This window comes from Sphaerisporangium flaviroseum, from assembly GCF_039537005.1.
GTDB classification, from domain to species: domain Bacteria; phylum Actinomycetota; class Actinomycetes; order Streptosporangiales; family Streptosporangiaceae; genus Sphaerisporangium; species Sphaerisporangium flaviroseum.
The window spans coordinates 1-99,429 of sequence record NZ_BAAAZR010000012.1; the positions used below are offsets into that span (position 1 = coordinate 1).

General features: G+C 69.4%; 103 protein-coding genes and 2 pseudogenes. 46 read left to right on the forward strand and 59 right to left on the reverse strand.

The window, feature by feature from the left end:
• Positions 1 to 418: helix-turn-helix domain-containing protein (locus ABD810_RS22340; RefSeq protein ID WP_344943596.1), on the reverse strand; the 418-nt coding region annotated here is incomplete at its 3' end.
• Positions 419 to 733: 315 nt separating this feature from the next.
• Here ABD810_RS22340 and istA point away from each other — a divergent pair.
• From istA to ABD810_RS22355, 3 genes are all read left to right on the forward strand, one after another.
• Entirely contained in the window at positions 734 to 1,957 is a 1,224-nt protein-coding gene (istA, locus tag ABD810_RS22345) for an IS21 family transposase (protein ID WP_344943601.1), read from the forward strand.
• Positions 1,954 to 2,766: an IS21-like element helper ATPase IstB gene (istB, locus tag ABD810_RS22350; RefSeq protein ID WP_344943605.1), complete on the forward strand. Its 813-nt coding sequence runs from the start codon at positions 1,954 to 1,956 to the stop codon at positions 2,764 to 2,766. The genes istA and istB overlap by 4 nt, the downstream gene beginning before the upstream one ends.
• Positions 2,767 to 3,193: 427 nt before the next feature.
• Entirely contained in the window at positions 3,194 to 4,822 is a 1,629-nt protein-coding gene (locus tag ABD810_RS22355) for a cellulose binding domain-containing protein (RefSeq protein ID WP_344943608.1), read from the forward strand.
• A gap of 437 nt (positions 4,823 to 5,259) precedes the next feature.
• On the opposite strand, the gene ABD810_RS22360 is transcribed toward ABD810_RS22355, so the two are convergent.
• The 3 genes from ABD810_RS22360 to ABD810_RS22370 form a co-directional block, all read right to left on the reverse strand.
• Positions 5,260 to 5,700, reverse strand: coding sequence for a DUF4913 domain-containing protein (locus ABD810_RS22360; protein WP_344943610.1), 441 nt, complete (start codon positions 5,698 to 5,700; stop codon positions 5,260 to 5,262).
• A gap of 1,270 nt (positions 5,701 to 6,970) precedes the next feature.
• Positions 6,971 to 8,068, reverse strand: coding sequence for a MerR family transcriptional regulator (locus ABD810_RS22365; RefSeq protein ID WP_344943613.1), 1,098 nt, complete (start codon positions 8,066 to 8,068; stop codon positions 6,971 to 6,973).
• Between the two features lie 93 nt (positions 8,069 to 8,161).
• Positions 8,162 to 9,139 (reverse strand): PLP-dependent cysteine synthase family protein, encoded by a 978-nt coding sequence (locus ABD810_RS22370; protein ID WP_344943616.1) that lies wholly within the window; start codon positions 9,137 to 9,139, stop codon positions 8,162 to 8,164.
• Positions 9,140 to 9,381: 242 nt separating this feature from the next.
• On the opposite strand from ABD810_RS22370, the gene ABD810_RS22375 reads away from it, so the two are divergent.
• Positions 9,382 to 10,119, forward strand: a complete 738-nt coding sequence (locus ABD810_RS22375; RefSeq protein ID WP_344943619.1) for a helix-turn-helix domain-containing protein — start codon at positions 9,382 to 9,384, stop codon at positions 10,117 to 10,119.
• Here ABD810_RS22375 and ABD810_RS22380 read toward each other — a convergent pair.
• From ABD810_RS22380 to ABD810_RS22405, 6 genes are all read right to left on the reverse strand, one after another.
• Complete coding sequence (locus ABD810_RS22380) at positions 10,101 to 10,679, reverse strand: dihydrofolate reductase family protein (RefSeq protein WP_344943622.1); 579 nt, start codon at positions 10,677 to 10,679, stop codon at positions 10,101 to 10,103. The genes ABD810_RS22375 and ABD810_RS22380 overlap by 19 nt on opposite strands.
• A 171-nt stretch (positions 10,680 to 10,850) precedes the next feature.
• Complete coding sequence (locus tag ABD810_RS22385) at positions 10,851 to 11,366, reverse strand: serine hydrolase domain-containing protein (protein ID WP_344943624.1); 516 nt, start codon at positions 11,364 to 11,366, stop codon at positions 10,851 to 10,853.
• Between the two features lie 225 nt (positions 11,367 to 11,591).
• Positions 11,592 to 12,329: a hypothetical protein gene (locus tag ABD810_RS22390; RefSeq protein WP_344943627.1), complete on the reverse strand. Its 738-nt coding sequence runs from the start codon at positions 12,327 to 12,329 to the stop codon at positions 11,592 to 11,594.
• A 64-nt stretch (positions 12,330 to 12,393) separates the two neighbouring features.
• Entirely contained in the window at positions 12,394 to 13,722 is a 1,329-nt protein-coding gene (locus tag ABD810_RS22395; protein WP_344943631.1) for a sensor histidine kinase, read from the reverse strand.
• Entirely contained in the window at positions 13,719 to 14,390 is a 672-nt protein-coding gene (locus tag ABD810_RS22400; RefSeq protein WP_344943634.1) for a response regulator transcription factor, read from the reverse strand. Before ABD810_RS22400 ends, ABD810_RS22395 begins: the two co-directional genes overlap by 4 nt.
• A gap of 60 nt (positions 14,391 to 14,450) precedes the next feature.
• On the reverse strand, positions 14,451 to 14,975 hold the full coding sequence (locus tag ABD810_RS22405) for a hypothetical protein (protein ID WP_344943637.1): 525 nt from the start codon (positions 14,973 to 14,975) through the stop codon (positions 14,451 to 14,453).
• 609 nt (positions 14,976 to 15,584) lie between these two features.
• Between ABD810_RS22405 and rox the strand changes: the two genes are divergently transcribed.
• Positions 15,585 to 17,012, forward strand: coding sequence for a rifampin monooxygenase (gene rox, locus ABD810_RS22410; RefSeq protein WP_344943640.1), 1,428 nt, complete (start codon positions 15,585 to 15,587; stop codon positions 17,010 to 17,012).
• Between the two features lie 250 nt (positions 17,013 to 17,262).
• On the opposite strand, the gene ABD810_RS22415 is transcribed toward rox, so the two are convergent.
• Both ABD810_RS22415 and ABD810_RS22420 read right to left on the reverse strand, forming a co-directional pair.
• Positions 17,263 to 17,925 carry a response regulator gene (locus ABD810_RS22415; protein ID WP_344943643.1) on the reverse strand — a complete coding sequence of 221 codons (663 nt, stop codon included), beginning with the start codon at positions 17,923 to 17,925 and terminating at the stop codon, positions 17,263 to 17,265.
• Positions 17,922 to 19,037, reverse strand: coding sequence for a sensor histidine kinase (locus tag ABD810_RS22420; protein WP_344943646.1), 1,116 nt, complete (start codon positions 19,035 to 19,037; stop codon positions 17,922 to 17,924). The genes ABD810_RS22415 and ABD810_RS22420 overlap by 4 nt, the downstream gene beginning before the upstream one ends.
• Before the next feature lie 219 nt (positions 19,038 to 19,256).
• Between ABD810_RS22420 and ABD810_RS22425 the strand changes: the two genes are divergently transcribed.
• The 3 genes from ABD810_RS22425 to ABD810_RS22435 all read left to right on the forward strand — a co-directional run bounded on the left by ABD810_RS22425 (position 19,257) and on the right by ABD810_RS22435 (position 22,273).
• Complete coding sequence (locus ABD810_RS22425; RefSeq protein WP_344943649.1) at positions 19,257 to 19,691, forward strand: DUF6223 family protein; 435 nt, start codon at positions 19,257 to 19,259, stop codon at positions 19,689 to 19,691.
• A gap of 137 nt (positions 19,692 to 19,828) precedes the next feature.
• Positions 19,829 to 21,034, forward strand: a complete 1,206-nt coding sequence (locus ABD810_RS22430) for an erythromycin esterase family protein (RefSeq protein WP_344943652.1) — start codon at positions 19,829 to 19,831, stop codon at positions 21,032 to 21,034.
• 282 nt (positions 21,035 to 21,316) lie between these two features.
• Entirely contained in the window at positions 21,317 to 22,273 is a 957-nt protein-coding gene (locus tag ABD810_RS22435) for a TIGR03885 family FMN-dependent LLM class oxidoreductase (protein ID WP_344943655.1), read from the forward strand.
• 235 nt (positions 22,274 to 22,508) lie between these two features.
• On the opposite strand, the gene ABD810_RS22440 is transcribed toward ABD810_RS22435, so the two are convergent.
• Entirely contained in the window at positions 22,509 to 22,697 is a 189-nt protein-coding gene (locus ABD810_RS22440) for a hypothetical protein (RefSeq protein WP_344943657.1), read from the reverse strand.
• 214 nt (positions 22,698 to 22,911) lie between these two features.
• Positions 22,912 to 23,505, reverse strand: a complete 594-nt coding sequence (locus ABD810_RS22445) for a hypothetical protein (protein ID WP_344943660.1) — start codon at positions 23,503 to 23,505, stop codon at positions 22,912 to 22,914.
• A 581-nt stretch (positions 23,506 to 24,086) separates the two neighbouring features.
• Between ABD810_RS22445 and ABD810_RS22450 the strand changes: the two genes are divergently transcribed.
• The 4 genes from ABD810_RS22450 (at position 24,087) to ABD810_RS22465 (ending at position 26,801) form a co-directional block, all read left to right on the forward strand.
• On the forward strand, positions 24,087 to 25,244 hold the full coding sequence (locus ABD810_RS22450) for a WD40 repeat domain-containing protein (protein WP_344943663.1): 1,158 nt from the start codon (positions 24,087 to 24,089) through the stop codon (positions 25,242 to 25,244).
• A 7-nt stretch (positions 25,245 to 25,251) separates the two neighbouring features.
• Positions 25,252 to 25,542 (forward strand): hypothetical protein, encoded by a 291-nt coding sequence (locus ABD810_RS22455; protein WP_344943666.1) that lies wholly within the window; start codon positions 25,252 to 25,254, stop codon positions 25,540 to 25,542.
• 72 nt (positions 25,543 to 25,614) lie between these two features.
• On the forward strand, positions 25,615 to 26,403 hold the full coding sequence (locus ABD810_RS22460; RefSeq protein ID WP_344943669.1) for an arsenate reductase/protein-tyrosine-phosphatase family protein: 789 nt from the start codon (positions 25,615 to 25,617) through the stop codon (positions 26,401 to 26,403).
• Complete coding sequence (locus ABD810_RS22465) at positions 26,400 to 26,801, forward strand: VOC family protein (protein ID WP_344943672.1); 402 nt, start codon at positions 26,400 to 26,402, stop codon at positions 26,799 to 26,801. Before ABD810_RS22460 ends, ABD810_RS22465 begins: the two co-directional genes overlap by 4 nt.
• A gap of 96 nt (positions 26,802 to 26,897) precedes the next feature.
• Here the strand turns inward: ABD810_RS22465 and ABD810_RS22470 are convergent, their stop codons facing one another.
• The 4 genes from ABD810_RS22470 to ABD810_RS22485 form a co-directional block, all read right to left on the reverse strand.
• The gene (locus ABD810_RS22470; RefSeq protein ID WP_344943675.1) at positions 26,898 to 27,650 is read right to left on the reverse strand and encodes a maleylpyruvate isomerase family mycothiol-dependent enzyme; all 753 of its coding nucleotides are present in this window, start codon (positions 27,648 to 27,650) and stop codon (positions 26,898 to 26,900) included.
• A gap of 129 nt (positions 27,651 to 27,779) precedes the next feature.
• Positions 27,780 to 28,679: a helix-turn-helix domain-containing protein gene (locus ABD810_RS22475; protein ID WP_344943678.1), complete on the reverse strand. Its 900-nt coding sequence runs from the start codon at positions 28,677 to 28,679 to the stop codon at positions 27,780 to 27,782.
• A 99-nt stretch (positions 28,680 to 28,778) separates the two neighbouring features.
• Positions 28,779 to 29,429 carry a response regulator gene (locus ABD810_RS22480; protein ID WP_344943681.1) on the reverse strand — a complete coding sequence of 217 codons (651 nt, stop codon included), beginning with the start codon at positions 29,427 to 29,429 and terminating at the stop codon, positions 28,779 to 28,781.
• Positions 29,426 to 30,757, reverse strand: a complete 1,332-nt coding sequence (locus ABD810_RS22485) for a sensor histidine kinase (RefSeq protein WP_344943684.1) — start codon at positions 30,755 to 30,757, stop codon at positions 29,426 to 29,428. Before ABD810_RS22485 ends, ABD810_RS22480 begins: the two co-directional genes overlap by 4 nt.
• Positions 30,758 to 30,867: 110 nt before the next feature.
• Between ABD810_RS22485 and ABD810_RS22490 the strand changes: the two genes are divergently transcribed.
• From ABD810_RS22490 to ABD810_RS22510, 5 genes are all read left to right on the forward strand, one after another.
• Positions 30,868 to 31,434, forward strand: a complete 567-nt coding sequence (locus ABD810_RS22490; protein WP_344943687.1) for a hypothetical protein — start codon at positions 30,868 to 30,870, stop codon at positions 31,432 to 31,434.
• A gap of 276 nt (positions 31,435 to 31,710) precedes the next feature.
• Positions 31,711 to 32,265: a sigma-70 family RNA polymerase sigma factor gene (locus ABD810_RS22495; RefSeq protein WP_344943690.1), complete on the forward strand. Its 555-nt coding sequence runs from the start codon at positions 31,711 to 31,713 to the stop codon at positions 32,263 to 32,265.
• On the forward strand, positions 32,249 to 33,337 hold the full coding sequence (locus ABD810_RS22500; RefSeq protein ID WP_344943693.1) for a hypothetical protein: 1,089 nt from the start codon (positions 32,249 to 32,251) through the stop codon (positions 33,335 to 33,337). Before ABD810_RS22495 ends, ABD810_RS22500 begins: the two co-directional genes overlap by 17 nt.
• Positions 33,334 to 34,335: an ABC transporter ATP-binding protein gene (locus ABD810_RS22505; RefSeq protein ID WP_344943697.1), complete on the forward strand. Its 1,002-nt coding sequence runs from the start codon at positions 33,334 to 33,336 to the stop codon at positions 34,333 to 34,335. Before ABD810_RS22500 ends, ABD810_RS22505 begins: the two co-directional genes overlap by 4 nt.
• Positions 34,332 to 35,177: an ABC transporter permease gene (locus ABD810_RS22510; protein WP_344943699.1), complete on the forward strand. Its 846-nt coding sequence runs from the start codon at positions 34,332 to 34,334 to the stop codon at positions 35,175 to 35,177. Before ABD810_RS22505 ends, ABD810_RS22510 begins: the two co-directional genes overlap by 4 nt.
• Positions 35,178 to 35,372: 195 nt before the next feature.
• Here ABD810_RS22510 and ABD810_RS22515 read toward each other — a convergent pair whose 3' ends face one another.
• Positions 35,373 to 35,918, reverse strand: coding sequence for a YciI family protein (locus tag ABD810_RS22515; protein ID WP_344943702.1), 546 nt, complete (start codon positions 35,916 to 35,918; stop codon positions 35,373 to 35,375).
• A 1,083-nt stretch (positions 35,919 to 37,001) separates the two neighbouring features.
• Here ABD810_RS22515 and ABD810_RS22520 point away from each other — a divergent pair.
• Both ABD810_RS22520 and ABD810_RS22525 read left to right on the forward strand, forming a co-directional pair.
• Positions 37,002 to 37,565, forward strand: coding sequence for a dihydrofolate reductase family protein (locus ABD810_RS22520; protein WP_344943705.1), 564 nt, complete (start codon positions 37,002 to 37,004; stop codon positions 37,563 to 37,565).
• Positions 37,566 to 38,125: 560 nt separating this feature from the next.
• On the forward strand, positions 38,126 to 38,494 hold the full coding sequence (locus ABD810_RS22525; protein ID WP_344943708.1) for a YciI family protein: 369 nt from the start codon (positions 38,126 to 38,128) through the stop codon (positions 38,492 to 38,494).
• A gap of 258 nt (positions 38,495 to 38,752) precedes the next feature.
• Here the strand turns inward: ABD810_RS22525 and ABD810_RS22530 are convergent, their stop codons facing one another.
• Positions 38,753 to 39,280 (reverse strand): CGNR zinc finger domain-containing protein, encoded by a 528-nt coding sequence (locus ABD810_RS22530; RefSeq protein ID WP_344943711.1) that lies wholly within the window; start codon positions 39,278 to 39,280, stop codon positions 38,753 to 38,755.
• Positions 39,281 to 39,333: 53 nt separating this feature from the next.
• Here ABD810_RS22530 and ABD810_RS22535 point away from each other — a divergent pair, with 53 nt between their 5' ends.
• The 4 genes from ABD810_RS22535 (at position 39,334) to ABD810_RS22550 (ending at position 42,778) form a co-directional block, all read left to right on the forward strand.
• The gene (locus ABD810_RS22535) at positions 39,334 to 39,477 is read left to right on the forward strand and encodes a hypothetical protein (RefSeq protein WP_344943714.1); all 144 of its coding nucleotides are present in this window, start codon (positions 39,334 to 39,336) and stop codon (positions 39,475 to 39,477) included.
• A complete protein-coding gene (locus tag ABD810_RS22540; RefSeq protein WP_344943717.1) occupies positions 39,474 to 40,637 on the forward strand; it encodes an MFS transporter in 1,164 nt (387 codons plus the stop codon). Before ABD810_RS22535 ends, ABD810_RS22540 begins: the two co-directional genes overlap by 4 nt.
• A 186-nt stretch (positions 40,638 to 40,823) precedes the next feature.
• A complete protein-coding gene (locus ABD810_RS22545; protein ID WP_344943720.1) occupies positions 40,824 to 42,026 on the forward strand; it encodes a sensor histidine kinase in 1,203 nt (400 codons plus the stop codon).
• Positions 42,023 to 42,778 carry a response regulator gene (locus ABD810_RS22550; protein WP_344943723.1) on the forward strand — a complete coding sequence of 252 codons (756 nt, stop codon included), beginning with the start codon at positions 42,023 to 42,025 and terminating at the stop codon, positions 42,776 to 42,778. The genes ABD810_RS22545 and ABD810_RS22550 overlap by 4 nt, the downstream gene beginning before the upstream one ends.
• On the opposite strand, the gene ABD810_RS22555 is transcribed toward ABD810_RS22550, so the two are convergent.
• Positions 42,760 to 43,563 carry a hypothetical protein gene (locus ABD810_RS22555; RefSeq protein ID WP_344943726.1) on the reverse strand — a complete coding sequence of 268 codons (804 nt, stop codon included), beginning with the start codon at positions 43,561 to 43,563 and terminating at the stop codon, positions 42,760 to 42,762. The genes ABD810_RS22550 and ABD810_RS22555 overlap by 19 nt on opposite strands.
• A gap of 358 nt (positions 43,564 to 43,921) precedes the next feature.
• The gene (locus ABD810_RS22560) at positions 43,922 to 44,860 is read right to left on the reverse strand and encodes a cyclase family protein (protein WP_344943729.1); all 939 of its coding nucleotides are present in this window, start codon (positions 44,858 to 44,860) and stop codon (positions 43,922 to 43,924) included.
• A gap of 536 nt (positions 44,861 to 45,396) precedes the next feature.
• Here ABD810_RS22560 and ABD810_RS22565 point away from each other — a divergent pair.
• From ABD810_RS22565 to ABD810_RS22595, 7 genes are all read left to right on the forward strand, one after another.
• Positions 45,397 to 45,699, forward strand: coding sequence for an SRPBCC family protein (locus tag ABD810_RS22565; RefSeq protein ID WP_344943732.1), 303 nt, complete (start codon positions 45,397 to 45,399; stop codon positions 45,697 to 45,699).
• A gap of 138 nt (positions 45,700 to 45,837) precedes the next feature.
• Positions 45,838 to 47,499, forward strand: a complete 1,662-nt coding sequence (locus ABD810_RS22570; protein WP_344943736.1) for an ATP-binding cassette domain-containing protein — start codon at positions 45,838 to 45,840, stop codon at positions 47,497 to 47,499.
• Between the two features lie 218 nt (positions 47,500 to 47,717).
• On the forward strand, positions 47,718 to 47,984 hold the full coding sequence (locus ABD810_RS22575; RefSeq protein ID WP_344943739.1) for a hypothetical protein: 267 nt from the start codon (positions 47,718 to 47,720) through the stop codon (positions 47,982 to 47,984).
• Between the two features lie 564 nt (positions 47,985 to 48,548).
• Positions 48,549 to 48,707, forward strand: coding sequence for a hypothetical protein (locus ABD810_RS22580; RefSeq protein WP_344943742.1), 159 nt, complete (start codon positions 48,549 to 48,551; stop codon positions 48,705 to 48,707).
• 113 nt (positions 48,708 to 48,820) lie between these two features.
• The gene (locus ABD810_RS22585; protein ID WP_344943745.1) at positions 48,821 to 49,348 is read left to right on the forward strand and encodes a PadR family transcriptional regulator; all 528 of its coding nucleotides are present in this window, start codon (positions 48,821 to 48,823) and stop codon (positions 49,346 to 49,348) included.
• Positions 49,345 to 50,091 carry an ABC transporter ATP-binding protein gene (locus ABD810_RS22590; protein WP_344943748.1) on the forward strand — a complete coding sequence of 249 codons (747 nt, stop codon included), beginning with the start codon at positions 49,345 to 49,347 and terminating at the stop codon, positions 50,089 to 50,091. Before ABD810_RS22585 ends, ABD810_RS22590 begins: the two co-directional genes overlap by 4 nt.
• 3 nt (positions 50,092 to 50,094) lie before the next feature.
• Complete coding sequence (locus ABD810_RS22595) at positions 50,095 to 51,921, forward strand: FtsX-like permease family protein (protein ID WP_344943751.1); 1,827 nt, start codon at positions 50,095 to 50,097, stop codon at positions 51,919 to 51,921.
• Positions 51,922 to 52,282: 361 nt separating this feature from the next.
• Here the strand turns inward: ABD810_RS22595 and ABD810_RS22600 are convergent, their stop codons facing one another.
• The 15 genes from ABD810_RS22600 to ABD810_RS22670 form a co-directional block, all read right to left on the reverse strand.
• Positions 52,283 to 52,846 carry a TetR/AcrR family transcriptional regulator gene (locus ABD810_RS22600; RefSeq protein ID WP_344943755.1) on the reverse strand — a complete coding sequence of 188 codons (564 nt, stop codon included), beginning with the start codon at positions 52,844 to 52,846 and terminating at the stop codon, positions 52,283 to 52,285.
• A 138-nt stretch (positions 52,847 to 52,984) separates the two neighbouring features.
• On the reverse strand, positions 52,985 to 53,464 hold the full coding sequence (locus ABD810_RS22605; RefSeq protein ID WP_344943758.1) for a CBS domain-containing protein: 480 nt from the start codon (positions 53,462 to 53,464) through the stop codon (positions 52,985 to 52,987).
• Positions 53,461 to 54,330: a universal stress protein gene (locus ABD810_RS22610; RefSeq protein WP_344943761.1), complete on the reverse strand. Its 870-nt coding sequence runs from the start codon at positions 54,328 to 54,330 to the stop codon at positions 53,461 to 53,463. Before ABD810_RS22610 ends, ABD810_RS22605 begins: the two co-directional genes overlap by 4 nt.
• Before the next feature lie 64 nt (positions 54,331 to 54,394).
• A complete protein-coding gene (locus ABD810_RS22615; protein WP_344943764.1) occupies positions 54,395 to 56,785 on the reverse strand; it encodes a phosphoketolase family protein in 2,391 nt (796 codons plus the stop codon).
• A 72-nt stretch (positions 56,786 to 56,857) separates the two neighbouring features.
• Complete coding sequence (locus tag ABD810_RS22620; protein ID WP_344943767.1) at positions 56,858 to 58,549, reverse strand: sensor histidine kinase; 1,692 nt, start codon at positions 58,547 to 58,549, stop codon at positions 56,858 to 56,860.
• A 60-nt stretch (positions 58,550 to 58,609) separates the two neighbouring features.
• Positions 58,610 to 59,284, reverse strand: coding sequence for a response regulator (locus ABD810_RS22625; protein ID WP_344943770.1), 675 nt, complete (start codon positions 59,282 to 59,284; stop codon positions 58,610 to 58,612).
• Positions 59,285 to 59,416: 132 nt separating this feature from the next.
• On the reverse strand, positions 59,417 to 60,727 hold the full coding sequence (locus tag ABD810_RS22630) for an endo-1,4-beta-xylanase (RefSeq protein WP_344943772.1): 1,311 nt from the start codon (positions 60,725 to 60,727) through the stop codon (positions 59,417 to 59,419).
• Between the two features lie 245 nt (positions 60,728 to 60,972).
• Complete coding sequence (locus ABD810_RS22635; RefSeq protein ID WP_344943775.1) at positions 60,973 to 63,054, reverse strand: beta-galactosidase; 2,082 nt, start codon at positions 63,052 to 63,054, stop codon at positions 60,973 to 60,975.
• Between the two features lie 11 nt (positions 63,055 to 63,065).
• Complete coding sequence (locus ABD810_RS22640; protein WP_344943779.1) at positions 63,066 to 63,974, reverse strand: carbohydrate ABC transporter permease; 909 nt, start codon at positions 63,972 to 63,974, stop codon at positions 63,066 to 63,068.
• Complete coding sequence (locus tag ABD810_RS22645; RefSeq protein ID WP_344943782.1) at positions 63,971 to 64,843, reverse strand: carbohydrate ABC transporter permease; 873 nt, start codon at positions 64,841 to 64,843, stop codon at positions 63,971 to 63,973. The genes ABD810_RS22640 and ABD810_RS22645 overlap by 4 nt, the downstream gene beginning before the upstream one ends.
• On the reverse strand, positions 64,840 to 66,204 hold the full coding sequence (locus tag ABD810_RS22650; RefSeq protein WP_344943786.1) for an ABC transporter substrate-binding protein: 1,365 nt from the start codon (positions 66,202 to 66,204) through the stop codon (positions 64,840 to 64,842). The genes ABD810_RS22645 and ABD810_RS22650 overlap by 4 nt, the downstream gene beginning before the upstream one ends.
• A gap of 2 nt (positions 66,205 to 66,206) precedes the next feature.
• Positions 66,207 to 67,226, reverse strand: a complete 1,020-nt coding sequence (locus ABD810_RS22655; protein WP_344943789.1) for a LacI family DNA-binding transcriptional regulator — start codon at positions 67,224 to 67,226, stop codon at positions 66,207 to 66,209.
• 218 nt (positions 67,227 to 67,444) lie between these two features.
• Entirely contained in the window at positions 67,445 to 68,413 is a 969-nt protein-coding gene (locus ABD810_RS22660; protein ID WP_344943792.1) for an SPFH domain-containing protein, read from the reverse strand.
• A 190-nt stretch (positions 68,414 to 68,603) separates the two neighbouring features.
• Complete coding sequence (locus ABD810_RS22665) at positions 68,604 to 69,263, reverse strand: TetR/AcrR family transcriptional regulator C-terminal domain-containing protein (protein ID WP_344943794.1); 660 nt, start codon at positions 69,261 to 69,263, stop codon at positions 68,604 to 68,606.
• 73 nt (positions 69,264 to 69,336) lie between these two features.
• Positions 69,337 to 70,173 carry a TetR/AcrR family transcriptional regulator C-terminal domain-containing protein gene (locus ABD810_RS22670; protein ID WP_344943796.1) on the reverse strand — a complete coding sequence of 279 codons (837 nt, stop codon included), beginning with the start codon at positions 70,171 to 70,173 and terminating at the stop codon, positions 69,337 to 69,339.
• Positions 70,174 to 70,299: 126 nt separating this feature from the next.
• Between ABD810_RS22670 and ABD810_RS22675 the strand changes: the two genes are divergently transcribed.
• Positions 70,300 to 72,582: an ATP-binding cassette domain-containing protein gene (locus tag ABD810_RS22675; protein WP_344943882.1), complete on the forward strand. Its 2,283-nt coding sequence runs from the start codon at positions 70,300 to 70,302 to the stop codon at positions 72,580 to 72,582.
• A gap of 14 nt (positions 72,583 to 72,596) precedes the next feature.
• On the opposite strand, the gene ABD810_RS22680 is transcribed toward ABD810_RS22675, so the two are convergent.
• The 5 genes from ABD810_RS22680 to ABD810_RS22700 are packed head-to-tail and all read right to left on the reverse strand — an operon-like array spanning position 72,597 to position 78,516.
• Complete coding sequence (locus ABD810_RS22680) at positions 72,597 to 73,040, reverse strand: cold-shock protein (protein ID WP_344943799.1); 444 nt, start codon at positions 73,038 to 73,040, stop codon at positions 72,597 to 72,599.
• Between the two features lie 33 nt (positions 73,041 to 73,073).
• Positions 73,074 to 74,099, reverse strand: coding sequence for an ABC transporter ATP-binding protein (locus ABD810_RS22685; protein WP_344943802.1), 1,026 nt, complete (start codon positions 74,097 to 74,099; stop codon positions 73,074 to 73,076).
• Positions 74,089 to 75,969, reverse strand: coding sequence for a dipeptide/oligopeptide/nickel ABC transporter permease/ATP-binding protein (locus ABD810_RS22690; protein ID WP_344943805.1), 1,881 nt, complete (start codon positions 75,967 to 75,969; stop codon positions 74,089 to 74,091). Before ABD810_RS22690 ends, ABD810_RS22685 begins: the two co-directional genes overlap by 11 nt.
• Complete coding sequence (locus tag ABD810_RS22695; RefSeq protein WP_344943808.1) at positions 75,962 to 76,897, reverse strand: ABC transporter permease; 936 nt, start codon at positions 76,895 to 76,897, stop codon at positions 75,962 to 75,964. The genes ABD810_RS22690 and ABD810_RS22695 overlap by 8 nt, the downstream gene beginning before the upstream one ends.
• Positions 76,894 to 78,516 (reverse strand): ABC transporter substrate-binding protein, encoded by a 1,623-nt coding sequence (locus ABD810_RS22700; protein WP_344943810.1) that lies wholly within the window; start codon positions 78,514 to 78,516, stop codon positions 76,894 to 76,896. Before ABD810_RS22700 ends, ABD810_RS22695 begins: the two co-directional genes overlap by 4 nt.
• A 138-nt stretch (positions 78,517 to 78,654) precedes the next feature.
• Between ABD810_RS22700 and ABD810_RS22705 the strand changes: the two genes are divergently transcribed.
• The 4 genes from ABD810_RS22705 (at position 78,655) to ABD810_RS22720 (ending at position 80,978) form a co-directional block, all read left to right on the forward strand.
• Positions 78,655 to 79,350, forward strand: coding sequence for a TetR/AcrR family transcriptional regulator (locus ABD810_RS22705; protein WP_344943813.1), 696 nt, complete (start codon positions 78,655 to 78,657; stop codon positions 79,348 to 79,350).
• A complete protein-coding gene (locus ABD810_RS22710; protein WP_344943816.1) occupies positions 79,347 to 79,589 on the forward strand; it encodes a hypothetical protein in 243 nt (80 codons plus the stop codon). The genes ABD810_RS22705 and ABD810_RS22710 overlap by 4 nt, the downstream gene beginning before the upstream one ends.
• 267 nt (positions 79,590 to 79,856) lie before the next feature.
• Complete coding sequence (locus tag ABD810_RS22715; RefSeq protein WP_344943818.1) at positions 79,857 to 80,351, forward strand: zinc metalloprotease; 495 nt, start codon at positions 79,857 to 79,859, stop codon at positions 80,349 to 80,351.
• Between the two features lie 21 nt (positions 80,352 to 80,372).
• The gene (locus ABD810_RS22720; RefSeq protein WP_344943820.1) at positions 80,373 to 80,978 is read left to right on the forward strand and encodes a hypothetical protein; all 606 of its coding nucleotides are present in this window, start codon (positions 80,373 to 80,375) and stop codon (positions 80,976 to 80,978) included.
• Between the two features lie 224 nt (positions 80,979 to 81,202).
• On the opposite strand, the gene ABD810_RS22725 is transcribed toward ABD810_RS22720, so the two are convergent.
• The gene (locus tag ABD810_RS22725; protein ID WP_344943822.1) at positions 81,203 to 81,985 is read right to left on the reverse strand and encodes a hypothetical protein; all 783 of its coding nucleotides are present in this window, start codon (positions 81,983 to 81,985) and stop codon (positions 81,203 to 81,205) included.
• A gap of 64 nt (positions 81,986 to 82,049) precedes the next feature.
• Between ABD810_RS22725 and ABD810_RS41065 the strand changes: the two genes are divergently transcribed.
• Both ABD810_RS41065 and ABD810_RS41070 read left to right on the forward strand, forming a co-directional pair.
• The gene (locus tag ABD810_RS41065; RefSeq protein WP_425566937.1) at positions 82,050 to 82,172 is read left to right on the forward strand and encodes a DUF6879 family protein; all 123 of its coding nucleotides are present in this window, start codon (positions 82,050 to 82,052) and stop codon (positions 82,170 to 82,172) included.
• Positions 82,162 to 82,425, forward strand: a complete 264-nt coding sequence (locus tag ABD810_RS41070; RefSeq protein ID WP_425566938.1) for a DUF6879 family protein — start codon at positions 82,162 to 82,164, stop codon at positions 82,423 to 82,425. Before ABD810_RS41065 ends, ABD810_RS41070 begins: the two co-directional genes overlap by 11 nt.
• Positions 82,426 to 82,542: 117 nt before the next feature.
• Here ABD810_RS41070 and ABD810_RS22730 read toward each other — a convergent pair whose 3' ends face one another.
• Positions 82,543 to 82,971 carry a MerR family transcriptional regulator gene (locus ABD810_RS22730; RefSeq protein ID WP_344943824.1) on the reverse strand — a complete coding sequence of 143 codons (429 nt, stop codon included), beginning with the start codon at positions 82,969 to 82,971 and terminating at the stop codon, positions 82,543 to 82,545.
• Positions 82,972 to 83,033: 62 nt separating this feature from the next.
• On the opposite strand from ABD810_RS22730, the gene ABD810_RS22735 reads away from it, so the two are divergent.
• Genes ABD810_RS22735 through ABD810_RS22745 form a run of 3 tightly spaced genes read left to right on the forward strand, consistent with a single transcriptional unit; the run spans position 83,034 to position 85,566 of the window.
• Positions 83,034 to 83,978, forward strand: coding sequence for an NAD(P)/FAD-dependent oxidoreductase (locus ABD810_RS22735; RefSeq protein WP_344943827.1), 945 nt, complete (start codon positions 83,034 to 83,036; stop codon positions 83,976 to 83,978).
• A 2-nt stretch (positions 83,979 to 83,980) separates the two neighbouring features.
• Entirely contained in the window at positions 83,981 to 85,420 is a 1,440-nt protein-coding gene (locus ABD810_RS22740) for an MFS transporter (protein WP_344943829.1), read from the forward strand.
• Complete coding sequence (locus ABD810_RS22745) at positions 85,417 to 85,566, forward strand: hypothetical protein (protein WP_344943832.1); 150 nt, start codon at positions 85,417 to 85,419, stop codon at positions 85,564 to 85,566. The genes ABD810_RS22740 and ABD810_RS22745 overlap by 4 nt, the downstream gene beginning before the upstream one ends.
• Positions 85,567 to 85,584: 18 nt before the next feature.
• Here ABD810_RS22745 and ABD810_RS22750 read toward each other — a convergent pair whose 3' ends face one another.
• Positions 85,585 to 86,823: an MFS transporter gene (locus tag ABD810_RS22750; protein ID WP_344943835.1), complete on the reverse strand. Its 1,239-nt coding sequence runs from the start codon at positions 86,821 to 86,823 to the stop codon at positions 85,585 to 85,587.
• 54 nt (positions 86,824 to 86,877) lie between these two features.
• On the opposite strand from ABD810_RS22750, the gene ABD810_RS22755 reads away from it, so the two are divergent.
• Positions 86,878 to 87,624, forward strand: a complete 747-nt coding sequence (locus tag ABD810_RS22755; protein ID WP_344943838.1) for an AraC family transcriptional regulator — start codon at positions 86,878 to 86,880, stop codon at positions 87,622 to 87,624.
• Between the two features lie 56 nt (positions 87,625 to 87,680).
• Positions 87,681 to 87,827: pseudogene (locus ABD810_RS41075) on the forward strand (transposase); the annotation flags it as partial.
• A 330-nt stretch (positions 87,828 to 88,157) separates the two neighbouring features.
• Here the strand turns inward: ABD810_RS41075 and ABD810_RS22760 are convergent.
• Together ABD810_RS22760 and ABD810_RS22765 are read right to left on the reverse strand one after the other, a co-directional pair.
• Positions 88,158 to 88,364 (reverse strand): helix-turn-helix transcriptional regulator, encoded by a 207-nt coding sequence (locus ABD810_RS22760; RefSeq protein ID WP_344943841.1) that lies wholly within the window; start codon positions 88,362 to 88,364, stop codon positions 88,158 to 88,160.
• Complete coding sequence (locus tag ABD810_RS22765; protein ID WP_344943844.1) at positions 88,361 to 88,822, reverse strand: hypothetical protein; 462 nt, start codon at positions 88,820 to 88,822, stop codon at positions 88,361 to 88,363. Before ABD810_RS22765 ends, ABD810_RS22760 begins: the two co-directional genes overlap by 4 nt.
• A 266-nt stretch (positions 88,823 to 89,088) precedes the next feature.
• Between ABD810_RS22765 and ABD810_RS22770 the strand changes: the two genes are divergently transcribed.
• Positions 89,089 to 89,319, forward strand: coding sequence for a DUF4158 domain-containing protein (locus tag ABD810_RS22770; RefSeq protein WP_425566939.1), 231 nt, complete (start codon positions 89,089 to 89,091; stop codon positions 89,317 to 89,319).
• Positions 89,320 to 89,670: 351 nt separating this feature from the next.
• Here ABD810_RS22770 and ABD810_RS22775 read toward each other — a convergent pair whose 3' ends face one another.
• The 3 genes from ABD810_RS22775 to ABD810_RS22785 all read right to left on the reverse strand — a co-directional run bounded on the left by ABD810_RS22775 (position 89,671) and on the right by ABD810_RS22785 (position 91,153).
• A complete protein-coding gene (locus ABD810_RS22775) occupies positions 89,671 to 90,225 on the reverse strand; it encodes a DinB family protein (protein ID WP_344943846.1) in 555 nt (184 codons plus the stop codon).
• Between the two features lie 68 nt (positions 90,226 to 90,293).
• Positions 90,294 to 90,716, reverse strand: a complete 423-nt coding sequence (locus tag ABD810_RS22780) for a hypothetical protein (RefSeq protein ID WP_344943849.1) — start codon at positions 90,714 to 90,716, stop codon at positions 90,294 to 90,296.
• A complete protein-coding gene (locus tag ABD810_RS22785; protein ID WP_344943852.1) occupies positions 90,659 to 91,153 on the reverse strand; it encodes a hypothetical protein in 495 nt (164 codons plus the stop codon). The genes ABD810_RS22780 and ABD810_RS22785 overlap by 58 nt, the downstream gene beginning before the upstream one ends.
• Before the next feature lie 367 nt (positions 91,154 to 91,520).
• Here ABD810_RS22785 and ABD810_RS22790 point away from each other — a divergent pair, with 367 nt between their 5' ends.
• Both ABD810_RS22790 and ABD810_RS22795 read left to right on the forward strand, forming a co-directional pair.
• A complete protein-coding gene (locus ABD810_RS22790) occupies positions 91,521 to 92,816 on the forward strand; it encodes a LamG-like jellyroll fold domain-containing protein (protein WP_344943855.1) in 1,296 nt (431 codons plus the stop codon).
• Positions 92,817 to 92,896: 80 nt separating this feature from the next.
• Positions 92,897 to 93,565: a DUF6461 domain-containing protein gene (locus tag ABD810_RS22795; protein WP_344943857.1), complete on the forward strand. Its 669-nt coding sequence runs from the start codon at positions 92,897 to 92,899 to the stop codon at positions 93,563 to 93,565.
• 276 nt (positions 93,566 to 93,841) lie between these two features.
• On the opposite strand, the gene ABD810_RS22800 is transcribed toward ABD810_RS22795, so the two are convergent.
• The 8 genes and pseudogenes from ABD810_RS22800 to ABD810_RS41085 all read right to left on the reverse strand — a co-directional run bounded on the left by ABD810_RS22800 (position 93,842) and on the right by ABD810_RS41085 (position 98,758).
• Positions 93,842 to 93,991, reverse strand: a complete 150-nt coding sequence (locus ABD810_RS22800) for a tyrosine-type recombinase/integrase (RefSeq protein WP_344943859.1) — start codon at positions 93,989 to 93,991, stop codon at positions 93,842 to 93,844.
• Positions 93,992 to 94,101: 110 nt separating this feature from the next.
• Positions 94,102 to 94,833, reverse strand: a pseudogene (locus ABD810_RS41080) (site-specific integrase); the annotation flags it as partial.
• Between the two features lie 39 nt (positions 94,834 to 94,872).
• Positions 94,873 to 95,454, reverse strand: coding sequence for a dihydrofolate reductase family protein (locus tag ABD810_RS22805; RefSeq protein WP_344943862.1), 582 nt, complete (start codon positions 95,452 to 95,454; stop codon positions 94,873 to 94,875).
• 65 nt (positions 95,455 to 95,519) lie between these two features.
• A complete protein-coding gene (locus tag ABD810_RS22810) occupies positions 95,520 to 96,341 on the reverse strand; it encodes a helix-turn-helix domain-containing protein (protein ID WP_344943865.1) in 822 nt (273 codons plus the stop codon).
• 341 nt (positions 96,342 to 96,682) lie between these two features.
• On the reverse strand, positions 96,683 to 97,756 hold the full coding sequence (locus ABD810_RS22815) for a hypothetical protein (RefSeq protein WP_344943868.1): 1,074 nt from the start codon (positions 97,754 to 97,756) through the stop codon (positions 96,683 to 96,685).
• Positions 97,753 to 98,331, reverse strand: coding sequence for a SigE family RNA polymerase sigma factor (locus ABD810_RS22820; protein WP_344943871.1), 579 nt, complete (start codon positions 98,329 to 98,331; stop codon positions 97,753 to 97,755). Before ABD810_RS22820 ends, ABD810_RS22815 begins: the two co-directional genes overlap by 4 nt.
• Positions 98,332 to 98,435: 104 nt before the next feature.
• Entirely contained in the window at positions 98,436 to 98,573 is a 138-nt protein-coding gene (locus ABD810_RS22825) for a helix-turn-helix domain-containing protein (RefSeq protein WP_344943874.1), read from the reverse strand.
• A gap of 17 nt (positions 98,574 to 98,590) precedes the next feature.
• Entirely contained in the window at positions 98,591 to 98,758 is a 168-nt protein-coding gene (locus ABD810_RS41085) for a recombinase family protein (RefSeq protein WP_425566940.1), read from the reverse strand.
• Between ABD810_RS41085 and ABD810_RS22830 the strand changes: the two genes are divergently transcribed.
• Complete coding sequence (locus ABD810_RS22830) at positions 98,702 to 98,866, forward strand: hypothetical protein (protein WP_344943876.1); 165 nt, start codon at positions 98,702 to 98,704, stop codon at positions 98,864 to 98,866. The genes ABD810_RS41085 and ABD810_RS22830 overlap by 57 nt on opposite strands.
• Before the next feature lie 266 nt (positions 98,867 to 99,132).
• On the opposite strand, the gene ABD810_RS22835 is transcribed toward ABD810_RS22830, so the two are convergent.
• Positions 99,133 to 99,429 (reverse strand): hypothetical protein (locus ABD810_RS22835; protein ID WP_344943879.1); only part of this gene is annotated, 297 nt, incomplete at its 5' end.

The window sequence follows — 99,429 nt, forward strand, 5'->3', positions numbered from 1 at the left end:
ACATCGCGACCAGCACCGCGATGGTCTCATCCAGATCACTCACCGATCGTGCGCAGTCGACCAGACCCACTGCGACCTGATACTGGATCGCCGGCATATCGGTGAGTTCGTATTCAGACAGCAACTGCAGGAACCCGGTCCGGCCCTTGGCCACCTGCCCCTGGGTCAAAGCCGTTTGCGCGTTGCGGAGCAGTTCGTCGATCTGCTCCGGGGTCGCCCCATGCAGCAGGTACGACGCCGAGCAGTCCAGTTTCTGCGCGAGCAGCTCCACCACCGCGGCAGGAGGTGTCCGCCGCCCTGACTCGATCAACGACACGTAGCTCTCGGACAACTCAGGTTGGGCGAGCTTCAGCTGTGACAGGCCCAGTTTCCGGCGGGCGGTCTTGATACGTGAACCGACCAGGCCTTCAGCAGCCACTCATGGCCCCCTCGACAGATGTTGGCGAGGCTGATCGAGCCCACCTGTGTGCCTAGGTCTGCCAGTACCGGATCCGCGCTGATGACCTGGCGCGCGCCCCGTTCGCCGTCACCGACCATGTTAAGGCGATTGTCAGGCCAGCCTCCCATTCGTAGATCACTTTATCTCGCCAAGCCCGAGGAGGCCTTTGGTTCCGGGTCGAGGTCAGTGCTGCGTGGTGCACCCTCGCTGTGTGCACTCCATTGTGTTGACGTCGCTCCAACGTTGACCCCGTGGCGTCGGGCCAATCTGGACCCCCTTCAGTAACTCTGGAGGGTGATCAAGGTGGAGGACTGGGCGGAGATCCGCCGGTTGCATCGGACCGAGCAGATGCCGATCAAGGCGATCGCTCGGCATATGGGCATCTCGAAGAACACGGTCAAACGGGCGCTGGCAGCCGATACGCCGCCGAGGTACCAGCGGCCGAGCAAGGGATCGATCGTGGATGCGGTGGAGCCGCAGATCCGGGCGTTGCTGAAGGAGTTCCCGGGCATGCCGGCGACGGTGATCGCCGAGCGGATCGGGTGGACGCGTTCGATCACGGTGCTCAAGGACCGGGTTCGTGTCCTGCGGCGGCAGTACAAGCCGGTCGATCCGGTGTCGCGGACGACGTATCAGGCCGGTGAGCTGGCTCAGTGTGATCTGTGGTTCCCGCCGGCGCGGGTGCCGCTGGGAGCAGGTCATGTCGCCAGCCCGCCGGTGCTGGTCATGGTCAGCGGCTACTCGCGGTGGATGATGGCCCGGATGCTGCCCTCAAGGACGGCAGGGGATCTGTTCGCCGGGCACTGGGCGCTGTTGTCGCAGCTTGGCGCCGTTCCCAAGATGCTGGTGTGGGACAACGAATCAGCGATCGGCCAGTGGAAGGCCGGACGGCCGCAACTCACCGGTGAGGCGAACGCTTTCCGCGGGACACTCGGAGTGGGCATTCTGCAATGTCGGCCGGGTGATCCCGAGGCCAAAGGGTTGGTCGAGCGGGCCAACGGCTATCTGGAGATCTCGTTTCTGCCCGGCCGCAGTTTCACCTCGCCGCAGGACTTCAACGCCCAGCTGTCCGGTTGGCTGATCCTGGCCAACGCGCGCCATCACCGGCGGATCGCCTGCCGTCCCGTCGACCGGTTGCAGGCCGATCTGGCCGCGATGGTGGCCTTGCCGCCGGTCGCCCCGATCTTGGGGTGGCGGATGGCGACCCGGCTGGCCCGTGACCACTATGTCCGCATCGCCTCCTGCGATTACTCGGTTCATCCATCGGTGATCGGCCGGTTGGTGGAGGTGGTCGCCGATCTGGAGCAGGTGAGGGTGACCTGCGCCGGGCAGCAGGTGGCCTGCCATCAGCGGTGCTGGGCACCGCATCAGACCATCACCGATCCACTCCACCGCCACGCCGCCGCCGGGATGCGCCGCACCTTCAGCCAGGTGGCCACAGGGTCGTCCGACACCGAGGTCGAGCAACGTCGGCTGAGCGATTACGACACCCTGCTCGGTATCGAAGGCGTCGCATGATGGCCACCACCAGCAAGACAACCGCCACCGGCGGCCGCAACCTCGGCTCCGAGCTGGCCTACCTGACCCGAGTACTCAAAGCACCCTCCCTGGCAGCCGCCATCGACCGGCTGGCCGAACGCGCCCGGACCGAATCCTGGAGCCATGAGGAGTTTCTGGCCGCCTGCCTGCAACGCGAGGTCGCCGCCCGCGAATCCCACGGCGGCGAGGCACGCATCCGCTTCGCACGCTTCCCCGCCCGCAAAGCCTTGGAGGACTTCGACTTCGACCACCAACGCTCCCTCAAACGTGAGGTCATCGCCCATCTGGGCACCCTGGATTTCGTCGCCGCCCGCGAGAACGTGGTGTTCCTGGGCCCGCCCGGCACCGGCAAGACCCATCTGTCCATCGGCCTGGGCATCCGCGCCTGCCAGGCCGGACACCGCGTCGCCTTCGCCACCGCCGCCGGGTGGGTCGCCCGTCTGGCCGACGCCCACCACGCCGGCACGCTGCAAACCGAGCTCACCAAGCTCTCCCGAGTCCCGGTCCTGGTGGTGGACGAAGTGGGCTACATCCCCTTCGAACCCGAAGCTGCCAACCTGTTCTTCCAGCTGGTCTCCAGCCGCTACGAGCGGGCAAGCCTGATCGTCACCAGCAACAAACCCTTCGGCCGCTGGGGAGAGGTCTTCGGCGACGATGTCGTCGCCGCAGCCATGATCGACCGACTGGTCCACCACGCCGAAGTCATCAGCATGAAAGGAGACAGCTACCGACTCAAAAACCGTGATCTGGGCCGCGTCCCAGCGGCCGATCCCGGCAACGACCAGTAACAATCAACAAGAAGAAAGGGGTCCACTTTCACCCGCCGGTAGGGGGTCACGGTTGGGGCGACGCCGACACATTGCGAGGAGGCCTCATGCGAGAACTCGGGACGCATTGGCGTCTCGGTGGCCGGGCAGAGAACACCTGACTCCATCGCGCGCCGATGTCTAGCCGGTACGCAAATCCGTTCGTGGCCTTCCAGGGTGCGGTCGCGGATGTATTCGCGTTCCATTCCGGGCGCCGGGGCCTTTCAGTCGGCCGCCTGCGTTGCCGTGAGCCGTTGAAAGTTGCAGGGGCGACCAGGCGCTTTGAGGCCCGGCCTGGGTGGAGTCTCGACATGCGGGGGCGTACGCGTCTACCGTCCGCGCACCGCATTGATCGGTGTGGTGGAGCTGACAGGCCACCGCCCTCATGCCTGTCTGTCAGGGAGTCACCATGCAACGGCGACTTGTCTATGCCCTCCTTGTGGCGCTCACTACGTTGGCCGGGCTCGTGGTGACCACGCCCGCACTATCCGCGGCGGCCCCCGTGAGGATCATGCCGCTCGGCGACTCCATCACAGGTGGACCCGGGTGCTGGCGGGCCCTGCTCTGGGACCGTTTGCAGCGTACGGGCTTCACCGACATCGACTTCGTCGGAACCATTCCGGGTGGCGGGTGCTCGGTGGCGCACGACGGTGACAACGAGGGGCACGGAGGGTTTCAGGCCACCGGCATCGCGAACCAGGACCAACTTCCGTCGTGGCTCTCCAGCACCCGGCCGGACATCGTGCTCATGCACCTGGGCACCAACGATATCTGGAACAGCACTCCGACCGCGACCATCCTCGCCGCGTACAGCAAACTGGTCGACCAGATGCGTGCCGGCAAGCCCAACATGAAGATCGTCGTCGCGAAGATCATTCCGATGACCCCGAGTGGGTGCGCATGGTGCCCGCCGGGCGTGGCAGCGCTCAACGACGCCATCCCCGGCTGGGCCGCGGGTAAGACGACCGCTCAGTCGCCGATCACGGTGGTCGACCAGTTCACCGGCTTCGACCCGGTGGCCGACACGAACGGAGACGGGGTCCACCCGGACGATTCGGGCTTCCAGAAGATGTCCGACCGCTGGTACCCGGCCTTGACCCGCCTCCTCGAGGGCACCACCCCACCCACCGACACCACCCCGCCGACGGTCCCGACCGGACTGAGGGTCGGGGTCAGCTGCACCCTGACGGTGACGCTGACCTGGACCGCCTCCACCGACAACGTCGGGGTCACCGGCTACGACGTCTACCGCGCGCCTTACGGCGGCGCGTTCACCTTGGTCGGTACGACCACGACCACCACGTTCACCGAACCCATGAGCCGGGTGTCCCAGTACGAGGTCCGGGCACGTGACGCCGCCGGCAACACCTCGGCCTTCACCGCGCCGGTCACTGCCATGCCGCCGCCGTGCCCGACCAGCCCGCCGCCGCCGGACGCGCAGCCACCCACCACGCCGGGTACGCCGACCGCGAGCATCGCCTGTGGCTCTGTCACGCTGAGCTGGACCGCGTCGACGGACAACGCCGGTGTCACCGGGTACGAGGTCTGGCGTGCGCCTGGCGCCACCGGTGGCACGTTCGTCTCCGTCGGCAGCTCGACGACCACGTCGTTCACGCAGTCCGGGGTGGGGATCTTCCGTTACCAGATCCGGGCGCGTGACGCGGCCGGAAACACATCCCCCTTCACCTCTCCCGTCACCGTCACCACCCCGGCCTGCCCGAGCGCTGGCCCGTGTACGGCTGTGTACAGCCAGACCGGCAGCTGGTCGGGCGCATTCCAGGGTCAGGTGACCGTGACCAACACCGGCACCACCGCGACCACCGGATGGACGGTGACGCTCACCTTCCCCGCCGGTCAGCGGATCACGCAGATCTGGGGTGGCCGCACCGGCAGCACCGCCAGCCCGTACACGATCACGAACGAGAGCTACAACGGAGCGCTGGCCTCCAACGTGTCCACCACGTTCGGTTTCCTGGCGACATCGAGCGGCGCCGACAACTCGCCCACGGCCACCTGCATCCGAACGCCGTCAAGCTAGCCAGTTCTCCGCGCCTCCCTTGATGCGGATCTCCGGCTGATGCGGATCTCGGGCGAATCGAGGCCGACGTCTGCCCCGTGGGCCGCCATGGCGGGTGGTGGGGCAAGGGCCAGCGTCGGCTGCGCCGCCATCTAGGCTGGTCTAGCTAGGCCCAGCACCACAAGGACATGCCGGGAAACCCTTGCCAACGTCTCATTTCTTAACGGTGATCGATCCCCGCGCGCGGCACATGCGGCTCGACCATAGCGAGGATCGATCGTGACCCCATGGTGACCGCCTCTGTTGCCATTACCCACCGCACACCCACTCCCGTGTACTCAAGGATGCGCTGCCGAATGGTCCGCGGCATCTTGTCTGGCGCGGACGCCCCCCTTGCGGTTCGCCCCCCGGGTCTGGTGGCTGTGACTCTCACCAATACAGGCCCCCGCAGGTCAGCTTCAGTGCTCTGGGTAGGGATCGGTGGGGGCGGCTACTTCGGTGCGATGGCCGCCGTGCCGGGAGTCGGTGCTGCAGCCGGAGAAAGGGCCGTCGGGGGCTCGCAGCACCGCCAGGGTGGGATCCAAGTGATCGCGATGCCAGTCCGCCGGAGAAAGGAGCACCCAGTTCAGCCCGTATACGACGGGGCGAGACCGGGTGTTCAGCAGAACGAGCCTCAGGTCCTTAGTGACAGTTGCCCAGATCGTTCCACTGCCCGTCCAGCACTGCCCAGCAGGCTCCCTGAGCCTGCTCGTTCCGTACTCCGCGTCCACACAGGAGCACCCTGCTCGTTGAGGGTCTCGATGAGTTCCTGGGGAGTGGTGAACGCATTCCCGTTCCAGGGCGTAGTCGTCATGTGCCAGCTTCACGCCTTGTGACACCTTGACCGCTGAACCAGACATCCGCTGTCTCCTTGATGATCAGTCGGGATCTGCACATGACGGTAAGGGCGCGACCCATCGTTTGGAATAGGCGAAATGCACGGTAGCCAGCGCGCTATTGGGCCGTTAGCCCATCCGGTTGAAATTTCAACCCAGCGGAAGCCTTGTGGGGCCCATGGACCCCATCGTTAACCGCTAAACCGCAGTGACCTGCGGCGATGCTCCGAGGGCATACCTCGGCCACCGTGCGATGTCGAGGCGCTTCAGCGCCAACGCAGGCACAACTGTGCACCCAGCGCCAGACCGCGCATCCGACCGCCGCTGGCTGGGTGCGATCAGCATTCTAAATGGCTCCTGTGCGTGCATTATGTCCGTTCCATTACCGACGCAGATCGGTCAGCATTCTCCCTACACAAAATCTGTCTCTGCAATCCCATATATCGGCTCAGATACCACGGGTGACGGTGAATGAAGCGCCCCCGCTTACAAAGGACGACGACATGACGATCCTCATCTGTTTGCTGCACCCCGGTCGCACGTGGAAATCTTCGGCCTGGCGCCTTTCCCCGCACTCATGGTCGGGGACCATCACCGCGTCCTCCCACAACGTGGGTGCCGGGCAGGACGGTCAGTTACCACCCCGCAAAGGATGGCCGAGATGACCGGCTGGGTGGAGGTTCCCGACATACGAACCCCACGACAGCCGCCACAACAACCAGGGCCATTGGTCATCAACGGGCAACCGATGCACGGGATATACCGCCGGCCGACCTCCCAGGGAGGCGCCCAGGGCCTGGCGGCCTACAACGGGCACCAGATCTGGACCTGGCCGGAGCTTCATATTCCCCACGCCGCGTGCCCGCCGCGGTCACGTCCAGCGGCATCCCGTACACACTGCGGGTTGCATACGACTCCTATGACCACTCCCCCGCCGCGCGGCCACGGCGTGGAGCGATCTCACCTCACAGCCCGCATTCACTCGCGCGCTCGGACGCGCCGATGCGCGCCTCGTGGACCACCGCCGCGGCGGTAAGGGCGAGCGGGGCCTGCGCGCCGGCTGGGCGGAGGGTGGCGGCGATGCCGGGGGCGGAGCCACGGGTGAGTTCAGTTGGACGTCCTGCGGCGCATCCCGCTCGGACTGCGGCGCATCCCGCTCGGACAGAACAACGCCGGCACCCAAGGGCAGGTCCACGGGAACGCCACGTCTGAGCGCTCATTACGAATAAGGGCTGCTGAACGTGACGCACGCTCATGGCGGAGAGCCACCATGACGCTGACGCTGCGACGCGGTTCAAGCTACGAGGAGGCGGAGGCCGAGATCTGCCGTGTCGAGGTTGGCGAGGTCGCTGTTGCGCTCGGCCCACCGGCCGGAGTCGAGGTCGTCGCTGAGGCTTCGCACCGCCCGCTGCTCGGCCTCCGGCCCGACCCTCGTCCACACCGACATCGCACGGCGCACGTGATCCTCCAGATACGCCGCCGGTCGGCGCCAGTACGCCTCGAACAGGCCATCAGCGCAGTTCCATGGGATGGGCACCGGCTCAGCGCGGGCGCCGATCGCGCCGACCATCCCGGCAAGCGAGGGAAATCCTGCAAGAACAGCGGCGAACTCGGGCAGGTAGTCGCGGGTAAGCCAGAACCGGTCCTGCCATCCGGGCTCGTCGGTGTCGAACGTGAGCACCACCACGCGGTGGGCCACGCGCCGCATCTCGCGCAGCCCCGCTATCGGGTCCCCCCAGTGGTGAACGGTGGAGACGGCCATCGCGACGTCGAAGGACTGGTCCCCGAACGGCAGGCTCTCCGCGGCGGCGGCCACGCACGGCGCCGCGTCGGCAGGCCGCTGCCCCCGCATGACCGCCGATGGCTCCACCGCGGTCACGTCGCGATCAGCAGGCTCGTAGGAGCCGGTGCCGGCCCCGACGTTCAGCACCGTCTGCGCGTCCCCGAGCGCGTCCCAGATCTGCGCGGCGATCCGCGGCTCGGTACGCCGTGTCGCGGTGTAAGCGCTGCCGATCGCGTCGTACAGCCGTGCACCGAGCATCTCCAGTTGCTCCTCCGGCGTCACCTTCAGTCCCTTCGCCCGTGCCTTGAGTTCCCTGTCGATGGCCGCCACCATGGCGTCAGCGCGATCACGCCGCTCCAGCAGCAGGCCGCGCAGTCGGCGCAGGTGCGCGACCGTGTCGGTGGACGGGTCGCCGACCAGTTCCGCAACCTCCCGCAGCCCGAAGCCCAACCGCCGATAGGCCAGCACCTCCCGCAGCCGCTCCACGTCGCCCGCCGAATAGGCCCGGTACCCGGCCGCGGTCCGCGCCGACGGCCGAACGAGCCTGATCTCGTCATAGTGATGCAGCGTGCGGACGCTCACGCCGGCCAGTTCGGCCACGTGTCCCACGGTCCAGTGATCCTCCACGGCCCCGACTATGCAGCCTGACGCCACGTGAGGGTCAAGAGCCTCACTCCCCGGCCACCACAAGCCGCACGCCGGCTACAAGCTGGTGCGCTGCCTCAGAGTGCCCGTGTACTGTCCGACGACCAGCCCTTTCCCTGCGGCCCACCCGTCATCGTGACAGGTCGCCAGATGCCGATCGGCCGCGTCGCCGATCAGCGACACCACCGTGCCGATCTCGCCCCTGGCCCGCATGCGCTCGACCAACTCCAGCGCCGCCCACAAAGCGGTGCCCGACGAGGCCCCAACCGGCAGCCCGGTGACGTCGCGGATGTGCCGGGCCGCCGCCACACTGGCCGCGTCGGGCACGGGGACGACCAGGTCCACGAGGTCGGGCCGGAAGCCGGGCTCGACGCGCGGCCGTCCGATGCCCTCGATCCGCGAGGGCATCCCAGTGCCGTAGTCGGGCACGTCGAGGGTCCATCCCGGGAAATAGGCCGAGTTCTCGGGATCCGCTACCGCGATCCGGCAGCTCTCACCGCGGGAGCGGATCCACTGGCCGAGAGTGGCCGAGGTCGTTCCAGTGCTCGCGCCCGTCACCACCCAGTCCGGCCGTACCTGCCCGAACAGCTCCTCCGCCAGGTCGTGCGGCGCGGCCCGCCCGAACTGGTCCAGGAAGTGCCCGTCGATCTCCCGTGCGGCGTCGTAGATCGCCAGCGGCGGCGTCACGAACCGGCACTCCCCGCCCAGTTCCTCCACCGGCCGCGCCCGCGCCTGGCTGCGCTCGCCCGGCATGACCACGATGTACGGCAGCCCGAGCCGCCGCGCGAACCAGGCCTGTGCCACGGCTGCGTTGCCGCCGGTCGCCTCCACCACGGCCACCCCCTCGGTGACCGACCCGTCGAGCACGGCCCGGCGGAACAGTGCCCTGGCGTGCCGGTGCCGCAGGCTCCCCGTCGGCTGCGCGGACTCGTCCTTCAGCAGCAGCCTGATCCCAGGCGCCGACACCGGGAAGCCGATCAGCGGCGTGGGCTCACCCACCGCCAGCACTTCGAGCGCTCGTGTGTCCCAATCCACCGTCCCACCATGTCAGGCGCGGCCCGAAAGCCCACGCCCGTTCGCCACGATCGACCAGCGGTATTGCGTGGCCGGCGTGTCTCACACCCGGATCAGCCCAGGTAGAAGTCTCTGCGAGCAGCACACCGGACGCTCCAGTGCCCGTGAAACTCCTCTGTCATCTCGACCATGCGCGGCCGGGCCACCAACGTGGTGAACAGCGGATTCTCCAGGAAGACCGTCGGCCGGAATCGATTGGGTGGGTGACGAACCGTGCCTATCCTTCTCCCGTGGCACTGCGGTTCGAGACTCGCGCGTCCGACTCGCCCTGGGTCGACACCGTGTGGACCTGTACGAGCGAGCGGGTCGCGGAGATGACCTCGGTGGCGGCGGTGTGCTGGGGTCTGGTGTTCTGGGAGCTCGAGGGCACGGCGTACGCGAACATCTCTGGCCCTGAGACCAGGACCGGCACCGCGCCGGTGCCGGAGGGCGCGACCTTCGTCGGCATCGAGTTCGCGGTGGGCACCTGCCTCCGGGCCGTGCCCACGCCGGCCCTGGTCGACCGTGGCCTCGAACTCCCCGACGCCACGCACAGGACCTTCCGGCTGGACGGTCTCCGTTGGGAGACGCCCGGCCCCGACGACGCTGAGGCCCTGGTCGACCGCCTTGTGCGCGCCGGAGCCGTGGTCCGTGACCCGCTCGTCGCCGAGGTACGCCGAGGGCACCGTCCAGTGGTCTCGGGACGTACCGTCGAACGCCGGTTCCGCGCGGCGACCGGGCTCACCCAGGGCGCCGTACGGCAGATCGAACGCGCCCGCACGGCCTCGGCGCTGCTGGCCGCCGGTACCCCGGTCGCCGATACCGTCTCCAAGCTCGAGTACTTCGACGAGCCGCACCTGGCCCGTGCGCTGCGCCGGTACGTCGGGCGTACGGCGCGACAACTCCGCGAGGGCACCGGCGGTGCGATCGCCCTGGACCTGGATCAGCGGACGACGTCGTAGATCAACTTGACGATACCGTTCGGGTAGGCCGCGGACTCCCGAAGACTCAGTGCCTGCTTGTCCTTGTCGGCGCTGCTGAACAGGCTCTTCCCGGCTCCGAGCAGCACCGGGAAGACGAGCAGGTTGTACCGGTCGATCAGGCCCGCGTCCGACAGGCGTCGAGCGAGCTCCGCACTCCCATGGATGAAGATCGCGCCACCCTCGCTCTTCTTGAGCTCGACGATGTCCTCGGTCGAGCGCAGGATCGTCGTCGGACCCCAACCCTCGACGAGGGCGTCGTCGGGCAGCGTGGTCGAGACCACGTACTTGGGCAGTTCCTTGTAGGCGGCGTGGTCCTCCGAGTCGGGCCAGACCGGTGCGAACACCTCGTAACTGCGGCGGCCGAACATCAGCGCCGTCGTATCCTCGAGCTCCTCGCCCTTGAGTGAGAACGCCTCGGGCAGGAACTCGATGTCCTTGACCACCCAGCCACCGCTGCGGTGGTCTTCGCCCGGCCCACCACCAGGGGACTCCACAACGCCGTCGAGCGAAACGAACGCGGTATAGACCAGATCACGCATGTGCTGTTCTCCTCATTGCCGGGCGACGAGGCCGCCAGGTAGATCGACAAGCGGATGGTGGCGCCCCTCCGACGCACTGCGGCGGAGTGCCCACGCCCATGCTAGGAAGCGCAACTACGGCCGTCTTGTACGGAAACGACGGCCCGAGAAGCCAGGTCCCGTGGCCGATGGCTACGTAATGGGAGGATGCATGAACGCGCCCGAGGGAGCCTGGACCGGCCTGACCTGTTCCTTTTGCGGGCCGGGGTCACACAGGTCAACCACCTGATCACCGGGCCGGGCGATCCGCTTCAGCACCCGACGGCCGGCGAGTTCCGGCAGCCACGGCTCTACCAGGTCGTCCAGCCGCAGCCTGCACTCGTCGAGCAGGACCATCGCCGCCGCGATCGCAACCGGCTTGGACGTCGAGGCCATCCGGAAGATCGTGTCCCGGCGCATCGGCGCGCCACCGTCATGGCGCATCGTCCCGATCGCTTCGACGTGCGTCTCACCGCCACGGCCGACCAGGGCGACAAGCCCGGGAATCTTCCCGGAATCGACATGCCGTGCCAGCGCCTCACGCAATATGCGCAGCCCGCTTCGGAGAAGCCGCTGTTGCCGGTTCCCATCATGAATCTCCTTCATACAGTGTTGGATCTTGGTGAGACCCGTTCCGGTGTGACGCTCATGGGCTTCTACGAGCGACACGCAAGGGTTCAGGTGGCCCGGTTCGCGGTCCCGAGACCGCGATCGCCGAACCGTTCATGGCATCCACCCTCGCCGACCGCGCTGATACCGGGCGGTCACCGTCCTGACGCCGCCGCTGACACGACACCGGCACCGTAGGCGGCGGTCCGGAGGGTGAGCTTGTCCTGATCGGTGACACGGATTCATGTGGGTTACCGCCGGCCCGCACCAGGCGCGGGCCGCGGATCAGCAGAAGCGCTCGATCGTGACGGGGATCAGCCCTTCGTAGCGCATGATCGTCATCAGCTCTCGCAGCAGAGCGCCGACGGTGTCGCCCGGCGGATCACCCAGATAGGCGGTCAGGTCGACGCACGAGGCCATCCCGCCGCCGATCTGGCAAAGCTCCCAGGTGAACGCGTCGCCGGCCACCCGCAGATGGCCTGTGCCCAGCACGCGGGCCTGTGGACCGGCGAGCGTCATCCCCAAGACCTGGTGGAGGTACGCCAGTCGGTCCTTGCGCAGGTGGCCGGCGAACAGGATCCGGTACACGCGCTTCTCGTGGAACCCCTCGGGAACCTCCGGCGGAGTAAGCAGCAGCGGAGGCGAGCCGGGCAAGGACGCGTGCTCCAGGAAGTAGGTGCGCAATGTCGTCTCGTCAGGCAGCGCACCCTCCCCCAGCCGACGGTAGGCCGTCTCCGCGTCGCCCCTGCGGACCGGGACGATCCGGGCACGGAGCCTCGGATCCGAACGGATCGCGCGGCTGAAGGCCGCCGAACTCCGCCAGCCGCCGTCCGCCGCGGTCCATACGGTGGTGGCCAGGCCGGTCGCCGTGTGATCATCCGCGAGCATGAACTGCTCGACGACGATTCCGTCCGGCTGCGCCGATGGCGCGCCGTCCCGCGTCTCAGGAAAGATCAAGTAGTAGTCCAGCGCTGACCGTGCCGTGCCTGCCGCGACGTCGGGCCGGCGCATTTCAGAGGGCAAGCGTGGTGTCCTTTTCGGTGCCATGCGGACAAGTTCGTACAAGCCTTGATAGTGGCATGCTCGCTCAGATGGCCGCGGGCAAGGACAGGTGCAGGCGGACACCCCGCTGGAGCGGTTCGGCACGTACGTTGCCCGCGTGCGCCTCGGCGATCTGCCGCACGATGGCCAGGCCGAGACCCGATCCGGGCAGCGCGCGGGCCTCGCGCGCGCGGTAGAAGCGGTCGAAGACGAAGGGGAGGTCGTCCGGTGCGATGCCGGGCCCTTGGTCGCTCACCGAAAGAACGCCCGGCGGTGCCACCCGTACCAGCACCTCGCCGCCCGCCGGGCTCCATTTGACCGCGTTGTCGATGAGGTTGGTGGCGGCGCGTTCGACGGCGTCGGCGTCGGCGCGTACGAGGCACTGCGCGAGCTCGGCGCGCAGGCACACCTGCGGCGCACGGGCTCGCGTCCTGGCGACGGCACGTTCGGCGACCAGATCGAGGCGGACGTCTTCGATGTGCATCTGGGTGTCGCCGTACCTGGCCAGCTCGACCAGGTCGTTGACCAGAACGCGCAGCTCCGCGGCTTGGACGCGGGCCTCGTGGACGAGCGCGGGGGCCTGCGGGTCGGCGGTGCCGCGGCCCTCCTGCAGCAACTCGAGATTGGTGATGAGGCTGGTGAGCGGAGTACGCAGCTCGTGGGAGCCATCGGCGACCAGGCGCCGCTGGGCGAGCATCGACTCGTGAAGTGCCCTTGTCATCGTGGTGAAGGAGCGCGCCAGACGGCCCACCTCGTCGCGTCCGCCGCTGTCCAGGCCCTCGGCGGTGAGCATACCGGTGGCGGTGATCTTCTCGGCCGCGTCGGTCAGCCGGCCGATGGGACGCAGCACCCGCCGGGCCGCCAGACGCGCGCCCGCCCCGGCGATCAGCGCGCCGCCGACGGTCAGCGCCGCCAGCAGGAGCCGCAGCCGTGTGAGCGTCGCCGCGTCCTGGTCCAGCGCAACGGCGGTGCGCACCAACCCAAGATCGCCCAGGAACAGCGGCGCGGTGTAGACGCGGTATCGGACCCCGTTGTAGCTCGTCTCCTGGAAATAGGCGGCGCCTTCGCCCCGCGCCAACTCGACGTCCCGGCTGGTGACCGGCACGAATCCCTGAGCCTCGCCGGCACTGACCTGAGCGGGGAAGATTTGCAGCAGCGTGTTGCCCATGTTGATCGGCGCCGTGGGAATGTGCACGTCGGTGGACTTGAACGTTGTGAGCAGGCGGGGCGTCTGTCCGGCGGCCGCCACCAGCTCCCCGTCGCGCCGGCCGGCCAGCCCCGCCGCCATGGCCGGGTACAGCACCAGGGAGGCGGCCAGCAGCGCTGCCGCCACGACGGCGGCCACGGTCACGGCGACCCGGGTACGCAACGTCACGACTCCTCCCGCAACACGTACCCGAGCCCCCGGACGGTCTGGATCAGCCGCGGCTCGCCCGCGGCCTCCAGCTTGGCCCGCAGGTAGCTGATGTAGACCCAGAGCGCGTTGGAGGATGGGCCGAAATCGTAACCCCAGACGGCGTCGAAGATCACGTTACGGCTCAGCACCCGGTTCGGGTTGCGCAGGAACACCTTCAGCAGCGTGTATTCGGTCCTCGTCAGATCGAGCAGCCGTCCCCCGCGGTGGGCCACGCAGGCGGCGGCGTCCAGTTCGAGATCGGCGAAACGCAGGATCTCCTGCGCCGCGCCGCTGCGCCTGAGCAGCGCGCGCAGGCGAGCCCGCAGCTCTTCCAGCGCGAACGGCTTGACCAGGTAGTCGTCAGCCCCGGCGTCCAAGCCCGCGACCCGGTCGGTGACCAGGTCGCGGGCCGTGAGCATCAGGATCGGGGTACGGTCTCCGCCCGCCCGCAGACGGCGGCACACCGCCAGCCCGTCGAGCCCGGGCATCATGATGTCCAGCACCACCGCGTCCTGCCTGCCTCCGCCTGCCGCCTCCAGCGCGTGCAGGCCATCGGCGGCGGTGCTCACGTGATAGCCCTCACGGGTGAGCGCACGCGTCAAAGAGCGGCGTACCGCCTCGTCGTCGTCGGCCACAAGGACGTGCATGATCCCACTCTCCCCGGTCGAGCTCACCGCCGCCTAGCCCCTCCTGACGGGTCAGGAGGCCTAGGACGTCCCGGCGCCCGGTGAGGTTGTATCCTCAGGCGGCTGGACGTCCTGCTTGTCCTGGTCCTTGGGCTGCTTGTCCTGGTCCTTGCGCTGCTTCTCCTGATCCTTGCGCTGCTCGTCCGGGTCCAGGGACTGCTTGACCCGGCTCAGGGCCTCCCTCAGCTGTTCGGGGGTGATGCCCAGACGTTCGGCCACCGCGCGGAAGCTCGGCGACTCCGGCCGCAGCCCGCCTCGCCCGTCGGCGTGTGCGAACAGCTCCTGCAGGGCCGAGGTCGCCTGGTCGACGCTGATGCCCAACTCGGCGGCCAGAGCCCTGGCAAGCTTCTCGATGCCGATCGACTCGTCCTTGGCGTTGCCCTCAGCCTTCTTGTCGGCAGGGTCAGCGGCCCGGCTCCCCTCTGTACCCGGGTCGCACTGGGCAGCAGGGGGATGCTGACCGGCCGAGGCCGCCACGGCCCCCGATCCGCTCAGCCCTAACACCGCGATCACCGCGGCGACCACGACAGCCTTTCGTCGATCCATGACCTCCTCCTTCCGCGCCGGCGCCTTGTCCGGCGATCCCTGTCAGCCAACCGGGGCCACCTTCACCACGCCGTCGGCGAACCTTAGAAACGCCCTAGAACGGATGACGGCCCGTGAGGTCACCGGGGACGAGAAGGCCGAGTGGCTCGCCCAGACCCGACATCACCACGACCCCGCCGACAACACTGAGCCCCCGCTAAACCCGAGCACGCCGGGGCTCGGCGAGGTGGCCCCACGCTGATACGACAGCGATGGAGACGACCGGCAACACCCGGCTCGCGGGCGCTGGCGACGGTCACAGGGGGCGGCAAAAAAGAAAGACAAGGAGGTCACACACTCCTTGCCACTTTCAACATATAGCGCACCCGGGGGCTTGCGGCAAGACCCGGGTCGTGCTGCAGAATCGTCGGCCGAGGCCAGAACCTGCGGAAATAAGGGATCCGCGCAGTACGTGTTCTGTGATCGACGTATGGGTCACCGCGGGATGTCGAACCGCCGATGGGACTCGCGGTGCGGTTATGGGCACTCGGCGCGGAGGTACGGGTGTGCGCGCCGCCGGACTGCGCGGAGCAACTGGCCGAAATGCATCTCTGTTCAATGGGGGATTTCATGATCGACGTGATCGTCGCCGGTGGCGGGCCGACCGGCTTGATGCTGGCCGGCGAGTTGCGGCTGCACGGTGTGCACGTGCTCGTACTGGAGAAGGAGGTGGAGCCGCCCAAGTATGTCCGCGCGCTCGGCCTGCACGTGCGCAGCATCGAGGTGATGGACCAGCGCGGTCTGCTGGAGCGGTTCCTCGCGCACGGCGGGCGACACCCGCTCGGCAGTCACTTCGCCGGCATCGACAAGCCCTTGCCCGACCGGCTGGACACCGCGCATGCCTACATCCTCGGTCTCCCGCAGACGATCACCGAGCGCCTGCTGGCCGAGCACGCCACCGAGGTCGGCGCCGAGATCCGGCGCGGCTGCGAGCTGGCCGGGCTGAGCCAGGACGAGGACGGGGTGACCGCCGAGCTGGCCGACGGCACGCGGTTGCGCTCGCGCTACCTCGTCGGTTGCGACGGCGGCCGCAGCACGGTGCGCAAGCTGCTCGGCGTCGGCTTCCCCGGTGAGCCCAGCACGGTCGAGACACTGCTGGGCGAGATGGAGGTCACCGAGGATCCGGCGACGGTTGCCGCCATCGTCGCGGAGATACGCAAGACCCAGCTACGGTTCGGTCTCGGGCCGCTGGGGAACGGGGCGTACCGCGTCGTCGTGCCCGCCGAGGGGGTGGCCGAGGACCGTGGCGTCCCGCCGACCCTGGAGGAGTTCAAACAGCAGCTGCGGGTGACCGCCGGCACCGACTTCGGCGTGCACTCGCCACGCTGGCTCTCCCGCTTCGGCGACGCCACCCGGCAGGCCGAGCGCTACCGCGTCGGCCGGGTGCTGCTGGCCGGCGACGCGGCGCACACCCACCCGCCGACCGGCGGTCAAGGGCTCAACCTCGGTATCCAGGACGCGTTCAACCTGGGTTGGAAACTGGCCGCAGAAATCGGCGGCTGGGCACCGGAGGGGCTGCTGGACAGCTACCACACCGAACGGCACCCGGTGGCCGCCGACGTGCTGGACAACACCCGCGCGCAGATGGAGCTGATGTCCCTGGAGCCGGGTCCCCGGGCCGTGCGCCGGCTGGTGTCGCAACTGATGGACTTCGAGGAGGTGACCCGGTACCTGATCGAAAAGATCACTGCGATCGGGGTGCGCTACGACTTCGGCGGGGGGCACGAACTGCTCGGCCGGCGGCTGCGGGACGTGGAGCTGAAGCGGGGGCGCCTCTACGAGCTGATGCGGGGCGGCCACGGGCTGCTGCTCGACCAGACAGGCGAGCTCTCGGTGGCGGGGTGGGCGGATCGGGTCGACCACGTCGTCGACGTCAGCGAGGAACTGGACGTGCCCGCCGTACTGTTGCGGCCGGACGGCTACGTGGCGTGGGTCGGCGACGATCACCAGGATCTGCTCGGCCGGCTGCCCAAGTGGTTCGGCGCTGCCGCCGGCTGACCGCGCACTTGTGGTTCGTCCCTGCCGCCGGCCACTGGACAGGTCGTCGCGTTCGACTCCGACCTGGTGCGTCCGGCCCTGGAGAACGCGAAGCGCTTTGCGCGGCAGGGCCGGGAGGCGGGCATGGTGGGGCCGGAATGCGCCGTCGCCGACGATGCCGATGACCGGACACGTCAGCTGGCGGTCTTCGGCCGCAGTGCCGTAAGCGGCTGACAGCGGCGCCGGCGAGCTTTCGCCCGGACCGTGGATGTCAGGAGGTGCGTGGGGCCACCAGGCCGGATTCGTAGGCGATGACCACGAGCTGGGCACGGTCACGGGCATGGAGCTTGGCCATGGCCCGGTTGACATGGGTCTTCGCGGTCAGTGAGCTGATCACCATGCAGTCGGCGATCTGGTCGTTGGACAGGCCCTGCGCGACCAGGGCGACGGCCTCGCGTTCGCGGTTGGTCAGCTCTTTCAGCCCCGCGCCGGCGCCGATGTGGAGCGGCTGGGTGATGAACCGGTCGATCAGCTTGCGGGTGATCGACGGTGCGAGCAGGGCGTCACCGCGCGCGGCGACGCGCACGGCGTGGAGGAAGTCCTCCGGCACGACGTCTTTGACGAGGAACCCCGCTGCGCCGGCGCGCAGCGCGTTGAAGACGTATTCGTCCAGGCCGTAGTTGGTCAGGATGACGACGTGCACCCCGGCCAGGGCCGGGTCCGCGGCGATGCGCCGGGTCGCCTCGATGCCGTCGACGACCGGCATCTGGATGTCGATGAGCGCGACGTCGGGCAGGTGCTCCTTGGCCAGAGCCAGACCCTCCTTCCCGTCGGCGGCCTCGGCCACCACCTCGATGTCGTCTTCGAGGTCGAGGAGCGCGCGGAATCCGCTGCGCAGGAGCGGCTGGTCGTCGACCAGCAGGACACGGATCATGACGTTCGGTTGACGGGAAGTTCGGCTTGGACGGTGAAGCCGCCCTCGCCACGCGGTGCCGCCCGCAGCCGACCGCCGAGGGCGGTGACCCGTTCCCGCATGCCGAGCAGCCCGACACCGGGCACCGGGGCGGTGTCCGGTGTGGCCTTGCCGTCGTCATCGATGCGTATCGCGAGGCCGTCGGGACGGTAGTCGATCCGGACCGACGCCGTCGCGGCGGCGGAGTGGCGGGCGATGTTGGTCAGCGACTCCTGCACGATCCGGTACACGGTCCGGTCCACCGCGTCCGGCACGTCAGGTCGTTGTCCCTCGATCGTCAGCGTCGCGTCCAGGCCGGTCGTCCGAGCCCGTTCCACCAGTTCCGCGACGTTGTCGAGGCCACGCGGCGGGGTCGTGTCGTCGTCGCGCAGCGCCTCCAGGGTCGCGCGCAGTTCCCGGGCCGCCTCACGACCGGCCTCCCGGATCGCCAGCAGGGCCTCCGGCACCTGTTCACCCCGCTTGCGGGCCACGTGGACGGCGACTTCGGCCTGCACCTTGATGATCGAGATCTGGTGGGTGAGCGAATCGTGCAGCTCCCGCGCGATGTGCAGTCGCTCCTCGTCCGCGCGGCGCCGCGCGGTCTCCTCCCGAGTGCGCTCGGCTTCGTCCGCTCGCCGCTCGGCCTGCCGCAGCGCTTCACCGGCGGCGCCGGCCGCGATCAGCCAGGCCAGCTCGAGGGCGCCCCGGGCCTGCGCGAACGCCTCGCCCGTGTCGTGCAGGCCCGAGGCCAGGGCCGCGAGGGGGAGAACGGCCAGCATGGCCACGCTCGCCACCACCGTGATGGTGCGGTGTCCCGCCCGCACGGCCGCGTACACCGCGAACAGGTACGCGACGGCAGGCACGTCGAAACCGGCCGCCTGGTAGCCCACCGCGCACAGTCCGGTGAGGGCCAGGACGGGAACCGGAGCCCGGCGGCGCGCGGCCAGCCCCAGGCCGCCGGCAACCAGCGACACGTAGCCGAGCAGGTCGAGGTACGTGCCGGAGTGCTGCCCGGACAGCCCGGTGACCAGCAGCGTCGCCGCCACGCCGACGGCGATCGCCCAGTCTGTGATACCGGACCGTCCTGTGCTCATGCGCGCACCCTAGCCGGGTAGTCGAACGGGCAACTCCTGCACACGGATGGTAAGCCGCCTACCGCCCACGCAGTACCTTCACGGCTCCTGCGGTATCCGCGGGTACCGGGGTGCGCCATCGGCGGCAGCACGAAGTGCCTGCCTCCGCAGGACGACCGGCGGTGGGTCCAGCGGACATCATCAGGCGACGTCCAGTCGTCAGACGAAAAGGAGCACGCCATGTCCGTCCGTCACCTGCTTGCCGCCGCGGCCGCCCTGGTCGGAGGTCTCGTACTTGCCACACAGGCGGCCGCGCAGGTCTTGGGCCAGCCGGACCCCGTCAGTTCGTACACCTTGACCGCCGGGCGCTTCTGGTCCTTGGTCGCCGCACTGCTGGGGTTGATCGGCGTGGTCCTCGGCGGACTGGCCCTGGCCCGCTCCGCCGGTCGTATCGGCAGGGGCACCGGGAGAAGGGGGGCCATCGTGGGCCTGGTCGCGGGGCTGGCCGGGGCGGTCATCGGCGGGCTGGTCGTGGCCGCCGCCGAGGGTGGTCCCGGCACCGGCTACGGAATAGTCGGGGGCTACATAGCCCTGGTGATCGGGCTGACCGCCATGGCCCTCGGCGGCCTGGCCCTGACCCGCTCCCGCCGCACCGTTGACCGCCGCACCGTCTGACCGCCGCACCGTCTGACGTCGACCGTCTGGTCGCAGCGCTTACTCTCCTGAACCACCCATTTGAGGGTTTCGCCGCATATGGCAGCTGATATCGCTGGCAAGTCTCAATTCGGTACTTCAACGATACTGTTGAAGGCATGGATTCTGGCATCAAGGACACCGTCCATGCCGTCGAGGCCGCCGCCGTCATGAGGCTGCTTCCCGCCGCCCGGCCGCGGGTGCTCGCCCTGGGCGAGCCCACCCACGGCGAGGACACTCTGCTCGACCTACGGAATGAGCTCTTTCAGCAGCTTGTCGAGCAGGAGGGCTACCGGTCGATCGCGATCGAGAGCGACTGCCTGATGGGCCTGGCCGTGGACGACCACGTCACCTCGGGCACGGCCACCCTGGATGAGGTCATGGAGCGCGGCTTCAGCCATGGGTTCGGCGCGTCCGCGGCCAACCGCGAGCTCGTGCGCTGGATGCGCGCGTACAACGACGGCCGGCCCGCGTCCGAACGGCTGCGCTTCGCCGGTTTCGACGGACCGCTGGAGATCACCGGCGCCGCGAGCCCCCGGCAGGCCCTCACCGCACTCCACGGCTACCTCGCGGCCTGGGTGGACGCGGACCTGCTCCCCTGCACCGTGGCAACGCTCGACCGCCTGCTCGGCGCCGACGACCGGTGGACAAATCCCGACACGATGATGGACCCGTCCCAGTCCGTGGGGCGGTCGGCCGAGGCCAGGGAGCTGCGGTTGCTCGCCGACGAACTGGTGGCGCTGCTCGACGCGCAGACGCCGCACCTGATCGCGGCGACCTCGCACGACGACTGGGACCGGGCCCGCCTGTACGGGCGCACCGCCACCGGCCTGCTGCGCTACCACTTCTGCATGGCCGACACCTCACCCAGCCGCATGACGGGGCTGCTGGGCGTGCGGGATTCGATGATGGCCGCCAACCTGCTCGCCATCGCCGAGCGGGGCCCGGCGCTGGTGTACGCCCACAACGCGCACCTTCAGCGGGACAAGAGCAGGATGCGGATGGGCGGCCTGCCGGTGGAGTGGTGGAGCGCCGGGGCGATCGTCAGCGCCCACCTGGGCGAGGGGTACGCCTTCCTGGCCATGGCCCTCGGCACGATCCGCCACCACGGTGTGCACACCCCACCCCCGGACACCATCGAAGGGCTCCTGTACGCACTACCGGAGGACAGCTACGTCGTCGACACCCGCCGGCTGGCCGCCGCCCTCGGCGACACACGGCCCGCCCCCCGCGTGTCCCCCTGGTTCGGTTACTCCGCGCTGGACCCGGCCCACCTGGCCGGGATCGACGGGCTGGTGTTCGTCAAGGACTCCCCGCGGAGCTAGGTCCCCTCACCACACGCGGTGCGGTGGGAGCGGAGGTGGACCTCAGCGTTCTGTTCACCGTCGAGACTGCGGTGAGAAGGGGGGGTGAGACCGGTGAACACCGGCCTCACCCCTTCTGCGATTCCGCACTTCACACCGCGGCGATGCAGGACTTGGTCGTTCTAGTTGCGCGGCCGGGAAGCCGACCCGCCCACCGCACGCGACCGTGGACCCGCGATCGCGGCCCCCGCCTGAGCGGCCGATCAGGGTTGGCCGCGGCTCTGCTGGGTAGCTGCGTCGCGCATGACCGAGTATGGAATCCACGCCTCCCACGAGCAGATCCCGCCCGCCGACCTTCTCACCGCGATGGTCGCCGCCGAACGCGCCGGCTTCGACACCGCCATGTGTTCCGACCACTTCTCCCCATGGAGCGAGCGACAGGGCGAGTCCGCCTTCGCCTGGTCCTGGCTCGGCGCCGCCCTGCAGGCCACCGACCTCACCTTCGGCGTCGTGAACGCGCCCGGGCAGCGCTACCACCCGGCGATCATCGCCCAGGCGATCGGGACCCTCGGCGCGATGTTCCCTGGCCGGTTCTGGGCCGCACTGGGCAGCGGCGAATACAGCAACGAGCACATCACCGGCGGGCCGTGGCCGCGCAAGGAGGTCCGAGACGCCCGCCTGCGTGAATGCGTGGACGTCATCCGCGACCTGCTCAACGGCGAGGAGGTCACCCGTGACGGCCTGGTGACCGTGGACCGCGCCCGGCTGTGGACCCGCCCGGAGACGCCGCCGCCGCTGATCGGCGCGGCGGTGAGCACCAGCACAGCGGCCCGGTGCGCGGAATGGGCGGACGGTCTGGTCACGGTCAACGCCCCCGAGGACCAGCTGCGCGAGATGATCGCGGCGTACCGCGACGCGGGGGGACGCGGACCGGTCTGCCTGCAGGTTCACCTGAGCTGGGCGCCGACGGAGGAGGAGGCGGAGGCGATCGCCCACGACCAGTGGCGCAGCAACGTCTTCCGCCCGCCGATCTGCTGGGACCTGGAGCTGGTGGAGCACTTCGACGTGGTCTCCGAGCATGTGACCGTGGAGCAGGTGCGCGGTGTGGTCAACGTCTCCGCAGACCTCGACCGGCACATCGACTGGCTGCGCGGTTACGCGGCTCTGGGCTTCGACCGCATCTACCTGCACCATGTGGGCCAGGACCTGTTGCCGTTCATCGACACCTTCGGCGCCAAGGTCCTGCCCGTGCTGCGCTAGGGGCCGGGGTGGCAGGAGGTCGGCGACCGACGGCTACGTGAGCGATCCTGACGGCGACGTCGGCCGGGGCCCCGACGAGGAGTCGCACGAACCGTTCAGTCCCGCCGGGGCCGCGTGGGGGTCGACGCGATCGCCGACCCCGAGCGCCTCCTCCGGCTCCATCTGGGCGTCCCCGATGCCTGACGGAGGTTTCACCGCTTTCGGCCTGGGCTGCGGGCTCCGAGGCCTACGGACCTCACACCGGGCGCTTGCCGCCCGAGTCGCCGTCGGCCAGCACCATGACCACCTGCGGCGTACGGACCACGGTCGCGTCCGTCGACGACGGCGGCCCGTCCGCATGTGCCGGAACGGTCCCCAGGGACAGCACGGCGGCCAGACCGGCGACCAGGGCGGCGCCACAGCGGGTCAAGGTGCGGGTGTTCATACGGCTCTCCCAGTCGGCCGATGATTCATGACGGTACGACTCAACAGCATGAGCGCCGCAGCCTTGACTGTCCACCCAGAACGGTCGGATGACCGCCGCCGCGCCGCACCGCGGGTGGATGTCGCAGGCCACGGCCTGGGAGCCGGGCGTGGTTCGGCCACACCCGGCGCCCAAGATCGCCTGTCGGAGCCGCGCGGCGTGACAGGTACGTGTGTCAGGAGATCTTGTTGTAGCGGAACGACGTGCGGCCGTTGCCGTCCGAATAGATCTCGGCGCGAGTCGAGCCGGACGCGCCGGGGGCATTGATCCGTCGTGCCTGCAACTGGATCGTCGTCGGCCCGGCCACGGTGACGAGCTCGCTGATCGGGGTGGTCACGTTCTGGCCGATGGGCCCGGCACCGGTCGGGGTGAGGTCGTAGACCTGGTTGAGGATCCGCTCGCTGCGGGGCACGGCGGTGCCCGAGGTGACGTTCCAGAGGCGGGCGACCATGTACGGGTTGCTCGGGGGTGTCGCCGCGAGCACTGACCGGACGTTCACATCGAGTGCGTAGGTGCCGGCCACAGGCAGGGTGACCTGCAATCCGGTCTTGACCCAGGTACCGGACAAGGTGGGCTGCAGGTTCACGATCGCCGGCAGATAGGCGATGCCGGAGGGCAGGGGGAGGTGATGGCCGCTGGAGACCGGCGCCGGAGTCGAGGCCGACGCCGGGAGCATCCCGGTGCCGCTGATCGCCAGGAAGGCAACACCTGCGGCGATGAGGCACGCTCGTTTGCTGGAGGTGGAGACCTTGCGGCAAAGGTTGGACATGCTGAACTCCCATGGCTGTGTCGACGTGGCCGCACCGACGGCACGGCCTGATTCGTGGTCGCGAACGCGACCTCCGCGCCGTGAACCGGTCAATCAGCCGATTTGCCGAGCAGCCGCCATAAGCGCTGCCTCCAGGGCAAATTGAACAGCGATTCAGCACTCCCTTATTCGACGGAAGATCGCGGTGCGACCGTGATCATTCTGCCCATGTGCCGGACCGGGAACGGGGTCACTCTAAGTACGTGTTGAACCGAGGAAACGTAAACGATCATGACGGAGACGATCCGGCCTATTCCTCGCACCGGTTCACGAATGGCGGATAAAACTCGGTTGTGGGCGGAGGTCGCCGTGGCCCCGATAGACCGGCGCCATTGACCATGACCCGGCCCCGGCCGCTGTGATCTATCGGTGTTCGGCGTGCCGACCGTGGTCGCAGACCCTGGGCGTCGAACCAGGCGTGCCGTGCCTTTACCAGGGAGGGGCTGGACGTGGTGTAGGTGATCTGGGCTCCGGCGGGCGTCGGGTAGTGGCCGATGAGCACGTAGACGGCCGACGCGACGGCGACCACCGCCAGGCCGGCGATGAACAGCCAGGCGCGTCGATGCTCAAGCGTCATCTACAACGAACCAGATCCGCTGATCCGCCATCTAAGGAATCATGACAGGAGACACGCTGCGCCCCGGGGACCCGTCGAGGCTGGGCCGCTACCGCACGAGTGGGGGACCGGCGACCGCGACGCACTCGGCCACCGCCGCGAGCTGGGCGAGGCCGCCCGGCGGTGGGCGCGGAACGGCCGCCGCCCGGAGGACCTCCTGCGCGGCACCGCCCTGCGCCAGACACTGGAATGGACCGCCTCCACCCACCTGACCCTCAACACCACCGAGCGGGAGTTCGTCGAGGCGAGCCGGACCGGATCGGCACGTCAGAGCAGGCGGCGGCGCCTGGTCACCACCAGCGTGGTGGTCCTGCTCATCGCCTCGCTCACCGCCGGCGTGCTCGCCTGGCAGCAGTCGGCCAGAAGCGATGAGACCGGTAGGCACCTGGCCGATGAGCGGGCGAAGGCCACGGCCCGGCGGCTGGCGCTGCAGGCGGACGCGCTGCGCGGCACCGACCCGGTGATGGCCACGCTGCTCGGCGTGGCGGCCTACCGCATCGCGCGGGTCCCGGAGGCGGGATCCGCGGTGCTGAGCTCGCTCGCCCAGCAGGAGCGGTCGGTCTTCATGGCCCCCACCCCGGCCAACGAGGGCCGGGCGCTAAGCCCCGATGGGCGCACGCTGGTCAGCGCCGGCGCCGACCGGGTGACCGCCTACGACGTGGCGACGGGACGACCGGTCAGGACCTTCACCGGGATCGGCGAGGCGCCCGTCACCGCCGCGGTGGGTCCTGACGGTGACACGCTGGCGCTCGCGCGGGGCAGCAGGATGGAGCTGTGGAGCCTGCGGACCGGCAAGCGGCTGGGCGGGGGCAAGTGGTTGCCGGAGTCGTCGAGCGACGACGGCCGACCGGAAAGCATTGAGTTCAGCCCCGGCGGGGGCTACATCGTCGTCCGGGACAATATGCGGAGCGGTGGATGGCGCTCGCGCCGAAGGGCGCGCTGGGCGCCTCGCCGTACGGGAGCAGGGCGGTGGCCCTGTGGGACACCCGCACCTGGCGCACCACGGGACAGGTGCTCAGGGTGCCGGGTGACGTGGTGGGAGCCAGGTTCTCCCCCGACGGGCGGGTCCTGGCGGTCGCCATGACACCAGGGTGACGCTGTTCGACACGGTCGCGGGCCGCCGGCTCGGCGCCGCCTGGACCGTGACCACCGGCACGTTCGATCCCTATGCGATGGACGACCCCATGCCGGCGCTCGCTTTCACGGCCGACGGTTCGCTCCTGCGCGTGATCGGGCATGACGGCACGTTCCAGGACCTGCCGGCCGACCCTGCGCGGGCCGTCCCCGCTGCGTGCGAGCGGGCGGGCCGCCGCCTCACTCAGGAAGAGTGGCGCGAACACGTGGGAGCGGACCTGGACTACCAGGAGGTCTGCCCCGCTTAGGGCGGGCTCGGCCGTGGAGCCGTATCCGGATCGGAAAGATACATCAACGCATTTTGATGTATTGTGCTGGCCATGGTGCCGTCCGGGGAAGCCGTCCTGCCGCCGTTCGTCCGGCTGGTCGCTCACGCGGTGCGGTGGCGGTTGCTGAGCGAACTGGCGCGCAGCGATCTGCGCGTGCGGGAACTGGTGGCCCTGGTCGACCAGCCGCAGAACCTGGTCTCCTACCATCTGCGCCTGCTGCGCTCCGGCGGGCTGGTCGTGGCCCGGCGGAGCAGTTTCGACGGCCGCGACAGCTACTACCACCTCGACCTGGAGCGCTGTGCGCACGCGCTGGCCGCCGCCGGTGCCGCCCTGCATCCCGCGCTACGCCTGGTCCCCGCCCAGCCGGCGAACGCGGCCGGGGAGTCGGCGGCACCCTCCGTGCTGTTCGTGTGCACCGGCAACAGCGCCCGCTCACCCATCGCGGAGGCCCTGCTGCGCCACCGCACCGGCGGCCGTGCCGAGGTGACCAGCGCCGGCAGCCACCCCAAACCGCTCCTGCACCCCGACGCCGTGCGCGTGCTGCGACAGCGGTACGGAATCGACATCGCCGACCGGCGTCCGCGGCAGCTGGACACGATGACCGGCCGCCGCTTCGACTACGTGATCAGCCTGTGCGACAAGGTCCGCGAGGTCTGCCCGGAGTTCGACGACCGCCCGCAACGCCTGCACTGGAGCATCCCCGACCCGGCCGCCACCGGCGACGGCACCGCCCAGGCCGGCTACCCCGCGTTCGACCGTACCGCCGCAGAGATCGACACCCGCATCCGGTACCTGCTGCCCGTCCTTGCCCAGACCCCACACCGCGAGGTCCAGCCATGACATCACCCGACCAGTTCGCCGGCGTCCGCTACATCGTCGACGATGTCCAAGCGGCCATCGACTTCTACACCGGCCACCTTGGATTCACCCTGCACATGAGCGCCGCACCCGCCTTCGCCGACGTCATCCGCGGCCCGCTGCGGCTGTTGCTGTCCGGACCGGCCAGTTCCGGCGCCCGCGCCACGCCCGATGATGCCGGCGCCGCCGGCCGCAACCGCATCCATCTCATCGTCGACGATCTCGACGCCGAGATCGGCCGGCTACGTACGGCGGGACTCGCTTTCCGGGGCGACGTGGTCGCCGGTCCCGGCGGGCGTCAAGTCCTGCTCAGCGACCCCGCCGGCAACCTCATCGAACTCTTCCAGCCCGCCCACCGCCCGGCCGAGGCCGGCGCCTGACGCCCTCTCGCCTGCGGCTCAGGACGCGGCCAGTTCTTCGTCGGCTCCCTTCGGCACCGGTACGGCCGACGCTGCGGCGTGCCGCCTCTGCCGGTGTCAGGCCGCGTAGTTCCGCAGGACGCGTAGTGCCGCCGCCGCGTACGGCCCTTGGGCTGTGAGCGATGCCCGCTCTGCGGGGAGCCGCCGCGCGCCGACCCGGCAGAATTCCGCGGCCGGCCCGCTGATCACCGACGGCGTGTCCGCGTCCCCGAACCGCCAGAGTTCCCCGCCGGGCCCGGTGAGCTCACAGCGCACCGGCCCGCCCTGCTCACCGGCCACCGAGAACGCGTACGGCAGGGTCCGGTGGGCCAGCCAGGCGATGTGCCGCAGCCGGGCGGTGTCGGGGTAGTCGAGGCCGAGCGGCTCGGTGATGTCGAGCGCGTGGGCCCAATGCTCGGCGATCCGCGTCGTGGCGAGTGTGCGTGGGGAGAAGGCGGTGACGACCCACTGCAGGCGGTCGCCGGGCGAGCAGGCGCGCAACGCCTCGAGCGCCGATCGGCCGGCACTTCTCCACCGCTCGAACACCTCGGCACCCGGTGCGCCACGCTCCCCGGCGACCAGCCCCTCCACCAGCTCGTCCACCGGAACCGCCGCACGGGCGGCGCGGCCCGGCAGGTCCCCGGCGACGGACGCGATGACGGCCTCCTCGGTCTGGGCCAGATGCAGAACGACGTCGGCGATCGTCCACCCGTCCGCCGCGGACGGCCGCGCCCACATGTCCGGTTCCAGCCCGGCGAGCACGGCATCGAGCTGTTCGTACTCGGCGGCGAGGTCGTCGAAGACGGCCGTCGCCCGATCGTCCTTGGTCATACCACCACCGTACAGAACATTATTCCGTATTCGCCACCAGGAGATCCGGCTCACCATCGGCGGTGGGCGCGCCCTCGGGGTCGGGCGGCAGGCCGGTGATGTGGCTGGTCAACGCCTGGGTTCCGGCTGTCAGGAGTGGGCGCGAAGCGCCTCGGCCGTCCAGCGATGCGCTCGGAGCCCGGCGGCCAGGTGCTCCAGGCGAGGAACGCCTTCGGGGTAGGGCGGCCACCCGTTGATGGTGGCGAGCAGCTCCCAGTAGCGCTCGGCCCGGGGATCGGTGACGGTCTCCAGTTCCCGCAGCAGCGCGGCCCGGTCCACCGTGTCGTCGAGGACACGGTCCAGGACCTCGGCGGCCTGGGCGGACCGGGGCTCGACCCCCGTGTCCACCTGCTTGATGATCCGCCGGGTGAAGGGGGTCCTCCGTTGCTGTGTGGTGTAGTCGGCCAGCGCCCGTACGCCCCGGCGGAAGCCGGGCTCCAGGATCAGCTCCGCCAGCTCCACCCACGCGTCGACCTGTTCGGGAGTGGGGTCGTCCGGCAGGGTCGGCGCCGCGTCGCGAAGGTGGGCCAGCATGCCGGTGGCGGCCTGCGCGTCGCCCAGGACCTCGGTCAGGAAATCGTCGATGATCTTCTTGCGCTCCTGCGCGGACAGCCGTGCCAGCCTGTTCATCAGGGTCATCTCCTCGGTGCTCGTTCCACGTTTCGCGAAGGTGCTCAGGACGGCGCGGCGTAGTCTCAGCGTGCGGATCCGCGCGTCGAGTGCCTCCATGTGCGCCGCGGCGAGATCGGAGATGGTGACCTCCTTGGCCAGCACCCGCCGAATCTCCTCCAGCCCCAGCCCGAGGTCGCGCAACGTCGCCACCAGCTCCAGGCGGGCCACCGCCTCGGCGTCGTAGAGCCGGTAACCGCCGCCGCTGCGCTCCACGGGAGGCACCGCTCCGATGTCGGACCAGAACCGGATGGTCCGCACCGGCAACCCCGTGCGCGCGGCCACCCGCCCGATGGTCAACCGCACGTGCTCGTCGTCCATGCCCGCCAGTGTGGACCTTGCAGCCGGTGGAGACTCAACCCCTGTCGGCGGCGGCAAGGTGCTCCACACCCTGGCGTTCGATGTCCTCGACGGGCGGACTCACGCCATGCCGCTCTGGTACGCGTAGATGACGGCGTGGATGCGGTCGCGTAGCCCCAGCTTGGCCAGGATCCGGCTGACGTGGGTCTTGACGGTCCCCTCGGTGATCACCAGCCGACCGGCGATCTCCTGGTTGGACAGCCCTTCGGCGATGAGCTTGAGCACGGCGCGCTCGCGGGCGGTGAGCGCGTTGAGCGGTGTGGCGTCGGCGGTCCGCGAACCGGTGGCGACGAAGTGCTGGACCAGCCGGCGGGTGACGGTCGGCGCGGCGACGTTGTGCCCGCCCGCGACGGCGCGCACGGCCCGCAGCAGCTCGCCGTCGAGCGAGTCCTTGAGCAGGAACCCGGCCGCGCCCGCGCGCAGCCCCGCGTAGACGTACTCGTCGAGGTCGAACGTGGTCAGGATGATCACGTGTGGCGGCTCGTCCGGCGGGTGTGCGGCGCGGAGCCGGCGGGTGGCCTCGATGCCGTCGATGCCCGGCATGCGTACGTCCATGAGCACCACGTCCGGTCGGCTCTCGGCGGCCACCGTCAGGGCCTGCAGCCCGTCGGCGGCCTCGCCCACCACGGTTATGTCGTCGGTCCCGTCGAGGATCATGCGGAAGCCTGCCCGGACGAGGGCCTGGTCGTCGGCGATCACGGCGCGGATCACGCGACCAGCTCCGGGGAGGCGCCGACGGCCACCGGGAGCCGCGCCGAAACCTCGAAGCCACCGCCCGCGGCCGGGCCGGCCCAAAGGTCACCGCCGAGGGCATGCACCCGTTCGGTGATCCCGCGCAGCCCGTTGCCGTGCGACGGCGGCGGGACCGGTTCGCCGCTGTCCGCGACCCGGATGCCCAGGCCGGCCGGGCCGAAGTCGAGCGCGACCGTGCAGCCGGCGCCCGGGGTCGCGTACTTGAGCATGTTGGTGAGCGCCTCCTGCACGATGCGGTACGCCGCCAGCTCGATGACGGCCGGCAGCGTCGCCGGCTCACCGGTGACCCGGAAGTCGACCGGCGTGCCGCTGTCGCGTACCCGGTCGACCAGCTCGGGCAGCGTGGCGAGGCTGGGTTGGGGCGCCAGTTCGGCGCCGGGCTCGGTGCGCGCCAGGCCGAGCAGCCGGCGCATCTCGGCGAGCGAGGCACGACCGGTGGTGACGATGTTGGTCAGCGCGGCCTCGGTACGCTCCGGTTGCCGGGCCAGCATGGCTCTGCCGCCCTGTGCCTGGACGACCATCACGGACAGGCCGTGCGCCACGACGTCGTGCAGCTCACGGGTGATCCGGCTGCGCTCGGTGGCGACCGCGAGCGCGGTGCGCTGCTGTTGTTCGCGTTCGAGGTCGTCGGCGCGGGCCTGCAGGGTGGCCAGGTGGGCGCGCCGGGTGCGTGCGCTGTCCGCGACGGCCCAGGTGGCGGCGAGCAGCAGGGCGGGCACGGCCGCCCCCTTCGTGGCGTTCAGCAGAACGGGCAGTGCCTGCCCGTGCACGATGGCGTCCACCGCGTTGCTCAGCCGGTCGTAGTCGGTGCCCGGAGGCCTCGCGTTGCTCGGGCCGCCGACCACCATGCCGATCTCCTTCGCCAGGCACCAGGCGAACAGGAGCGCCTCGGCGGAGACCAGGACGGCGATGACCTTCCGGCGGGCATGGGCCGAGCCGGCCAGGGCGTACATGGTGATCAGCACCGCGACGTCCATCGGCGGGGACTTCATGACCGGGTCGAGCAGGTGGGCGCCCACCGAGCCGGCGGCCATGAGCGTGGCGGTGAGCGGCCAGCGGTGCCGCAGGACGAGCGCGACGGCCGCCGGCACACCGGCCAGACACCACCAGATCACGTGGGTACGCCAGGCGTCGACCGATCCGAACACGAGGAGGATCTTGTTGTCCGGCCTGCCGAACATGAGCAGGGAGTCGCTCCACAGCAGGGTGGCGGCGGCGAGCACGAGGATCAGCATCGCGTCGAGCCAGAGCCGGCGCACCGTCACGCGAAGCGTCGTAGGCGGCATCGCCCCAGCGTATGTGTGCTTCAGCGGCGCGACATCTGTCTCACGACAGACCCCGGAGATCTGCCTGTGGGGAGACGCAGTGGCCGGCCCCGGACGCCAGCGTGTGAGCCATGACCTACCGACCTTTCGTCGTATTCGCCGCCATGGCCTACCGGCCTCTCGTCATATTCGCCGCGATGACCGTGCTGGCCGGTGGCCTGGCCGCCTGCTCGTCCGGCGGCGAGGGTTCCCCCGGCCAGTCCCCCGGGCCGAGCGCCGACGCCTCGCAGGCGCTGGAGATCGGCCGCCGTTTCGCCAGGTGCGCGCGTGAGCACGGGTACCCGAACTTCCCCGATCCCGTGATCGACGGCCAGAAGCTGAAGTACGGGGACGGGGGGCCGCAGGTCCAGGAGCAGAGCCGCGCGGTCGGCGAGGTACCCGAGTGCAAGGCGATCCAGGACCGGCTCCGGGCGCTCGGTGACGCCGGATCGGCCCTCACCGCGGCCGACGTGGACAGGCTGAAGCGGTTCGCCAAGTGCATGCGTGAGCACGGGATCACCGGCTGGCCCGACCCGAAGGCGGACGGCAGCTTTCCGATCATCGGTACGCCGCTCCAGTCGGACGTCAAGTCCGATCGTTCCCGCGCCGCCCAGAATGCGTGTAAGCAGTATTGGGACCGCGGGTTCCGCCTCTCATGAGCATCCCGTGGTGGGCGCCCTCCGGCGCACTGGTCACCGCGGCGTGCGTGGCCGGCTGGACGGTCACCCGGGCACCTCGGCCGCACCCCGCCGACGCCATCCGGACATCGTGATCGCCGGTGCTCATGCCGCCGAGGTGGATCGCCGTCGGGTCGCGTCGAGCCGGTGTCACATGTGGGGCGCCGGCGGTGCTCTACAGATGTGAACGTTGTGGGGCATGGTGGGAGCGCACCGGCCGCCGCGCCGCCGGCCGCCCTGTCCGGGGAAGGACACGGCGTGGTGACCGGGCGAGCCGAGCGGAAGGACGGCGTGGTGTCGGATCCTCCGGGACGAAAGGCTGTCCGGTCCGACCTCGAACAGGTCTTCCGCACGACCTATCCGCGGGTGATCGCGGTCGCCGCCCGGGTGCTCGGTTCCCGGGACGAGGCCGAGGACGTGGCTCAGGAAGTGTTCCTGACGTTCGGGCGCTCCTCGGTGCCGGTCGGCGAGGCATCGGGATGGTTGTCCGTCGCCGCGGCGCACACCGCGCTGAACCACCTGCGCTCCAACCGTCGCCGCGCCTCGCGTGAAGAGGCCGCCAATGGTGGCGATGCCGTCTGCCCGGATGTCGCCGACGCGGTCGTGACCCGCGACGAGCGCCGCCGCGTGCGGGCGGCACTGGGCCTGCTCCCCCGCAAGCAGGCCGTCGCCCTGGTCCTGCGGCACAGCGGCCTCAGCTACGCCGAGATCGCCGCCGCCCTCGATCTGTCCCCCGGCAGCGTGGGCACCACCGTGCGACGCGCCGAGTCCGCCCTGCGTAAGGAGTTGAACCGTCATGCGTCATCCGACTGACGGCACGCTGCGCCGGCTCCTGGACGAGCCGGACGGCGTCGCCGACGCCGACCGCCAGCACATCGCCGGCTGCCCGGTGTGCCTGTCCGGGATGGCAGCCGCCCAGCGGGACGCGGCGGTCACCGGCGCGGCGCTGAGCGTCGATTTCGCCGTGGACGTTGACGCGGGGTGGCACCGCCTGGCGAACGCGGTCGCCGTCGAGGGACGGCGGCCGGCGGCCACGGCCGCCCCCGCCGGCCGATGGCTTACCAAGCTGCGCAACCCGGTGGTCGCCATCTTGGGGGTCGTCGTGATCCTGAGCGGGGCCGGTGTCGCGGCCGCGGCGGACTGGCTGCAGATCTTCCGCACCGAGCAGGTCGCCCCGGTCACCGTCCCCCTGGCCGACCTGGTGAAAATACCCGAGCTGTCCGCCTTCGGCGAGCTCAAGGTGACCGCGAAGCTCGACGTACGCCAGGTCGCCGACGCCGCCGCCGTGCACAAGGCCACGGGTCTTTCCGTCCCCCAGGTGAGCAGGCTGCCCCGCGGCGTGACGGGCGAACCCACCTACCGGGTCGGCGGCCGAGTGGGCGCGGCGTTCACCTTCTCGGTCGCGGAGACGGCGCGGACCGTCACGGCGGCCGGCGGGACTCCGCCGCCACCGCCCCCCGGCCTGGACGGCAGCGAGTTCCGGTTGGCCGCCGGCCCGGGGCTCGCCGCGGTCTGGTCGCAGGGCCGCCCCGCGCCGGCCCTGATCGTGGCCCGCGCGGTCGCACCTGTCGTGTACTCCTCGGGCGTCCCGTTCGAGACGGCCCGCGATTACCTGCTGTCCCTGCCCAATCTGCCGAAGAACGTCGCGGCGCAGCTGCGCGCCTTCTCCGGCACCGGGACGACGCTGCCCCTGTTCGTGTCGACCGAGAGGCTGACGACCACCGCCGCCGAGGTCGGCGGGGTGCCGGCCACGGTGCTCACCTCGCGGGACGGCGCGTTGGCGGGCGTGGTGTGGGTGGACGACGGTGTCGTCACCGCGGTGGCCGGTTCGCTGAGCGCCGAAGAGGTGCTGTCGGTGGCCCGCGGGCTGCGGTGGGGCCGGTGACCCCCCGCCCCCTCGCCCGGCAGGCCGGCCCCACCTCGGGCGCCGGGTCCGCGGAGCAGTTGCTGGCCGAGCTGCCCCCCGCACCGGCGGTGTGGTGCTCGGGCCTGCGCAAGCGGTACCGGCGGCAGACCGCGGTCGACGACGTGTCGTTCACCGTCGGCCGCGGCGAGGTGCTCGGCCTGCTCGGACCGAACGGAGCGGGCAAGACCACCGTCATCAAGATCCTGCTCGGTCTGGTCCGGCCTGACGCGGGAGATGTGCTGCTGCTCGGGCGACCGGCGCGGGACCCGCAGGCCAGGGCCCGCGTCGGTTACCTGCCGGAGCTCTTCCGGTACCAGCCGTGGCTCACCGCGATCGAGGTGCTGGCCCTGCACGTCCGGCTCGCCGGGGTCGAGGTACCGGTCCGGGAACGGCGCGAGTGCCTGGCCGCGGTCGGCCTCGCCGACCGCGCCGGCGACCGGGTGGGCGGGTTCTCCAAGGGCATGCAGCAGCGCCTCGGGCTGGCCGTCGCGCTGGTGGCCCGCCCAGAACTCGTCGTCCTGGACGAGCCGACGAGCGCCCTTGACCCGATCGGCCGGGCCGACGTGCGGGACCTGCTGCTGTCCCTCAAGGCCCGCCAGGTCGCCGTCCTGCTCAACTCCCACCTCATCGGCGAGGTGGAGCGGGTGTGCGACCGCGTCGTGATCCTCGACAAGGGCCAGGTCGCCGCGTCCGGCACCCTTGCCGAGCTGCTCGGACGGCGTGAGCTGCGGCTGCGGCTCGACGGGGTGAGCGCGGAGGCGGAGGCACGGCTGGCCGCCGCCGGCCGGCTCACCCGCGGCGAGAACTCGTTCACCATCGCGCTGCCCGCCGACCAGGACACCACCGCCGTGCCGGACCTGGTGGCCGATCTGGTCGGCCTCGGGGTGCGCGTGCACGCCGTCGAGCCCGTGCGGATCAGCCTGGAGGAACGGCTGCTCGACATCCTGCGCGCCGATCCCGGAGAGGACCGCCGATGACCGCCCGTATCGTGCTCACCGTCGCCGGCCTCACCCTTCAGGAGTCCGCCCGCCGGCGCGTGCTGCACTCGCTCGCCGTGATGACGGTCGTGCTGCTCGCGCTCAGCGCCTGGGGATTCTCCCGCCTCGACGCGAATCTCAGCACGCTCACCAGCGGAGAGGCCCGGCTGGCGGCCTCCCAGGTGCAGAACCTGGTGATGTTCGGTCTGAGCCTGATCGCCGCCCTCGGCACGGCGTTCCTCGCCGGCCCTACCGTGGCGGGCGAGATCGAGTCGGGGACGGCGCTGGCGATGCTGGCGCGGCCGATCCGCCGCTCGGCGGTGCTGCTGGGCAAGTGGCTGGGGCTGGTCACCTTCGGCAGCGGCTTCCTGGCCGTGACCGGATTCGCCCAGCTTCTCATCGTCTGGGCCACCGTGGGCTACTGGCCACCGCAACCGGTGTCGGGTCTGGCGCTGCTCGCGGGGCAGACGGTCGTGCTGCTGACCCTGGGCCTGCTGCTGTCCACCGTCATCTCACCGATGGCGTCGGGCATCGTGGCGGTCGGCCTCTTCGGCGCCACCTGGATCGCGGGCGTGGTCGGCGGGGTCGGCCACGCTCTCGACAACGAAGGCATGACCATGGTCGGCACCGTCTCCCGGATGCTGCTACCGACCGACGGCCTGTGGCGCGGGGCCATGCACGGATTCCAGGACCCGACCGTGCTGGCCCAGTTCCCCGCATTCGACGACTTCCCGTTCCTGAGCCAGGCCCCGCTCACCACCGCATACCTTGCCTGGACCGCCCTGTGGGTGCTCCTCCTCCTCGGGCTAGCGGCGGTGATCTTCCGGCGCCGCGACCTGTGAGCCGCCGGCCGATCGTCCGGTCGGGCCCGACGGATTGACCGCCACGCTTGGGCACCGACGAGGGCACGTCCCCCCTCACGCGCTACGACCGGGTCATCATCGAGGTCGTCTGACACCACGCAAGACCACCCGGCGAACCCTCACGCCCGCCGGGTGGTGTTGCGCGTCACCGCTTGCGCACGACGACACCCCAGGTCACGACGGCCGCCCGCCGAACTGCCAGTTGTGCACCTCAATGTCGGCGTACCGGTCCTGGGTCAGGACGGCGCGTGCCGTATCCGGGTCCGGCGCCCGGACCAGTGCGGCCGTACCCAGCCAGGTGGTCCCGTCGTCGGACAGCAGCGGCCCGTACGCGATCAGCTCCTCCTGGCCGGGCGGCGCGGCGAGGTCGGCGGCCTGGCCCGTGCCGAGGCCGAGCACCAGGTACCGGTTGCCGCCGGTCCGGCCGCCGGCGAAGTCCCACATGGTGCGCCCCAGCGTGTTGCGCCACCGGCGCAGCAGCACGTCCCGGTACACGCCGGCCTGGTAGTTCGGCTCGTCGAAGGCGAACGCGCGGGCGGCGGAAGGATCGGGCAGGTCGACGATGTGCACGCTGCCGGTGGGTGTGCCGCCGTCGAGGGTCGGACCCCGGGCGATCACCGTCTTCGCGAACCGGTCCATATAGGACCAGTGCTGTTCCAGCAGATCGTCGCGCAGCGTCACGGAGCCGGGCCGGTCGCGGTGGTAGCAGAAGAACTCCATGCCCATAGTCCTAGCCCACCGGCAGATCACCTCGCACCGGCCGTCCCCGGCACCCCGCCGGCGAATACCAACGGATGATGCATTGACCTTGGGTTACACGGAGTCCTGAGACAGCCGTCGCGGTGTGGTGATGTCCGCCAGCAGGGCCGTCGTCACCTGGTGAAGTCGTTCCGCGTGTACCACCTGGGTGTGACACGAGCTACTCGCCGTAAGGGACGGTCGTTCGACACCATAAAGACGAAGTCATCAGCGAAGACGGCGAGCCTCCGGTCGCCCTGTCCTTGATGGACCGTCATGGCCACGAACTGCGGTGTGGGCCTGGCCAAGGGCCGACAATGCGCGGGGGGGGTGCTCGACTTATACATGCGGGGGTTGATCGGTCTGGTGTCAGGCCCTCCCGGCACCCATTTGATCGGGGTACCCGGGTGCTTCCCACCCGGCGTTGGCACCACCCGAAACCTGGACGAGGTTGACGGGTTCCGCGAACCTGGATGAGGTTGATGGGCTTCGCACGGGCCAAAGTGCCAGAGGCCGGGACAAGGCTGACGCGGTGGCAACGGTTCGTCCGTACGAGGTGGGTGAGGGTTCGTCCGTTGTGGGGGGTGGTGGGTTCGTCCGCACAGGGTGGGTGAGGGTCCGGCTGTGCGAGGGACGGTGGCGGTCTTTGTTCGTGCGGGGGGTGATCGACTTATACGTGCGGCGGTTGATCGGTCTGGTGTCAGGCCCTCCCGGCACCCATTTGATCGGGGTACCCGGGTGCTTCCCACCCGGCGTTGGGACCACGCAACCGAGGACGAGGTTGACGGGTTGTTGTCCCGTATGGCCACCCCCTCGTCCACCAGCAGAGCGAGTTCCACGCAGTCACCGCCGTTACCCCCGTTACCTCCGGAGTACGAGGACTCATCCATCTCGCGTTGCTCAGGCCATCCATTTCGACTCCCATTCGCTGATCCGATCTACTGAGGTTTCTCAAAGAATCGATCTCGCGAGGTGACTCGGCCCCAGGGGATCCCGTGAGCCGCGATGAAATCCTGCGGCGTCCGGCGGTCGTACTGTGGAACCCGTTACGGAGGAGGACTTCTGATGCGCACCGTGACCTTTTCGATGAGCGTCTCACTTGACGGCTACATCGTCGGGCCGGACGGCAACTTCGACTGGACGGCGCCCGACGAGGAGGTCTTTCGCTTCGTCACCGACCAGATACAAGAGGTCGGCGTCCACCTGCTGGGACGACGGCTGTACGAGACGATGCTGTACTGGGAGACCGCCGACCAGGATCCATCGCTCGACGACTCAATGCTCGAGTGGGCCGCACTCTGGAAGCCGCTCCCAAAGGTGGTGTTCTCCACCACGCTGTCGGCGGTGCAGGGCAATGCCCGCCTGGTCTCCGGCGGCCTGGCGCAGGAGATCGAGCGGTTGCGAGCCGAGCCAGAGGAGGGCGACATCGCGATCGGCGGCGCGACTCTCGCCGCCGAGGCGGCCGCGTTGGGTCTGATCGACGAGTACCGGGCCAGGGTCTACCCTGTGCTGGTCGGCGGTGGCATTCCGTTCTTTCCCCAACGCGAGCGCCGAGTGGATCTCGAACTCGTCGAGACCCGCACCTTCAGCTCGAGAGTCGTCTACCTCCGCCACCGTGTGGCGCGCTAGTCGGCTCGCCCGCCGAGCCCTAGGAAGAACGGGCCGGCCGGTGACGCTTTCTCAGCGAAATGATCTGCGCGAAGCCAGGTACGCGTACGCGGCCTCGTCTGGATGCGGAGGGCAATCTCACCTCCGACGCCTCCCAGCACGGGAAACGCTACTACCGCTGCTTCACGGCGATGAAGATGTTGAACCGAGCCTTCGCGGCCGGTGCGATCGGTCTCACTGCCAGCGTGAACTTCAACGTCTTGCGCTCTTACCGGCCTGGAACGATCTTCCGGCTGTTCCCCTAAGCGCAGCAGGGACTGGTGGCGTACCGCCGGCAGAAGGTCGCCGAGGCGGCTCAGGTACTGGCAGAGCAGGCCGAGCAGTGCGCGCACCGGGGAGAGCTACTCGTAGCCGGTGGCGGCGGTGATGATCTCCGCGAAAAGGGCGATATGACGCCCGCAGACGCCGAGCTGCGGAGGTCCGAGAAAATTCTGTTGGCATAGCGTCGGATCCGGGGCGAGTCGTTCGTAGAACAGGCGAGAGGCGGCCGGACGTGGCCGCCAGGACAAGGGAGTTATGGGATGACGCAGTACTTGATCTCGTTCAATGACGGTGCGATGGACCACATCCCCGACGAGGACTGGGCCGACGTGGGCAAGGCCTCGCACGCGGTGGTCCGGGAAGCCATGAACGCCGGCGTGTGGGTGTTCGGCGCCGGACTGGAAAGGCAGAGGGCGAGCGTCGTGGCCACGGACGGGATGGTCACCGACGGCCCTTACCCGGAGACCAAGGAGGTCATTGGCGGGTTCTCGGTCGTCGACGTGGCCTCACGAGAAGAGGCACTGGAGTGGGCTGCCAAGATTGCCGTCGCTTGCCGCTGTGCGCAAGAGGTACGGGAGCTCATGCCCGATCCCGAACAAGAGGCATGGCTTCGCCAGGCCGGCAGGTGATGGTGACATCCCGACGACGTCTGGCCGAGGTGGACCTGCCACATTAGAGCAAGACTTGCGTGGCCGCGGTTGACGACGCGGGTCTGCGCATCGACCTGAACCAGGACGCAAGGGCGGTGACCCCGGGGATCGGGCGTGGGGCGAAGCCCGGTCCCCGGGCCTGGCCGGATCCCCGTAACCACTGTTCTCCCAGTGGAGCGACACCTACGCCCATCGCGGCGAGTGTGCCCGCTAGCAGCCGCCGCGGAGAGTGGCCAGTCAGGTGGAGGGCGTGGACTGACGGGCGCGATGGCGGCGTACCGCATCGCGGTTGGCGCACGGCTGGGAGCAGTAGCGCTGCCGTGCGGTGCGTGAGGTGTCCGCGAAGATGGTCCCGCAACCGGCGGCGGCACACCGTCCGAGCCGGTCCATGCCCCGGCTGACGAGGTGCATCGCCGTGCCCACGGAGATCAGCGCGAACAGCACCGCGCCGAGCGACTGCAGGTCGTCGCGATAGTGCAGGTGCCAACCATGAGCGTGGTCGGTCAGCCGGGGGTAGGCGGCCGACCGGGCCAGCATCTCGTTGACCAACTCGGCCTTCGCGCGCTCGCCCGTGGCGTCGACGACGTTCGTCCAGGCGTCGATGACGGCGAGGGTCTGGTCGAGATCCGACGGTTCGACGGGGCGTTCCAGTACCAGACCGGCAGTGCGGCAGCGGTCGGCGAGTTCATCGGCGCTCGCCGGTGGGCGGTTCGCCAATTCCGCGGCGAAGTTCACCACATCCGCGCCGTAAGGGTTGAGTTGCACAAGCTCATTACATCAGCCTGTCCGTCATGACGCGAACAGCAACAGAGCATGACATGCCGGAACTCGTCCGCCTCCGGGCACTGCTCTTCAACGATCTCGGCGGAGACTTCGTCACCCCCGTGAACGCCGGTGACGACTGGCGCGACGCGCTCGCAGGGGTTTTCAAGCAGAAACTGACCGAACCCAGGAAGCCGTGAAGACATCGCAATACCGCTGGGTCATTCTGGGTGTCGCGACTTTCACCCAGGCCGCGGCCGCGTTCTTCGTGCAGGGCATCGGCGCGATGAGTGTCCACCTGCGACGAGACCTGGAGCTGAACACGACCCAACTGGGCCTGCTGCTGTCGGCGGCTCAGCTACTTCCTCTGGCCGGGCTACTCGTGGCGGGACGACTGCTGGACCGCCACGACGAACGCTGGATCGTCGGGATCGGGGCTCTTGTGGTCGCCGTCGCGCTGGCCGCCGGCAGCGCGGCCCCGGGGTACGTCTCCTTGCTCGTCGTCCTGCTGATCGTCGGTGCGGGCTACAGCACCATCCAGCCGGGCGGCAGTAAATCGGTGGCGTCCTGGTTCGACGCCTCGCAGCGTGGCTTGGCCATGGGCATCCGCCAGGCGGGGCTCCCGCTCGGGGGCGTCCTCGCCGCCTCCGCACTTCCCTCACTGGCAACGGCCTTCGGCTGGCGGTCGACGCTCGTGGCGGGCGCGCTCGTCGCACTGTCAGGCGCCGTCGCCTTCATGGCCTTCTACCGCCGCCCACCGGACCAACGCCCAATGCCCACCACGTCCCGCGTACGGCTGGAACTGCTCCGCGAACCGTACATGAAGAAGATCATCTTGTCCGGTACGAGCATGGTGTCGGTGCACAGCGGCGTGGGCGTCCTCACCGTGCTGTACCTGCACGAGGTGACGTCCATGGACTCCGCCTCGGCGGCCTTGGTCTACGTCGCGGTCCAGTGCGCGGGCGCGCTGGGCCGCATCTGCCTAGCGGCCTGGAGCGACCGCCACAGGTCCGGCCGCTACGCCGGCGTCCTGACATGCCTGGCCGCCGTGATCATCGGGATGACGCTGTTGACGACCCCCATCGGCCGATCCCCCGTCGCGGCCTGCCTGCTCTTCATCTGGCTCGGCTTCTTCGGAATCGGCTGGTACGGCCCCTGGGTCGCCTACGTCGCCGAATCGGCGCCGCCGGACCACACCGGATTCGCCCTCGGCCTGGCCATGGCCGTCAACCAGGTGGCGGTCATCCTGGCGCCACCCGTGCTCGGCCTGCTCACCGACCTGACCGGCGGTTTCGCGCCCGCCTGGGCCCTGCTCGCCGCGCTGACCGCTGTCACCCTGACGACGACAGCCCGGCTGTGACCCGTTCGGACGGCGACCGCTAGGCGCGGCGTGCTCGTGATCACGGCCCCTCACCGCAGGCCTTGACATAGTGGGTCGTACCTTGGTGCGAGCCGGTGGTGTGACCCCGCACGGATGCGCGGACGGACGCGGATGTCCGACCGTGGCCAGATGCCGCATGATCCGGTGAGGCGATACCGTCCCATCATGGAACGGGCTGGATGGCGGCGCGGTGGAAGGGACGTCACCGACGCGGCGGTGGCGGTCGCCGTGGCCCTGCTCATCAGATACGCCATCGTCGATCCGCCGGGGCCGTCGTCACCGTGGTCCGCGTGGTCGGCCTGGCCGGTGGCGGCTGTCCTGAGCTTTCCGATCGCCGTCCGGCGGCGCCGGCCGCGGGCCATGCTCGCTGTCGCGTGCGCCACGGGCACGGGGGTGACCGTGGCCGGCGCCGTCGCGGCGGGCGCGATCTGGCTGACTTTCGTGCCGACCGCGCTTGTGCTGTACCTGGTGGCCGCCACCACCTCGATCGCCTGGTCGGCGGCGGGCCTGGCAGGCTGCCTGTCCATCGCGGTGACCGCGATCCTGATCTTCTACGCGCAGGTGTTCCCCGGTCTCGCGCTCGCGACGGCGCCCAGCGAGATGCCGGCGGCCTGGCCGATCGAGATCGGTACGATCTGTGTGCTCCTGACCGTCGCGTGGGCCGTCGGAACGGTCGTGCGCTGGAAGCGGGACACGACCGCCCGCCTCGTCCGCCACCTCGCCGACGCCGCGGTGACCGACGAGCGCAGGCGCATCGCCCGGGAACTGCACGACGTCATCGGCCACAGCATGAGCCTGATCGCCGTCAAGGCCACCGTCGCCAACCACGTCGCCGACGCCCGCCCGCAGGAGGTCCGCGCCGCGCTGGCCGTCATCGAGCAGACCAGCCGCAGCACGCTCACCGAGATCCACCGGGTGCTCGACCTGCTGCGCTCCGACGGAGATCCCCAGCAGGACCCTGTGCCCGCGCCCGGCATGGCGGACCTGCCCGAGCTGGCCGCCCACGCCCGCTCCGCCGGAGTCGAGGTGGAGCTGACCGTCCGTGCGGAGGCCGCCTTGCCTGCCGCGGTCGCGGTGTCGGTGTACCGGATCGTGCAGCAGGCTCTGACCAACGTCGTCACCCACGCGGGGCCGACCCGCTGCGCGGTCACCGTGGACGTCGACGGGCGGGAGGCCGTGATCGAGGTCGTCGACGACGGCCCCCGCCACAGCCGGCCGCCGCGCGCGGGCCCTGGGGGACACGGCCTGATCGGCATGCGGGAACGGACCAAGATGTACGGAGGTACGTTCAATGCCGGGCCCCGGGCAGAAGGAGGTTTTCGCGTGTCGGCTCGACTGCCCTACGACCAGGACGGCACCGCGGCATGAGCGTCGACGACATGAGCATCGGCGCCGCACCGCACGACTGGTCCCCGCCCGTCCAGGTCCTGCTCGCCGAGGACCAGGTCCTGATCCGCGACAGCTTCAAGGTCCTCATCGACGCCACACCGGGGCTGGCCGCGGTGGGCGAGGCGGGCACCGGCGCCGAGGCCGTGCGCCTGGCCCGCCGGCACCGGCCCGACGTCGTCCTGATGGACGTGCGCATGCCGGACATGGACGGCATCGAGGCAACCCGACTGATCTGCTCCGACCCCGCCTGTGCCGGCGTGCGCGTACTGATCCTCACCACGTTCGACCTGGACGACTACGTGTACGCGTCGCTGCGGGCGGGTGCGAGCGGCTTCCTGCTCAAGAGCGCCACGGCGGCCGAGCTGCTCGCCGCCATCCGGGTCGTCGCCTCCGGTGAGGCGCTGCTCGCGCCCACCGTCACCCGCCGGCTCATCACCGAGTTCCTGCAGAGCCCACATCCCGCCCAGGTCGTGCGGGGCCTCGATCACGTCACCCGGCGCGAGCGCGAGGTGCTCGCCCTCATCGGCAGGGGAATGTCCAACGCCGAGATCGCCGAGCACCTGCACCTCACCGTCGGCACGGTCAAGACCCACATCGGCCGCCTCCTGGCCAAACTGCAGGCCCGGGACCGGGCCCAGCTCGTCATCGCCGCCTACGAAGGCGGGCTCATCACCAACCCGGACGGCCGCCGACGTATCACCGGTCCGGATCGTCATCCTCTCGGGCCGTAGGCCGACATGAGGACATGCACGGCGACGAGGACGGCGATCCAGACCATGGCGCGCCTGGTCGGTGGGGGGCCGCCGCGCAGCAGCGAAATGCCCAAGGGGATGAAGGCGAGGCAGAGGCCGCCCACGGCGATGAAGGACTGTGGTTCGGTGCCTTTGAGCGTCCCGAGCGCGAGCGCTGACATCAGGCCGAGGGCGATCGAACGACCCAGTCCCAGGGCGCCGGAGCGGTAGGCGCCGATGGCCAGCACGACCCAGCCGAAGAAGGCCGGCCCGGACATGGACCTGAACGGATGCCAGACCGTATCCCGCCATGCCAGGTAGTAGCCGTCGATGCCGTGGAGCATGGTCTGCAGGCCGAGGCTGTCGGTCAAGTGAAAGGCCAGGTGATCGGTGCCGAACTGGAAGCTCCGGGTGAACAGGCCGACGATCACCAGGCAACCGCCCCACAGTCCCCACAGCGGGCTGGTGGTGGCGATCCTCTGGGCCAGCGTCACGACCGCCGGCCACAGCAGCACGAACCCGAAGGCGAAGCAGACATAGGCGGCGGTGATGAGGGCGGGATGCTGGGTGTAGGCGGTGAGCTGATAAGGGACGAAGTAGTAGAACGGGGAGCGCAAGATGGTCCCGGCCATGATCAAGGTGGGACCGGCGATCAGCGAGATGGCGCTCACCCATCGGCCGGGAAACGGGGGTTGGCGGTCCAGGTTGGCGGCGGCGTTGGCGGCCCGCCGGTCCGCGCCCGTCTGCCGCCATCGCGTGATGCGCCCGCGAAGATCAATGCTCATGGGTTGCCGCCCGTCTTGTCGGTGTCGGTGCGCCCCGGACCGGTACGTCGGGGCACACCAGCATGGTGAGGGGCGACGCAGGGGGCGCGCGTCTGGCTCGGGTCGCATCTTGGCGGGCAGGCACGAGCAGGTGGTGCGACCCCAGACGGATGCGCATGTCTCACCGTGGGCAGATGCCGAGTGATCTGTTGAGGCGATGACTTCGCGTCATGGAGCGGCGGCACTCCGCCCGCCGGTCCGGGAGTGCGGGTTCCGGCTGCCTCGTAGGACCAGACCCGCGACGAGCGGGTGATGCGCGAGTGGCTCGGTCACCTGATCACGTACTCCATGCCACAGTGTGACGCCTCGTGAACCGCGGTCAGAATGTGGCGATCGGGTTGACCGGGCTGCCGGACGTACCGGCGAAGCGGACCGGCGCGACTGCGAGGTGGAAGTCCCACTGGCCGAGCTCGGCAGCCGTCGTCGCGCACGCCTCCAGGTCGCAGTTGTCGAGCATCCACAGACCCATGGCGACGAGGCTCACGGCGTGAACCGGCATCAACACGCCTTCGTACCCCGACGGCTGAACGTCCTGGGGGGTGTCAGCGCCGATCAGCGCGACCTCCCGTTCATGCAGCCACGGCAGGCAGGACGCGTGCCACCCGGCCTGCGTGAAACCGCTCACCGCACCGGTCTCGTGCCGGACACGGCCATAGCCGGTCCGCAGGAGTACCGCATCGCCGGATCGCACCCGCACACCCTGGCGACGCTCGGCCTCCTCCAGATCGTCGGGAAGCACACCCTGCCCCGGCTCCAACCACGGAACATCCCGCACGCTCGCGATGTCCAGCAGGACACCACGCGTGATGATCCCGTTCGCCGCCGCCGTGACCGACGCCCACGCCGATCCCGTTGCGGCCTCGACCAGCGAGTGCGACCGCCCGTTGTACATCATGCCGTCCCAGAAGATGTGGCACGGCGAGTCGACGTGGGTGAGGGTGTTGCCGTGGAACGTGACGCCGAGCCGCTCGGACGAAAAGCCCCAGCGCCGGTCGTTGCGGAATCCGGGCACCGGCATGTTCTCGGCACCCGGCATGTCGGCGGCACACGGGCACGTCGTCGTCGACCGCTCCATGTCTTCCGGTACGGCAACCTCCCACGCGCACGACACGCTCTTGCCGTGGCGCACGGCCCGCGCCGCCGCCAGCCGGACACCGTCGGTGATGTGGTTCAAAGTGCCGAGCTCGTCGTCGTCGCCCCACCGTCCCCAGTTCGACAGCGTGTTGAAGTACCCGAGCACGTCGTCCTGTGTGGGCATCGGTCGCCCTGCCGTCATCCCGGCATCGACTCCTCCGGTCACGTGGTTCGAGACCACCGCAGGCAGGGTATCCCGCCCTCTGCTTTGATATGACCGCCTTGGCCGGAGAGACGGTGTGAGCAACCTCGATCCAACCCCCGGCGAGGCCCATGTCAATCCCCCATCCCCCTGGGCGATCTCACCACCCGTTACGCGCAGAACTCCTGGATAGGCGCTGAGAACTGGCCTTTGCAAAGAGGGAGATGGTCAACCAGCTCCGGCGAGGCATAGACGAACCCTCACCCACCCGTACGGACGAACGTCGCCACCGCGTCAGCCTGGTCTCAGCCTCTGGCACTTTGGCCCGTGCGAAGCCCGTCAACCTCGTTCGGGTTCGCGGAGCCCGTTAACCTCGTCCTCGGTTGCGTGGTCCCAACGCCGGCTGGGAAGCACCCGGGTACCCCGATCAAATGGGTGCCGGGAGGGCCTGACACCAGACCGATCAACCGCCGCACATAACCGTCGAGGAACACCTTGCCGACAAGGAGCGGAAAAGCGTGCCCGACACCACCACACAAACGACCGCCGTACGTATCGAGCGGACCTACCAGGCGTCCGCGGACGTCCTGTTCGACGCCTGGACCAACCCGGAAGTGATCAGGAAGTGGTGGCACGCCGGCCCCGACTGGGATACCGCCGACGCCGAGATCCACCTGGGCCTCCTGCACATCAGGTACAGTTGCCGGGTCCTGTTGTCTCCGATTGAGGTGGACGTTGCGCATCTGAGGTTCGCGAACATCGCGCGGTACGGCTGCGGCCGTACGCCCGTCACGTTGCAGCCGACTTGTCGCCGCCCGTGACCCCGCGTAGATGCGACCTCGGTGCATCAGCCGTCCCTCACCCTCCGGAGGGCCGCACTCCCGTTCCCGGCTCGGTCGCCGCGTGGTGCTCGCATACGAAGCCCCATATCCACCGCGCGTGCGACTGCGAGAGTCATCATGGCCGATTCCACCACCCCCAGCACCCCTGTGACCTGCTCCGCCCTGTCCTTCCAGTGGCCCGACGGCACGACCGTCTTCGACGGGCTCTCCGTCAGCATCGGCCGGGGCCGCACCGGCCTCGTCGGCGCCAACGGCACAGGCAAGTCCACCCTGCTGCGACTGCTGGCCGGCCGGCTGCGCCCCTCCCAGGGGTCGGTCACCGTCGGCGGCACCCTCGCCTACCTTCCGCAGACCATCACCCTGGACACGACACTGCGCGTCGACCAGGCTCTGGGCATCGCCGAGCGGCGCGCGGCACTGCGCGCCATCGAGGCGGGGCAGGTGAACGACGAGCACTTCGAGACGGTCGGCGACGACTGGGACGTCGAAGAGCGGGCCCTTGCGACATTGGGCTCACTCGGGCTCGGCGACCTCCAACTTGATCGCACCGTAGGTCAGATGTCCGGCGGGGAGACCGTGCTGCTGCGCTTGGCCGCGCTGCTGCTGGAGCGTCCCGACGTCCTGCTGCTGGACGAGCCGACCAACAACCTCGACCTGTTCGCACGGCGCCGGCTGTATGAGGCCGTCGACTCCTGGCGCTCCGGGGTGCTGGTCGTGGTCAGCCATGACCGTGACCTGATGGAGCGTGTGGACCGCATCGCCGAGCTGCGCTCGGGATCGGTGAGCTGGTACGGGGGCGGCTGGTCGGCCTACGAGGAGGCTCTGGCCACCCAGCAGGAAGCGGCCGGGCGGATGCTGCGGGCCGCGGAGGCGGACGTGCGCCGGCAGAAGCGCGAACTGGAGGAGACCCACATCAAGCTGGCGCGCCGCCAGCGGCACAGCAAGAAGATGGACGCCCAGCGGCGCGCCCCGAGGATCGTCGCCGGCGAACGCAAGCGATCAGCGCAGGAGTCGGCCGACAAGCTCCGCGGCCTGCAGGAGGACCGTCTCAACGAGGCGCGCGAGCGGCGCGAGGAGGCCGCGGAGACGATCCGCGACGACGCCGAGATCCGCGTGAGCCTGCCCCACACCGCCGTGCCCGCGGGCCGCACCGTCCTGAGCCTGCACGAGCTGCGCCTCCCGTACGGCAGGCTGGATCAAGGCGAGCTCCATGTGCACGGGCCCGAGCGCATCGCACTGGTGGGGCGCAACGGAGCCGGTAAGACCACGCTGCTGCGCACCCTCACCGGGGAGCTCGCACCGCTGTCCGGCGAGGCCAGGGTGTTCGTGCCGCTGCGGTTCCTTCCCCAGCGGCTGGATGTGCTGGAGGAGGAGCTGAGCGTCGCGGCGAACGTCGCCCGCATGGCTCCTGGGGTCACCGACAACCACATCCGCGCCCAGCTCGCGCGGTTCCTGTTCAAGGGGGCACGCGCCGAGCAGCTCGCGGCCACCCTGTCGGGCGGGGAACGCTTCCGGGCCGCCCTCGCGGCGACGATGCTCGCCGCACCGGCCCCGCAGCTGCTCATGCTGGACGAGCCGACCAACAACCTCGACCTGGCCAGCGTGCGGCAGCTGACGAGCGCGCTCGAGTCCTACCAGGGCGCGCTGCTGATCGCCAGCCACGACCTGCCCTTCCTCGATTCCGTCGGCATCACCCGCTGGTTGCTGCTCGGGGAAGAACTGCAGGAGACCACCGCCGAGGAGGTGCGCGGCCTGCTCGAAGCGCCCGACGCCGGCTGAGCGCCAGCGCGCGGTCCCTGCGGCACTGACAGGCAGTGCCTTTTCGGTCATGTTCAGTACTCATTGCCATCAACTGACTCGTCAGCACATTTACCGATGTTCCATTCGTGGGTATTTCGGAGATGATCACCATTGGTTGTCACTTATACACTCATAGTGCTCACTCGGAGAGTTCAAGCACCTGGGCTCTGTGACGGGTTTCCATCGGGGGAAATGACATGATTCGCCGTCTGCTACTGACCTTGGCCTGTGCCGCCGTCGCCGTCGTCGTTCCGGCGTGCGCCGCTTCCGCCGCCGCGCACGGCTTCACGCCGCGGAGCGGCTTCGATTGGACGAACGGCCTCACCACCGACGACGAAGACGACGACGACGAAACAGACAGCGACACCGACGACGCCGACGACGTCGGCACCGGTTTCGGCACAGGGCTGGGCACCGACGTCACCGTCAACGCCAACACCCCCAACGTGAACGCCAACGCCTGATGGCGACGAGGGGAACGACGTGAGGGGCCCGGCTCGAGCCGGGCCCCTCACGTGTTCAGGCGGTCGCGCGCAAACGGGGTCAGTGCACGAGCGCCGGGATCGCCTGCGCGTCCTGCCGCCCGTCCTCGCCCGGTGCGCCGGCCGGGTCGCCGCCCTGGTGGCCGGTGACGAGCTGACCCCCCCCGGCGGATCGCCGAGACCATCGTCTTCACGGGACATCGGGGCCGGCGTCTTGACGTGGGAAAACGCCACTCCCCTGATCAGACCGTGGCTGGCTCTCGCTAGTCGAGGGTGTGAAATCTTGATTTTGATTTTCTCATTGGCGACGGCCTTTACATTGTAGATCTATAAGGTCGCTGCGCGCCCTGGCTCAGGAGCCGATACAAAGCCTTGGGCGGGACGATGCCGGGGCTTATAGTCTCCGGGAGTCCGTGACACACAGCAGGAGGTGAGACCCATGAACGCTGTATCCAGTGGGTGCTCCCCCTCTTCTTCACGGTCGGGCGATTGACGTAGGTGTCGCCGGGAGCGCCTCGACAAGGCACTCCCGAAAGGCAACAACCTATGCATTTCACTGCTGAGGCATCGTCGAACGGTGTCGTCGAGCGCAATTTCACTCTGGGCGAGGTCACCGGCCTGCTCTGGTCCCCCGCGTCCGGCTCCGATCGCGCGGCCCGATTCTTCACCCGACACCTCGGCCGGATCATCCCGCCAGCGGCCTGACGTGACGCGGTATCGGCGCCCGGCCCACCAGCCGGCCGCCGATATGCCGCGTGGGCTTGCCAGCGGTGGGGATAACCGTTAGACATGGGGGCTAACGGTTAGAGGAGGGCCCGATGCAGCAGGAAGTACTGCTGGCGATGCTGGCCAAGGAGCCCTCGCACGGGTACCAGCTGCGCGCGCGGCTGCGTGACGCGCTCGGTCCTCTCGGTGACGCGATGAACGCTGGGCAGGTCTACGTCACGCTGACCCGGTTGGAAAAGGCCGGCCTGTTGGCGGTCGAGAAGTCCGCCGATGACACCGACCGGTCGGATCGCAAGGTGTACGCGCTCACCCCCGACGGCCAACAGCGAGTCGCCGAGTGGATCGCCGAAGTGAGCCGGCCCCGACCCGACCTCGCGGAGTTCCATCTCAAGCTGATCGCGGCCGCGTCGGCCGGGCTGGCCGACCCGCTCACCATCGTCGACACCCAGCGCCGCGAGCTGCTGCGCCGGCTGCGTGACGCCCAGCGCGCCGCCATGGCCGAGCCGGACCGCTCGAACGCGGCGCTGTTGCTGGAGGGCATCGTGCTACGGCTGCAGGCGGACCTGCGCTGGCTCGAGGCGTGTGAGAAGAAGTGGACCCACCGAAGGAGTGGATCGTGAGCAACGCCGCCGGCACGTCCGTGCTTCGCGCCCGTGGGGTGAGAAAGGAGTACGGCAAGGGGGAAGGGCTGGTGCGCGCCGTCGACGGGGTCGATCTCGACGTCGGCGCGGGAGAGACGGTGGCGATCATGGGCCCCAGCGGCTGTGGGAAGTCCACGCTGCTGCACATGCTCGGGGGGCTGGACCGGCCCTCAGGTGGAGAGGTGTCACTGAACGGCCGTCGCATCGACGACATCGGCGAGAAGGCCCTGGCCCGGATGCGTCGGACCGCCGTCGGTTTCGTCTTCCAGTCTTTCCACCTGATGGAGGAGCTCACCGCCGTGGAGAACGTCGAGCTGTCGGCGCTGCTGGCCGGACGCTCGCCGCGGGCCGCCAGACGGCGTGCGGAGGAACTGCTGGAGCAGGTCGGGCTCGCCGACCGGGCGCGTTTCCTGCCCTCGGCGCTGTCCGGTGGCCAGCGGCAGCGCGTCGCGGTCGCCCGGGCGTTGAGCAACGAACCGTTGGTCGTCCTCGCCGACGAGCCGACCGGGAACCTGGACAGCGCCGCCACCCTGGACGTCCTCCAGCTCTTCGAGACCCTGCACGAGTCCGGGCAGACGCTGGTCATCGTCACCCACGACCCGCGGATCACGGCCACCACGGACCGGGTGATCTCGATGCGCGACGGCGCGTTCGTGGACGAGACCAGGTTGACCGGCGGCACCACCGGGCGACTCGGCGCCCTCGCCGGGCTGGAGGACTAGGCGATGGGCCGCATCCTGCTCGTGGGCCGCCTCGCCGTGCGTGACCTCCGCCGACGCCGCACCGAGGCCGCGCTCCTGCTGCTTGCCATCATGGCGGCCACCACGACGCTGACGCTCGGGCTCGTCCTGCGCGACGCGGCCGGCGACCCGTACCAGAGCACCCGGGAGGCGACCAGCGGACCCGACGTGGTCGCCAGCGTCGGCCAGTCCTCGAAGCTCTCCGGCCTTGAGAAACTGGCCGGCGCTCCCGGCGTCATCGACCACAGCGGACCGTACCCAGTCGTGTCGGCGAAACTTCAGGCATCCGATCGAACCTCAGATGTGCAGGCCGTGGGGCGCGACGCCGCGCCCACGTCGGTCGACCAGCCCGAGCCGACACAGGGCGGCTGGGTCGGCGATGGCGGCGTGGTGGTCGAGGCCGCCTTCGCCAACGCGCTCGATGTGCGCGTCGGGGATCAGGTCACCCTGGACGGCCGGTCCTTCAAGGTCGTCGGCGTTGCGGTCACCGCCGCCATGCCGCCCTATCCGGGGACCTCCTGCATTGTCCCCCCTGGTTGCATGAGCGGCCCTGTTCCCGGCGATCTGGCCGACGCCGGAATGCCTCGGGGGTTGTTGCAGAATCCCGGCCTGGTCTGGCTCACCCAGGCGGACGCGCGAAGCCTCGACCCGGATCCGTCCTACGTGATGAACCTGAAGCTGGCCGACCCCAACGAGGCCCAGGCGTTCGCCGACGCGAACGAAGGCGACCCTAGCGGTGCTACGCCTATGCGGTCCTGGGAGAACATCCTCGAAGACGCCACCGAGCTGGCCAGAGACTCCCAGATCCTTCTGCTGATCGGAGCCTGGCTGCTCGGCCTGCTCGCCGTGGCCGGCCTTTCGGTGCTGGTCGGCGGCCGGATCGCCGATCAGACCAGACGCGTCGGACTCCTCAAGGCGGTCGGCGGCACACCGGGCCTGGTCGCCGCCGTGCTGCTCGCGGAGTACGTCCTCGTGGCCATCGTCGCGGCCGCGGCCGGGTTGGCGGTCGGATCGCTGACCGCTCCGTTGCTCACCGAGTCCAGTGCCGGGCTCGTCGGCAGCGCGGGCCTGCCCTCGATGACGATGTCCACGGTCGGCCTGGTGACCGCCGTGGCGCTCGGCGTCGGCATGGTGGCGACCGTTGTCCCGGCCGTGCGCGCCGCCCGCTCCAGCACCGTCAACGCGCTGGCCGACTCGCCACGCCCACCCCGCCGCATCGGCCGGCTGATCGCGATCTCGGCGCGACTGCCCGTCCCGCTGCTGCTCGCCTTGCGGGTCGCCGCGCGCCGGCCGCGCCGGGTCGTGCTGAGTGTGGTCAGTATCGCGATCACGGTCAGCGGGATCTTCGTCCTCCTGGTACTCAACGCCTTCCTCAGCACCCAGCCACTCACCGGCGGATACGGCGATGCTCAGGTGGAGGTGCTGCGCCGCGTGCTCCTTGTCTGGACGGTCATACTGCTCTGCCTGGCGGCGGTCAACGCCATCGCCATCACCTGGGCGACGGTGCTCGACAACCGGCATTCGTCGGCGCTGGCGCGCGCCCTCGGCGCGACCCCTCGTGACGTGAGTGCGGCACTGGCGGCCGCCCAGGTGGCGCCCGCGCTCGTCGGCGCTGTCTTGGGCGTCTTCCCGGGAGGTTTCGCGCTGTACGGCGCGATAAACGCGATCACCGGCGGGGACGGCGACCGGGCCACGCTTCCCTCGCTCTGGCAACTGCTCGCCCTGGTACTGGCGACCGTGCTCGTGGTGGCGGCGCTCACCTCTGTTCCCGCCCGTCTCGGCGGCCGCCGTCCCGTGGCCGAGACCCTCTGAGCCGAGCTCACGTGTCTTCCTGCTGGCTGACCCTGACCGTGCTCACGATCGCGATAGCCGGGGCCATCGGGTGGCCCCAGGCGACGGCGCACGCGGAAAGAGCTCCCCAGAGCCCCCGGGTGACCGTGACCGCCGGTGATCACGGTCCCATCACCATAGGGAACGGCAAGCGCAACAAGAACTATTCGCAGGTGATGAGCCCCACCAATATGCGCGGCGTACAGCATGTGTCCAACGCGAGCGTTACCGGGGACTCCCCTTCGCAGGCCGCTTTCTGCAGGAAGAGGCACCGTGTCTGCCACATCCACGAGAAGATGCGGTTTCACCGCCGCTGACCCGTCCCACCGGGCACCGGACGGGCTCAGTCGTCTTTCAGCAGGCGCTGGACCGCGTCGACGACGGTGTGCCTGCGGCGCTCGCGGTCGGCCGGGGCGTTCAGGCCCAGTTCGGGGGTCATGGACGCCCACGCCTGGGAGATCGACAGCACCAGCGTCAGCAGCTCGACCGGGCTGTAGCGGCCGGGCAGGATGCCGTCCCGCTGGGCGCGTTCCAGCTTCTCCAGTTTCACCTGGTTGGAGGCGACGACGGCCTGCAGCGGGGCTCCCTGCGGCCGCTCCAGCCGGTACCAGGTGGCCAGGCGCAGGGTCGCGGGATCGTCCTCGTAGCGATCGAGCAGCCGTCCGGCGTAGCTCGGAAGATCGGTGGCGTCGAACGGCACGTGCTTCAGGACATCGGCCACCTGGGCACTGAAGACCGCGTCGAAAAGCTTGTCCTTGTTGCCGAAGTAGGCGTAGATCATCGCCTTGTTGCATCCGGCCGCCTCGGCGATCCGGTCGACCCGGGCCCCCGCGATGCCGTACGCGGCGAACTCGGCGGCCGCCGCTTCCAGCAGACGCTTCCTGGTGCGATCCGCGTCCCGTGCCATGGCGTCACCGTAGCATGCAACCAACCGGTTATTTGACACTATGGCGATGAGGAGGTATCCAACTAGTCAGTTAGTTAGCGGCGCACAGTGAGGGCAGGTCACGGACGCACGAGGTGAGGCCTTGCCGGCCTGGTGGGGTCAGCCGAGGGTGGCGGATGGCGGGATCGGTTCCAGGCGGAACAGGCCGGTGCGGACCTCGGCCGGGCCCTCCGGGCGGATGACGCGGCCGGCGACGGCCTTGAGCACGTCCTGAGCGGTCACCAGGCCGATCAGCCGCCCATCCTCCGAGGTCACCGGCACCGCGTCGCGGCCGGCGTCGAGCATGGCGGCCGCCACGCGGGGCAGGAACTGGTCCGATGACACCCGGGGCAGCCTGTGCTGACCGGCCAGCGTGCGGACCTGGCGATGGGACTGCTCCTCCGGGCCTCCCGACCACGACGCGGCCAGATCCTCGCGGGTGATGATGCCGAGCACGCGGCAGGCGTCGTCGACCACCGGCAGGTGGTGGACACCGGCCCGGCGCATGAGCTCCCAGGCCAGCAGCGGTGACTCATCGGGTTTGACCGTGACGACGATGCGGCTCATGATCTGCTCGGCCACCAGCGTTTCGACGCTCACTTCTCCTCCTCTCGCGGCCGTACGACGGCGACGGGGCAGTGGGCGCGGTGCAGGACGCCATGGCTCACCGAGCCCAGCACCGCGGAACCCAGCCCCCTCAGCCCTCGCGAGCCCACCACGATCAGGTCAGCGTCGCGCGAGGCGTCCGACAGGGCGGGGATCGGGTGCCCGCACACGGCGGAGCCGACCACCTGCACCTCCGGATACTTGCGCTGCCAGGGCTCCACACGCTGATGGAAGCCACCGGCCTGATCCTTGAACAGGTCCCCCATGACGTCCGAGTAGCCCACGGCGAAGGGGGAGAACGCCGGCATCTGCCAGGCGTACACCGCCCGCAACCGGGCTCCGCGTGCCCTGGCCTGGATGAAGCCGTACTCCAGCGCGGCCTCGGAACACGGCGACCCGTCGAATCCGACGACGACCTCCCCGTACACGGCCTGCGCCGGGGCGCGCACGACGACGACGGGGCCCGGGGCGTGCCCCGCCATCCCGATCCCCACAGAGCCGAGCACCAGCCCGGCGAAGCCGCCCATTCCCCTGCTGCCGAGCACGACCTCCTCGGCGTCCACCGACTCGCCCATCAGCGTCTCGATCACGGCCCCGGTGGCCAGGGCCGTCCGCACCTCGATGCCCGGCGCGCGTTCACGCGCCCGCTCGGCCGCCGCGGCCACCACACCTTCGCAGTACTCGGTGAAGGAGTCCTCAAAGCCCGGCATGGCGTGGAACGGCGCGCCTTCCCCCCACTGCTCCCGGACATGCACGATCTTCAAGGCGGCGTTCCTGCGGGCGGCGTCGTCGGCCGCCCACTCCACTGCCGCCGTCGCGGACGTGGAGCCGTCGACTCCGACGACGATCGTTGCGACCATTAGCGCGTCTCCTCCTATTGCCGGCCGTTCGCCTACCGCCATGGCACCATCCATCGGCACCCGGTCACAGTGGGCGAATGTCCCCTGTCACCGGGACCTCGGTCCCCTCTCCGCGCGGCCAGGTCCAGTCGCGGATCTCCGGTGCGTCTTCCCCGTGCTCTCGGGTGTAGGCGCGGGCGTGCACACGGGCGTCGGACATCCGCTGCCGAAGGTGGGTGCATTTGGCGCCGAGCCCGGGGACGCGGTCGATGACGTCCATCACCAGATGGAACCGGTCGATGTCGTTGAGCATCGCCATGTCGAACGGGGTGGTGGTGGTCCCCTCCTCCTTGTACCCGCGCACATGCAGGTTGTCGTGACCGGTGCGGCGGTAGGTGAGCCGGTGGATCAGCCACGGGTAGCCGTGGAAGTTGAAGATCACCGGCTTGTCCGTGGTGAACAGCGCGTCGTACTCGGCGTCCGGCAGCCCATGGGGATGCTCCGACTCCGGCAGCAGCCGCATCAGGTCCACCACGTTGACCACCCGCACCCGCAGCTCCGGCAGGTGGCGGCGCAGCAGGTCGGCGGCGGCCAGGATCTCCAGGGTGGGGACGTCTCCGGCGCAGGCCAGGACGACGTCCGGCTCCTGGCCTTCGTCGTTGCCGGCCCACTCGATGATGCCGAGACCCCTGGTGCAGTGGATGACGGCCTCCTGCATCGTGAACAGGTCGTGCACCGGCTGCTTGCCCGCCACCACCACGTTCACATAGTCACGCGAGCGCAGGCAGTGGTCGGCCACCGACAGCAGCGTGTTGGCGTCCGGCGGCAGGTAGACCCGCACCACCTCCGCCTTCTTGTTGACCACCACGTCAAGGAAGCCGGGATCCTGGTGGCTGAACCCGTTGTGATCCTGCCGCCACACATGCGAGCTCAGCAGGTAGTTCAGCGAGGCGACCGGCCGCCGCCACGGGATCCGCCGCGAGGCCTCCAGCCACTTGGCGTGCTGGTTGAACATGGCGTCGATGATGTGGATGAACGCCTCGTAGCAGTTGAACAGCCCATGCCGCCCCGTCAGCAGGTAGCCCTCCAGCCACCCCTGGCACAGGTGCTCGCTGAGCACCTCCATCACCCGTCCCCCGGGGGCCAGGTGCTCGTCTGTGGGAAGGATCTCGGCGTTCCAGGCGCGATCGGTCACCTCGAACACGGCTCCCAGCCGGTTGGAGGCGGTCTCGTCCGGGCCCATGAGCCGGAAGCCGCGGGGGTTGGCGGCCACGACGTCGCGCAGGAAGCGGCCCAGAACGCGCGTCGGCTCGGTCAGGGCGGAGGCCGGCGAGGTGAGCTGCACCGCGTGGTCGCGGAAGTCGGGCAGCGTGAGAGGCCGCAGCAGCTCGCCTCCGTTGGCGTGCGGGCTGGCGCTCATCCGGCGAGCGCCTTCCGGCACGGTCTGCCGGATCTCGTGAACGGGCTCTCCGGTCTCGTCGAACAGCTCCTGCGGCCGGTAGGACCGCATCCACTCCTCCAGCATCGCCCGATGCCCGGCGTCGTCGCGGACCCCCGTGAGCGGCACCTGGTGTGCCCGCCAGGTGCCCTCCACCTGGACGCCGTCGACCTCGTGCGGGCCCGTCCACCCCTTGGGCGTCCGAAGCACGATCATCGGAAGCCGGCTCTGCCTGCCGTCCTTGTAGGCGGCGATCTCGTCGAAGACCTCGTCCAGCGTCTCGGCCATCAGGCGGTGCATCACCTCCGGCTTGTCGCCGGCGACGATGCGCGGGCGGTAGCCGTACCCCTCCATGAGCTTGATCAGCTCCTCCTCGGGGATCCGGGCCAGCACCGTCGGATTGGCGATCTTGTATCCGTTCAGGTGCAGGATCGGCAGCACGACCCCGTCGCCGGAGGGGTCGAGGAACTTGTTGGAATGCCAGCTCGCCGCCAGCGGTCCCGTCTCGGCCTCACCGTCGCCCACGATGCAGGCCACCACCAGCCTGGGGTTGTCCAGGGCGGCACCGTAGGCGTGCGTGAGCGCGTACCCGAGCTCTCCACCCTCATGGATCGACCCCGGCGTCTCCGGAGCGACATGGCTGGGAATCCCACCGGGGAAGGAGAACTGGCGGAACAACCGCGCCATGCCGGCCCTGTCCTGCGTCACCTCCGGATAGACCTCGGAGTAGGTGCCCTCCAGCCAGGCATGGGCCACCGCCGCCGGCCCACCGTGTCCCGGACCGGCAATGTAGATCATCTCCTGGTCCCGTTCCCGGATCACCCGGTTGAGATGGGCGAAACAGAAGTTCAGACCGGGGGTGGTGCCCCAATGCCCCAGCAGCCGCGGCTTGATGTGCTCCGGACGCAGCGGCTCGGTCAGCAGCGGGTTGCCCATCAGGTAGATCTGCCCGACCGACAGGTAATTCGCCGCTCGCCAATACGCGTCGACGCTTTCGAGTATGTCCATGGCAACGACCTTCCTCCTGGCACGCTTCACCGGCTAGAGACCTTGGTCCCACATCGGCCGGGCCACAAGAAGGCACGCCGGTACCCGCGCCGGCCGCCGGTGTCAGCCGATCGGCACGCGCCACTCCAGGCGGGTGCCCCCGGACGCGGGAGAGCCGAGGCCGAACGAGCCGCCCAGCCCATCCGCGCGCTCTTGGAGGTTGCGCAGGCCGCTGCGCCGCCCGCCGTCGGGGACCCCCGCCCCGTTGTCCTCCACCACCAGCGTGAGCCACCCCTCCTGGGTACGGGCCGTCACCTCGGCCCGGGAGGCCCTGGCGTGACGGACCACGTTGGACAGCGCCTCCCGCAGCACCGCCAGCAGGTGCTCGGCGATCTCCCCCGGCACGGCGTTGTCCAGCTGACCCTCCATGCTCAGCCCCGGCATGAACCCCAGGTGGCCGCGGGCGGCCTCCACCACCTCCACGATCTGGGCGCGCAGGCTCGGCCCGGCCTCGTGTGGGGTCTGGAGGGCGAAGATCGTCGAGCGGATCTGCCGGATGGTGCCATCCAGCTCGTCGATCGCGCTCTGCAGCCGGGAGGAGGCCTCGGGCCGCTCCACCAGACGCACCGCGCTCATCAGCGTCATCGCCACCGCGAACAGGCGCTGGATCACCACATCGTGCAGATCCTTGGCGATGCGATCACGATCCTCCAGAAGCCCCAGCCGCTCGGCGTCCTTGCGGGTCTCGGCAAGCTCAAGGGCGACGGCCGCCTGCCCGGCGAAGGCATGCAGGGTGCGCAGGTCGGATTGGCTGTAGGGCATGCGTCCCGGCCGCTTTCCCAGCGACAGCACACCGCGGACGGCGCCGGGAGCGCCGAACGGCACCGCGGCCACCGGGCCCACCGGAACCGACTGCGCGAACGCGATCAGGACATCACTCTCCGCGGGGCTGTCGACCATGAGCGGCTCGCCGCTCACCAGGGCGCGCCCGGCCAGCGAACCGGTGACCTCCTCGGAGGTGTACCGCTTCTCTTCCTGGCCGTCCTCCAGCACCAGGCGCAAGGTTCCCGGCTGCTCGTCCGGCAGCAGGAGCGCGACCACATCGGCGCCCCCCATCTCCCCGGCCCGGCGTGCCATCAAGGCCAGCACCTCCTGGGGCTCGGCCCCCGACAGCAGGCGGGTGGTGATCTCCGAGGAGGCCTGCAGCCAGCTCTCACGACGCCGGGTCTCCTCGTACAACCGGGCGTTCTCGATCGCGACGCCGGCCGCCGTGGCCAGGGCGACCACGATCGCCTCGTCCTCGTCGTCGAACTCCCCTCCCCCGCGCTTCTCGGTGAGGTAGAGGTTGCCGAACACCTCCTCGCGCACCCGGACCGGCACGCCCAGGAAGCTGCCCATCGGCGGATGCCCCGGCGGGAAACCGTAGGACTCCGAGTGCTGGGAGATGTGGGCCAGCCGCAGCGTCTGCGGCTCCTTGATCAGCAGCCCGAGCAGGCCCAGGCCATGCGGCCAGTGCTCGATGCGGGCGATCTCCTCCTCGCTCAGCCCCACCGGCACGAACTGCACCAGGGTGTTCTCCTCGCCGATCACCCCCAGCGCGCCGTAGCTGGCGTCCACCAGAGTCGCCGCGGTCTCCACGATCCGGTGCAGCACCGTTTCCAGGGCCAGGTCACTGCCGACCAGGATCACCGCGTCCAGCAGCCCGTGCACCCGGTCTCGAGTGGCCAGCACCGCCTCCAGCCGCACCTGCAACTCCGACAGCAGCTCATCCAGCCGCATCTGCGGGGCCAGCGAACGCGGCTCGTTTACCGTCATACCGGGAGTTTCGCATCGGGGGGCATCGGGCGCACGCCAGGCCGCGTCCGGGCGCGGTGGTCAACTCCCCGTTCCGCCCTCCGCCTGGTTCCCCCCGTCAGGCCGGTCGGCCTTCAGCCGGGCAGCCAGAGCCGCCACCTGCGTCCGCCGCTGCATGTTGAGCTTGCCCAGCAGGTTCGACACGTAGTTCTTGACGGTCTTCTCGGCCAGGTACAACCGGTCGCCGATCTGGCGGTTGGTCATCCCCTCGCCGATCAACTCCAGGATGTGCCGCTCCTGATCGGTGAGGGCGGCCAGCGGATCCTTGTGCCCGGCCCGCTCGCGTAGCCGCTGCAGCATGGTGGCTGTGGTCACCGGATCCAGCAGCGACTGCCCGGCCGCGACCGTCCGCACCGCGCCTACCAGGTCCGACCCGTGGATCTGCTTGAGCACGTACCCCGCCGCACCGGCCATCACCGCGTTGAACAACGCCTCCTCGTCGGCGTAGGAGGTCAGCATCAGGCACGCCAGCCCGGGCATGCGCGAGCGGACCTCCCGGCAGACGTCCACGCCACTGCCGTCGGGGAGCCGCACGTCCAGCACCGCCACATCCGGCTTCAGCGCCGGGATGCGCGCCACCGCCGAATCGGCGGTCCCCGCCTCGCCCACCACCTCGATGTCGTCCTCGGCCTCCAGCAGCGCCGCGACGCCACGCCGTACGACCTCATGGTCATCCACCAGGAACACCCGAATCATGCCTTGGACGGTAAACCTTCCGAGCACTCGGGCGGTAGGGGATCAAAGCTCCCAAAAGCCCGCCTGATCTCGTACTCGAGGAACAGCACAAAGACTGGTGACCACCGTCACGGAAAGACCGGCGGCCCGCCGTCATCGGTCCCGTCGAAGGTCCACCGTGGCGGTCACCTCGCCCGTCTCGCCCAGTCCGAACGTCGCCGTCCGTCCCGCGGCCGTCACCTCGTACTGGCCGAGGAAGCCGTCGAACCGCACCCGGCCCTCGGCGTCGGTGACCATCGTCGTGGGGGCCAGCCACCATTCTCCCTTGATGAGCGAGTGCAGCGCGTCGTAGGAGGGCTTCGGGGTGCCGTCGACGCGGACGAACCCTCCGGGCGCGCCCAGCCAGCCGCCGTCGGTGAGCCCCCAGTAGGTCATCGCCTGCACGGACGGGTGCGAGAGCAGCGTCTTGTAGTGGCGGACGACCTCGTCGGCCTGGCGGGCCTCGCCTTCGGGCGTCGTCGGCCACTCCGGCACCTGAAAGTCGTTCAGGTCCACGATCTCCTTCGGCATGAGGTCGCCGGAGACGATGGTGGTCTCGGTGAAGTGGATGGGCAGCCCGTAGCGCGAGAAGCGGTCGATGACGCCGAGGGTCTCCTCCTCGCCCCAGTAGCCCTGGTGCATGTGGCTCTGCAACCCCAGCGCGTCGATCTCTATGCCCGCCTCCAGCACCCCTTCGATCAGGCACTCGTAGGCGGCCGACATGTCGAAGTCGTTGAGCAGCAGCGTGGCGTGCGGGTTGGCCTCACGCGCCGCCTGGAAGACCATCCTGACCATCGGGATGCGGCCCATCTCACGGCAGAGGCGGGTGATGCCGTTGTCGTACTTGTCGAAGATCGGCATGATCACGACTTCGTTGATGACGTCCCACATGTCGATCAGCCCGGCGAAGCCGGTCGTCTCGCGCTGGATGCGAGCCACCTGCGCGCGGGCGATGTCGGCGTTCGGCAGCTCCATCAGCCAGTCCGCGGTCACGGTGTGCCAAGCCAGTGGATGGCCCTTGACCACGCATCCCTGGTCGACGAACCACCGCGCCGTCCTGCGCAGCCGCTCGGTGTCCGGCCGGCCGCGGACCGGCTCGAAACCACCCCAGTAGAAGGGCAGCGTCGCGAAGTTGAACAGGCCGGACCACAGGCCGGCCAGATGTTCGGCCGCGGCCGCCGGGGACCCGCCCGGCGCTTCCGTCTGCCCGGCCGTCGCCTCGGCCGACAGCTCGCCGTTGGCCAGGGGGATGAACTCGAACCCGGTGCAGCCGAAGAGGAACGCGTGGTTCCGCTGCGCGACGACCACCTCCTGCCCCGCCAGCGGCACCCCGTCCGCGAGAAGGGTGACCGTGGCGTCCGCGGTGCGGTTCCGCCGGATCGAGGGATCGGGCGCGGCTGCCACGGGGGCGGCGGGTGACGTCATCAAAGCGTCCTTCCGGCGGTGCTGGGGGCGGCGCCGGCGTGCGACCGGGCCCGCCGCAGCCCGGGGACGCGACGCTGACCGGCGACGGGCAGACCGACCCGCTCGCCGCGAGGTGAGGAATGGTGCACTTCGGACCGGTTGTCCATGACACGACCCTACGACGAGCCCCGGGCAAGTGGGATGTACTAGCAGTACACCCACCATGAGTGACTTCCTCCATCGTCATCAGTGGCTTGCGGGCCTTCCTACGGTGCCTCCAGAAGGACACGCACGTCCCATGGGCCGAGGGTCAGTGCCTCGCCGGCGGCGTGGTCGCCGGCGTCGAGCACGTCGCGCACCGCGACCGGCACCTGTACCGTCGCGGCCTCCCACGTCCAGTTGTGCAGGAAACGCAGCCGTTGCCCGTCCACGGCCGTCGCGCCCGTCGAGGTGACACCCACCGGCAAGGCCGTCCATGCGCCGGCATCGGGGACGAGCCACCGGAACAGGGCTTGCGCCAGGGCCGCGTTCGGGACGGTGCCGACGTAGGTGATCCGGCCCTTTCCGTGGGAGCGGGTGGTGACCGCCGCGAACCGGCCGAAGTGCGGGTGCCGGTAGACGGCCAGCGCCTCCGCGCCGTCCGCCTGTACACCGTCCACCCAGCGGGTGCCGGCCGCCTCCGATGGCAACTCCAGCGGTGAGCCGCCGGATGGCGTGTGGACGGGTATGTCGGTGGCCACGTTGCTGAACTCGTCGTACCAGGCCCCCGCGGCGCCGGCGAGCCCGGCGGGCTGGACCTGGCGGCGGGCGCGCGCCTCGTGGTCGGCGTAGCAGCTGCGCGGCCCGAGGACCAGATGACCGCCGGCGGCCGCGTACCCTCGCAGCCACTCCAAGGTGGCGTCCTCGGCGACGTACAGCGCGGCGGCGACGAGCACGGGGTGGCGCGCCGCCAGCGTGGCCGGGTCCTCGGCCACGGCCTGGCCGACGTGCAGGACCCGGGTCTGAAGTCCGGTATCGAACGCACCGCGGTAGAACGGGTCGACGATGCCCTGGTAGGACCGCTGATCGGGCCCGCCGTCCGGCTGTGCCAGCGGGGGCTGGGCCGCCAGCGCCCACTTGCTGGGCGTGGAGTACAGCATCGCCACGTCGGCGTCGGGGGTGAGGCCGGTGACCAGCTCGCCTGCCCTCTCCAGCTCGCCGCCGATGCGGGCGATCTCGCGGTACGTACGGCCGGACCGCCCGCTGTGCGGCAGCACGCCGCCCCAGTACGTCTCGGTGCCGGAGACCAGCGTGCGCCACTGCCAGTACTCGATCATCGAAGCGCCCCGCGACACCATCGCCCACGCGGCCTGCCGCCACTGCCCGGCGAAGGCGGGCTGGTTGACCCAGGACGGGCCGATGGCCTGGGCGTTGGTCTCGGTGACCAGGAACGGTGCCTGCCGGGAGGAGTACATCCGGTCGGCGCTGAGGTAGAGCGCCCAGGTGTCGTGTGTGGTCCAGTGCTGGGGCGAGTTCGGCGGCGCGGGCAGCGCCAGGCCTTCCTGCATGGCGTAGTACGGGTTGCCCGCGGTGACGTCGAGCCGCCGGGTCAGCTCCTCGTCATCCACCCCCGGCCGCTCGTAGGAGATGCACGTGGTGACGAACTGCTCGGGGCGCGCGTACTCCCGGACGATGCCGGCCTGCCAGGCGATGAACTCGGTGACCTGCTCGGCCTGGAAACGGCGCCAGGCCTGCTCGTACTGGGGTTGCTTGTTGCCGTCGGGGGTCCACAGGTCGGCCCAGGTCGACAGCCGGTGGGACCAGTAGACCAGGCCCCATTCCCGGTTCAGCGTCTCCACCTCACCGTAGCGGCCGCGCAGGTAGTCGACGAACCGCTGGAAGACGCCGTGGTTGTGCAGCAGCTCGGGGCCGGGTTCGTTGTCGGCCTGGAAGCCGATGACCGCCGGGTGGCCGGCGTACCGCTCGACGACGCGCCGGATGATCCGCTCGGCGTGGAAGCGGTAAGCAGGGTGCGTGAAGTCCATCTCCTGACGGCCACCCCACCCGATGCGCTGCCCGGGGGCGCGCTCTCCGGCGATCTCCGGATACTGCCGGGCCAGCCACGGCGGCACCGCGTACGTCGGCGTGCCCAGGATGACCGAGATGCCACGCTCGTGCGCGCCGTCCAGGGCCGGCTGGAGCCAGTCGAGGTCGAAGCGGCCGTTCTCCGGCTCCCAGGTGGACCAGACGGACTCGCCGACCCTGATCACCGAGAAGCGGGCCTCGGCCATCAGGTCCAGATCGGTCTTCAGCAGGTCGTCTGGATGGTATTCGGGGTAGTAGGCGGCGCCGAAGAGCACACGCGGCACAGGCGTTCCTCTCATTGTTTGACCCCTCCGGTGGCGAGCCCGCCCTGCCAGTAGCGCTGCAGCATCAGGAAGGCCGCGACCAGCGGAATGATCGACAGTAGTGAGCCGGTGACGACGAGGGGAACGACGTCGCCGCTGCCGCCCGCCACCGTGGCCTGCGCGGCCCAGTTGGCCAGTCCGACCGTGACCGGATACAGCGACGGGTCGTTGAGCATGATCAGGGGCAGGAAGTAGTTGTTCCAGGTGGCGACGAGGGTGAACAGCAGCACGGTGACGAAGCCGGGCGCGAGCAGCCGCAGCACCACCTGGCGGAAGATGCGGAACTCACCGGCGCCGTCGATGCGCGCCGCCTCCAGGAGGCTGTCGGGTACCGCGTCCTCAGCGTAGATCCGCATGAGGTAGAGGCCGAACGGGTTCACCAGCGAAGGCAGGATGATCGCCCAGGGCGTGTTGACCAGCCCGATCTTCGCGAAGATCAGGTACGTCGGGATGGCCAGCGCCGTGCTCGGCACCATGATCGCGCCCAGCACCAGGCCGAACAGCGCCTTGTTGCCGCGGAAGCCGAACTTGGCGAACCCGTAGCCGCCCAGCGCCGCCAGCACCGCCGCACCACCGGCGCTCACCACCGCGTAGATCGCCGTGTTGAGCAGCCACCGCCCGTACATGCCGTCCTGGACGGTGAAGACGCGCCGCAGGTTGTCCGGGAGTGAGAAGTCGTCGGCGAACCAGAGCCCGAAGCTCGCGAACAGATCGCCCATGGTCTTCGTCGAGGCTACGACCAGCCAGAACAACGGCAGCAGGAAATAGATGAGGAACGCCAGCATCCCGAGGGTGAGCGCCGGACTGCGCCGATGGCCGGCGATGCCACGGCCCTCGGCGCGGGCCACCGCCGTGACCGGCGCCGTCGCTGTGGTGGTCATGGCGTCCTCCTGCGGTTGGCGGCGAGTTGGACGGTGTACGACACCGCGACGATGACCACGCCGAGCAGGAACGACACGGCCGCCGCGTAGTTCACGTCCTGGCTGGTGAAGGCCAGCGAGTAGGCGTACAGGTTGGGCGTGTAGGCGCTGTCGATGACGTTCGGCGCCAGGCGCTGCATCAGCTGCGGCTCGTTGAAGAGCTGAAAGCTGCCGATGACCGAGAAGATGAGCGCCATGAGCAGGGCGGGCCGCAGTGCGGGGATCTTCACGTTCCACGCGGTCCGCCAGGCTCCGGCGCCGTCCACGGCCGCGGCCTCGTACAGCTCCGACGGGATGGCGCGCAGCGCGGCGTACAGGATGATCATGTTGTAGCCGGCGAACTCCCAGGTGACGATGTTCGCCAGGGAGCCGAGCATCAGGCTCCCCCCGAGCAGGTTCGGGGCGGGCAGGCCGAGCGTCTCGGCGAGCTGGGCGATCGGGCCGAACTCGGGGCCGTACAGGTAGCCCCACATCAGCGCGGCCACCACGCTGGGCACCGCGTACGGGACGAAGATGCCCAGCCGGATGAACCGCGACAGCCACAGCATGCCGCTGTCCAGCGCGAGCGCGAAGAACAGCCCGAGCAGCAGCATGAGCGGGACCTGGATGAGGAAGAACTCCCCCACCCGCAGCACACCGCCGAGCAGCCGCTCGTCGCTCAGCGCCCGCGCATAGTTCTCCAGGCCGACGAACGTGGTGCCGCCGATCAGCTGCTCCCTGAACAGGCTGAGGTAGCCGGCGTAGGCCAGCGGCACGACCAGCATGGCGACGAAGACGAGCAGGAACGGCGCCACGAAGAGGTAGCCGACGCGGGCTCTGTGGCGGTTCACCGCGCGACCTTGAAGCCCTGGCTTTCGGCGTAGGAGGTGATCCGCTGCTGCCACTGATCGAGCGCGGCCGGGACGTCGCCCTTGTCCGCGAGTGCCTTGCCCACGGTCTCGTCCCAGTCGTTGACCGTCTGGTCCAGGAACGGCGGCCAGGTGAAGTCCTTGGCGACGGTGTCGCTGATCTCGGCGAAGACCTGGTTGACGGCCTGCCCTCCGTAGAATTCGGGCTTCCGATCGACGAACGACTTGTCCGACAGCAGCGCCTTGGCCGGCGGGAACAGGAACTGCTCGGTCGCCATCATCTTCGTCGAGTCGGGATCGGTGTTGAGGAACTCGGCGAACTTGGCCGCGGCGATCGGGTTCTTGGTGGTCTTGATGACCGCGCTGGTGGAACCGCCCCAGTTCCCGGCCTTGTTCTCCCCTGCCGTCCACTGGGGCAGGGGCGCGGCCCGCCACTTGCCGCTGGTGGCCTTGGCGCTGGCCGACAGGAACACCGGTCCCCACGCGGCCGTCAGCCAGGTGGCGTACTTGCCCTTGTTGAGCGCCTGGTACCACTGGTCGGTGAAATCGGGATCGGTCGAGACGACACCCTCCTTGACCAGCCCGCCCCAGTAGGTTCCGAGCTTCTTGGCGACCTGATCGTTAGCGCTCACACGGATCTGGTCGGCCGCCGCCATCTGGAAGGGTTTGCCGCCGGCCTGCCACAGCAGCCCCATCCACGCGCCGTTCTGGTTGGAGGCGAGGTTCGTCAGGTAGACGCCGGGGTCGGCGGCGTGCAGCTTGCGGGCCGCTGCCGCGAACTCCTCCCAGGTCTTGGGCGGCTCGATGCCGTGCTTGTCGAAGATGTCCTTGCGATACAGCATGCCCATCGGCCCGGTGTCCTGCGGGACCGCCCACACCTCGCCGTTCTTGCCCCGTACCTGTCCCCAGGTCCACTCGGCGAACCTGTCCTGCAGCGCCTCGGCGCCGTACGGGCGCAGGTCGAGCAGGCTGCCGGTGATGGTGAAGGTGGGGATGTACTGGAACTCGATCTGGACGACGTCCGGCGCGCCGCTGCCGGCCTTCAGCGCGGTACGCAGCTTGGTGTACTGCGGCTCACCCTGTCCGGCGTTGACCACGTTGACATTGATGGCGGGGTACTTCTTCTCGAACAGCGCCACCTCCTTCTCGATGTCCGGAACCCAGGTCCAGAACGTGAGCTCGGTGGGCGTCCGCATGGCCTTGTCGATGTCGGCCTGGCCGACCGAGGACGGCCTGCTCGTGGGCTGCTGGGTCGCCGTACCGCTACCGCCTCCCGCGCAGCCGGCGAGGAAGAGCGTGGCGGCGGCCGCTCCGGCGACCCACCGTGTTCGCGGCGTTGTCATGTCTACTCCTTGGGGGGTGCGGTTGACCGGCGTACTACGAGATGCGCGGGCAGGTCGGCGTGGAACGCCGACCCGGGCTCGTTCTCTATCTGCCCGACCAGCAGGTCCAGTCCGTACGCGGCGACCTCACGGAAGTCCTGGCGGACCGTGGTCAAGGGTGGTGACAGGTAGGCCGCGGATGGAATGTCGTCCACCCCGACCACACTGAACCGTTCTGGCACCGCTCGCCCGGCCTCGGCCAGGGCGCGCAGCACACCGATCGCCATGTCGTCGTTGGCCACGAACACGGCCGTGGCCTCCGGGTTCGCGGCAAGGACGCGGCCCGCCACGTACCCGGACGCCGGAGACCAGTCGCCGACCAGCGGGGGCGGCGCACCGATCCCCGCGGTGGCCAGCGCCTCTCGCCAACCGTGCGCGCGGTCGCGCGAGGTGAACCACCGCTCCGGCCCGGCGACGTGCCAGACGGTGGCATGACCCAGGTCGAGCAGGTGCTCGGTGGCCTGCCTGCCCATGCCCACCCCGGACGCGCCGGTGATCACCACCCGGGGGCCGTCGAGGCCGGGCAGCGCACCGAAGCTCAGCACAGGCACGTCCGGGTCGATCCGCAGCACCTGGCCCTCGTCGATCGGCTCGGACAGCACAATGCCGTCCACCCCCTGCTCCAGCAGGGATTCGATGGCCTTCTGCACACCGCCTTCCTCGCCTTCGAGGGTGTTGACGACGCTGAAGGCGTATCCGATCTCCCTGGCTCTCCGCTCCAAGGCGATCAGCAGGGAGGACGGACCGTACAGCGAGCTGCCGAGCGAGACGACGCCGATGCGGTGGAACCGGCCCAGATGGAGCGCCCTGGCGGCGGTGTTGCGCCGGTATCCGAGCTCGCGCGCCGCCGCCAGCACCCGCTCGCGGACCTCGTCGCTCACGTACGGCTCGTCGTTCAGCACGCGAGAGACCGTCTTCTGGGACACACTCGCCAGCCGGGCGACATCGGTGCTCCGGGGCGCGCGGCGCCTGGCTTCGGGCATCCCACCTCCTTCTGCCTGACTACGTAGTCAGACGGGAAGTCCCTTTACCGTCCATCCAGCCGCGCCACCTGTCAAGCCTATTGGCCGGACTCCCATCAGGACCGCGCCCTCTAGAAGACGCCCCTTAGACTGCGACCTCCACAAGAGGATCGCCACCGACCGCGTGGCATCAGCACGAGTGCCACTTCGCGGGGACACCGTGTGGCATGAGCACGGTGCTACTTCGCGGGGACGGCGACGCCGCCGGTGTTGCCCGGCGCGTACACCGTGATGCCCTGCGGCAGCGCCTTGAGCTTCTCGATCTCGGCGCAGGTGGTGCAGCGGTTGTAGCCGTCCTGTCTCGCCTTGTTCGCCTCGGCCTGCGCGCGCGCCTGCGCGACGGACGCCTGTGCCTCGGCCACCCCGGCGAAGGCCGCCTGCGCCTTGTCGACCGACGACTGGACCTGCGCCGGAAGCGTGACCTTGACCAGGTTGAAGCGCAGATCGGTCAGGAAGTTCGCCCCCAGCATCTCGCGGAGGTCGCGGTCGAGCGTGCTGTTGACGGCGTTCTGGACCTTGGTGAGAGTGGCGTTGTTGTCCTGGGGTGAGAGCCGCACCGCCTTCTGCGCCGCGCCGTTCTCCACGAACGCGCAGGAGGAGACCAACTCGGCGCAGCGGAACACGCCGATCTGGCTGCGCAGCGCGTTGTCCACCACCGGTCGTATCGCCTGCCCGAAGAACCCGGCCCAGCCTTCCTCTCCCTCGTAGGGATAGCGCATCTCGTTGTCCTGGCCGCGGAACCGCCGGGTGCCGAACTTGTCGTCGAACAGCTTCAGGGTCTGGTGGTCGAGGTTGAGCGTGAAGTACAGCGTGCCCTCGATGCCCATGGTGACGCCGTCGCTGCTGGGCACGCTCACCACGTCCACCCCGAGCAGGGTGCTGCGCTTGGGGTCGGCGGTGATGGTGTAGAAGCGCTGCTGGGCGGGGTACCTGTGGACCTCGGACCATAAGCCGGTCCAGGTCAGGCTGGAGGCTGGATCGATCACCTGGCGGACCAGATTGTCGTCGAAGGGCCCGCCGTCACGGACGACCGCCACCTCTCCGCCGTTGGTGCTCTCATAGCCTCCGAACACGCCGATCGCCATGATGAGCACGGTGATCACGGTGACCACCGCGGCGATGGCGCCAAGCGTGGCACGCAGGGACATGGGCCCTCCAAGGGGATTCGTGGCGCTCGCGAAGTTGTCTCCCTTACAGTAAATTTCGTTGAACAATCCGACAAGACTACTGTGGGACACATTGGTCAAGCCATCCGGCGGTACGACGCCGGGCCCTGCGGCCCCCGGCGCTGACCGGCACCGCGGGACGACGACGCCCGGTGGCGGACCGCGCCGCGGGCTAGGGCGGTGGCGGGGCAAGGGCCGCGGCCGTGCCGTCGATCAGCACGCGCAGCCCGTGTTCGAAAGCGTCCTCCCCCAGCGGGTCGCCACCGTCGCGGATCGCCTCGAGAAGGGTGGCCGAAATGCCGCCTTCCAGCAGCTCGGTCAGCTCCGCCAGCCGGGCGGATGGCGCGACGGTCTGCTGGGCCCGCCCGGTCTGCTGCTGGAGGGCGAAGCCGTTGACGTAGCGGGTGAGCGCCATGATCGTACGCAGGGCCAGGACCGGGGTGAACCCTCGGCCGACCATGGCGGTCAGCTCCTCGTCGAACCTCTTGACGGTCGCCACGCTCAGCGTCTGGGCGTTGGCGACGATGCGGGCGCCGTCGCGGTGGGCGAGCAGCGACGCGTGATAGGCGCGGGCGCGGCGGGCGAGCCAGTCCTGCCAGGACTCGCCGTCACGAGGCGGGCCCATCCCGGCGGCCAGGACGATCTCGTCGGCCATCCCGTCGAGCAGCTCCTGCTTGGTGCGGATATGCCAGTAGAGCGCCGGCGACCGGACTCCCAGCTCGGTGGCGAGCCGGCGCACCGTGAGCCCTTCGAGCCCCACCTCGTCGAGCAGCCGCAGCGCCGTCTCGACCATCGTCTGCCGGCTCAGGCCGGGCCGCTTCTCCTCAGCCATCGGTTGACACCTTAGCATCGCTAAATCGAACGGGCGCCGGGCCGAACCCTCGAAGGTGGTGGCCCCCGGCGCGCTATCCCCCTGGCGGCCCGAGAGGGCGGGTGGGCCCGGCGAGGTGCCCGGATCTGCCTATGATGGCCTCGATGCCGTCGAGCAGGACGGTGAGGCCGACCTTGAACGTCGCCTTCGCCTCCCGCTCCAGATAGGGCACGGATGCGTCCCCGGGCTGGTCCTGCGCCTCGGCGCCGAGCCAGGCCACCATCGGGAACCGTTCGGTGAAGTCGGGCACCACCTCCAGCAGCAGGGCCGACCGGGCGTACCACCACTCCTCGTCGGACACCCCGGTCGCCGCCGGGGCCTGCCGTGTCTCCGCGATCGTCCGCGCCGCGCCGCGTACGAAGTGCACCAGCGCGCCCACCAGGCGCCGCAGGACCCCCGCCTCCAGCCCGGTGGCGCGCAGGATCCGCAGCGTCGTCTCCAGCGAGACGTACTCGTTGGGTCCCAGCACCGGCCGTGCCTGCGACACCTGCAGCACCCAAGGATGCCGCAGGTAGAACGACCAGCCGTCCTCGGCCCAGGCCGTCACGGCCGCACGCCAGCCCGCCCCGAGGTCGTATGCGGTGGGCATCTCGGCCAGGGCCCGGTCGTACATCAGGTCGACCAGTTCGCTCTTGCTGGGGACGTAGGTGTAGAGGGCCATGGCCGTACGCCCGAGCCGCTCGCCGACCGCACGCATGGACAGCGCCGCCATGCCCTCCGCGTCGGCGACGGCGATGGCCGCGTCGACTATCTCGTCGACGGTCAGCCCGGGTTTGGGTCCAGGACCGGACCGCGCCCCGCCGGACCCGGGGGTACGCCACAGCAGGGCCATGGAACGGCGTGCGTCGCCCTGCCCGGCGAAGACGACCATTTGCAACTCCTTATGGCATAAAGTAACTTGTCTCAGGCCATCTCTTTACACGCTAAAGTATCAGGAGAGAGCCCGGTGCCCAGTACGCCGCCCCCGCTCCCCGCCGTCCGCGTCGCCGAGGGTCCCCTGGGGGCCGGCGAGCCGGCCGCCGCGGACAGCCACGATGTGATCGAGGTCCGCGGTGCCAGGGAGAACAACCTGGCCGACATCTCGCTGGACATCCCCAAGCGCCGGCTCACCGTCTTCACCGGGGTCTCGGGGTCCGGGAAGTCCTCCCTGGTCTTCGGCACCATCGCCGCCGAGTCGCAGCGCCTGATCAACGAGACCTACACGGCCTTCATCCAGTCGTTCATGCCGAGCCTCGGCCGCCCCGACGTCGACGCCCTGCGCAACCTGAGCGCGGCGATCGTCGTCGACCAGGAGCGGATGGGCACCAACTCCCGCTCGACCGTCGGCACCGCGACCGACGCCCACACGATGCTGCGGATCATCTTCAGCCGGCTCGGCACCCCCCACATCGGCACCTCATCGGCCTTCAGCTTCAACCTGGCCGAGGGCATGTGCCAGGAGTGCCAGGGCCTTGGCCGGGTGTCGGCGATCGACGTCGACGAGCTGGTGGACGTGGAGCTCTCCCTCAACGAAGGGGCCATCACCGTCCCCAACTTCACCGTGGGCTCGTGGTACTGGCAGACCATGGCCGGTTCGGGCTTCTTCGACCCCGACGTCAAGCTGAAGGACTTCACCCCCGCCCAGTGGGAGGACTTCCTGCGCAAACCCGCCACCAAGATCAAGCTGGGCACGCACAACATCACCTACGAAGGCCTGCTGGTCAAGGTGCAGCGGAGCTACCTCGGCAAGGACCTGGAGTCGATGCAGCCCCACATCCGGGCGTTCGTCGAAAGGGCCGTGACGTTCACCGCCTGCGGCGGCTGCGGCGGCACCCGGCTCAACCCGGCCGCCCTGTCCTGCACGATCGAGGGCCTCAACATCGCCCAGTGCTCGGCCATGCAGATCAGCGACCTGGCCGAGTTCATCGGGGGCATCAAGGACGAGTCGGTGGGGCCGATGCTCGGCGCCCTGCACGACACGCTCGACTCGCTGGTCGAGATCGGCCTCGGCTACCTGAGCCTGGACCGTGAGTCCAGCACCCTGTCCGGGGGCGAGGCCCAGCGGGTGAAGATGGTCCGGCACCTGGGCTCCAGCCTGACCGACGTCACCTACGTCTTCGACGAGCCCACGGTCGGGCTGCACCCGCACGACATCCAGCGGATGAACGGCCTGCTGCTGCGGCTGCGCGACAAGGGCAACACGGTCCTGGTCGTCGAGCACAAGCCCGAGACCATCGAGATCGCCGACCACGTCGTCGACCTGGGCCCGGGAGCGGGCGCGGCGGGCGGGCAGGTCTGCTACGCCGGCGACCTGGCCGGGCTCCGCCGCTCCGGGTCCCTGACCGGGCGCCACCTGGACCACCGGGCCCGCCTGCGCGACCAGGTACGGCGGCCCGCCGGGCAGCTGGCGATCAGGGGCGCGAACCTGCACAACCTTAAGGACGTGAGCGTCGACATCCCGCTCGGGGTGCTGACCGTGGTCACCGGTGTGGCCGGATCGGGCAAGAGCTCGCTGATCCACGGCTCGCTCCCCCGCCGGGACGGTGTGATCGTGGTCGACCAGTCCGCGATCCGCGGGTCCCGCCGCAGCAATCCGGCGACCTACACCGGGCTGCTCGACCCGATCCGCACCGCCTTCGCCAAGGCGAACGGGGTCAAGGCCGCCCTGTTCAGCGCCAACTCCGAGGGGGCCTGCCCGAACTGCAAGGGCATCGGCCTGGTCTACACCGACCTCGCCATGATGGCCGGAGTGGCGTCCGTCTGCGAGCAGTGCGAGGGCAAGCGGTTCACCCCCGAGGTGCTCACCCACAAGCTGCGGGACAAGGACATCAGCGAGGTCCTCGCCATGTCGGTGACCGAGGCCCGCGACTTCTTCGCCTCCGGCCCGGCGCGAGCCATCCTGAACCGGCTCGCCGACGTGGGCCTCGGCTACATCGGCCTGGGCCAGCCGCTCACCACCCTGTCCGGCGGCGAACGGCAGCGGCTCAAGCTGGCCATCCACATGGCGGAGAAGGTCACGACCTACGTGCTGGACGAGCCCACCACCGGCCTGCACCTCGCCGACGTCGACCAGCTCCTCGCGCTGCTCGACCGGCTGGTGGACGACGGCAACACGGTCATCGTCATCGAGCACCACCAGGCGGTGATGGCCCATGCCGACTGGATCATCGACCTCGGCCCCGGCGCCGGGCAGGACGGCGGCCGGGTGGTCTTCACCGGCACCCCCGCGGACCTGGTGGCCCACGGCGACTCCCTCACCGCCCAGCACCTGCGCGACTACGTCAAGGACACGGAAGCGTAAGCCGGCGCGGGCGATCAGCCCTCGGTCCACCCGTGGTGCTGGGCGATCGTCAGCAGGCGCCGGCGCACGCGGACGATCTGCGCCGCCGTCAGCGTGGGCTCGGCCTCGAGGAGCGCCTCGGTGAGCTCCTGCAGGTAGTCGGCCGGAGCCAGCACGTCGCACATGCCGTCGTCGTACGGGCCGCCGGACGACGAGGCCGCGGGCCGGGACTCGGCCACCGGCGAGGCGTGGGCGGGCGGGCCGTCCACGGCGTGGACGGCGAGGGCCTTGAGCCCTCGCTCCCCCTCGGTGACCTCGAACTCGACGAGCATTCCCGCCGCGAGCAGGCCCTTGTCTCCGACGAAGGCGTTCGCATGCAGGAACACGTCCTCGCCGCCGTCATCGGGCTTGATGAATCCATAACCGCGAACCTCGTCGAACCGAAGGATCCGCCCCCGCCGCGCCGCCAAAGCCACCATCGAACACACCGCCTGTACCTTTTTCGGAGTATCTTACGTGCCTGTCGGGGTGACCTGGCCTCCGTCCCCCCAGGCCCGGCCGTCCGACTCCTCGGCGAAGTGGCAGGCCACCCAGCGGTCCCCGCCCAGCGGGCGCATCACCGGCTCCTCGGCGGCGCAGCGAGCGGCCGCCTTCGGACAGCGGGTGCGGAAGCGGCAGCCGCTGGGCGGGGTGACGGGCGAGGGCGGCTCGCCGCTGATGAGCCGGTCGGCGGGAGGCAGGTTCAGCCCGCTGCGCGGGATGGCGGCGAGCAGCGCCCGGGTGTACGGGTGGGCGGGGCGCTCGACCAGGGCCGAGCCGGGCGCCAGCTCGCACACCTTGCCCAGGTACATCACCAGGATGCGGTCGCTGATGTTCTTGACCACGGCCAGGTCGTGGGCGATGAAGACGAGCGTCAGCCGGTAGCGCTCCTTGAGGTCCTCCAGCAGCCCGAGGATCTGCGCCTGCACCGACACGTCCAGCGCCGACACCGGCTCGTCGCAGATCACCACCTCGGGCTCGGGGACCAGCGCGCGGGCGATGGAGATGCGCTGGCACTGGCCGCCCGAGAACTCGTGCGGGCGCCGGACGGCCGCGGTCGCCGGGTCGAGGCCGACGGCCTCCAGCATCTCGTCCACCCGCCCGGCGCCCAGGCCCCAGACGCGCGTCCCCTCGGCGACGATGTCGCGGACCCGCCGCCGGGGGTTCAGCGACGAGATCGGGTCCTGGAAGATCATCTGCAGCCGGCGGCGGGTGCGGCGCAGTTCCTCCCCGCGCAGAGCCGTCAGCTCGACCCCGTCCAGCCGTACCGATCCGGCGCGCGGCGGGGGGAGCTGCATGAGGGCCCGGGCGGTGCTGGACTTGCCGCAGCCGGACTCCCCCACGATGCCCAGGGTCTCTCCCCTGGCCACGTCGAAACCGACGCCGGACACCGCGCGCACGTGGCGCCCGCCTCCGGCCGGGAACTCGACCACCAGGTCCTGCACACGGAGCACGACCTGGTCGGCGGGCCGGAGATGCGCGCTGCCGCTACCTGCCACGTGTCTCGGCTCCCTCGATGATCGTCGCCTCGGCGCCGCGCGGGTGCCAGCAGGCGTACAGGTGGTCCGCGGAGCCGGCGACCAGCGGCGGCTCCTCGACGGCGCACCGGTCGCCCGCGTAGGGGCACCGGGGATGGAAGGCGCAGCCACCGGGCAGCGCCGCCAGGTCGGGCGGCCGGCCGGTGATGACGCGGAGCCGGTGGTGGGCCGGGTCGGTCAGCTTGGGCACCGCCTGCAGCAGCGCCTCGGTGTACGGCATGCGGGCCCGTTCGAGCACCTCGGCCGTCGGCCCGCGCTCCACGACCTTGCCCGCGTACATCACGATGACCTCGTCGGCCCACTCCGCCACCACCGACAGGTCATGGCTGACCAGCAGGACCGCCATGTCCCGCTCGCCGCGCAGCCGGTGCACCAGGCGCAGCACCTGGTCCTGGATGGTGACGTCCAGGGCGGTGGTGGGCTCGTCGGCGAACAGCACGTCCGGCCCGCACGACAGGGCCATCGCGATGGTGACGCGCTGGCGCATGCCGCCGGACAGCTGGTGGGGGTAGCGGCGCAGCATCCGCTCGGGGTCGGGGATGCCCACCGAGGCGAGGAGTCGTACGGCCTCCGCCAGGGCCTGCCTCCGGCTCATCCCCCGGTGCACCTGGAGCGGCTCGGCCACCTGTGTGCCGATGGACCGGACCGGGTTGAGCGCGGTCATCGGATCCTGGAAGACGGTGGCGAGGCGGGGGCCGAGAACCTGCCGCATCTGCTCGGGGGTGAAGGCCGTCAGGTCCTCGCCCTCCAGGTAGACCTTGCCGCCGCGGACGACGTCTCCTCCGGGGAGCAGGCCGAGGATGGAGCGGATGAGCATGGACTTGCCCGAGCCCGACTCGCCCACGACCGCCAGGGTGCGGCCGCGTTCCAGGGTGAGCGACACCCCGTCGACGGCCTTGACGGTGCCGCGTCCGACGACGAAGTGGGTGCGCAGGTCCTCCACCTGGAGCAGGCCGGCCTTGATGGCGTGCGTGGCCGCGGGCAGCGGCGCGGCGGTGACCTGGCGTACCGGCTCCAGGCCGCTCTCCCGGACGTCGGTGAGCGCCCGCAGCCGGTCGCCGACCACGTTGAAGGACAGCACCGTCAGGAACATCACGATCGAGGGCGCCAGGACGACGTGCGGCGCGTTGTCCATGACGGTGCGGCCCTCGTTGATGAGCCCGCCCCACGTCGGGGTGGGGGCCTGGACGGACAGGCCGAGGAAGGCCAGGCTGCCCTCGGCCACGACGGCGATCGCCATCCCGATGAACGCGTAGGACGCGGCGGGCACGGTCACGTTGGGCACGATCTCGCGCCACAGGATCCGCCGCTCCCGCGCGCCGAGCGCGCGGGCCGCGAGGACGAACTCGCGCTGGGCGACCGACAGCGTCGCCCCGCGGATCAGCCGCGTCCACGCGGGCACGCCGAGCACTCCGAGGACGAGCAGCACGTTGCGCAGGCTCGCCCCGGCGAAGGCGACCACCGCGAGGGCGAAGACCAGCGCGGGGAAGGCGAGCGCGATGTCGGTGACCGCCATGATCAACGCGTCGGCGGCACGCCTGCGGTATCCGGCGACGATGCCGAGAGGCGCCCCGATGAGCAGGCCGAGCAGGACGGCTCCGATGCCGACGCCGAGCGAGACGCGGGCTCCGTACACGACCCTGCTGAACACGTCGCGGCCGAGGCCGTCGGTGCCGAAGGGATGCGCGCCGCTCGGCCCGGCCTGTGGCGGGCCGGCCAGGGTTTCGTCGAAGCGCGGCAGCGGCAGCAGGTCGGCCAGGACGGCGGCGGCCAGGACCAGGGTGATCCACGCCGCCGCGATCCAGAAGACCGGGCCCAGGCGCCTACGCACGCCGGATCCGGGGGTCGACGGCGGCGTACACCAGATCCACCGCGAAGTTGACCAGGACGTAACCGACGGAGATCAGCACGACGCTCCCCTGCACGGTCAGGTAGTCACGGGAGAAGATGGAGTCCACGATCAGCCGCCCGACGCCGGGCAGCCCGAACAGCGTCTCGATGATCACGGTGCCGCCGATGAGCGCGCCCAGGTTGAGCCCGACGGCGGTGACCAGCGAGATGGCGGACGGCCGCAGGGCGTGCCGCCACAGGATGCGCCGCGGCGACAGGCCGCGGGCACGGGCCAGGGTGATGTAGTCCTCCTGGAGGGTGGCGATCAGGTCGGTGCGCAGCAGCCGCGCGTAGACGGCCAGCTGCCCGCAGCCGAGCGTCACGGCGGGCAGCAGCACCGAGGTGAGGTTCCAGCCGACGTCGACCGACAGCGGTGTCCACCCGGTGGCGGGCAGCAGCCGCCAGGTGACGGCGAAGACCAGGATCAGCAGCACGCCCAGCACGAACACCGGGGTGGACAGCAGCGCGAAGCTCACCGCGGTGAGCACCTGGTCCAGCGCCCGCCCGGCACGGCGGGCCGCGGCGACGCCGACCGGGATCGCCAGGCCGAGCGCGACGGCCTGGGCCACGACCAGCAGCTCCAGCGTGACCGGCAGCCGTTCGGCCAGCTCCTCGGCGACCGGCAGCCGGGTGATGTACGAGGTGCCGAAGTCGCCGGTGAGCAGGTCGCCGAGCCAGGCCGCGTACCGGATCAGCAGCGGCTGGTCCAGGCCGAGCTCCTGGCGGAGCTGAGCGCGGGCCTCCTCGGTGGCCGACAGGCCGAGGATCTGCGTGGTCGGATCGCCGGGGAGCAGGTTGAGCAGGACGTAGGACAGGAACGTCACCACGAGCAGCACCACCGCGAGCCGGACCAGCCGGTGCAGGATCACCGCTGGCTGACCCAGATCTGGGAGAACGGGTGGTAGGGCACGGGCGACCCGGTCAGCGGCAGAGCCTTGTCGCCGTCGGGCAGGACCGTCTCGCCGATGCCGCGGACCTTGCCGGTGGCGATGACGGCGCCGACGTTGAGGTGGTCGATGAACACGAACGGCACGAGCTCGCGCAGCCTCTGCTGCACGGTCGCGTAGTCCTTCTTGCGCACGTCGGGCTGGGGGTTGCTGCGCCCGCTGTCCAGGGCGCTGCTGAGCTGCGCGTCCTTGATGCGGCTGAAGTTGAGCGCGACGGAGCCGACGGGCTGGGCGTAGCTCTGGTGCAGCCAGATGTACTCGCCGTCGGGGTCGGCCGCGGAGAACTGCGTCCAGACGGTGGCCTTGTAGTTGCCGAGGACGGCCCGGTTGATCAGATCGGCCTGGTCGGCCTGTTTGATCGTCACGTCGATCCCGGCCTTGCGCCACATGTCCTGGGCGAGCTCGACGCCCTGCATGGTGTTGGGGTCGGGGGTGGACAGCAGCTCGAACGAGATCGGCCCCTTCTCCGCCTCGACCTCCTTCACCAGGCTGGTGGCCTTGGCCAGGTCGTAGCCCGGGTAGTCGCCGCCGGGGGCGTACCACGGGGAGTCCTTCGACCAGGGTCCGTCGGCCTCCTCGGTCAGGCCGGAGCGCAGGGTGGCGATGACGGCCTTGCGGTCGGTGGCGTAGGCGAGGGCACGACGCACGCGCACGTCGTCCAGGGGGGCGACCGCGGTGTTGAGCATGAACATGTACTCGGGCACCGCCATGCCCCGGGCGCGGTGCACCGTGTAGGTGTCCTTCAGGGCGCCGAACTTCACGACGTCCTCGTCGCGGGTGGTGGCGATCGCGTCGACGCCGCCGGACTCCAGGGTCTGCGCCCTGGTCTGGCTGTCGGGCAGGATCCGGAACTCGATCTCGTCGAGGTACGGCAGGCCCTTGCGCCAGTAGTTCGCGTTGCGGGTCACGACCATGCGGCTGTCGGGCACGTACTGCTTGAGCGTGAACGCGCCGGTGCCGATCGGGGTCCGGCTGGCGGCCTTGGGATCGGCCAGCGAGGCGGACGCGACGATCATGCCGATCTGCGTGGCCAGGTAGTAGGGGAAGGCCACCCAGGGCTGGCGGAGCTTCACCTTCACCGCCGACGGGCCCGCGAGCTCGAAGGACTCGACCGGGCCGAACACCGAACTGGTGAGCGGTGAGGCCTTCTGCGCCTCCAGGTTGGCCTTGACCACCTCGCCGGTCAGCGGCGTGCCGTCGGAGAAGGTGATCCCGGACCGGACGGTGATGGTCCACTCGTCGGCGTTCTGGTTCGGTTTCAGGGACTGTGCCAAATAGGGCTTCCATACGCCGTCGGCGCCCACGCTGACCAGCGGTTCCACCATGGTGCTGACCATGCTGTAACTCTGCGAGGCGAACTGGTCGGTCACGGGGTTGAAGCCGGCGGCGTCGGCGCTGAGCCCGTAGACGAGGCGTCCGCCGGACGTGGGCGAGACCGATCCGGAGGACGTGGCCTCGGGCTCGGCGACAGGTCGCGGCCCGCTGCAGGCGACCAGCGCCGTCAGGGCCATCGAGACCAGCAAGATCGTGCAGCGTTTCATCCGCACCTTCTCTCAGTCCCCCCGAGAGTGATTTCACCGATAGTACTATCGGTGAAAAATCGCACAAGAGGCTGAGGGCGATTGTGTGCCGGAGTCCCGGCCGTACTGTTAGCCGGGGAGCGAGGAATGGGGGGAACCGTGACGAGCACACCGCTGACCAGGAGCGAGGCCAAGGACCTGACCCGGCGCAAGCTGATCCGGGCCGCCATGGCGATCCTCGACGAGGAGGGCGAGGCGGGCCTGACCACGGTGAAGATCGCCCGGCGGGCCGGCATCGCGCAGTCCAGCTTCTACGTCCATTTCAAGGACAAGCAGGATCTGCTCCGCGCGCTCGCGGAGCACTGCGCGCGGCAGCTGCTCGGGTCCATGCGCGAGGCCCGCCGCAGGGCGCGAGAGGCGCCCAGCGACCTCGAACGGCACCGCGAGACCTTCCGCATCCCGCTGGAGGCCATCAGCCGCCATCCCGAGTTGCTCCGCATCCAGCTGCGCGCCCGGCACGACCCCTCCTCCCCGCTCCAGGAGCTGGCCACCGAGACCGCCACCGCCTACCGCGACCACCTGGCCGCCGACCTCGCCGCTCTGGGCTACACCGCCGGGGACGAGCGCTCCCGGCGCCGGCTGGAGATGGTCGCGGAAGGGATCAACGCGCTGACCAACACCCTGGCCCTCGGCCACATCGAGGGGCGCTACACCGATGTCGAGGAGACCCTGGACGTGCTGGTGGCCTTCTCCAAGGGCGCGTTCCGGCTGCTGAGGTCCCAGGACGAGGGGCCCTCGCGCCAGGCCCCGGGCCGTGACCGGAGGTTCCCTTCGAGTCCCCAGGGAGCGGAATGACCATTCGAGCCGGTGAGGTGACGGCGCCGGACGGCTACGACATCTACCAGGTGAAGCGTTACAGCCGTGCGCTGATGGCCAAGCAGGCGACCAGCGTGGAGAACTCCTGGGACACCTTCACCGCCGAAACGCTGCCGGTGCTGCCCGTGTGCTCCTGGACCCTGGTCATCCCGTGGGAGCCCACCAACGAGCGGCCGCGCCGTTGGACTTCATCCCCCGCGCCCGAACCACGTCGGTAGGCACCTGCGCGAAGTGGAACGTTGAGTGGATGCTGGCCATGTGCGTGACCTGCAGAGGGGACAGCGAGGAAACTATTAGGAAAAATCAGGACCTGCGATGGTCTTGATTTCTTTTCCCGGTTTGCGATCATCGGTGTTAGGCGCGAGTGATCATCGGCACGGGGCCGACAGCGGTAGCTGACGTGCCAAGCGCTCAATTCATCGAGGCGAACGGGAGCTGATTCCGTGGGACGACCCAAGGCGTTCTGGAAGACCGCAAGACGGCGAGTGCCGCGTTCTCTGGCCATCGCAATCGCGGCGATTCTCGTCGCGGTCGTGGGTGCCACGCCTGCCGCCGCCCACTGGTACGGGGCGGGCATGACGCAGCCGAACTTCACCATCCGTCCCTACAGTTACAACAGCAGCTGGCAAGGTCCCATGGATCGGTCGCTGTCCAACTGGAATGCGACCCCGACCCCCGCCTACATCTCGAAGTCGTCGGGCTCATCGTCCTCGGTCGTCGCGACGTCCTACAGCGACACCTGGTACGGGCTCTACAGCTCGTACGGCAGTTACTTCCAGATCAAGCTGAACTCCCGCACCATCAGCGGGGACGCGTCCAACTTCTCCAACTTCGTGACCAGCGTGTTCGTCCACGAACTGGGTCATGGCCTGAGCTTGGCCCACAACGACCTGACTTCGATCATGAACCACGGCCGGAACCGTAACACCCTGACGACGCCTCAGGCACACGACAACAGCGACGTGAACAGCTACTACTAGAAACGTGGGGAGTGAGGGCAAGTGAAGACGCTGTCAAGGAAGCTCGTCGCCGCCACGGCCGCGGCAGCGGCCGTGTTCCTCTCCGCGTGCTCGGCCGAGCCGCACACAATCGTGTACCACGCCGACTATCCCTCCTACCAGACCGCCGACCAGCTCTACCAGAAGGCCACGCTCGTCATCGAGGCGCGGCTGGGAAGCACGGCGCAGGTGGTACAGGAAAAGGCGAACCCCGCTGCTCAGGGCACGGATGAGAAGTCCAATCCCCAGGCGGGTGTACCGCAAGGACAGGCCGCCCCGCCGGAACAGCAACCCGTCGTCACCACCGTTTATCCGGTCGAGGTGGTGAAGGTTTTCAAGGGATCGGCCAAACCCGGGGAAAACATCCAGGTCAAGGAACTCGGCGGCACGGTCAACGGAGTCACCTACAAAGAGCCGGGCAGCCGCCCGCTCGAAAAGGGGAAGACCTACGTGCTCTTCCTGGAGACGTATCCGGATTCACCCGCCTCCCTGCTCAACCCCGAACAGGGAAAGTATCCGATCGACGCGGCCGGCAACCTCGCGCCTCTGGCTGAGAACCCCGTCAAGCTGACCCGCCCGGACCTGGACAACCTCTCCGCGAACGATTGACGGATCCGAGCGCCCCTTTCTCGCTGTGATACCGGGACATCCCAGGGGCACTCCGACAACCACTGAGCATCGTCCGCCGGCGCCGGGGGCCTTTCACGGCCGCACGACGCCGGCGGCGTGGAGTGTGCGCCTGGGCGTACCAGCCCGTTTCCCCGGCAGCCCGGACTCACGGAACACCATCTCAAAGGCGTCCGGGCGCAGGACGATGCCCGCGAGGACAGATATCAGCCAGCCGTAGCAGCCGTGCATATAGATGGCGAGCAAGGGATTCTCAGTCGCATCAGGTCGAGGTCCTTGCCCCACGCATCCAGCACCGCGCTGTGCCCGGCGCGCCGGGCCGCCGCCTCGACATGGGCGAAGAGGTGTCGTTGTAGAGGCACGTCGCCCGTTGCCGAGATGCGGTCCGCGGCGTCCAGCAGCATGCCGGTGTCCCAGCCGGGCAACGGGTATCGGGTGAGTTCCCATTCCAGGTACTTGTTGTAGGGACGGGGGCGACGGTCGAGGGCGAAGAGCAGCTCCAGCAGGAACCGGATGCTGTCGGCGGCGTCGAGGCGGGCGGCGAGCGAATGTCCATCACGGTCGTTCTTGACGGAGCGGTAGAGGGAGTTGGCGTAGGCGTCGAGCCATTCACCGGAGTCCCTGAATGCTTCATCGGCGTCGAGCCGTGCCTTGGCGGCCAGGATCTGGGCGATGCCTCCGTCGAGCCGGTCGAGTACGAGCCTGGCACGGGCAAGGGCGTAGCGCTCGAAGCCGGGCATTCCTGCCGCGCGGAACTCGGCGAGGGGAGCGATGACGAGGTCGAGTTCGGGAGTGCGGTGGCCGGTGAACCGGGTGAGATCCGTTGTCGCGCTGTCGGCGAGGACGACGTACAGGTCATGGTCGGAGTGCTCGGTGATCATGTCGTCATGGGCGCGGGAGCCCTTGAGGACGAGGCCGACGACGGCGGGGTCGGCGGTGGCGAGTTCGACGAACGCGTGGTAGGTGAGGGGCTGCTGCATGGGCATCATGTGGTCTCCGGTGGGATGGTGACGGGAATGCCTGCTGGGGCGGCCCCAGCTCCCGTGGGTGGAGATGGTCCGCGGGCACGTCCGGCGAGGAGTGTCCTTCCGCCGTGCCAGGGTGGTGTCAGAGCCGGTCAGCGGCCACATCCGGACGAGCACGCGATCACTCCTGCGGCCACCTCATGGCCGGTGAGCAGGTGCGGTGGCTGCCTCGGTCGTCGACGTACTACATGGCGCTTCCAGGGTGTGACTTCTGGCAGATCGGCGATGACTTGGTGGTCTTCGTCTTTCAAAGTGGCGACGGAGAGCCGGCCGGTTTCGTCATCGTTGGTGACGACCCAAAGCTGAGCAAGTTCTGCGCCTCGGCCTTCGAGACCGTCGGGGTACGGGCGCGCGACCACGAGAGGTACTCCCCCCCTACCTCGGCGACGACTAGGCGCCCTTGACTCGGTGGCCTCAACCGGGACGCTCGACCAGCGAGGAGGACGAGTTTCCGGCTTCTGAGTGCGGCCATCACCCAGGGTCCGTCACCTCCTACCGGCCGCCGGCGGCCGGACGGTGTTTCAGATCATGCACCCGTCCTTGTGGAGGTTTTGAGGTCCAGCCGCGGTCTCCGCTATCCGCCGGTAGTCGGGGCAGTGGGTGAAGTCGTCCGCTGTGCACTGCATAAGGTGCTCGATGAGCGCCTTGGAGGCCGATATTTCGTGAAGCCGGCGTTCCAGTTCCGCGTGGTGCCGCTGGAGGAGTGCCTGGCGCTCGGCCTGGCCGGAGACGGTGAGGATCTCGCGGATCTGCTCCAGGCTCATACCCGCCGCTTTGGCGCGGATGATCGTCATGACCCGAATGAGATGGTCGCGGGTGTAGCGGCGACGGCCGTTGACTCTGGCTGTGGGGGCCAGCAGGCCCATGGCCTCCCAGTGGCGCAGGACATGCGGGGCGAGGTCGAACCGCTCCGCGAGTTCCCCGATCCGCATGGAATCGCTTGACTTCATGTTGACATTAACTTGCAGACTTGCCCTCACGTCAAGCGATGACCGCTCATTGGAGGCAAGACATGTTCGACGTCGTCATCATCGGCGGAGGTCCGGCCGGCATGGCCGCTGCTCTGACCCTCGGGCGGGTCCACCGGCCGGTGCTGTTGATCGACGCCGGGCAGGGCCGCAACGCCACCGCCGACAACATGCACAACTTCCTCACCCGGGACGGCACACCTCCCGCTGAGTTGCGCAAGCTCGGCCGCGAAGAACTGGCCGCGTATCGAACGGTGCAGACAACGACGGAGACGGTCACCGATGCCCGCGCGCTGGACGAGGGCGGCTTCCAACTGCACCTGCCCGGCAGTGGGACTGCAGCCACGCGGCGCCTGCTGCTGGCTACCGGGCTGGCCGACGAGCTTCCCGGCCCGCGCGGGGTGGAAACGCTGTGGGGCCGTTCCGCCTTCCACTGCCCCTACTGCCACGGCTATGAATGCACCGGCAAACAAGTCGCCGTGCTCGGCACGGATCCGGCCCGGGTACGGCTGGCGCTGCAGCTGAGCCGCTTCGCCGCCGACGTCGCACTCTGCACCGGCGGCCAGCCGCTCGACCCGGCGGCGCAGGTCACGCTGGAATCGCATGGTGTCGCCGTGCGCTGCGAGGCCATCACCCGGCTGGAGGGTACCGACGGCCGGCTGGAACAGATCGTGTTCGAAAATGGCCCATCCCTGGCCAGCCACGCGGTGTTCGTCCTCAACGTGCCGCGCCAGCGCTCCGATCTGGCTGATCGTCTCGGCTGCGCGACCTTCGCCGACGGGTGCGTGGAGGTGAACGAGTTCGGCCAGACGAGCGTACCCGGCGTGTCCGCGGCCGGGGACATGGCGCGGCGGGCCACCGTGCCGATGCCCATGGCCGCGGTCATCGCTGCGGCGGCCAGCGGCACCGTCGCCGCGGCGGTCATCGACCAAGACCTGCTGTGCGCCGACTTCGGCCTGCCCAACCCGCTCGCGCAGGCAAGGGGCTGATCATGGAGTCCGCAAGCCTCGCGCGGACCGCCGCCCCCCCGAAGGGCGGCAGCAATGTGCCGCTCGCCACGACCGGCCTGCTGATCGGCAGGTTGCTGTCGGTCCTGGACCAGACGGTGGTGGCCATCGCCCTGCCCGACATCGCCGCCGACCTGGGCGGCATGGACGCGATCGGCTGGATCGTCACCTCCTACGTACTGGCCTCGACCACGACCGGCGCGCTCTACGGCCGGATCAGCGACCGGTTCGGCCGGCGCCCGGTGTTCCTCACGGCGGTCGCCGTCTTCGTCGCCGGCCTCCGCACTGTGCGGCCTGGCCCAGACGACGCCCCAGCTGATCGCCGTCAGGACCTTCCAAGGCATTGGGGCCGGAGCGCTGTTCGTGCTGCCCACGATCGCGCTGTCGGGGCTGTACCCCAGCATCTACGCAGCAGGGTGCAGGGCTTGACCGGCGGCGTCTTCGCGCTGGCCAGCGTGGGCGGCCCGCTCGCCGGCGGCGCGATCACCGACGCCTGGGGCTGGCGCTGGATCTTCTACATCAACCTGCCCCTCGGCCTGCTCGCCATGGCGCTCACCGCGTTCGCGCTGCGGCTGCCCAAGCCAGGCAGGGACGGCAAGGTCGACCTGGCCGGGGCCGTGCTGATCGCGGGCGCGACGGTGAGCCTGCTGCTGGTAGCCGAATGGGGCGGCCGCACGTACGCCTGGACGTCCGGAGTGATCTTGGCACTGATCGGTGCGGTGGCCCTTCTGGCGGCTCTGTTCTTGTGGTGGGAACGCCGCGCGGCCAACCCGCTGCTGCCGCTGCGGCTGTTCGCCGACCCCACCCTGCGCGTCGCGCTCCCCGCCACCGCGCTGCTCGGGGCGCTGCTCGGTGGATCGATCGTCTACCTGCCCACCTATCTACAGGCCGCGTACGGCATGGGCGCCACGCAGGCGGGCCTGGCGCTCAACCCGTACGTGCTGACGTTCATGGTGGTCTCCTCGCTCGCCGGCGCCCGCGTCGGCGCGAGCGGCCGGATCAAGCCCTACCTGCTCGCCGGCTCGGCGATCGCGGTGCTGGGATTCGCGCTGTTGAGCCGGCTCACCCCCGATACCTCCTACGTCCTGCTGGCCGTGGAGATCGCGATGCTGGGGGCCGGGTTCGGCCTGCTGATGCAGAACCTGGTGGTCGTCGCGCAGAACGCGGCCTCGCCCGCGGACCTGGCCGCCGCCACCTCCGCCGCGGTGTCCGTCCGCGGCCTGGGCCTGTCGCTCGGCGTGGCGGTCTTCGGCACCCTCCTGGCCCGGGAACTCCAGGGCCAGAACCCGAGCCCGGTGGCGACCGCCGCCGCCATTCCGGACGTCCTGTTCTGGGGCGCCCCGGCTGCCGCCGTCCTGGTGGCGCTGATGGCCCTACTGCCCCGCAAGGCTCAGCACCCAACGTCAGGAGAGGCGACGGCATGATCGCGCAGCTGGAGGCGGCGCTGGCGAACATGGTGGCGGCCCGCCGCGTGCGTGAGACGGGGCTTGCGGAACATCGCAACGAAACCGGCGCTGAGCCTTCGCCGGGCGCCTGGTGGGCGAATGACGGAGCGCTGGCGGGAGCGTGACGCTCGCCGCTGACGGGCTCAGGGGCGGGTCGTGGCGTCAGCGGCGGGATCTGGCTGTGGGCTGGGCGGCGGCTGGCCGGTGGCCGAGTGGAGCATGTCGGGCTCGTTCAGGGTGCGCAGGAGAAGCCAGCCGAGGGCAGGCAGTGCGATCAGCGGTGCGAGAGCGGTCTGCAGGGAGGTGGCGTCGGCGACGGCGCCGATGAGCGGGCTCACGATGCCGCCGGCGCTGACGGCCAGGCCCAGGGTGACGCCACTGGCGGTGGCCACACGCTGGGGCAGGTAGTCCTGGCCGAGGGTGATGTGCAGGGAGAAGGGCACGTACAGGCCGGCAGAGGTGAGGGCGACGAATACATACAGCAGCGGCCCAGGAACGAAGACCACGCCGGCCACGGCGAGGATGGTCAGGGCATAGGACCATTGGACGACCGGTATGCGGCCGTGGCGGGTGGCGAGCTTCCCGCCGGCCACGGTGCCCACCGCGCCACCGAGGTAGAGCACGAACAGCGCCGCCGTACCCGAGAAATCTCCTGCGCCAGTGCGCCGGCTCGCATACAGCGAGATGAACGCGCTGAGGCCGACGAAGACGATCGAGCGGCACACGATGGCCCCCGACAGCTTGACGAAGGATGCCCAGTCGTCCCCACCGATGGCCCGGCTCGCGCGAGCGGCCGCGGTCACCGCGGCGGGGGCCTTGACGCCCCGCAGCGCGGCCGAGCACAGCGCCACGCCGGCGACGGCGGGGACGATCAGCAGCGGGGAGGCGGGTAGGCCGCCTGTGGCGATGACGGGTGAGACCATCAAGGGTGCGACGGCGAAGCCGAGGTTGCCGCCGAGGGAGAACCATCCCATCGCGGTGTGGCTGCCGCGGCTGGCGTTGCGTGCCACGCGTGCGGCTTGCGGGTGGTAGGCGGCAATGCCGATCCCGGACACGGCGACGGCCACCAGGGTGAGGGCATAGGAGCCGCCGACACCGGCGAGAGCGACTCCGGCGCCGCTCACCATCGTGCTCACCGGCAGCAGCCAGGGCATGGCCCACTTGTCGGTGAGGGCCCCGAACAACGGCTGAACCACCGAGGACATCAGGGAGGCGGCCAGGACGATGCCGGAGGCTGCGGCGTAGGTGTAGGCGCGCTCGGAGACGAAGAACGGCACCAAGGAGGCCACCGCGCCCTGGTAGACGTCCACGCAGGCATGCCCCACAGACAGCAGCGTGATGGACCGGCCAGGTGAGGCCTTGGAGGTCTGATGGGGTGTCACCCCTCAATCGTGGCCACGGAAGGACGTGGCGGGCTTCCGATAACATGCCAACCTATGCCGGATATCCGTCACATGCCCGAGGCGCCCACCCGTATCCAGGTGCTGGCTCCCGGAGAACGCATCGACGCGCACCGTCATGACGACCATCAGATCGTCTATGCGGGCTCCGGTGTCCTGGCCATCACCACCGATGCCGGCACCTGGTTCGCTCCCGGCACCCGGGCCATCTGGGTGCCCGCCGGATGCGTGCACGCCCACCGCGCCTACGGCCACCTCGCCTTGCACCTGCTCGGGCTGCCCCCTGACACCAACCCCCTCGGCCTTGACGCCCCCACCGTCCTCGCCGTCAGCCCCCTGCTGCGCGAGCTGATCATCGCGTACACCGGCGGTCCTCACGACGAGACCTCCGAGCGGCTGCGGCTGCGCGCGGTCCTGCTCGACCAGTTGCGTGCCTCACCCCAGCAACACGTCCAGCTGCCCGCCCCCGCCGACCCCCGCCTCACGGCCGTCTGCGATGTCCTGCATCGCGACCCCGCAGATCCACGCAGCCTGGCCGCGTTGGCGACCGCGGCAGGAGCCGGCGAGCGGACCCTCAGCCGCCTCTTCCGCCGCGAACTGGGCATGACCTTCCCCCAGTGGCGCACCCAGCTGCGTCTTTACCACGCCCTGCGCATGCTGGCCAGCGACATGCCGGTGACCACGGTCGCCCACCACTGCGGCTGGTCGTCCACCAGCGCCTTCATCGACGTCTTCCGCCGTGCCTTCGGCTACACCCCCGGCACCCACAACCGCCGTCCCTGACCTGTCGCACACTCGTCACCCCGTCCAGCAACCGGGCGCGCGGGTTGGCGGTGCGGATGGTGCAGGAGGCCGTCGAGCAGTCCGGGGAATCGTTCGGCGTGATCACCCGCGTCGCACGCCAGCTCGGCATCGGATCCGAATCGCTGCGTAACTGGGTCAGGCAGGCCGAGGTCGACGGCAGTAAACGGCCCGGCACCAGCACCGATGAGGCCAAGCGGCTCGCGCAGTTGGAGCGTGAGGTCCGCGGGTTGCGCCGGGCCAACGAGATTTTGAAGGCGGCGTCGGCTTTTCGCCAGAGAACTCGACCCTCGACCGCCCAGATGAACGCCTTCATCGACGCTCACCGCGACCGATTCGGCGTCCAGCGATCTGCCGGGTCTTGCAAACCGCGCCGTCGACGTACTACGCCGCCCGCACCCGCCCGCCCTGTGATCGAGCGGTACGCGACGAGCATCTCAAGACCTAGATCACCCGCATCTACCAGGACAACTACCGCTGCTACGGCGCCAAACCGAGGAACGTGCGGCCGCAGGCTACACCCGAGGCGCTTCATCGTCGAGAAAGAGCTCTTCGATCTTCAGGTTGAACAGCTTGGCGAGACGGAAGGCGACTGGAAGGCTCGGGTCGAACTTCCCTGTTTCGATTGCGTTGATCGTCTGCCTTGACACGCTGACACGCTGAGCCAGGTCAGCCTGCGTCCAGGCGCGTTCGGCCCGGAGGTCCTTGATGCGGTTCTTCATCGGTACCTGATCTTGCCGACGATGACGGCGATCACGTAGACGACTCCTAGGAGCGCGGGGAGGACTGCGATATCGACGTCGTAGACGACGAGGTCGGCGGCGTCCGCGACGACATAGGCGAATCCGCTGACCCACCCCACTCCGAGGGCGACCGCCAGCGCATCCTGCATGATCTTCCGTTGTAACTCATCTTGTCCTCGGAGAAAGCGCGCGAAGGCGACGATCCATCCGATGCCGACGACAAGATTGGCGGCAACTGCGGCCCAGCTCGCCACCGGTTGCCGCGAATCCCACAAGAGTCCGGGGGCGAACCTGGCCAAGGCAAGAGTCGCCAGCCAGGCGAGTGTCCAGAGTACAAGTCCAACGGCTGTCTTGATCGAGTCCCGGTAGTCCCCGGTCGCGTTGTGTGCTTGCACGAGTTGCCCTTCCTGCGGTGAGAAGTCAAGTACACTTGACACGGTAGAAGGAACCTACCGCGATGTCAAGTACACTTGACAATGGCCGAGCCGACCCCGGTCCGGGTGACATGGGACTGCCGTCAGTTCCGCCTTAACAGGGGGTCAGCCCACATAAGCCCAAAACCCACATTGGGATGATCTTGACGGGTCGAACGGCGAGGTTGATGAAGCTGTGATCTTCTTCGCCTGTCGTGTGCGTGTTCGTCTCGCTACGGGGTGTCTCGTCCATGGGCGGGGTGAGCCGGGAAGCGTGTGCGGTGACGTCGGTGGAGCGGACCGCCTACCGCGTGTTCCCGCGGCTGGTGATGACGCGTGAGCCGTACCTCTTCTACTCTTCCTCGGCCGGGGAAGCAGCGTGGGCGCGGGAGCAGACCGATACCGATGAGCACCCGCTGGCGCTGACGCTCGCGCTGAAGTGCTTTCAGCGGCTGGGCCGCTTCGCCAAGGCCCGTGAGGTGCCACCCGTGGTGGTTGAGCATGTACGGCGCTGGCCTTGAGGTCAGCGAGGATGTCATGCCGGTGTATGCCTCGCCGCGTACGGCTGAGTCGCATCGGGTGCTGGTACGGGGCCGCGAGGGAGTGGGGTACGCGCCGGGCAAGGCTCGCAAGATCGCGGCCAAGGCGATGACCCGGGCGCCGTCGCTTTTCCACGGTGCGGCCGTTCCTGTCGGTGCTGACCCAGGGTCGACTTCGGCGCGAGCCCGGAAGGGGCGCCGGTGCTGAAGGCCTCAAGGCGCTGCCGGAGCTGACGGGCCGGAAGAAGGTTACCGGGAGGAAGGAGATGGCTGCCGACCCCGGCCGTTGTCCGGCGGCACACGGCCGCCGGACAAGGTCTCCCACCGCCGAAATCAGACGCCTTCGCGCAGGTACAGGTCACGCAGCAGGCAGATCTCGCCGCCGTGATGCGAAACCTCGACCAGAGCGTGCAGCGCGAGCTTCAGATACGTCTCATCGGCCCAACCGCCGGGGCCCTGGCCAATCGGCGCCAACAGGCGCTTGTCGCCGAGGGCCGCGATACGGGAGATGAAGTGCTCCCAGTCCTCGGCGAGCGCCTGGACGCCCTCTTTCGCGGTGCCCGGCCACTCGTGGCGGTCGCCGAACTCGGGAACGTCCTCGAAGAAGTGGATCACATAGCCGCGCAGGCAGAGGCTGCCGATGTGCCAGATGCGCCAGGCGATCGTGGTGACGGGGTCCGGCGCCTCCGGACTCGATTCCGGAATTAACGTGGCGACGCGGAAGACGCCGTCGTCGCCGGGGCGGATGCTGATGCAGTCGCTGACCGGCTCCCAGTGGTACTCGGCGTCGGTCAGGTCCTCAAGGCGCCCGAACAGCCGGGATCGCGCGCGTTCGAAGATCGCGAGAATGTCCCGCGTGGCGGGGTCGGGCACGATCATGTCAGCCATGTCAACTCCAGGGCTCGGTGGTTTCGGGTCGGTCGGGATGATCAGGATTGACGAGTCGGCCGACTCTGTCACGTGCCGCCGCCTCGGCGTGTGTCGCCGGGTGCGAGCAGGCTAGTGAGTTCGGCGATGGCGTCCGGCGACGGCTTGAAGTAGCGGCGGACGTTCTCCGCCTTCTTGTGCCGCGACTTGGCCATCAACATCAGCAGGCTCGCCCCCTGCTCCCCGAGGTGGGTCAGCCCGGAGTGCCGGAACTCGTGCAGATCCCAGCCTGTGCCAACCCCGTGCAGCGCGGTGTGCTCGTCCAGCAGGGCGCGGGCCTGGTCGTACGACAGCCGGGCCAGACCGGAATCCGGGCACACGTCCCACGACGAGACGACCTTGCCCGGCCCGGGGCGGCGGTGAGTGGCGAACACCGGGCCGCGGGTGCGGTTCTTCAGCAGCCGCGGCAGCAGCCGGGCGGTGCCGGCGTCCCAGTACACGGGCTCCAGCACGAAATCCTCGCGGCGTTCACCGCCGTCGAGCCCCACAGCGCTTCGAGGGCGTCGCCGATCTCGTCGTCCGCGACCTGCCCGAGCGGCCGGCCCTCGCCGACCAGTTCGGCGGTCTTGCCGACCCCGATCGCGTAGTTCCGCACTGTGTTCGGGTTGCCGAGCGCGTCGAGGAAGGCGTCCGCGGCGCCGCGGACGGTGAGCACCAGCGGCGTGGGCGGCGCGGCGCCGACCCGGCGGCGGGAACCTGATCGGACCCGGTGCCCGGTGAGGAAGCCCGGCGGGGGCGGTGATGGGGCTTGGCCGCCGGGCAGCCGGTCCGACCGGTACACCGCGCTGGGGGTCAGTACGCGTACGGTGTCCCGCGCCGCGGCAGCCGCCCGCGGGAAGCCGTCCTGTGCCACCGGGCCAGGTTCGGGGTCGTGGGACTGGATCGTCATCGTCGCTCGCCTGCCTTTGACCTGTCGCCCGCTGCAGACGCGCGGGGCGGGGTGAATGTTGGATTGGCAGTGGCCAAGGACCAGGTGGCAGGCAGGTGGGCGTTGACGTCGGCAGGCACCGCCGCCAGGCGCACTCCGCTGCCCGCGCTCAGCCGGTCGTGACAGCCGGGAACCACGCGCATGTTCGCGTCAACGCGGTCCGCTCGGGTGAGCACTATCCGGCTGTGATGGCCCGCCCGGAACTCATCGGGGGTCGCGGTGTGCATTGCACCGACATCAATGATCACCAGTAGGGCGCGCGGCTGGCGCCCCGGAGGTGCTCCACTACGCCGGGCCCCAGCCCCACCCCCACCCCACGCCGAATCCGGTGGCGGGGCTGGTGGCGGCCTACGGCATGAACGAGGGATCGGGCACGACCGTGGCCGATTCCTCCGGGCAGAGCAACACCGGGGCCGCCCGGGACACCACCTGGACGACGGGCAAGTACGGTAAGGCACTGTCCTTCAACGGCTCTTCCAGCTGGGTCACGATCCAGCACGCCGCGTTGCTGCGCCTGACGAACGCGCTGACGCTCTCGGCATGGGTGAGGCCCTCGGCGCTGGACGACCTCTGGCGTAGCGTGCTCATGAAGGAGAACGCCGAAGGCGGCTCCTACGGACTGTACGTCTCCTCCGAGTACACCGCCCGGTCCGGCTGGTTGCAGACCACCGAGGAGGGCGGCGGGATCGTCGGTAGTGGTCCACTGCCGCAGAACCAGTGGAGCCATCTGGCGTTCAGCTACGCAGGTGGCACGGCCCGCTTGTACGTCAACGGCACCCAGGTCGCGCAGGTGCCGGTGGCCGGGGATGCTCTCGACGATGGGGGCGTCCGGCGGATCGACGGCAACGCTTTCTGGGGCGAGTTCTACAGTGGGCTGATCGACGAGGTGCGCGTCTACAATCGCGCCCAGTCACTGGCCGAGATCCAGACCGACATGAACACCCCCATCGGCGCCACGGGCACGAGCACGGCACAAAGACTGAACGCCCATCGGGCCGGCAAGAATCGTTATTCATCCTGCTACTGGGGCTACTGGCGGTACTACAATTTTGATACGAAGGGCAACGAAATAGGCTATATCCTATTCCGGTACACCACGAATGGGGCGCTGTTTCCTGAGCGCCGGAGTTTCGTCTACGGAGTCTACCTCGACGTTTTCTCCACCGATGGCATCGTCAGCGGGCTCTGGACTCGAAGGATGAGGATCGGCATCTCCGCCTATACAGGGGAAAGTGATCCCGGAGGCTCGATAAACTCGAGGGTGACTCGAACGGCAGACCAAAATATGAACGACCGGAACGACAGCCGCGCCCGCAGGATGTGCAAGAAGATCTGGGGGAAGGACTACGTCACCGAGTACGCCGTGCGATACAAAGATCCTGCCACAGGCGCGCTGGGACCGGATTGGAACTGCGACGAGTTCCCCTTCAAATCCACACGCGAAGGCGCAGCCTACAAGATCCCCGACCCGGCCAAGCCCGGCAAGAAGAAGTTCGCTAACAATTACTCCGTCTGGCTATTGCCCAAGGATGAGAATCAGGAGTTCGGCACCGCGATCCTGAACGTGTTCTATGATAACGACCACGTAATCGACGGCGACACGTTCTGGATCCGCATCGCCTGACCCCATCGGCCGTTGAACATGGCGGGTACGGTGCGCAACACCTGCCCGCCATGGATGAACAGAGTTGTGAAAGGACGATAATGCCCGCTGAGGCCACTGCGGATTCCTACGCATGGATAACCCATGAAGCCTACGCCGGGATGCTCATTTCCGGGTTGTCGGTGATTTTCGTGCGCGATCGGGACCACGCATCGTTGCTAGGAGCGTTGGGCCTGCCTATGCCAGTGGATGAGGCAGGCATGCTCACACCGGCAGGGCTCTCCGTCGCGTCCGTCTACACTCACCCGGCAGGCAGCATCATGGTCGAACGTACCGGTTACGTGGGCGCGCTCCGCGCCGTCATGGAGAGCCTGTCCACCGGCGCGGTGGCCGCCAGCGTCACACGGACGTTCGAGACCGACATGCTTTTCGCCTACGCGGAGAACGGTGAAGTGATCTCCGCCTTCAACGTCGACGAGCCGGCATCCAGGCGCGGGCGCTCGCCCGACGCCATCGCAGCCCATATCGCAGATCTCGGCTTCCCCACTTTCGATTACGACCTTGAGGACGAGGACGAACGCGAGGACGAGGACGAGGACATTTACGCCGCGGAACACGGCAAACGGCTACTCGCGTTATGCTGCGCGCTGGCTCTGGCCACCCGGCTGACGGGGCTTAGGCTGACGGAGGAGCAGTTGGCGGCGCCGCTGCCCCAATACTCGATCTCGTCGCTCTATTCCGCAGGCGGAGTCGCGGCCCGGTTCGTATGAATGCGTCACAGTTCTTCGGTCCGTGGGCCCGTGCTCAGAACTCTGGCAGCGGTAGGGCACGTCTGATCAAGTCCAGCCGTCGCCGTCGTGCATGGCGAGGGCCACCTGCGGTGACCGTGGGCAGGGGCTCGTTGATGAACCGGACGGTGAAGTGGTTACGGAGCAGCGCGATGAACGGCTCGTCGGCGAACCGCTCCAGCGTCTCTCGGTCGGGGTGTCGGTAAGACTCGTGCAGCCCGGTACACGCGATTGAGTTCGCCCAGGTCAGCGGTGGCGCTACTGATCGGTGGGGAGATGGCTGACGGCGTCTTCGAGGTCGGCGTGGGTGGGCAGGGTGTAGCGGCGGGTGGTGTCGAGGCGGGTGTGGCCGAGGAGTTCCGCGACGACGACGATGTCGACGCCCGCGCGCAGGAGGTTGGTCGCCAAGGTGTGCCGCAGGATGTGAGCGAAAGGGCGAGGGCGCCCGCGTCGTCGAGGATGTCGGCGTCGGTGGCCAGTTCGTCCATGAGCTGGTCGACCGCCCGGGCCGACAGGCGCCCGCCGCGGCGGTTGAGGAACAGCGCCGGGGTGTCGGCGCCGGGCCAGGAGGCGCGGCGGGTGCGCCACTCGGTGATGGAGGTCCGCGCGGTGCCGTCCAGTAGCGGGATCTCGCGGGAGGTCTCGCCCTTGCCGGAGCGGACGATGACCTTGCCTTTGCGCGCCGAGAGCGGGACGTCGTCGTCGTCCAGAGCAACGAGCTCGGCGATCCGGACGCCGGAGTAGAACAGCAGCCGGCCGATGGCGCGGTCGCGAGCGAGGGGGCGGCGTTCGACGGCGCGCAGGTAGCGCTTCTGCTGGCGGGCGTCCAGCGCGCGGGGCGCGAGCTTGGGGGCGTCGTCGCGGCGGACGACGGCGGGGCCGAGTCCGAGCTGGGTGAAGAAGTGGTCAACGCGGTGAGGTGGGCGTTGACGGTATTCGACGCGCGGCGCAGCACGGTCTTCATGTGGGTCTTGTAGTCGCGGACGGCGAAGTCGCGGTTGTGGGCGTCGGTGAGCGGGTCGCCGTCGAGGCCGCTGGCCTCCAGCCAGGCGAGGAAGGTCCGGACCCGGGAGTCGTAGGCGCGGCGGGTGTCGCCGTCCAGCGGGGCCCGCTTCAGCGCTGCGGCGTAGGCGGCGTGGATCGTGGTGAACGCCTCTTGCCGCAGGTGAGGTGCTGGGGCGGATCGGCGTCGGCTGCCCGACCAGGGACAGCGATGCGCAGACGAAGCCGGAGGCCCGATCTTGTGTCACCGTTCGCAGTGGACTTCTTCGCGTACCCGCTCAGATCGGTCAACGGCGCACCCGATAGCGCAGGTGAAGCACCCGGTTGCCCTGAATCACCACGTCAGGATCCTCCAGCAGGTGCTGCGCGTCGACCGACCCGAAGTAGCGCTTGCCGGACCCGAACACCACGGGTACGACGTCCATGCGCACCTCGTCGACCAGACCCGCGGCAAGCACCTGGCCACCGACGTCGCCGGCGGCGACCTCGACCAAGCGGTCACCCGCAAGCTCCTGCGCCTTGGCCACGGCTGCCTCGACGCCGTCGACGAAGTGAAACGGCGCCTCGGGGTCCCAGCCCTCAGGCTCCGGCCGGTGTGTCACGACGACCACGTGGTCGATCCCGCTCGGCGGCTTCCCGTCCCAGCCGTCCGTCATGTCGAAGACGTGGCGGCCGGCGATCGTCACTCCGATCTGGTCCCAGTACGGCCGGATGTAGTCGTAGGACGCCTGCGACACCTTCAGCTCGCCGCTCTCGTCCAACGGGACGTCACCGCTGGACAACCAGTCGAACAGCGGTCCGGGCTGGTCATTCTCGTCCGCGACGAAGCCGTCCACCGACACCGAGCTGTACATGACCACCTTGCCCACGGGGCTCTCCTCTGCTTCGGGGTGCCCCAAATTAGCGTGTCGTGAGCTGTCGCTCTTGTAAGAAATCAATCGGCCGGCAGCGGCCAGCCGTCCAGCGCGTGGCCGGGATGTTCGCGCAGGAACCGCCGCCGGACTTCGACGTACCTGGTCGGCGTGAGCCCGGTGAACGCCCGGAACTCGTGGCCGAAGTGGGCCTGGTCGAAGTAGCCTGCGCCACCGGCGAGGTCGCCCCAGTCGATCGGTCCGGCGGGGTTGATCGCGAACACGGTGGCGGCGAAGCGGTAGGTGCGGGCCAGCCGCTTCGGCGTGACGCCGATGAGCTCCTTGAACCGCTGTGCCAGATGAGTGCTGCTGACACCGGCTGCCACGCTCAGGTCGCCGATCGCCACCGCCCCGCTGGTCGCCGCGATGACGCTGCTCGTATGGCGGACCAGCCCCAGGCCGGAGGTCTCGCACAGCCGTCGCATCAGCTCCTCCTCCAGCAGCGTCAGCATCTCGTGCGGTCCGGCCGCCGTGGCCAGCCGGTCCCGCAGCTCGGCGATGGCGGGCCGGCCCCAAACCTGCTCTACCGTCACCGGCCGGTCACACAGCTCGGCCGCGGGCATCGGCAGGAACGGCGCCAGCCCCCACGGCTTGATGTGCACGCCGACTGACCGGGTCTCCGGCGGATAGCCGAACTCGAAGGCGCGGGTGGGCATGGTGACCACGCAGCCGTCGGCGTACTCGGCCGTCTCGATGTCGGTGCCGGCGCGGATGCGGAACGGCGCCCCGAGGTTGACGATGAGCAGCGCCGCCGGCATCGGCGGCAGCGTCAGCCGGGCGTACGGCGGCGCACCCTCCAGGTAGTAAAGGTCGTCGATCAGCCCGTCCAGCGGCGGTCGCGGCACTCTGGACACGTACTTCACGCGCACAGTATCGCCGACGCCCCGCCGGCATCGCCCGCCGGGATGGTCCAGCCGCGCTGCCGCCGGAACGGGCGAGCGTCCCGCGTTACGCACCTCGCGTAGCCGACTCGGCGGCGTGCCAGGAGAAGGCTGAGTACGTGGGCAGCGATCGTGAGAGGTGACTACAGGCCATCCGGAACTCAGTCATGCACATGACTGATGCCTCCGAATGATTCGTGTCAATTCGAGCGACCGCCAACGCCAGACCTTCATCTCCTGCGCGGCACCAGGTCACCTACACAACAACCTCGCCTTCCACGCTCGTGGCGCACTTAAATCACCCGCTAAGAGCCGTCACAGGTCATGCCGACTTGTTGGGTGCACTCTTCGGGTAGCTGAGGTCCGTCGCTGGTCCAGCCGAGTTTTCTGACCACTTCCGCAGCGGCCATGTCACCGACATCCAGGCCGGCGGTCTGGGGCAGTGGCCCGGCGACCAGGATGACTGTCCCGAGCAGGTCGCCGCTGGACCGATCGATCACCAGCCACCATTCCAGCGGATCGCGATCGACTCTGCGCACGATGGCCATACCGCTTCGCCCTTCGGCGTCCTTAGCCTTGTCCACGATCCGCGCGCCCGGTAGCGCGGCCATCATGCTCAAGACAGCCGCCCGCACTTCAGGCGGGGTCGGTGCCTCGGTGAGTAGTCCCTCACCCATGATCCACAGCATGTCCTGCTCCGAGTACTCCTTGACGTGGGAACGGCCGGGACTGGCCGGTTCCTGGCGCTCTGCACCCCGCAGCCGCAGCAACTCCACTCTCAGCCGCTGTGGGTCCTGCGGTAGCGCGAGGAGCTGAGAACGGGTCAGCGACACCCCGCCGCCGAGCTGGAAGCCCTCCGGGAAGTAGTAGTGCGTCCGGCGCGGGTACTGCACGTCTTTGCAGCCCACTCGGAAACCGCACAGGGCCGGCGCACCTGCCTCGCGCCACTTCCGTTGGTCGGCGGTGGTGAAGGGCCGGGTGTAGAGCGGTGTGGTCTCGAGGACAGGGCCGCGGGGAGTCGCCCAGGAGACCGTGCGGACACTGTCCTCGATGTCATACGTCTGCTTGGGCGCCCGCTGCCACGTCAACGACTCTGTCTCGCTACGCCAGTATTCACGCGGCTGTTCGGCTCGCCGCGCCAGCGCGTCCACGACAGCGGTGAACCCCTCCGGAACTGCCGAATGTCGCACCAGCGAAGGGACGATCGCAACCGCGCCGAGCACCACCGCGACAGCGGCGGCCGCCAACACCGGCAGCCCCCGAAAACCCCTACGCGGCCGAACAGCGACAGGAGCCGCGACTTGCAAGCTCTCTGGCGACACCAGTTCCGCACCGGCAGTGAAAGCGTCGCGGAGTCGGTCTTCAACGTTTCGAGTCATCGCTCCTCCTTCAGTTTCACCGCGAGCACCTTCAGCGCCCGAGATGCCGTCGATTTGACCGTTCCGCGGCTGACACCCATCACCTGGGCGATCTCCGCTTCCGACAGGTCGAGGTAGAACCGCAGCACCAACACCTCGCGCTGGCGTCGCGGCAGAGCCCGGACCGCCAGAAACACCTGCCGCCGGGTCTCCCCCAGCAGCGCCGCCGCCTCCGCCGACCAGAAGGGAACCTCACGGTGACCGCGGAATCGCCCGATGATCACCCTGCGCCGCAGGACCATCCGGCACCCATTGACCACGGCCGTGCGCAGGTAAGGCAGCACCTGCCTTCGGTCGGTCAACCGGCCCCATCTGCGATACACCGCGGCGAACGCGTCCTGAACCACGTCCTCGGCACTCTCCTGGTCGCCTACCAGCAGGAACGCCAGCCGCACAAGCGCCAGGCGGTGAGCGAGGAATAATTCGGCTACGACCGTGTCGGCCGAGGCCTCGCCGCCCGGAGAACCGGGTGGCGGATGGATGATCTCGGATTTCATATCTTCTACATGCACAAGCCCCCCAGGAGGTTGCGTCACGCCGGTAATCGAGTGGGTGTGTGCTCGGGCAGCATGATGGCGTCCTGGTCGGCGAGCTTGGCCCACCGCCGCGGTAGGTGATCGGGGGCAGCCCTGTGCTCCTCCTATGCCGAGACCGTCTTGTCGGGATCGAGGTGGCGGTAGATGGTGGCGCGGCTGACGCCGAGGCGGTCGGCGATCTGCTGGACGGTGTAGCGGCGCTTGCCGTCGTCGCCCTTCATCTCATACAACGCGCGGGCCATCTCCACGCCATGGGCGTCTAGGGCGCCGGGCGCCCGCCGACGCGGCCGCGTGCTCGGGCCGAGGCGAGTCCTTCGAGGGTGCCCTCGACGATGAGTTCGCGGAGAAATTCGTCCAAGGCGCCGAACATATGGAACTGCAGGCGGCCGGATGGGGTGGAGGTGTCGATGCCCTGCTTGAGCACCAGGAGGTCGACCTCGCGCTCGCGGAGCTGCGCCGCCAGGTCCAGCAGGTGGCGCAGCGAGCGGGGCGCGACAGGCGGGTGATGACGAAGGTGTCGCCGGAGCGCAGGTAGTCCAGCGCCTTGTCGAGCTCGGGGCGGCGGTCGATTTCGTACAACAAGATTACGTCAGGGCCCGGACAGGGTTCGCGCCGACGGGGTCGTGATGGTGACCTGGGAGTGCCGCTCGTTTGGGGCTCATGACACGTTTCTTACCGGCACGTCCGCCGCGAGTTCAGCCAGACTGAAGGACATTCATCGGGAACACACGCGAGTTCGCTGGGTGAGATCTGAAATCGCGGGGAGTTCGTCGTTGACGCCGGCGTCATGACCCAAAGGGATCACGGTTGGGGTGTCTGATCGAGCTCGTCGGCGAGTAGGTGCTCGGCGACGGCGGAGTATCTGGCGGCGGTGCTGTGGGAGATCCCGAAGACCAGCGACAGGTGAAGCGGGTCCGCCCCTCCGGCGAGAGCTTCGTGGAGGATGCGGTCCTTGCGTATCCGGTCGACACTGCAGCCGGTGCGGTTCATCCGCGACGTCACGAATTGCTGGCTGATCGGACCAGTGCCGTGGGCGGTTTTGTCGCTGATCAGGACGTGGGGGTTGGTGGTGTGCGGCCAGGTTGCGCGACGGTGGCG

Excerpts from the sequence above, each read along its gene's own strand:
- istB (WP_344943605.1), top strand. The coding sequence starts at position 1,954 with ATGATGGCCACCACCAGCAAGACAACCGCCACCGGCGGCCGCAACCTC.
- ABD810_RS22355 (WP_344943608.1), top strand. The coding sequence starts at position 3,194 with ATGCAACGGCGACTTGTCTATGCCCTCCTTGTGGCGCTCACTACGTTG.
- ABD810_RS22360 (WP_344943610.1), bottom strand. The coding sequence starts at position 5,700 with ATGTCTGGTTCAGCGGTCAAGGTGTCACAAGGCGTGAAGCTGGCACAT.
- ABD810_RS22380 (WP_344943622.1), bottom strand. The coding sequence starts at position 10,679 with ATGCGTGATCTGGTCTATACCGCGTTCGTTTCGCTCGACGGCGTTGTG.
- ABD810_RS22400 (WP_344943634.1), bottom strand. The coding sequence starts at position 14,390 with ATGCACGTCCTTGTGGCCGACGACGACGAGGCGGTACGCCGCTCTTTG.
- ABD810_RS22405 (WP_344943637.1), bottom strand. The coding sequence starts at position 14,975 with ATGGATCGACGAAAGGCTGTCGTGGTCGCCGCGGTGATCGCGGTGTTA.
- rox (WP_344943640.1), top strand. The coding sequence starts at position 15,585 with ATGATCGACGTGATCGTCGCCGGTGGCGGGCCGACCGGCTTGATGCTG.
- ABD810_RS22415 (WP_344943643.1), bottom strand. The coding sequence starts at position 17,925 with ATGATCCGTGTCCTGCTGGTCGACGACCAGCCGCTCCTGCGCAGCGGA.
- ABD810_RS22420 (WP_344943646.1), bottom strand. The coding sequence starts at position 19,037 with ATGAGCACAGGACGGTCCGGTATCACAGACTGGGCGATCGCCGTCGGC.
- ABD810_RS22425 (WP_344943649.1), top strand. The coding sequence starts at position 19,257 with ATGTCCGTCCGTCACCTGCTTGCCGCCGCGGCCGCCCTGGTCGGAGGT.
- ABD810_RS22430 (WP_344943652.1), top strand. The coding sequence starts at position 19,829 with ATGGATTCTGGCATCAAGGACACCGTCCATGCCGTCGAGGCCGCCGCC.
- ABD810_RS22435 (WP_344943655.1), top strand. The coding sequence starts at position 21,317 with ATGACCGAGTATGGAATCCACGCCTCCCACGAGCAGATCCCGCCCGCC.
- ABD810_RS22440 (WP_344943657.1), bottom strand. The coding sequence starts at position 22,697 with ATGAACACCCGCACCTTGACCCGCTGTGGCGCCGCCCTGGTCGCCGGT.
- ABD810_RS22445 (WP_344943660.1), bottom strand. The coding sequence starts at position 23,505 with ATGTCCAACCTTTGCCGCAAGGTCTCCACCTCCAGCAAACGAGCGTGC.
- ABD810_RS22450 (WP_344943663.1), top strand. The coding sequence starts at position 24,087 with ATGAACAGCCAGGCGCGTCGATGCTCAAGCGTCATCTACAACGAACCA.
- ABD810_RS22460 (WP_344943669.1), top strand. The coding sequence starts at position 25,615 with ATGGTGCCGTCCGGGGAAGCCGTCCTGCCGCCGTTCGTCCGGCTGGTC.
- ABD810_RS22465 (WP_344943672.1), top strand. The coding sequence starts at position 26,400 with ATGACATCACCCGACCAGTTCGCCGGCGTCCGCTACATCGTCGACGAT.
- ABD810_RS22470 (WP_344943675.1), bottom strand. The coding sequence starts at position 27,650 with ATGACCAAGGACGATCGGGCGACGGCCGTCTTCGACGACCTCGCCGCC.
- ABD810_RS22475 (WP_344943678.1), bottom strand. The coding sequence starts at position 28,679 with ATGGACGACGAGCACGTGCGGTTGACCATCGGGCGGGTGGCCGCGCGC.
- ABD810_RS22485 (WP_344943684.1), bottom strand. The coding sequence starts at position 30,757 with ATGCCGCCTACGACGCTTCGCGTGACGGTGCGCCGGCTCTGGCTCGAC.
- ABD810_RS22490 (WP_344943687.1), top strand. The coding sequence starts at position 30,868 with ATGACCTACCGACCTTTCGTCGTATTCGCCGCCATGGCCTACCGGCCT.
- ABD810_RS22500 (WP_344943693.1), top strand. The coding sequence starts at position 32,249 with ATGCGTCATCCGACTGACGGCACGCTGCGCCGGCTCCTGGACGAGCCG.
- ABD810_RS22510 (WP_344943699.1), top strand. The coding sequence starts at position 34,332 with ATGACCGCCCGTATCGTGCTCACCGTCGCCGGCCTCACCCTTCAGGAG.
- ABD810_RS22515 (WP_344943702.1), bottom strand. The coding sequence starts at position 35,918 with ATGGAGTTCTTCTGCTACCACCGCGACCGGCCCGGCTCCGTGACGCTG.
- ABD810_RS22520 (WP_344943705.1), top strand. The coding sequence starts at position 37,002 with ATGCGCACCGTGACCTTTTCGATGAGCGTCTCACTTGACGGCTACATC.
- ABD810_RS22525 (WP_344943708.1), top strand. The coding sequence starts at position 38,126 with ATGACGCAGTACTTGATCTCGTTCAATGACGGTGCGATGGACCACATC.
- ABD810_RS22535 (WP_344943714.1), top strand. The coding sequence starts at position 39,334 with ATGCCGGAACTCGTCCGCCTCCGGGCACTGCTCTTCAACGATCTCGGC.
- ABD810_RS22545 (WP_344943720.1), top strand. The coding sequence starts at position 40,824 with ATGGAACGGGCTGGATGGCGGCGCGGTGGAAGGGACGTCACCGACGCG.
- ABD810_RS22550 (WP_344943723.1), top strand. The coding sequence starts at position 42,023 with ATGAGCGTCGACGACATGAGCATCGGCGCCGCACCGCACGACTGGTCC.
- ABD810_RS22555 (WP_344943726.1), bottom strand. The coding sequence starts at position 43,563 with ATGAGCATTGATCTTCGCGGGCGCATCACGCGATGGCGGCAGACGGGC.
- ABD810_RS22560 (WP_344943729.1), bottom strand. The coding sequence starts at position 44,860 with ATGCCCACACAGGACGACGTGCTCGGGTACTTCAACACGCTGTCGAAC.
- ABD810_RS22570 (WP_344943736.1), top strand. The coding sequence starts at position 45,838 with ATGGCCGATTCCACCACCCCCAGCACCCCTGTGACCTGCTCCGCCCTG.
- ABD810_RS22575 (WP_344943739.1), top strand. The coding sequence starts at position 47,718 with ATGATTCGCCGTCTGCTACTGACCTTGGCCTGTGCCGCCGTCGCCGTC.
- ABD810_RS22580 (WP_344943742.1), top strand. The coding sequence starts at position 48,549 with ATGCATTTCACTGCTGAGGCATCGTCGAACGGTGTCGTCGAGCGCAAT.
- ABD810_RS22585 (WP_344943745.1), top strand. The coding sequence starts at position 48,821 with ATGCAGCAGGAAGTACTGCTGGCGATGCTGGCCAAGGAGCCCTCGCAC.
- ABD810_RS22595 (WP_344943751.1), top strand. The coding sequence starts at position 50,095 with ATGGGCCGCATCCTGCTCGTGGGCCGCCTCGCCGTGCGTGACCTCCGC.
- ABD810_RS22600 (WP_344943755.1), bottom strand. The coding sequence starts at position 52,846 with ATGGCACGGGACGCGGATCGCACCAGGAAGCGTCTGCTGGAAGCGGCG.
- ABD810_RS22610 (WP_344943761.1), bottom strand. The coding sequence starts at position 54,330 with ATGGTCGCAACGATCGTCGTCGGAGTCGACGGCTCCACGTCCGCGACG.
- ABD810_RS22620 (WP_344943767.1), bottom strand. The coding sequence starts at position 58,549 with ATGACGGTAAACGAGCCGCGTTCGCTGGCCCCGCAGATGCGGCTGGAT.
- ABD810_RS22625 (WP_344943770.1), bottom strand. The coding sequence starts at position 59,284 with ATGATTCGGGTGTTCCTGGTGGATGACCATGAGGTCGTACGGCGTGGC.
- ABD810_RS22630 (WP_344943772.1), bottom strand. The coding sequence starts at position 60,727 with ATGACGTCACCCGCCGCCCCCGTGGCAGCCGCGCCCGATCCCTCGATC.
- ABD810_RS22640 (WP_344943779.1), bottom strand. The coding sequence starts at position 63,974 with ATGACCACCACAGCGACGGCGCCGGTCACGGCGGTGGCCCGCGCCGAG.
- ABD810_RS22650 (WP_344943786.1), bottom strand. The coding sequence starts at position 66,204 with ATGACAACGCCGCGAACACGGTGGGTCGCCGGAGCGGCCGCCGCCACG.
- ABD810_RS22655 (WP_344943789.1), bottom strand. The coding sequence starts at position 67,226 with ATGCCCGAAGCCAGGCGCCGCGCGCCCCGGAGCACCGATGTCGCCCGG.
- ABD810_RS22660 (WP_344943792.1), bottom strand. The coding sequence starts at position 68,413 with ATGTCCCTGCGTGCCACGCTTGGCGCCATCGCCGCGGTGGTCACCGTG.
- ABD810_RS22665 (WP_344943794.1), bottom strand. The coding sequence starts at position 69,263 with ATGGCTGAGGAGAAGCGGCCCGGCCTGAGCCGGCAGACGATGGTCGAG.
- ABD810_RS22670 (WP_344943796.1), bottom strand. The coding sequence starts at position 70,173 with ATGGTCGTCTTCGCCGGGCAGGGCGACGCACGCCGTTCCATGGCCCTG.
- ABD810_RS22680 (WP_344943799.1), bottom strand. The coding sequence starts at position 73,040 with ATGGTGGCTTTGGCGGCGCGGCGGGGGCGGATCCTTCGGTTCGACGAG.
- ABD810_RS22700 (WP_344943810.1), bottom strand. The coding sequence starts at position 78,516 with ATGAAACGCTGCACGATCTTGCTGGTCTCGATGGCCCTGACGGCGCTG.
- ABD810_RS22710 (WP_344943816.1), top strand. The coding sequence starts at position 79,347 with ATGACCATTCGAGCCGGTGAGGTGACGGCGCCGGACGGCTACGACATC.
- ABD810_RS22725 (WP_344943822.1), bottom strand. The coding sequence starts at position 81,985 with ATGATGCCCATGCAGCAGCCCCTCACCTACCACGCGTTCGTCGAACTC.
- ABD810_RS41065 (WP_425566937.1), top strand. The coding sequence starts at position 82,050 with ATGGTCCGCGGGCACGTCCGGCGAGGAGTGTCCTTCCGCCGTGCCAGG.
- ABD810_RS41070 (WP_425566938.1), top strand. The coding sequence starts at position 82,162 with ATGGCCGGTGAGCAGGTGCGGTGGCTGCCTCGGTCGTCGACGTACTAC.
- ABD810_RS22730 (WP_344943824.1), bottom strand. The coding sequence starts at position 82,971 with ATGAAGTCAAGCGATTCCATGCGGATCGGGGAACTCGCGGAGCGGTTC.
- ABD810_RS22735 (WP_344943827.1), top strand. The coding sequence starts at position 83,034 with ATGTTCGACGTCGTCATCATCGGCGGAGGTCCGGCCGGCATGGCCGCT.
- ABD810_RS22740 (WP_344943829.1), top strand. The coding sequence starts at position 83,981 with ATGGAGTCCGCAAGCCTCGCGCGGACCGCCGCCCCCCCGAAGGGCGGC.
- ABD810_RS22745 (WP_344943832.1), top strand. The coding sequence starts at position 85,417 with ATGATCGCGCAGCTGGAGGCGGCGCTGGCGAACATGGTGGCGGCCCGC.
- ABD810_RS22755 (WP_344943838.1), top strand. The coding sequence starts at position 86,878 with ATGCCGGATATCCGTCACATGCCCGAGGCGCCCACCCGTATCCAGGTG.
- ABD810_RS22760 (WP_344943841.1), bottom strand. The coding sequence starts at position 88,364 with ATGAAGAACCGCATCAAGGACCTCCGGGCCGAACGCGCCTGGACGCAG.
- ABD810_RS22775 (WP_344943846.1), bottom strand. The coding sequence starts at position 90,225 with ATGGCTGACATGATCGTGCCCGACCCCGCCACGCGGGACATTCTCGCG.
- ABD810_RS22785 (WP_344943852.1), bottom strand. The coding sequence starts at position 91,153 with ATGACGATCCAGTCCCACGACCCCGAACCTGGCCCGGTGGCACAGGAC.
- ABD810_RS22795 (WP_344943857.1), top strand. The coding sequence starts at position 92,897 with ATGCCCGCTGAGGCCACTGCGGATTCCTACGCATGGATAACCCATGAA.
- ABD810_RS22815 (WP_344943868.1), bottom strand. The coding sequence starts at position 97,756 with ATGACTCGAAACGTTGAAGACCGACTCCGCGACGCTTTCACTGCCGGT.
- ABD810_RS22825 (WP_344943874.1), bottom strand. The coding sequence starts at position 98,573 with ATGGCCCGCGCGTTGTATGAGATGAAGGGCGACGACGGCAAGCGCCGC.
- ABD810_RS22830 (WP_344943876.1), top strand. The coding sequence starts at position 98,702 with ATGGAACTGCAGGCGGCCGGATGGGGTGGAGGTGTCGATGCCCTGCTT.